We start from the raw sequence: 111,160 nt of genomic DNA, 5'->3' as shown, positions 1-111,160 counted from the left end.
GGTCAAGCATGCGATTGAAGGTGAACAGCACATCGTCGGCGTTGAAATCACGCGTCGGCTTGAAGTCCTTGTTGCTGTGGAATTTCACCCCTTCGCGCAGGTGGAAGGTGTAGGTCAGGCCGTCTTCGGAAATATCCCAACGGGTTGCCAGGCCCGGTACGACATTGGTCGCGCCTTTTTCGAACTCGGCCAAGCGGTTGTAGATAGGCTCGGCGGCGTCGTTATCGGTGGCCGTCGTGTATTGCGCGGTGTCGAAGCCAGCCGGGCTGCCTTCGGAGCAAAACACCAGGCTCTTTTTCTCGGCAGCCTGGCCCATCGAGGCCACAGCCAACAGGCTGGTGCCGAATATCGCGGATAGAACGGTGGTATGGCGCATGACAATCCCGATCCTTGTTTGTTGTTTTCGTCAGTGAGCAATCGCAAGGCCATTCAGGGCCTTGCGACAACACTGATCCCACAACGGCAGTTGCCCCACAGAGACGATGCTTCTGCCGTGCCACGACGTTATGGGTCGGGAGCCGGGCAGTAAATGCAACGAATCTGACAGACCTTGTAGGTAACGGAGCCGCGATTCGCAGTTAGCTGCCGTAGGACGGCGGCGTGTGCGGAGGTGGTCTGTTTCCTACAGCCTTGGCGGATGCAATAACGGCGACGTTATGAAACGTCGCCGCCAGCGATCCTTACTTGCCGCTTACGCTCACGCCGTAGAAGGAGTTCAAGCCAAATGGGCTGATCTTGAAGTCCTGCACGTTGTTGCGCATGGGTTGATACACCGTCGAGTGCGCGATAGGTGTCATCGGGACTGCATCTTTGAGGATATGTTGCGCCTGCTTGTACAGCTCGGTGCGTTTGGCTACGTCGGAAGTTGCCTTGGCTTCTTTCACGATGCCGTCGAATTTCTTGTCGCACCACTTGGAGAAGTTGTTACCGGCCAGGGAATCGCAGCCGAACAGCACGTTCAGCCAGTTGTCCGGGTCACCATTGTCGCCGCTCCAGCCAATGATCATGGCCTGGTTCTCGCCGCCTTTGGAACGCTTGATGTACTCGCCCCACTCGTAGCTGACGATGTTCACTTTCAGGCCGATCTGTTTCCAGTCGTTCTGCAGCATCTCAGCCATCAGCTTGGCGTTCGGGTTGTACGGACGCTGGACCGGCATCGCCCACAGGGTGATCTCGGTGCCTTCCTTGACGCCGGCTTCCTTGAGCAAAGCCTTGGCTTTGGTCACATCAAACGGCGCATCCTTGATGGTGGTGTCGTAGGACCATTGGGTAGGCGGCATGGCGTTGACAGCCAGTTGGCCTGCACCCTGGTAAACCGAGTCGATGATCTGCTGCTTGTTCACCGACATGTCCAGGGCCTCACGCACGCGCAGGTCGGACAGCGGGTTAGGCGCGGTCTGGCCCTTGAGGACCGGCATTACGTTGTAGGCGATGTAGCCCAGGTTGAAACCGGCCTGGTGCGGCAGTTTCAGGTCCTTGTCTTCACCCAGCGCCTTGAGGTCGGCTGGACGTGGGAACAGGGTCACCTGGCATTCGTTTTTCTTCAGCTTCTGGATACGCACCGACGGGTCGGTGGTGATGGCGAAGATCAGGTTGTCGATCTTCACGTCTTCAGGCTTCCAGTAATCCTTGTTGCCGGTGTAACGGATGTTGGAGTCTTTCTGGTAGCTCTTGAACACGAACGGACCAGTGCCGATTGGCTTCTGGTTGATGTCCTGTGCCTTGCCTTCCTTCAACAGTTGGGCGGCGTATTCAGCCGACTGGATGGAGGCGAAGCTCATTGCCAGGTTCTGGATGAAGGCGGCGTCCACGGTGCCAAGGGTGAACTTGACGGTGTGGTCATCGACTTTCTCGATGTTCTTGATGTTGGTGTCCATACCCATGTCCGTGAAGTACGGGAACTCGGTTGGGTAGGCTTTACGGAACGGATCGTCTTTATTGATCATCCGGTTGAAGGTGAACAGTACGTCGTCAGCCGTGAATTCACGAGTTGGCTTGAAGTACGGGGTGGTGTGGAACTTGACGCCTTCACGCAGGTGGAAGGTGTACGTCAGGCCATCCGGGGAAACGTCCCAGGTCGTGGCCAGCCCAGGAACAACAGCGGTGCCGCCGCGCTCGAACTGGGTCAGACGGTTGAACATGGTTTCGGCCGAAGCATCGAAGTCTGTTCCGGTGGTGTACTGGCCTGGGTCAAAACCGGCCGGGCTCCCTTCGGAGCAGAACACCAGGTTGCTCGCCGCTTGGGCGAAAGGTGCAGCAGCCATTAAACCGGCGCTGACTAATAACGGAATGACTGCGTGTTTAAGCATGTTGGCCTCATGATTTGTTGTCATTTTTGGTAGTGAGGGCGACCTCGTGAGTCGACCTGCGGATACTTATGCAGGGCCCATACCCAATGCAAGATGTTGAGAGCCTACAACGGCTAAACAGTGGTACGAACGTACACGAATGTCGCATATGTGTAAGTTCAGACACATTTACGCACTTTTGAGGGGTTTTTTCGGTGCGAGGGCTGCACCAGTAATGCCCAACCGAGGCGTCTGGCGCACTCGGTTGGGGCGTCGCTGTTACTTATTCAGACTGACGCCGTAGAACGGTGTGAGTCCAAATGGACTGATCTTGAAGTCCTGTACTTCCTTTCGAAGGGGCTGGAAAACCGTCGAGTTTGCGATAGGCGTTATAGGTACTTGTTCCTTAAGGATTTTTTGTGCCTGTTGATACCACTTGATGCGCTGTTCACGGTCGCTGCTGACCTTGGCCTGCTGCACGAGTTTGTCGTAGGCCGGGTTACACCACTTCGCATAGTTGCTGCCCTTCACCGCGGCACAACTGTAGAGCACGCCGAGCCAGTTATCCGGGTCACCGTTGTCGCCGGTCCAGCCGTAGATCATCACGTCATGCTCGCCGGCTTTGGCGCGTTTGATGTATTCGCCCCACTCATAGCTGACGATATTGGCCTTGATGCCGATCTTTTCCCAATCCTGCTGGATCATCTGCGCCGACATCCGGGCGTTGGGATTCGATGCACGTTGAACCGTCATCGCCCACAGGTTGAGGGTGGTACCTGGTGCAACCCCTGCTTCTTTTAGTAGCGCCCGCGCCTTGGCCGGATCGTAGGGCGCGTCCTTGATCGTCGGGTCATAAGACCACTGGGCCGGAGGCAGGGCGTTCTGCGCCAATTGTCCGGCACTCTGGTACACCGCCTTGATGATTGCGGGCTTGTCGATGGCCATGTCCAGGGCCTGGCGCACCTTGAGTTGATCCAGGGGCGGATGGGTCACGTTGTAGGCGAGAAAGCCCAGGTTGAAGCCGGCTTGCTGAAGGACCCGCAGGTTGGGGTCTTGCTTCATCACTTCGATGTCGGAAGGGCGCGGGTAACCGCTGACCTGGCACTCGCCCGCCTTGAGCTTTTGCAGGCGCACGGCGGCGTCCGGAGTGATCGAGAACACCAGATTGTCGAGCTTCACATCGTCGGGCTTCCAATACTGTTTATTGGCGCTGTAGCGAATCTGCGAATCCTTCTGGTAACGCTTGAACACAAATGGCCCGGTGCCCACCGGCTTCTGGTTGATGTCGGCGGCCTTGCCTTCCTTGAGCAACTGCGCGGCATATTCGGCGGACTGCACCGAGGCGAAGCTCATGGCCAGGTTCTGCACGAAGGAGGCATCAACGTTATTCAGGTTGAAGCGCACCGTGTGTTCGTCGAGTTTTTCGACGTTCTTGATGGTGGTGTTCAAGCCCATGTCGGTGAAGTAGGGCGATTCCGACGGATAGGCTTTACGGAACGGACTCTCGGGATCCAGCAGGCGCTGGAAGGTGAAGAGCACATCGTCGGCGTTGAAGTCACGGGTCGGGGTGAAGTAGTCGGTGGTGTGGAACTTGACGCCATCCCGCAGGTGGAAGGTGTAGGTCAGGCCGTCTTTGGACACATCCCAGCTGGTTGCAAGGCCAGGTTCGACTTCAGTGCCGCCGCGCTTGAACTGGGTCAGCCGGTTGAACACGGTTTCGGCGGAGGCATCGAAATCGGTGCCGCTGGTGTACTGGCTGGGGTCGAAGCCGGCGGGGCTGGCTTCGGAGCAGTAGACCAGGGTGCTGGCCGCCTGGGCCAGAGGCATGAACGCCAGCAGGCCGGCAGCGAGGAGCAGCGGTTTTAAGGTGATTCTTTCCATGGAGACCCCAGAGATAGCACAAAACGGCGGTTACCGAGGTTACCGCCGTTTAGTGCTGCCAGGTAGGGGCTCATCACCTGACGGGCAAAGGGAACACCATCAGATGTTCGTTGGCGTGGAGATTTCTATTTTGGTCGGCGCCGACTTGTCGATAGTGTAATCGTCCACATCAACCTCATTACTTTCACGTATCGTGAATGTCCGGGTACTTTTTATATCCAGGTCCCGATTGATAACCATGCCATCTTCCGTTGCATATTTAAGTATCCAGTTCGTTTCCGCGATGACGGTATGTTCATTGCTTGCCGGGTTGTAATTGATAGTAAAGTTCTTCGGGCCTGCGGCGACGCTGTAATCATCCTTCAACAACGGTTGCGACAGTTCAAGCAATGCCGGTAACGATGAACCTTGGTGGGCCACCTCGGAAATTCGAGCGCGTAGCGCCGGGTCAGGCACCTGCGCCTCAAATGTGGCAAACCGGTGCCTGAGGGTGTCGTGTTCATCGTTATCTTTTGCTCTGAAATTCAACTCCGTACGTGATTCCACACCGGCTTCGGTTTTCACAATCGTATAGTTTTCGCGATTCAGATCAGGCGCAAAGCTGGAGGAATATTGGGTGTTTGAATAGGGGGATTCCCTTGCCCTTTCATTGGCGGTAACGGCGAACTCATTGTCGTCGACTGTCCAGGAAACGCTGAGCTTCCTTTTCATCGTGGAGCCATCTTCATAAACACTGTCGGTCGGCAAGAGATTCTTGTCGAGCGCCAGGTTCAGGTAGCTATCAAACTTTTCGGCGCCACTGATTTTAATCCCCTTTTCGTCCACAAACAGCTGGGAAACCTTCGGTTCAAGTGCTGTGGGGGTGCTGGGGGAATTCGACGTCGACCGGGACCAGGGCCAGCCTCCTTTTAGCGTATCGCGCACCCATCCGCCGTCACCGTTGGACTGCACCGTCATCACCGGTTTGCGGGTAGCAGGGTCAATAATCTGCACATAGTTGTCGCTGAGTTTGAAATCCCCTCTGATCTCGTAAACCTTGCTCATACCACTGCTGTCGGTGTGGCGGATCAGCCACTGGTCAACACCGTCGCTGTCCTTGACCTGATAGACGCCCTTGGCGTTGGGCGTGCGGTTTGCAATCAGGCGCTCGCCATCCGCGACCGCATGGCCACTGATATTGCCCGCCTGCGAAGGTTGTAACCGGTCAGCCAAACCACGGCCTGCACGGCTTTGATCAAGCGTATTGAGTGTGTTGCCCTGGCCGGGCAGCGTAGTCACGTTTTCACGTGGCGCTGCAAACGGGTCTTCGACCTTCCCGCTCGCACCGGCGGAAAACAAGGTGTTGAGCGCACCATCGAAGGTTTTCCAGGCGCCATCGCTGCGTTCAGCCTGGGTGTCGCCCGATGCGGTTTTTTCCGCGCCTAACGCGAACTCCGTGACGCCCAGGACCCCGACGGTGGTGGCAGCGGCGAGTCCGCCAGGCGCCATGGGTGCGAATATCTTGAGGGCAGTGGAGACGTCATTGAGCCAGGTATCTCGGGTCACTTCGCTGTTGGATTTGATCGAGGTGTCCGCATCACTGGTCATCCGCGCCTTGGCCTGGACGCGCATCTGACTGAAGACGTCGCCTTCGATGCGCACGGGTTTGCGATCAATCGTCTTGCCCTCCATCTTCGACCAATCACCGTTGGCCAAATGCACCAATGAGGCGTCGACCCCTGATTTGCCCAGCGGGCCGCCGTCCTGGCGGTCAAGCTTGGAGAAGTGGCCAGCGAGGGCCTCGCGCTTTTTCGGATCCTTGGCCTGCTCGACCACCCACTCATCCATTTTGTCCAGGGAGGCGAACCTCAGGAATGCTGGTGTGGCACCGGGAATGTAGAGAATCTGCAGGCCGTCACGCCGATTGTTCTGGTAGTTGTACTGGCCGTCATCAAGGACGGCGAACCGGATGATGTCGCTGGAACCCCAGCCGTTGATATCGAAAGGGTACGCTCGCAACTGATCTTTGGCCGGCGCTTCAGCCTTCAGTTGGTCGACGGTCAGCGGCGCGTTTTCGGCCTGGGGAAGGTTGGACGCCGCCTTCATGACCAGGCGATAGTCATCCCGGGTGAACTGATGCTCGGCCGGCATCAGCTTCTTTTCGGCGGGGGGCTTGGCTTCATAGGCGCTCAGTTGCTGGCGTGCCTGTTGGACGAATTGTCCCTTGAGGGTGGTGCGATAGGCATCCCCATGGGTGTTCCAGAAGTCATTTATTTTGCTGGTCATGCGCCCCTGGAAGTCGGTTTTCCAGCTTTCGTGCATCAGCGTCGACGGGGCAAGGGGGAACTGGTTGTGGGCACCATAGCCGCCCTTGGTACTTTCCCCGGGCCCCGTCGTATAGATACCTGCTTCAGCGTCAATTTGGCCGGGGATCCAGTCATGTTCGGAAAAGTTATCCAGCAGTGCATCCGGCAGACGTTTGGAATAGAACGGTTCTTCATTGATGTGCATCGCGCCGGTCGCGGTACCGGGCGACGCGCTCTGGCCATGGCGAAAGCGGTTGAGATACAGGCTGTCGGGGTCGACGTTGGTTTGTCCGGTCGCTTTTTCGATCAGCTCCTTAGTCCACTGTTTGGCCTCGTTGTGCACACTGGGAAAGGCGTTAGCCACACCGTTTGCCAAGTTTGAATAGGCCAGCTTCTGCGGTGCAACGCTATTAAATGCTTCGGTATTGCCCTTCTGGGTTTGCAGCACCTGGGCCGAGCGCAGGTTGGCGGGCCGCAGGCGATCATCGGTGGCAATGGCGCCGAAAGAGTGGTTGCGCTCCAGTTGCCTTAGCTGTTTTCTAGCCTCCGCAAGGTTGGCGGGGAGCGGTATACCGTAGAAGTTTGCGACCACTTTCGCGCTGACATTCACCGTATTCTCGTCTGAGCGTATGCGTAACGCCTGACCGGCGCCGGGCGCGATAACCTGGGCGGACGCCAGAAGGGGCCCTGAGACCTGTGTCCAGCCTGAACCGTCGGTCAGTGAAAATACCTTCTTCACGCCGTTGACGTTGGCGGACATGGCACCGGTGGAGGGCACGACCGACAGGGTGGACGGGGCGATGTTCTGCTCGCGCATCCAGCCCTGGATAACCGGGTGTTCCAGTTGCGAGCGATGCAGCTCAAGCCACTGGCCCAACACCGTCTGGGAGGGGACCTTGACCAGGCCGGGTGTGTGACCTTCAACCTTACGTTGTACCGCCCCGATGTAGGCCTGAACCAGGGCTGGGTCCCCGGGAGCTGCGGCTTCACCTTGCGGTTGCGCTGGGGTAGAGGTGAGCGTGTTGTGAACGCTGGGGTGTGGATTGGGGGGCGCCGTCATTGAAGCGGCTGGCTGCAGAAATCGGGTATTTATGCTCTGTAGGGACGGGGACAAACGATGGGACATGGTTGCGATACTCGATAGTGGTTTGGACACATACCCGCAGAGCAATCCCTGTCAACGTGGGGGGTATATATGGGTGTCGAAAACCGGAATATCGATTCCGTGGTGAATTGAGACGTGAGTTGCAGGATATGTTCTCACCTGAACGCAAAACGCTGCCCGTAGGCAGCGTCATTGCAACTCCGGTACCGCTCAATCAGGGCATCTGGACTTCGATCACGCCATCCGCGGTCATGTTGACCTGGCTGGTACCCGCTTCAACTTCCGGCGTCGGCGCCGAATCCATCGCTGCGGCTTTCATCATCATCCCGCCGCGGGCGTAGGGCTGCGGATAACCGTTGGTGTTGAAGTTCAGGTTGACGATCTTGTAGCCCTTGCCGCCCAGCGCATCGGTGGCCAGTTGTGCACGGGCCTTGAACGCGGTTACCGCCTCTTTAAGCAGGGCATCTTCGCTGGCTTTGCGGGTCGGGTTGGCAATGGCGAAATCCATGCTGTCCATTTTCAGGTTGGTCAGCATGTCGCCGGTGAGCTTGGACAGGGCGGCGAAATCGGCACTTTCCATGCGCAGTTCAGCGCGTTCACGCCAGCCGGTGATTTTCTGGTTCTTGTTGTCGTAGATCGGGTAGCTGTTGCGGCTGCCCTGGCGCAAGGTTACGCCTTTGACTTCGCGGGCCTGGGCCAGCGCCTTGTTCATGGTGGTGGTGATTTCGGCGGCCAGCTTGGCCGGGTCGGTGTTCTGCGACTCGGTGTACAGGGTGACGATCATCTGGTCGCGCGCCACTTCCTGGCTGACTTCGGCACGCAGGGAAATCTGGTTGTAATGCAGTTCGTCAGCGGCCATGGCCGGCAGGCTGGCGAGGGTAGCGGCGCCGAGGGTGAGGGTGGCTGCACTGCGAATGAAACGAGACATGTAAGCTCCTTGAGATGTTCGTGTTCGGTAAGACTGTAGACGCAAGGTTTCAGTTCTTCGGGTTTACACATTCGCTACAAGTTGGCGGATGCCGACGAACGGTCATGATCCTGACCCCTGCGTCAAAGAGCCACACACGCCGTGCCAGCGCTGTCGCTTCGTTTATACTCCGTGCGATCCGCCTGCAGCGCTCATCGGGAGAGCTCATGCTCGCCGCCGTAAAACTGACTTCCGCCACCCGCCAGAACCTTTGGCGCCTGACGTTCATCCGCACCCTGGTGCTGGCCGCACAGGCCGGTTCGGTGGGGCTCGCCTATTGGTTCAAGCTGCTGCCGCTGCCTTGGTTGCAGTTGGCCGTGACCCTGGGCTTCTCCACGGTGCTGTGTGTATTTACCGTCATCCGGCTGCGCACCACGTGGCCTGTGACCGAGCTGGAATACGCCCTGCAATTGGCCTGCGACCTGTTTATCCACAGTGTGTTGCTGTACTTCTCCGGCGGTTCCACCAACCCCTTTGTTTCTTATTACCTGGTGCCACTGACCATCGCGGCGGTGACCTTGCCGTGGCGTTATTCGGTGGTGCTGTCGGGCATCGCCCTGACCCTCTACACCCTGCTGCTGGCGCAGTTCTACCCGTTGCAGACCTTCCCTATCGCCCGGGAAAACCTGCAGATCTACGGCATGTGGCTGAGCTTTGCCCTGTCGGCGGCGGTCATCACCTTTTTTGCCGCACGAATGGCGGAAGAGCTGCGCCGCCAGGAAGAGTTGCGCGCCATTCGCCGTGAAGAAGGCCTGCGGGACCAGCAGTTGCTGGCCGTCGCCACCCAGGCCGCCGGCGCGGCTCACGAACTGGGCACGCCGCTGGCGACCATGAGCGTACTGCTCAAGGAAATGACCCAGGACCACCACGACCCGGCCCTGCAAGACGACCTGAGTGTGCTGCAGGAACAGGTCAAGCAGTGCAAGCTGACGTTGCAACAACTGGTGCGCGCCGCCGAAGCCAATCGCCGCCTGGCAGTGGAGATGCAGGACGTCACCCAGTGGCTCGACGAAGCCCTGAACCGCTGGCACCTGATGCGTCCCGAAGCCAGCTACCGTTTCCACCTGCTGGGCCAGGGCACGGTGCCGCGCATGGCGCCGCCGCCGGACCTGACCCAGGCGCTGCTGAACCTGCTGAACAACGCCGCCGATGCCTGCCCGGAAGGGTTGGAAGTGACCCTGGACTGGGACGTGGAAGACTTCACCATCAGCATTCGCGACCACGGTGCCGGCGTGCCGCTGGCGATTGCCGAGCAGATCGGCAAACCCTTCTTTACCACCAAGGGCAAAGGCTTCGGCCTGGGCCTGTTTTTGAGCAAGGCCAGCGTGACTCGCGCGGGCGGCTCAGTGAAACTCTATAGTCATGAGGAAGGCGGCACGCTCACCGAGCTGCGCCTGCCCCGTGTCGCACGAGGAGACATCGATGAGTGACGAGATCCAAGTCGAAGGCGAAGAACTGCCGCACCTGCTGCTGGTAGATGACGACGCCACCTTTACCCGCGTGATGGCCCGCGCCATGAGCCGTCGTGGCTTTCGCGTGAGCACCGCCGGTTCCGCCGAAGAAGGCCTGGCCATCGCCACGGCCGACCTGCCGGAATACGCGGCCCTGGACCTGAAAATGGACGGCGACTCCGGCCTGGTGCTGCTGCCCAAGCTGCTGGAGCTGGACCCGGAAATGCGCGTGGTGATCCTCACCGGCTATTCCAGCATTGCCACCGCCGTCGAGGCGATCAAGCGGGGTGCCTGCAACTACCTGTGCAAGCCGGCAGACGCCGACGACGTGCTGGCCGCCTTGCTCTCCGAGCACGCCGACCTCGACACCCTGGTGCCGGAAAACCCGATGTCGGTGGACCGCCTGCAGTGGGAACACATCCAGCGGGTGTTGACCGAGCACGAAGGCAATATCTCCGCCACGGCCCGCGCCCTGGGCATGCACCGTCGAACGTTGCAGCGCAAGTTGCAGAAACGCCCGGTTCGACGTTGAACGGCGACTGAACAATCTGCGTCAGGCCGCACGGAGCCCTGAACCGATCGTCTATGATCGGTTCAAACGCCTGTTATTTTTTTCCTACCGAGCCTGAACAATGAATCAGAACGCTGAGTATTCCGCGGTCAATGACGCGGTGCGTGGGCAATTTTTAAGGAAAGTGTGGGCGCTGATCACCCCTTACTGGCGCAGTGAGGAGAAGGGCAAGGCCTGGCTGTTGCTGCTGGTGGTGCTGGGGCTGTCACTGTTCAGTGTGGCGGTGTCGGTGTGGTTCAACAGCTGGAACCGCGACTTCTACAACGCCCTGGAAAAGAAGGACTACGACGCCTTCACCCACTTGCTGATGTATTTCAGCGTGATCGCCGTGGTGGCGATCGTCACCGGGGTGTTCACCTCCTATTTGCAGCAAATGCTCACCATCCGCTGGCGGCGCTGGCTGACCGAAACCTATTTTGCCAAGTGGCTGAGCCAGAAGAACTACTACCACCTGGAATACGGCGGCTACACCGATAACCCCGACCAACGTATCTCCGAAGACCTCAACGCCTTCACCAGCAGCACCCTGAGCCTGGGCCTGGGTTTCATCAGTAACCTGGTGAGCCTGGTGTCGTTCTCGGTGATTCTGTGGGGCGTGTCCGGCAGCATCGAAGTGTGGGGCATCACGATTCCCGGCTACATGTTCTGGGCGGCGCTGGTCTATGCGGTGCTGGGCAGTTGGTTGACCCATTTGATTGGTCGAAAACTGATCGGCTTGAGCAACCGTCAACAACGCTTCGAGGCTGACTTGCGTTTCAGCCTGGTGCGGGTACGCGAGAACGCGGAAAGCATCGCGCTGTTCAATGGCGAGCCCAATGAACACCAGCAACTGAGTGCGCGTTTCGGGCGGGTGTGGAGCAACTTCTGGAGCATCATGCAGCTCAAGAAGCGCCTGAATTTCTTCACCAGCGGTTACTCGCAGATCGCGATCATCTTCCCGTTTGTGGTGGCAGCGCCGCGTTACTTTTCCGGCAAGATCGAATTGGGCGTACTGATGCAAGTCGCCCAGGCGTTTGGCAGTGTGCAGGGCAGCCTCAGTTGGTTTGTCGACGCGTACACCGTGTTGGCCAGCTGGCGTGCGACCTGTGATCGTCTGCTGAGCTTCGGCGAGGCGATGGAAGAAAACGAAGGCCGCAACATGGGCATCGAGTTGCAGCGCCAGGGCGGCGGTTTGCAGGTGAACAACCTCAGCCTGGATCTGGCGGATGGTCGTCATCTGCTCGAAGGCGCCAACCTGACGGTTGCCGAAGGTGAGCGCCTGATGCTCAGCGGTCGTTCCGGCAGCGGCAAATCAACCTTGCTGAGGGCCATGGGCAATTTGTGGCCAAACGGCCATGGCAACATTCGTTTGCCGGCCGAGCGTTATTTGTTCCTGCCGCAGAAGCCGTATCTGCCGATCGGTACGCTGCGTGGTGTGTTGAGTTATCCACAGGAGGAGGGCGCGTATCCGGCGGAACGTTATGCACAGGTCCTGGAAACCTGCCGCCTGGCGCACCTGATCCCACGCCTGGACGAAGCCAATCACTGGCAGCGCATGCTGTCACCGGGTGAGCAGCAGCGCCTGGCGTTTGCCCGGGCGTTGTTGTTTGAACCGCAATGGCTGTACATGGACGAGGCCACGTCGGCGATGGATGAGGAAGATGAAGCAGCGCTGTATCAGACGTTGATCGATGAGTTGCCGGGCTTGAGCATCGTCAGCGTCGGGCATCGCAGCAGCCTCAAGCGTTTCCATGGGCGGCATGTGCGGATACAGGACGGGCAGCTACAAGAACAACCCGTGTCCTGAGGCAGGGCGCGGTCAATGTGGGAGCGGGCTTGCTCGCGAATGCAGTGTGTCAGTCACCCGATGTATTAACTGACCCACCGCCTTCGCGAGCAAGCCCGCTCCCACATTGGATCAGTGTTGTCTGGTCGACCTGCGTCCAACAAAAAAGCCCGGCTGATCATCGATCAGCCGGGCTTTTTCATGTCGCTTGAAAAGGTATTACTTCTTCAAGCCGTAATGCTCATCCAGCATCCCCGGGGCGTTTGGCGTTTTTGGCGCGTAGTCCCGTGGTGGTTCCTGGTTTTCCCGGGGTGGGGTCAGGCGTTCCCGTGGCGCTTGCGGTGCATCGGAATGCAGCGCGGCCAGCAGACGCTGGCGGGTGATGTCGTCCAGGGCCAGGCGGTTGGCACCCTCGGCGAGATGATCCTGTACTTCCTGATAGCTCTGAGTGAGCTTTTTCACCAGGGTCGCGGTGCTGTTGAAGTGGGTAACAACCTCGTTCTGATAACTGTCAAAACGTTCCTGAATGTCATCCAACTGACGCTGCGTGCGGTTAGGCGCGGCATTCGGCAGCAGGCGGGCAACCAGGAATCCAATGGCGACACCGGCAACCAAGGCGAGAGTCGGCAACAACCAAACTAAGAGCGAGTGTTCCACGAGTCCTTCCTCTATAAACGGCTTTGCTTTACGTTAACGGCTCGGACCTGCGCTGTATACCGCGATTAAGCTCGCAATGATGCCATGCACAGACTTTTAGCTAGACGAGTCGACCCTTTGAGAGGTCACGGAGTTCCTTCCTTGCTGATGCGTGAAACCCCCGTTTTGATCGATGGCCCGGTAGGCCAACTGGAAGCCCTGTATCTGGATCACCCCGAGCCACGTGGCCTGGCGCTGATCTGCCACCCTAACCCGGTGCAGGGCGGTACCATGCTCAACAAAGTCGTATCGACCCTGCAACGCACCGCGCGGGATGCCGGCTTGATCACGTTACGTTTCAATTATCGCGGTGTCGGCGCCAGCGCCGGTACGCACGATATGGGCACCGGTGAAGTCGACGACGCCGAAGCCGCGGCCACCTGGCTGCGTGAAAAACATCCCGACCTGCCGATCACCCTGCTGGGTTTTTCCTTCGGCGGGTTTGTGGCGGCCACCCTCGGCGGCCGCCTGGAAGCCAAGGGCGAAAAACTCGCGCACCTGTTTATGGTGGCCGCGGCGGTGATGCGCCTGCGGGATAACGACGTGCTGCCACAAGGCTGCCCATTGACCGTGATCCAGCCGGAAACCGACGAAGTGGTCGACCCACAACTCGTCTACGACTGGTCCGCCGCCCTGAATCGCCCCCATGAGCTGCTGAAAGTGGCAGAATGCGGACACTTTTTTCATGGCAAGCTGACCGATCTCAAGGATCTTGTGCTGCCACGTCTTTCGAATTGATGACAAGCGATCACCCATGACGACCCGTACCCGCATCCTTACCGGCATCACCACCACCGGCACGCCGCACCTGGGCAACTACGCCGGCGCGATTCGCCCGGCGATCCTTGCCAGCCAGGACGCCAACGCCGACTCCTTCTACTTCCTGGCCGACTACCACGCCCTGATCAAGTGCGATGACCCGCAGCGCATCCAGCGCTCGCGCATGGAAATCGCCGCGACCTGGCTGGCCGGTGGCCTGGATGTGAACCGGGTAACCTTCTACCGCCAGTCCGACATCCCGGAAATCCCCGAGCTGACCTGGCTGCTGACCTGCGTGGCGGCCAAGGGCCTGCTCAACCGTGCGCACGCCTACAAGGCCTCGGTGGACAAGAACCTGGAGAACGGCGAAGACCCGGATGCGGGCATCACCATGGGCCTGTACAGCTACCCGGTGCTGATGGCCGCGGACATCCTTATGTTCAACGCCCACAAGGTGCCGGTCGGTCGTGACCAGATCCAGCACGTGGAAATGGCCCGCGACATCGGCCAGCGTTTCAACCACCTGTTCGGCAACGGTAAAGAATTCTTCACCATGCCCGAGGCGCTGATCGAAGAAAGCGTCGCCACCTTGCCAGGCCTGGATGGCCGCAAGATGTCGAAGAGCTACGACAACACCATCCCGTTGTTCACCAGCGCCAAGGACATGAAGGAGGCGATCTCGCGGATCGTCACCGACTCCCGCGCGCCGGGCGAAGCCAAGGATCCGGACAACTCGCACCTGTTCACCCTGTACCAGGCGTTTGCCACCAAGGCTCAGGAAGAAGAGTTCCGCGGCGAACTGCTGCAAGGCCTGGGCTGGGGCGAGGCGAAGAACCGTCTGTTCCAACTGCTGGACGGCCAACTGGGTGAAGCGCGCGAGCGTTACCACCAGTTGATGTCGCGCCCGTCGGACATGGAAGACCTGCTGCTGATCGGCGCCCGTAAAGCCCGCGCCGTGGCTGCACCGTTCCTGGCCGAGCTGCGTGAAGCGGTGGGCCTGCGTTCGTTCGTCAATCCGGTCGCCGTTGCCGCCACCACCAAGAAAAAAGCTGCGAAAGCTGCACGTTTTGTCAGCTTCCGCGAAGACGACGGCAGCTTCCGCTTCCGTTTGCTGGCGGCCGAAGGCGAGCAACTGCTGCTGTCGCGCAACTTCGCCGACGGCAAAACCGCAGGCGCGGTAACCAAGCAGCTGCAATCGGGCCAGGCACTGGATGTACGCAGCGAGGCCCTGAGCTTCAGCGTATGGCTGGAAGGTGCTGCTGTCGCCGATAGCCCGGCGTTCGCCGACAGTGCCTCGCGGGATGCCGCGATCGAAGCCTTGCGCGTTGCGTTGACCCCAATCGAGGATTGACCCGACCAAGGGTTGATTGCCATTCTTCAGGGCCGTCGTTACAGTGGCGGCCCGTTTTTGTTGCCTTGCTAACGAATTATGACGCCCCTAGAACGATATCAAGCTGATCTGAAACGCCCTGAATTCTTCCATGACGCTGCCCAGGAAACTGCGGTGCGTCATTTGCAGCGCCTGTACGACGATCTGGTCCAGGCCTCGCAGAACAAGCCGGGCATGTTCAGCAAGTTGTTTGGCAAGAAAGACCACACGCCGGTCAAGGGCTTGTACTTCTGGGGTGGCGTTGGCCGGGGCAAGACTTACCTGGTCGATACCTTCTTTGAAGCGCTGCCGTTCAAGGAAAAGGTCCGTACTCACTTCCACCGCTTCATGAAGCGCGTGCATGAAGAGATGAAGACCCTGCCGGGCGAGAAGAACCCGCTCACCATCATCGCCAAGCGTTTCTCGGAAGAAGCCCGGGTGATCTGTTTCGATGAGTTCTTCGTCTCCGACATTACCGACGCGATGATCCTCGGCACCTTGATGGAAGAGCTGTTCAAGAACGGCGTGACCCTGGTCGCCACCTCGAACATCGTGCCTGACGGCCTGTACAAGGACGGCCTGCAACGCGCGCGCTTCCTGCCGGCCATCGCCCTGATCAAGCAGAACACCGACATCGTCAACGTCGACAGCGGCGTCGACTACCGCCTGCGTCACCTTGAGCAAGCCGAACTGTTCCACTTCCCGCTCAATGAAGTGGCCCAGGAAAGCCTGCGCAAGAGCTTCCGTGCCCTGACGCCGGAATGCACCCAGGCGGTGGAAAACGACAAGTTGATCATCGAAAACCGCGAAATCATCGCGCTGCGCACCTGCGACGACGTGGCCTGGTTCGACTTCCGCGAACTGTGCGACGGCCCCCGCAGCCAGAACGACTACATCGAACTGGGCAAGATCTTCCACGCGGTGATCCTGAGCGGCGTCGAGCAGATGAGCGTCACCACCGACGACATCGCGCGGCGCTTTATCAACATGGTCGACGAATTCTACGACCGTAACGTCAAGCTGATCATCTCGGCGGAAGTCGAGCTCAAGGACCTCTATACCGGCGGTCGCTTGAACTTCGAGTTCCAACGGACCTTGAGCCGCTTGCTGGAAATGCAGTCCCACGAGTTCCTGTCGCGGGCGCACAAGCCTTAAGCGATGGGTTCGAAATAAAAAGGCCCGCAGCGATGCGGGCCTTTTTTATGCAAAATTTCCAGGTCAACAGAAATCAACTGTGGGAGCCGGGCTTGCCCGCGATAGCGGTCTGTCAGCTATGCATCTGGTGCCTGACACGCCGCCATCGCAGGCAAGCCAGCTCCCACATTTTTACTGTGTATATCCTTTGGCTACGCGGCCTGCTGGAATTGCTGGCGGTACTGGTTGGGCGACAGCTCGGTGTGCTGCCGGAACAGCCGTGCAAAGAAGCTTGCGTCGTCGTAACCCACTTCATAACTGATGGTCTTGATGCTTTTACGGCTGCCGGACAGCAAGCCCTTGGCCGTCTCGATTCGCAACCGTTGCAGGTAATGCAGCGGCTTGTCGCCGGTGGCGGTCTGGAAGCGGCGCATGAAGTTGCGGATGCTCATGCCGTGTTCCCGGGCCACGTCTTCGAAGCGGAACTTGTCGGCGAAGTGCTCTTCGAGCCAATGCTGGATCTGCAGGATGATCACGTCCTGGTGCAGCTTCTGGCCGCCAAAACCGATGCGCCCGGGCGCATAGCTGCGCTGCACTTCGTAAAGGATGTCGCGGGCCACGGCCTGAGCGATGTTCGCGCCGCAGAAGCGTTCGATCAGGTAGATGTAGAGGTCGCAGGCCGAGGTGGTGCCGCCGGCGCAGTAGAGGTTGTCGGCGTCGGTCAGGTGCTTGTCCTGGTTCAGTTGCACCTTGGGAAAGCGTTCGCTGAAGGCGTTGAAGAAGCGCCAGTAGGTGGTCGCTTCCTTGCCGTCCAGCAGGCCGGCTTCGGCGAGCCAGAACACGCCGGTGGCCTCGCCGCACAGCACGGCGCCACGGGCATGTTGTTCGCGCAGCCAGGGCAGCACTTGTGGATAGCGTTGGCACAGTGAGTCGAAGTCGTCCCAGAAGGCCGGGAGCACGATGATGTCGGCGTTTTCGAGGCCGCCGTCCACCGGCATGATCACATCGCTGAAGCTGCGCACCGGTTGCCCATCGGGGCTGACCAGGCGCGTTTCAAAAGCGGGAGTAAGGCCCTGGCCCAGCTGTTTGCCGTAGCGCAGGCTCGCGAGGTGGAAGAAATCCTTGGCTTGCATGAGGGTTGAAGCGAATACCCGATCAATGGCCAAAATACTGACGCGCCGCAAGGGCGTGGAGATTTGGTTAGGCATAATTTCATTTATTCTTATAGGGGAAAGTGGTCACCAGACGGCTGGATCGTCTTATTTTTTGTCGCATGTGTCCAGTGTCCTGTGACGCCTTCGCGGCTTAGGCTCTGTGATCCCGGTCTTGTCCGACAATTCACGCAGGTGACCCATGATTCCCAGAACCTTGTTCAGCTCGGAGCACGAACTCTTCCGCCAGAGCGTGCGCACCTTCCTCGAAAAAGACGCGGCGCCGTTCCACGGGCAATGGGAAAAGCAGGGCTATATCGACCGTAACCTGTGGAACAAGGCAGGGGAGGCGGGGATGCTCTGCTCGCATTTGCCGGAAGAGTACGGCGGCCTCGGGGCGGACTTTCTCTACAGCGCCGTGGTGATCGAAGAGATCAGCCGCCTGGGACTGACCGGGATTGGTTTCTCCCTGCATTCGGACATCGTCGCGCCGTACATCCTGCATTACGGCAGTGAAGCGCTGAAGCACAAGTACCTGCCCAAGCTGATCTCCGGGGAGATGGTCACGGCCATCGCCATGACCGAACCGGGTGCCGGGTCCGACCTGCAAGGGGTCAAGACCACTGCCGTGCTGGATGGCGATGAGTACGTGATCAACGGCTCCAAGACGTTCATTACCAATGGCTTCCTGGCGGACCTGGTGATCGTTGTCGCCAAGACTGATCCCAAGGCAGGTGCCAAGGGTACGAGCCTGTTCCTGGTGGAAGCCAATACGCCGGGCTTCGACAAGGGCAAGCGCCTGGAGAAGGTCGGCATGAAGGCCCAGGATACGTCGGAGCTGTTCTTCCAGGATGTGCGGGTGCCCAAGGAGAATCTGCTGGGGCAGGCGGGAATGGGCTTTGCCTATCTGATGCAGGAGTTGCCGCAGGAGCGTCTGACGGTGGCGATTGGTGCGCTGTCCTCAGCTGAGGCGGCGTTGCAATGGACGCTGGAGTACACCCGCGACCGCAAGGCGTTCGGCAAGGCGATCATCGACTTCCAGAACACCCGCTTCAAACTGGCGGAGATTGCGACGGAAACCCAGATTGGCCGGGTATTTGTCGACAAGTGCATGGAACTGCACCTCGAAGGCAAGCTTGATGTGCCGACGGCCGCGATGGCCAAGTACTGGGCCACAGACCTGCAATGCAAGGTGCTGGATGAGTGTGTGCAACTGCACGGGGGTTACGGTTTCATGTGGGAATACCCAATTGCACGGGCGTGGGCAGATGCGCGGGTGCAGCGGATTTATGCGGGGACGAATGAGATCATGAAGGAGATTATTGCGCGGGCGCTTTGAATTCTTGGTGTTTTTGAGGGCCTCTTCGCGAGCAAGCCCGCTCCCACATTCGACCGGGTTCCACCTTTGGAATGCAGTCGAATGTGGGAGCGGGCTTGCTCGCGAAGGCGGTCTAGGAATCAATCAAGGCGCAGGATTCGGATGATCCTTCTGGATCGCCTCGATCCCCGCCAGCACCTCATCCGACAGTTTCAGATCGGCACTGGCGATGTTGCTGTCCAACTGCTCCAGAGTCGTGGCGCCAATGATGTTGCTGGTCACGAAGGGTTGCTGGGTCACAAACGCCAATGCCATCTGCGCCGGGTCCAGGCCGTGCTCACGGGCCAGTGCCACGTAACGGCTGCACGCAGCTTCCGACTGCGGGTTGAAGTAGCGGCTGAAACGGCTATAGAGACTCAGGCGACCCTTGGCCGGGCGTGCGCCACCTTCGTATTTGCCGCTGAGCATGCCAAACGCCAGTGGTGAATAAGCCAGCAAGCCACATTGCTCACGGATGGCGATTTCCGCCAGGCCCACTTCAAAGCTGCGGTTGAGCAGGTTGTAAGGGTTTTGGATCGACACGGCGCGGGTCCAGCCACGGGCTTCGGCCAGGGCCAGGAACTTCATGGTGCCCCACGGGGTTTCGTTGGACAGGCCGATGTGGCGGATCTTGCCGGCCTTGACCTGCTCATCCAGCGCTTCAAGGGTTTCTTCCAGCGGCGTCAGGTCTTCTTCGGCCTTGTGCTTGTAGCCCAGCTGTCCGAAAAAGTTGGTGCTGCGCTCGGGCCAGTGCAGCTGGTAGAGGTCGATCCAGTCGGTTTGCAAGCGCTTGAGGCTCGCGTCCAGGGCTTCGGCGATGTGCTTGCGGTTGTGCTTGAGGCTGCCATCGCGGATGTAGTCGATGGTGTTGCCGGGGCCGGCGATCTTGCTGGCGAGGATCCAGTCGGCACGGTCGCCGTGGCTTTTGAAGTAATTACCGATGTAGCGCTCGGTGGTGGCGTAGGTATCTGCCTTGGGCGGTACCGGGTACATTTCCGCGGTGTCGAGGAAGTTGATCCCGGCGGCCTTGGCCCGTTCGATCTGTGCGAAGGCCTCTGCCTCGCTGTTCTGCTCGCCCCAGGTCATGGTGCCCAAGGCTATCGCGCTCACGTTCAGATCGGTTCGGCCCAGCTGTCGATAGTCCATCGGGTACTCCTTCAGGGAAAACAATCATAAAAGCAGGTTGAAATTTTTTTGGCAATCTGCATAATTGCCCACCTCTTTCTGCAGTGGAAGTGATGCGCCGCCTGCCGAAGAATCTTGCCGTTGAACGGACGCGCCGACCCGAGCCCCCGATAGCGTCTGTATCCGGCTGCCTTTGACTTGTCAAAGTACGCACTATTCAGTAAGATCCGCCGTCTAATTTACAGGGCGGCCCCTGAGGCTATTAAAGAATGACAACTTTTACTGCAAAACCAGAAACAGTTCAGCGCGACTGGTTTGTCGTCGACGCCGCTGGTCAGACCCTGGGTCGTCTGGCCACTGAAGTCGCCAGCCGTCTGCGTGGCAAGCACAAGCCTGAGTACACCCCTCACGTTGATACCGGTGACTACATTGTCATCATCAACGCTGAGCAGGTACGTGTTACCGGCAACAAAGCGCAAGACAAAATGTACTACCGTCACTCCGGTTTCCCAGGCGGTATCAAGTCTTCGAACTTCGAAGGCCTGATCTCCAAAAAGCCTGAAGCCCCGATTGAAATCGCGGTCAAAGGTATGCTGCCGAAGGGCCCACTGGGTCGCGACATGTATCGCAAGCTGAAAGTCTATGCGGGCGCTGCTCACCCTCATGCTGCTCAGCAGCCCCAAGAACTGAAGTTTTAACGGAATAGTTCATTATGTCGGCGACTCAAAATTACGGCACTGGCCGTCGCAAAACCGCTACCGCTCGCGTTTTCCTGCGTCCGGGTACTGGTAACATCTCGATCAACAACCGCACTCTGGAAAACTTCTTCGGTCGCGAAACTGCCCGCATGGTAGTTCGTCAGCCGCTGGAATTGACCGAGACCGTTGAAAAGTTCGACATCTACGTCACCGTTATCGGTGGCGGTGTAAGTGGTCAAGCTGGCGCAATCCGCCACGGTATCACTCGCGCTCTGATGCAGTACGACGAAACCCTGCGTGGCGCTCTGCGCAAAGCTGGCTTCGTGACTCGCGATGCTCGTGAAGTTGAACGTAAGAAAGTTGGTCTGCGTAAAGCGCGTAAGCGTCCGCAGTACTCGAAGCGTTAATTCGCTTTTACGTTCCAGAAAACGCCCAGCCTCCTCACGGAGCTGGGCGTTTTTTATTGCCTGCTATTTATGTAAAAAATCTCTGTGACAACTTGCCACATCCGTAGAGCCCCTATACTCAAAGGCTTGGAGCCAGTGCCGGGGGTAATTACCTTGTCAGGCGTGGGGCTTTTCATTACCATTCGGCAAAATTTTTATAAGTTCAGATTTAACACTTAGTAGACGCCTGATTTAACAGGCCACAAAGCTGATGGGAGAGGACTGAATGAGCAATGACGGCGTGAATGCAGGCCGGCGTCGCTTCTTGGTAGCAGCCACATCCGTGGTGGGTGCTGCAGGAGCGGTGGGGGCTGCGGTCCCGTTCGTGGGGTCATGGTTTCCCAGTGCCAAGGCGAAAGCCGCAGGTGCACCGGTGAAGGTGAATATCAGCAAGATCGACCCAGGCCAGCAAATGATTGCTGAATGGCGCGGTCAGCCAGTGTTCATCGTTCGTCGTACCGAGGAAATCCTGGGAAATCTGAAGAAGATCGAGGGCCAGCTGTCCGACCCCGACTCGAAGAATTCCGACCAACCCGCTTACGTCGATAAGGAAATTCGCTCGATCAAGCCGGAGATTCTGCTGCTGATCGGTATCTGCACCCACTTGGGTTGCTCTCCCACCTTCCGCCCGGAAGTAGCGCCTGCGGACCTGGGCAAGGACTGGGTCGGGGGCTATTTCTGCCCGTGCCATGGTTCTCACTACGACCTCGCTGGCCGCGTCTACAAGTCACAACCCGCACCACTGAACCTGCCAGTTCCGCCACATCACTACGAGACTGACAGTGTCATTGTCATTGGCGTCGACGAGGGGGAGAAAGCCTGATGAGCAAGTTCATGGATTGGGTGGATGCGCGCTTCCCCGCGACCAAAATGTGGGAAGACCATCTCAGCAAGTACTACGCACCGAAGAATTTCAACTTCTTCTATTTCTTTGGCTCCCTGGCACTTTTGGTACTGGTCAACCAGATCGTTACCGGTGTCTGGCTGACGATGAGCTACACCCCGTCGGCCGAAGAAGCCTTCGCCTCCGTCGAATACATCATGCGCGACGTCGAGTACGGCTCGATCCTGCGTCTGCTGCACTCCACCGGCGCCTCTGCGTTCTTCATCGTCGTCTACATGCACATGTTCCGTGGTTTGCTCTACGGGTCGTACCAGAAGCCCCGCGAGCTGGTGTGGGTGTTCGGCATGCTGATCTACCTGGCGCTGATGGCCGAGGCCTTCATGGGCTACCTGCTGCCGTGGGGCCAGATGTCCTACTGGGGTGCCCAGGTGATCATCTCGCTGTTTGGTGCGATCCCGGTCATCGGCAACGACCTGACCCAGTGGATTCGTGGTGACTACCTGATTTCCGGGATCACCCTGAACCGCTTCTTCGCCTTGCACGTGGTGGCCTTGCCGATCGTGATTCTCGGCCTGGTGGTGCTGCACATTCTGGCGTTGCACGAAGTGGGTTCGAACAACCCCGACGGCGTGGACATCAAGAAGCACAAGGACGAAAACGGCGTACCGCTGGACGGCATTCCGTTCCACCCGTACTACACCGTGAAAGATATCGTCGGCGTGGTGGTGTTCCTGTTCATCTTCTGCTCGATCGTGTTCTTTTTCCCGGAGATGGGCGGTTATTTCCTCGAGAAACCGAACTTCGAACAGGCGAACGCCTTCAAGACTCCGGAACACATTGCGCCGGTCTGGTACTTCACCCCGTTCTACGCGATCTTGCGGGCGATTCCCGACAAACTCATGGGCGTCATGGCCATGGGCGCGGCGATCGCGGTGCTGTTCGTGCTGCCTTGGCTCGACCGTAGCCCGGTCAAGTCCATGCGCTACAAGGGCTGGCTGAGCAAGATCTGGCTGTGGGTGTTCTGCATCGCGTTCGTGATCCTGGGTGTGCTGGGCGTACTGGCGCCGACCCCGGAGCGTACGTTGCTGTCGCAGGTCTGCACCTTCCTGTACTTCGCCTACTTCATTCTGATGCCGTTCTACACCCGGCTCGAGAAGACCAAACCGGTACCGGAAAGGGTGACTGGCTGATGAAAAAATTATTCGTTGCATTCATTCTTGCGGCCCTGCCGCTGCTGTCTTTCGCCGCTGAACACGGCCCAGAGCTGGAAAAAGTCGACATCGACGTGTCGGACAAGGCCGCAATGCAGGACGGGCTGCGTACGTTCACCAACTACTGCATGGGCTGCCACAGCGCCAAGTTCCAGCGTTACGAGCGAGTGGCCGACGACCTGGGCATCCCCCATGACGTGATGCTCAGCCACTCGGTGTTCACCGGTGCGAAGATCGGCGACCACATGACCATCGGCATGCAGCCGACCGACGCCAAGACCTGGTTCGGGGCTGCGCCGCCCGACCTGACCCTGGTGGCCCGTGTACGGGGCACCGATTGGCTCTACGGCTACCTGAAATCCTTCTATGAAGACCCGTCGCGTCCCTACGGCGTGAACAACAAAGTCTTCCCGAACGTCGGTATGCCGAACGTTCTGGTCGGCCTGCAAGGCCGCCAAGTGGTAGGATGCAAGCAAGTACAAATCGTCGAAGACGGCAAGAAGCAGTATGATCCGCTCACCGGTACGCCTTTGACTCATGAAGCGTGCGATCAGCTGACCATAGTGCCGAAGACCGGCGCGCTGAACGAAGAGCAGTTCGACGAGAAGGTCAAGAATCTGGTGACCTTCCTGGCCTACTCGGCCAACCCAGTGAAGCTGCAGCATCAGCGCATTGGTACCTATGTGTTGCTGTACCTGGCCTTCCTCTTCGTGTTCGCCTATCTGCTGAAACGCGAATACTGGAAGGATGTGCATTGATCCAACCGTAAGTAATTGCTGTTAATCTTGCGCGCCCAGCGGCATCTCTGAAGGTAAGTCTGGTTTATCCAGGCGTCACGGAGATGCTCACTGGGCGCGCTCGTTTTTGAGCTTCCGATAATTTCAACAAGCGAGGAGGACCGCCATGGGCGTGACCAATCGGTTGGCCTGTTACTCCGACCCCGCCGACCACTATTCCCACCGAGTACGCATCGTGCTCGCAGAGAAGGGTGTCAGCGCAGAGATCATTACTGTGGAGGCTGGTCGTCACCCGCCGAAACTGATCGAAGTGAACCCTTACGGCAGCTTGCCCACCCTGGTCGATCGTGACCTGGCGTTGTGGGAGTCAACCGTGGTGATGGAATACTTGGATGAGCGTTATCCCCATCCGCCGTTGTTGCCGGTGTATCCGGTGGCGCGTGCCAACAGCCGCCTGCTGATCCATCGGATCCAGCGTGACTGGTGTGGCCTGGTGGACCTGATTCTGGATTCACGCAGCAAAGAAGCCGCCCGGGTTCAGGCGCGCAAGGAATTGCGCGAGAGTCTGACCGGTGTTTCGCCGTTATTTGCCGACAAACCTTTTTTCCTCAGCGAGGAACAAAGTCTGGTGGATTGCTGCCTATTACCCATACTCTGGCGCTTGCCGATTTTGGGCATTGAATTGCCGCGGCCTGCCAAGCCGCTGCTTGACTACATGGAGCGCCAGTTTGCGCGTGAGGCTTTCCAGGCGAGTCTGTCTGGTGTCGAACGCGATATGCGCTAAGGCTTAAGGAGCCGTTGATGAACTCCAGTCGACCTTACCTGGTCCGCGCGCTCTATGAGTGGATAGTGGACAACGATTGCACCCCGCACATGCTGGTCAATTCCGAGTTTCCCGCGGTTCAGGTACCGCAAGGTTTTGCCAGTGACGGACAAATCGTCCTGAACGTTTCACCCAGTGCCGTGCGACACCTGCACATGGACAATGAGGCGGTCAGCTTCGAAGGGCGTTTCGGCGGTGTGCCGCATACGCTGTTCGTGCCCATCGGCGCCATCCTCGGGATTTACGCCCGGGAAAATGGCCAGGGCATGGTGTTTGATCTGGAGTCGTCCCTTGCGGATGACGAAGCGATCGAGCTCGAAGGCGAAGATGATGTGCCGCCGCCGGATTCCGAGCCACCGCGTCCTACCGGTCGGCCGAGTCTGAAAGTGGTGAAGTAACAAGACGCGGGCCCTCGGGCCAGTGTTGAAAATGCCTCGGCGATGCCGGGGCATTTTTTTGTCTGGGGAAAACCTCGCCGGTTATAGATGAAAGTCATGACAGGACGGTGATCGTACAACCGCCATGGGCTATCATGCGTGCTTCAGATCGCCGAGACAGATGATTCATCATGGAAAACTCCAGCGCCGCCCCTCGTCTTCCCCGCAAGCGCCGCAGCCTTGCCCAGGAATTGGTCACGGTGTTGTCCGAGCAGATCCGCGACGGCCAACTCAAACGTGGCGACAAACTGCCCACTGAGTCGGCGATCATGGACGCCCATGGGGTCAGCCGCACCGTGGTGCGTGAAGCCATCTCGCGATTGCAGGCGGCCGGGCAGGTGGAAACCCGCCATGGCATCGGCACCTTTGTGCTGGATACGCCAAGCCCCAGCGGTTTCCGGATAGACCCGGCCACAGTCGTTACCCTGCGTGATGTACTGGCCATCCTTGAACTGCGGATCAGCCTGGAAGTGGAGTCTGCCGGGCTTGCTGCCCAGCGTCGTAGCGACGAGCAATTGGCCGGCATGCGTGCAGCCCTCGATGCCCTGAACGAAAGTGCGGCCCACGCCGGTGATGCGGTGGCGTCGGACTTCCAGTTCCACCTGCAGATTGCCCTGTCCACCGGCAACCGCTACTTCACCGACATCATGACCCACCTGGGCACCAGCATCATTCCGCGCACGCGGCTGAACTCGGCACGCCTGGCCCATGATGACCAGCAGCACTACATGAGCCGCCTGAGCCGCGAACACGAAGAGATCTATGAGGCGATCGCTCGCCAGGACTCGGATGCGGCACGGGCGGCCATGCGTTTGCACCTGACCAACAGCCGTGAGCGGCTGCGCCATGCCCATGAAGAGGCAGAAGCCCAGCGCGGCTAGTGCCTATTCAAATGTAGGAGCTGTCGAGCTTCAGCGAGGCTGCGATGCCGGCGCTGAGGTCTGGCAGGTTCAGCGAGTCGATCCCATCGCAGCCTCGCCAAGGCTCGACAGCTCCCACAGATCTATGAGGCGATCGCTCGCCAGGACTCGGATGCGGCACGGGCGGCCATGCGGTTGCACCTGACCAACAGCCGTGAACGGCTGCGCCATGCCCATGAAGAGGCGGAAGCGCAGCGCGGCTAGTGCCTATTTAAATGTGGGAGCTGTCGAGCTTCAGCGAGGCTGCGATGCCGGCGCTGAGGTCTGGCAGGTTCAGCGAGTCGATCCCATCGCAGCCTCGCCGGGGCTCGACAGCTCCCACATTTGATTTTTGTTGCCTGGACTATTAGCTGGCCGGTTGGTTGGGCTTGTAGTCCTTGAGCAACAGATACGTGCTCCAACCCCACCAGTCATTGGTCCACTGCTTGTCATTCAGGTTGTTGACGTCCTTGCGCCGCAGCACCTTGTCGCCTTCTGCCTTGAACAGCGGTGAGAAGTTATTCGCCGGGTTTTGCGCGGCGTTCAGGTCCGGCACATACAGCGGCGCCTTGAAGTTGGCCGGGGAGGGCGCCACGCCACTGATAAAGGTTTCGAAGATCTCATCCGCCGATGCCTGTACGGCGCGCTTGACCATGGCTCGGTTGGCCGCGTCGCTGCTGTCGAAATAGCGTTTATCACCGTAGGCGTGCCACTGATCGCCGAAGGCATTGCGCACATTGAGCCCGAACTTGCTGTCTTCATCGTGCATGAAGCGGCTGATCAGCGAGCCCAGTTCACCCGGGGTCACCACCGCCGCCAGTTGCTTGCGCGGTACCCGCAGGTGGCCGGCGGAAAACAGGTCGGTCAAAAAGTGATCAGCAAAGCTGTTCATGGCGTAAGCCAGTTCCAGCGCCTGGTCGGTGCCGGTCTGATGAGCGACGACGGCTTGTTGCAGGGCTGCCGTATGCCCCGCCAGATACGCTGCCAACGCCCATTCGCCGAAGTGGTCGGCATTGTCTGCCGCCAGTTTCAGGTAGCGTCCGAGTGGAATCAGAGCCGACACGGCACTGCCGCCGCCGGTGATGCGGTTCCATTCCTCGGACAAGGTGTCACCCAGTGCGTCATACGCTTCATGGGGTTGCTTGCCATCCTTGATCGCCTGGTTGACCGCGTTGATCTCCTTTTGCATCACTGCGAGGATCTTGCCCGCTTCCTCCCGTGATGCGGGCAATACCGCCAACGAGTTGAACGCATCGGTAAAGCGCTGCACGCGGTCAGCGGGCGATGCGCCCTCGTTGATGGGGCGCCCGGGAATGCCATAGAAATCACCGCCCAGGGCAATGATCTGGCCGTAGCTCAGGGCCAGGCCGTTGGGCAGGTGCAATTCGACCTGCCGCGCGGGAATGGCCGGGGCGTCCTTGACGAAGCGCAACAAGGTATCGTCGCCGATGGCCGTGTGTTCTCCGCCTTCGAAGCGCAGGGTGGGTGGTCTTTTTTCAGGTGTGGCGAGTTCAAGATCTGACATGTTAGCTCCTTGCTATGTCGTAGGAATCTTCCGTAATAACTGTATGTATATACAGCTAGATCGAGCATAGAGGAATAATTTCCTACGTCAAGAACGTCGCGTTGACGCCTCAACCCGTAGGAAGGTCGATGAATTGCAGTTGACGAATATTTTTATAGTTGTACGATGACGTACGACATCAAGATAACCGTCCGTAATCTCTCAACAGAAAGTCTTCGCCCAGGGTGTTCGAATAATGAATCCACAAGAACTGAAGTCCATCCTCTCTCACGGTCTGCTGTCTTTCCCGGTGACCGATTTCAACGCCCAGGGTGATTTCCACCAGGCGGGCTACATCAAGCGTCTGGAGTGGCTGGCCCCTTACGGCGCTACTGCCCTGTTCGCCGCTGGCGGCACCGGTGAGTTTTTCTCCCTGGCGGCCAGCGAATATTCGCAAGTGGTGAAAACTGCCGTCGATACCTGCGCCACCAGCGTGCCGATTCTTGCCGGTGTCGGCGGTGCCACCCGCCAGGCCATCGAGTACGCCCAGGAAGCCGAGCGTCTTGGTGCCAAAGGCCTGCTGCTGCTGCCGCACTACTTGACCGAAGCCAGCCAGGACGGGGTTGCCGCCCACGTTGAAGCGGTGTGCAAGTCGGTCAAGATCGGCGTCGTGGTCTACAACCGCAACGTCTGCCGCCTGACCGCGCCGCTGCTGGAACGCCTGGCCGAGCGCTGCCCGAACCTGATCGGCTACAAGGACGGCCTGGGTGACATTGAATTGATGGTGTCGATCCGCCGTCGTCTCGGTGACCGTTTCAGCTACCTGGGCGGCTTGCCGACTGCAGAGGTTTACGCCGCTGCCTACAAGGCCCTGGGCGTGCCGGTGTACTCCTCGGCGGTGTTCAACTTCATTCCAAAAACCGCGATGGATTTCTACCACGCCATTGCCCGGGAAGATCACGCCACCGTCGGCAAGATCATCGACGACTTCTTCCTGCCATACCTCGACATCCGTAACCGCAAGGCCGGTTATGCCGTGAGCATCGTCAAGGCCGGGGCGAAAATCGTCGGCTATGACGCCGGCCCCGTGCGTACGCCGCTGACCGATCTGCTGCCGGAAGAATACGAAGCCCTGGCCGCGCTGATCGACAAGCAAGGCGCGCAATAACCCATCACCAAGGCCGCTGAGTAATCAGCGGCTTTTTGCGTCAGGAGAGAATTCGTGTCCCAAGCCAAGCGTTTTGAAAACTACATCGGTGGCCAGTGGGTTGCCGGCGCCGACTACTCGGCCAACATCAACCCGTCGGAGTTGTCTGATGTCATTGGCGAATACGCCAAGGCTGACCTCGCCCAAGTCCACGCGGCCATCGACGCTGCGCGCGCTGCATTCCCGGCGTGGTCCACTTCCGGCATCCAGGCGCGCCATGACTCCCTGGATAAAGTCGGCACCGAAATCCTCGCCCGTCGCGAAGAGCTGGGCACCCTGCTGGCCAGGGAAGAGGGCAAGACCCTGCCGGAAGCCATCGGCGAAGTGACCCGCGCCGGTAACATCTTCAAATTTTTCGCCGGTGAATGCCTGCGCCTGTCCGGCGACTACCTGCCGTCGGTGCGTCCGGGCGTCAATGTCGAAGTGACCCGCGAAGCGTTGGGCGTCGTTGGCCTGATCACCCCATGGAACTTCCCGATTGCCATCCCGGCCTGGAAGATCGCACCGGCCCTGGCCTACGGCAACTGCGTGGTGCTCAAGCCGGCTGAGCTGGTTCCGGGCTGCGCCTGGGCCCTGGCCGAAATCATCTCCCGCGCCGGTTTCCCTGCCGGTGTGTTCAACCTGGTAATGGGCAGCGGCCGTGTGGTTGGCGATGCCATGGTCAACAGCCCGAAAGTCGACGGCATTAGCTTCACCGGCTCGGTGGGCGTGGGTCGTCAGATCGCCGTCAGCTGCGTGTCGCGCCAGGCCAAGGTGCAGTTGGAAATGGGCGGCAAGAACCCGCAGATCATTCTCGACGACGCCGACCTCAAGCAAGCGGTCGAGTTGTCGGTACAGAGCGCGTTCTACTCCACCGGCCAGCGTTGCACTGCGTCCAGCCGCTTTATCGTCACCGCCGGAATTCACGACCAGTTCGTCGCGGCCATGGCTGAGCGGATGAAGTCGATCAAGGTCGGCCACGCCCTGAAAACCGGCACCGACATCGGCCCGGTGGTTTCCCAGGCTCAGTTGGACCAGGACCTGAAGTACATCGACATCGGCCAGAGCGAAGGTGCCCGGCTGGTCAGCGGTGGGGAACTGGTGACGTGCGACACCGAAGGCTACTTCCTCGCGCCGACGCTGTTTGCCGACAGCGAAGCCGCAATGCGCATCAGCCGCGAAGAGATCTTCGGCCCGGTGGCCAACGTGGTCCGCGTGGCGGATTACGAGGCGGCGCTGGCGATGGCCAACGACACCGAATTCGGTCTCTCGGCCGGTATCGCTACCACGTCGCTGAAGTATGCCAACCACTTCAAGCGTCATTCCCAGGCCGGGATGGTGATGGTCAATCTGCCGACTGCCGGCGTGGATTACCACGTTCCATTCGGTGGCCGTAAGGGCTCATCCTACGGCTCGCGTGAGCAGGGTCGCTATGCGCAAGAGTTCTACACCGTGGTGAAAACCAGCTACATCGGTTCCTGACGGCAACACCCTGTGGCGGGTCCGTGCCCGCCACAGGCTTACAATTTGTTTACCCGCAAAAAAAATAATTAGTGGGAGTACATCTTCATGCAAGCGACCAAGCCGACCCATGTCCGCTATTTGATCCTGCTCATGCTGTTTCTGGTGACCACGATCAACTATGCCGACCGGGCCACCATCGCCATCGCCGGCTCCAGCCTGCAAAAAGACCTCGGCATCGACGCGGTCACCCTCGGTTATATCTTCTCCGCATTCGGTTGGGCCTACGTGGCCGGGCAAATTCCCGGTGGCTGGCTGCTGGACCGATTCGGTTCGAAAAAAGTCTATGCCCTGAGCATCTTCACTTGGTCACTGTTCACCGTGCTGCAAGGCTATGTCGGTGAATTCGGTGTATCCACGGCCATCGTTGCGCTGTTCATGTTGCGATTCCTGGTGGGCCTGGCTGAAGCGCCATCCTTTCCCGGAAATGCCCGCATCGTGGCGGCGTGGTTTCCTACGGCTGAACGGGGTACGGCCTCGGCCATCTTCAACTCGGCGCAGTACTTCGCCACGGTGTTGTTCGCGCCGCTGATGGGGTGGATCGTCTACACCTTCGGCTGGCAGCACGTATTCGTGGTGATGGGCGGCATCGGCATCGTCTTCTCGCTGATCTGGCTGAAAGTTATCCACAGCCCGCGCCAGCACCCGATGATCAACGAGGCTGAGCTCCAACACATCGCTGCCAACGGGGCCATGGTCGACATGGACCAGGACAAGGGCAAAGGCAAGAAAACCGACGGGCCGAAGTGGGATTACATCCGTCAGTTGCTGACCAACCGCATGATGCTCGGCGTGTACCTGGGCCAGTACTGCATCAATGGCATTACCTATTTCTTCCTGACCTGGTTCCCGGTGTACTTGGTTCAAGAGCGCGGCATGACGATCCTCAAGGCCGGCTTCATCGCGTCCTTGCCGGCGATCTGCGGCTTTATCGGCGGCGTGTTGGGCGGAGTAATTTCCGACTACCTGCTGCGCAAGGGCCATTCGCTGACCTTCGCCCGCAAGGCGCCGATCATTGGTGGCTTGCTGATTTCCAGTAGCATCGTCGCGTGCAACTACGTGGACATCGAATGGATGGTGGTGGGCTTCATGGCCCTGGCCTTCTTCGGTAAAGGCGTTGGCGCACTGGGCTGGGCGGTGGTGTCCGACACTTCGCCGAAACAAATCGCAGGTTTGAGCGGCGGTCTGTTCAACATGTTCGGCAACCTGGCGTCCATCAGCACCCCGATCGTGATCGGCTACATCATCAGCACCACTGGCTCCTTCAAGTGGGCGCTGGTGTTCGTCGGTGCCAACGCGTTGCTGGCGGTGTTCAGCTACCTGGTGATCGTCGGTCCGATCAAACGTGTGGTGCTTAAAGAGCCGCCGGCCAACGGCCCCGAGCTGACTAAACTTTCCCAAGCGCATTCCTGAAGGGGCCCGCGTCATGCAGTTGATTGAACATGCCGATTCGCCACGCTCCATCCGTTTGCACGCGCTGGATAACGTGGTGATTGTGGTCAACGACCAGGGCGTACCGGCGGGGACCGAGTTTCCCGACGGCCTGGTGACGGTGGATTTCATTCCCCAAAGCCACAAGGTGACGCTGGAAGACATCCCCGAAGGCGGCCGGATCATTCGCTACGGCCAGACCATCGGTTATGCGTTGCGCCCGATTCCGCGCGGCAGTTGGGTCCAGGAAGATCAACTGCGCATGCCCACGGCGCCGCCGCTGGACAGCTTGCCGCTGTCCACCGAAGTGCCCGAGGCCCAGGCGCCGCTGGAGGGTTTTACCTTCGAGGGTTATCGCAATGCCGACGGCACCGTCGGCACGCGCAATATCCTCGGCATCACCACCACGGTGCAGTGCGTGACGGGGGTGCTGGACCACGCGGTGAAACGCATCAAGGACGAGTTGCTGCCCAAGTACCCGAACGTCGATGACGTGGTGGCGCTGACCCACAGCTACGGCTGCGGCGTGGCGATTACGGCCACCGACGCGTACATCCCGATCCGCACCGTGCGCAATCTGGCGCGTAACCCGAACCTGGGCGGTGAAGCCCTGGTGATCAGCCTGGGTTGCGAGAAGTTGCAGGCCGGGCAGGTGATGCACGACAACGACAGCTCGGTGGATCTGAGTGAGCCGTGGCTGTATCGGTTGCAGGACTCCAGCCACGGCTTTACCGAAATGATCGAACAGATCATGGCATTGGCCGAAACCCGCCTGAAGAAACTCGACCTGCGTCGTCGGGAAACGGTCCCGGCGTCGGAGTTGATTCTCGGCATGCAGTGCGGTGGCAGTGATGCGTTTTCTGGGATCACCGCCAATCCGGCGTTGGGTTATGCCTCGGATCTGCTGCTGCGGGCGGGCGCGACGGTGATGTTTTCTGAAGTGACGGAAGTGCGGGATGCCATCTACCTGCTGACTTCCCGTGCGGAAAACCAGGATGTAGCCCGGGAGCTGGTGCGGGAAATGGACTGGTACGACCGCTACCTGGCCAAGGGTGAGGCGGACCGCAGCGCCAACACCACGCCGGGGAACAAGAAGGGTGGCTTGTCGAATATTGTCGAGAAGTCGCTGGGGTCGATCGTCAAGTCGGGCAGCAGTGCGATCAATGGCGTGCTCGGCCCGGGGGAGCGGTTCAATCGCAAGGGCCTGATCTTTTGCGCCACGCCGGCCAGTGACTTTGTCTGCGGGACATTGCAGTTGGCGGCGGGGATGAACCTGCATGTGTTTACGACCGGGCGTGGTACGCCCTATGGGCTGGCGATGGCGCCGGTGGTGAAGGTCTCGACCCGGACGGAGCTGGCGCAGCGTTGGCCGGACCTGATTGATATCGACGCCGGGCGGATCGCCACCGGGCGGGCGACGATCGAGGAGTTGGGTTGGGAGTTGTTCCACTTCTACCTGGATGTGGCCAGCGGCAAGAAGCAGACGTGGGCGGAGCAGCACAAGCTGCACAACGACATTACGTTGTTCAATCCGGCACCGATTACTTAAGACCGAGTCGCCTGCTTCGCGAGCAAGCCCGCTCCCACATTTGACTGCATTCCAAAGGTAGAACTCGGTCAAATGTGGGAGCGGGCTTGCTCGCGAAAGCGGTAGTCCAGACGAAGCTGGCCATGCTGGCTTATCATTAGCCACCTACCGACGCCCACCCAAGGTTCTCCCCGGCATGCTGGCTATCTTCCTACAAACCCTGAACATCACCGCGCCGGTGTTTGCCATGCTGTTCCTGGGCGTCCTGCTCAAGCGCATCAACTGGATCAACGACAACTTTATCCACATCGCCTCGGCCCTGGTGTTCAACGTCACCATGCCGGCGTTGCTGTTCCTCGGGATTCTCCATGCCGACCTGCATTCAGCCCTCAAGCCCGGCCTGCTGATCTATTTCGCCGTTGCCACGCTGCTGAGCTTCGCCCTGGCCTGGGGCTGGGCGATCTTCCGATGCCCGCGGGAAGACCGTGGCATTTACGCCCAAGGCGCATTTCGTGGTAACAACGGGGTGATCGGCCTGGCCCTGGCGGCCAGTATGTACGGCGACTATGGGATTTCCCTGGGCGCGGTGCTCGCGGCGCTGGTGATCCTGTTCTACAACACCCTGTCGACCATTGTGCTGGCGGTGTACAGCCCGGTGATCAAGTCCGACCCGTGGAGCATCTTCAAGAGCGTGCTGGCCAACCCGTTGATCATCAGTGTGATCGCGGCGGCGCCCTTTGCGTACTTCCAGATTGGCTTGCCTGGCTGGCTGGAATCCTCCGGGCAGTACCTGGCGGACATGACGTTGCCATTGGCATTGATCTGCATCGGCGGCACGTTGTCGCTGGCGGCACTGCGCAAAAGCGGCGACATGGCACTGAGTGCCAGCCTGATGAAGATGATCTGGCTACCGGTGCTCGCCACCCTTGGCGCGTGGCTGCTGGGGTTCCGTGGGCCGGAGCTGGGGATTCTGTTCCTGTACTTCGGTGCGCCCACAGCAGCGGCCAGTTTTGTCATGGCGCGGGCGGCGGAGGGCAATCATGAGCTGGCGGCCGCGATTATCGTGATCACCACCTTGATGGCGGCGGTGACCACGAATATCGGGATTTTCGTGTTGCAGGCGGGCGGCTGGATCTAGGCGTCTTTCTGGTAGCTGTCGATCACATCCTGAGCGGCGCGGAAGGCGTCAATCGCCGCCGGCACGCCGGCATACACCGCACAATGCAGCAGCGCCTCGCGAATCTCCTCCACGGTGCAACCGTTGTTCAGCGCGCCGCGCACGTGGCCCTTGAGCTCTTGCGGGCACTTGAGGGCGGTCAGCGCGGCGAGTGTGATCAGGCTGCGGGTTTTCAGCGGCAGCCCTTCGCGGTTCCACACGCTGCCCCAGGCATGCTCGTTGACGAAGTCCTGCAGCGGCTGGCTGAACTCGGTGGCATTGCCCAGCGCCCGATCGACAAACACATCACCCATCACCTGGCGGCGCACATCAACGCCGGGCTTTTTCTGTTCGGTCATTGCGAATCCCTCTTGTGTTGGCGGCGCCAGGCTTGCAGCGAGGTGAACAACAGGAAAGCCACCAGCGCTGGCAGGACGTAATACAGCATCAGTTGTTCAAGCTTGTTGGCCAGCGGCATGCCGAAGGTGAACGACACCACATGCAGTCCGTACACCAGGTACAGGCCCAGGAACACCAGGCCTTCGGCCCGAGTGACGCGGTAGCCCGAATAAAACACCGGCAGGCACAGGGCGACCACGCCGAGCATCACCGGCAAGTCGAAATCCAGGGCGTTGGGCGACACTGACAGCGGCGAGGGCGCCACCAGGGCAGTAAAACCCAGCACCCCAAGCAGGTTGAACAGGTTGCTGCCGATCACGTTGCCCACCGCAATTTCCCGCTGGCCGCGCAGGGCGGCGATCAACGAGGTGGCCAGGCAGGGCAGGGAAGTGCCGACGCCAATCAGCGTCAGGCCGATGATACGCTCCGACAGGCCCAGGTCAGAGGCCACATCCACTGCAGCGCCCAGCACCAGATGCCCGGCGAGTACCAGGATCAACAGCCCGCCGATCATCAGCAGCACGCTGCTCAGCCACGGCGCTTGCACCACGGTGTCCCGGGTGCGGGGCCGACGGGAGTGGCGGGTCTGGTAGAGCAACACGCCGAGGTAGGCCACCAGGGCCACCAGCAGTAACAGGCCATCGACCGGCGTGAGTTCTTCATTGGCGGCGAGTACAAACACCAGCAGGCTGGCGAGGATCATCATCGGGATGTCCAGGCGCACCAGCTGCCGCGAAACCCGCAGCGGAATGATCAGGGCCGCCAGGCCAAGGGTCACGAGGGTATTGAAGATACTGCTGCCGATCACACTGCCCACGGCGATGTCGGTGTTGTCCGCCAAGGTGGCTTGCAAGCTGATCGCCATCTGCGGCGCACTGCTGCCAAAAGCGACGATGCTCAGGCCGATGATCAGCGGGCGCACCTTGAGGCTGGCCGCCAGGCGCACGGCGGCGCGCACCAATACTTCGGCACCGAAGATCAACAGCAGCAGGCCGCTGATGAGTTCGATCACGCTAAAGGGCGAGAGGGCGGTTAATGCGGAAATGGCCAGGGCTCCGTCGGTCAGTTGCTGAGGGCTTGCACGCGAACACGCGCGGTGCCGCTGCCTATCATACCCAGCTGTGCGGCGGCTTTGCGCGAAAGGTCGATCAGGCGCCCACGGGTGTGCGGGCCGCGATCGTTGATGCGGACAACGACGCTTCTGTTGTTGTCGAGGTTGGTGACCTTCACTTGCGTGCCGAAGGGCAGGCGACGGTGGGCGGCGGTCAAGGCATTCTGGTTGAATGGTTCACCGCTGGCAGTGCGATTACCGTGGTGTTTGGCGCCGTAGTAAGAGGCGGAGCCGGTTTCGTCGTAGCCGTTGGGGTCGATGAGGCCGCTGGCGCAGCCGGCGAGCAGAGAGAACAGGGCCAACAGGCCGAGTAGACGCTTCATTCAAGGTGTCCCCGAAAGTGATGTGGAAACCGGCTTATGTGGGAGCCGGGCTTGCCCGCGATGCAAGCGCCTCGGTCTTTCAGGTGCACCGAGGTGATGCTATCGCAGGCAAGCCAGCTCCCACACAAGCCGGCTCCCGCAGTGAGGCGACCGCGATCAGCCTTCGAGTTTGCTTTTCAGCAGTTCGTTGACCTGTTGCGGGTTGGCCTTGCCTTTGGAGGCTTTCATCGCCTGGCCGACAAAGAAGCCGAACATCTTGCCGCGCTTGGCTTCATCCGCTGCACGGTACTGTTCAACCTGCTCCGAGTTGGCGGCCAGCATCTCGTCGAGCACGGCCGAAATCGCGCCGCTGTCGGTGACTTGCTTCAGGCCACGCTTCTCGATGATCTCGTCAGCATTGCCTTCGCCTGCGGCCATGGCTTCAAACACGGTCTTGGCGATTTTGCCGGAGATGGTGTTGTCCTTGATCCGCAGCAACATGCCGCCCAGTTGCTCGGCCGATACCGGTGCTTCGTCGATTTCCAGGCCCTGTTTGTTCAACAGGCTGCCCAGCTCAACCATTACCCAGTTGGCCGCCAGTTTGGCGTCGCCGGCGATGCTCACGACTTTTTCGAAGTAGTTGGCTTGCTCGCGGCTCGACGCCAGCACGCTTGCGTCGTACACCGAAAGACCGAACTGCTCTTGGAAACGCTCGCGTTTTTGCGGCGGCAGTTCCGGCAGGGTGGCGCGTACGTCAGCCAGGAACGAGTCCTCGATGACGACCGGCAACAGGTCCGGATCGGGGAAGTAACGGTAGTCGTTGGCTTCCTCCTTGCTGCGCATGGCGCGGGTTTCGTCTTTGTTCGGGTCGTACAGGCGGGTCTGCTGGATCACCTTGCCGCCGTCTTCGATCAGTTCGATCTGGCGACGCACTTCGGTGTTGATCGCCTTCTCGATGAAGCGGAACGAGTTGACGTTCTTGATCTCGCAGCGGGTGCCGTACTCGACCTGGCCTTTTGGCCGTACCGACACGTTGCAGTCGCAACGCAGCGAGCCTTCGGCCATGTTGCCGTCGCAGATGCCGAGGTAGCGCACCAGCGCGTGGATCGTCTTGACGTAGGCCACGGCTTCCTTGGCGCTGCGCATGTCCGGCTCGGAAACGATTTCCAGCAGCGGGGTGCCGGCACGGTTCAGGTCGATGCCGGTGGCGCCGTTGAATTCTTCATGCAGGCTCTTGCCGGCATCTTCTTCCAGGTGCGCACGGGTCACGCCGACACGTTTGATGGTGCCGTCTTCCAGCGGGATGTCCAGGTAGCCCTTGCCAACGATCGGCAATTCCATCTGGCTGATCTGGTAGCCCTTGGGCAGGTCCGGGTAGAAGTAGTTCTTGCGGGCAAACACGTTGTGCTGGCCGATCTCGGCATCGATGGCGAGGCCGAACATCACCGCCATGCGCACCGCTTCCTGGTTCAGCACCGGCAGCACGCCGGGCATGCCCAGGTCTACCAGGCTGGCCTGGGTGTTGGGCTCGGAGCCGAACGTGGTGGCGCTACCGGAGAAAATCTTCGATTGAGTGGCGAGCTGGGTATGAATCTCCAGCCCGATCACGACTTCCCATTGCATAGTGTTCTCCTCAGAAGCCGGTAGGGGTGCGAGTGTGCCAGTCAGTGTTCAACTGGTACTGGTGCGCCACATTGAGCAGGCGGCCTTCCTGGAAATACGGGGCGAGCAGTTGCACGCCCACCGGCAAGCCGTCGACAAAGCCTGCAGGCATGGACAAGCCCGGCAGACCGGCGAGGTTGGCGGTGATGGTGTACAGGTCTTCCAGGTACTCGGCGATCGGGTCGCCGGTCTTGGCGCCGATCTTCCAGGCCGGGTTCGGCGTGGTTGGGCCGAGGATCACGTCGACTTCATTAAAGGCTGCCATGAAGTCGTTCTTGATCAGGCGACGGATCTTTTGCGCCTTGAGGTAGTACGCGTCGTAGTAGCCGGCCGACAGGGCGTAGGCACCGACCATGATCCGGCGTTGTACTTCCGCGCCGAAACCTTCGCCACGGGAGCGCTTATAAAGGTCGGTGAGGTCTTTCGGGTTTTCGCAGCGGTAGCCGAAACGCACGCCATCGAACCGCGACAGGTTGGAGGACGCTTCTGCCGGGGCGATCACGTAGTAGGCAGGAATCGCGTGCTGGTTGTTCGGCAGGCTGATTTCCTTGATCACGGCACCAAGCTTTTCCAGCGCCTTGATGCTGTTGTGCACCAGTTCGGCGATACGCGGGTCGAGGCCGGCGCTGAAATACTCTTTCGGCACGCCGATGCGCAGGCCTTTGATCGAGGTGTTCAGGCTGGCGCTGTAGTCCGGCACGGGTTCATCGATGCTGGTGGAGTCCTGCGTATCGAAGCCTGCCATGCCTTGTAACAAAATTGCGCAGTCTTCAGCGGTGCGAGCCAGAGGGCCGCCCTGGTCGAGACTGGAAGCGTAGGCAATCATGCCCCAGCGGGAAACGCGACCGTAGGTCGGTTTCAAACCGGTGAGGTTGGTGAACGCGGCCGGTTGGCGGATCGAACCGCCGGTGTCGGTGGCCGTGGCGGCAGGTAACAGACGAGCGGCAACTGCTGCAGCCGAACCACCGGACGAACCGCCTGGTACGTGCTCAAGGTTCCACGGGTTTTTCACCGCGCCGTAGTGGCTCGACTCGTTGGCCGAGCCCATGGCGAATTCGTCCATGTTGGTCTTGCCCAGGGTCACAGCCCCGGCAGCAGCCAGCTTGGCGACCACGGTGGCATCGTACGGCGCCTTGAAGTTGTCGAGCATCTTCGAGCCGCAGCTGGTGCGAATGCCCTGGGTGCAGAACAGGTCTTTGTGGGCGATCGGCGCACCTAACAGGGCGCCGTTCTCACCGTTGGCGCGACGTACGTCGGCAGCCTTGGCCTGGCTCAGGGCCAGCTCTTCGGTGATGCTGATGAAGCTGTTGACCTTGGGGTTCAGCTCGGCGATACGCGCCAGCAAGGTCTTGGTCAGCTCTTCGGAAGAAAACTTTTTGTCGGCGAGACCGCGGGCGATCTCGGCCAGAGTCAATTGATGCATTGCAGGCTCTTTCCCTTTAGTCGATGACTTTCGGAACCAGGTACAGGCCGTTTTCGACCGCTGGCGCGATGGACTGGTAGGCCTCGCGATTATTGCGCTCGGTCACGACGTCGGCGCGCAGGCGCTGGCTGGCTTCCAGCGGGTGAGCCAGGGGCTCGATGCCGTCGGTGTTCACGGCTTGCATTTGGTCGACCAGCCCGAGAATGCTGTTCAGGGCTGCGGTGGTCTGTGGAAGATCGGCTTCATTGAGGCCAAGACAGGCCAAATGAGCGATTTTTTCCACGTCGGAGCGTTCAAGCGCCATGGGATTCTCCAGTGGAAAACAGAACGGAAGCTATCCGTGTGTTAGATTGTAGGAACACTACCGCATTTCTACGGTCATATGGCCGCGATTGTGGGGGTTGGTGCACAGAAAGTCGGCCAATTTAGCACATTGGCGCCTTGCCCAAAATCCCTGTCGTTGTTAGAGTTTGCCGCACTTTTTTACCCACGCGTTGCCTAGGGTCCCTTTCCCATGTTCAAGAAACTGCGTGGCATGTTTTCCAGCGATCTTTCCATCGACCTGGGCACTGCCAACACCCTTATTTACGTGCGCGAGCGCGGTATCGTCCTGAATGAGCCATCGGTTGTGGCCATTCGGACCCATGGTAATCAGAAAAGTGTCGTTGCCGTTGGCACCGAGGCCAAGCGCATGCTTGGCCGAACACCGGGCAACATCGCTGCCATTCGTCCGATGAAGGATGGCGTGATTGCCGACTTCAGCGTCTGCGAAAAGATGCTGCAGTACTTTATCAACAAGGTTCACGAAAACAGCTTTTTGCAGCCCAGCCCTCGTGTGCTGATCTGCGTTCCGTGCAAGTCCACCCAGGTGGAGCGTCGTGCCATCCGTGAATCGGCCCTTGGCGCCGGTGCCCGTGAAGTGTTCCTGATCGAAGAGCCGATGGCTGCTGCGATCGGTGCCGGCCTGCCGGTTGAAGAAGCGCGCGGTTCGATGGTGGTGGATATCGGTGGTGGTACCACTGAGATCGCCCTGATTTCCCTCAATGGTGTGGTGTATGCCGAATCCGTACGGGTTGGCGGCGACCGCTTCGACGAAGCGATCATCACCTACGTGCGTCGCAACTACGGCAGCCTGATCGGCGAATCCACTGCCGAGCGCATCAAGCAGGAAATCGGTACCGCTTACCCGGGCGGCGAAGTTCGCGAAGTTGATGTTCGCGGTCGCAACCTGGCCGAAGGCGTTCCACGGGCCTTCACTCTGAACTCCAATGAAGTGCTGGAAGCTCTGCAAGAGTCCCTGGCTACCATCGTTCAGGCTGTGAAGAGCGCCCTGGAGCAATCGCCTCCGGAACTGGCTTCCGATATCGCCGAGCGTGGCCTGGTACTGACCGGTGGTGGCGCCTTGCTGCGCGACCTCGACAAGTTGCTGGCCCAGGAAACCGGTCTGCCAGTGATCGTCGCTGAAGACCCGCTGACCTGCGTCGCCCGTGGCGGTGGCCGTGCACTGGAAATGATGGATAAACACACCATGGACCTGCTCTCCAGCGAATAAGCGTTTGCTGGTTTGCCCATGTTTCGCTCACAGGCAGCACTTTGCAGTGCTGCCTGTTGGCGTTTATCTTCTTCAATCTGCATCCAGGCCGGTTTGATGCCGTATGAATAAAGAAAACATTTGCCTGGGAGGAGCGGCTTATTAAACCGCTTTTTTCCAAAGGCCCCTCATTGGGCGTGCGCCTGTTGGTGCTGGTCGTGCTATCGGTTGCGCTGATGGTGGTCGATGCCCGCTTCACACTGCTCAAGCCAGTGCGTAGCCAGATGTCGCTGGTCCTGATGCAGACGTACTGGATCACCGACCTGCCGCAGCGCCTCTATCAGGGTGTGGCCAGCCAATTTGGCAGCCGCACCGAGCTGGTGGCCGAGAACGAAAAACTCAAGACCGAAAACCTGCTGCTGCAGGGGCGCATGCAAAAGCTGGCGGCCCTCACCGAGCAGAACGTTCGGCTGCGCGAGTTGCTCAATTCCTCCGCGTTGGTCAACGAGAAGGTCGAAGTGGCCGAGTTGATCGGCATGGACCCGAACCCCTTCACCCATCGCATCATCATCAATAAGGGGGAGCGCGACGGTGTGGTCCTTGGCCAGCCGGTGCTCGATGCCCGTGGCTTGATGGGCCAGGTGGTGGAGTTGATGCCTTATACCTCCCGCGTGCTGTTGCTGACCGACACCACCCACAGCATTCCGGTGCAAGTTAACCGCAACGGCCTGCGGGCGATTGCCAGCGGTACCGGTAACCCGGAACGCCTGGAGTTGCGTCACGTCGCAGACACCGCTGATATCAAGGAAGGCGACCTGCTGGTCAGCTCGGGCCTTGGCCAGCGTTTCCCGGCGGGTTATCCGGTTGCGACGGTCAAGGAAGTGATCCACGATTCCGGCCAGCCATTCGCCATCGTGCGCGCCGTGCCGACCGCTGCGTTGAACCGCAGCCGTTACCTGCTGCTGGTGTTCAGCGACAACCGCACCCCGGAAGAGCGCGCCAACGAAGCCGCCCAGGCCCAGGAAGCGGAAGACAAGCAAAACGGCACGGCGCCGATTATCCCTGCGACCGTGCCAAAGCCGGCCGCACCCGCCGCACCGGCAGCGGTTCCTGCAACGCCAGCCGCGCCGGTCGCGACGCCGGTCAAGCCTGTAGCCCATAGCGCACGTCCGGCCAAGCCTGCGGCTGCAACACCTGCCGCTGCCAAACCGCCCGCCGCCGCCAAGCCACCGGCTGCGGCCCCGGCAACCACTCGGCAGAGGGAAGAATAATGGCCGGTACTCATTCGCGTAACGGCTGGATTGTCTGGCTGACCTTTGCCATCGGCTTGCTGCTCAGCGTTTCGCCGCTGCCGCAATTCATGGAAATCCTACGTCCGTTGTGGCTCGCCTTGTTGCTGGCGTTCTGGGCCCTGGCGCTGCCGCACAAGGTCGGGATGGTCACGGCCATGTGCCTTGGGCTGATGGAAGATGTGCTCTACGGCACCTTGCTCGGCCAGAACGCGCTGATCCTGACCCTGATCACCTTCCTGGTGCTGTCGTTGCAGCAGCGTCTGCGCATGTTCCCCATGTGGCAACAGTGCCTGGTGATCCTGGTGATCTTCGGCCTGGCGCAGTTGGTACAGCTGTGGCTCAGTGCCTTGACCGGCAACCGCCAACCGACCCTCGCGCTGGTGTTGCCGGCGCTGGTCAGCGCGCTGTTGTGGCCTTGGGTCAGTTTTGGCCTTCGTGGGTTGCGTCGTCGCTATAAAATCAATTGAATGGATCGCGAGGCTCTGCCTGGTTATCGAACCCTACAGGGAGAGTCTGCATGAATTCGCTTTATCTGGCCTCGGGCTCCCCGAGGCGGCGTGAACTGCTGACACAGATCGGCGTGCCGTTCACCGTCGTCAGCGCCGCCATTGATGAAACTCCCCTTACAAATGAAACGCCCGCTTCCTACGTAGAACGCCTGGCGCGCGGCAAGGCTGCGGCCGGTCGCGCGGCTCTGGCCGAAGCCACTGGGGCCTGCGTGCTTGGCGCTGATACGGCGGTAATTCTCGACGGCCAAATCCTCGGCAAACCCCTGGACCAAGCCGATGCCCTGGCCATGTTGCTGGCCCTTTCTGATCGTGAACATGAAGTTTTGACTGCCATCGCCCTGATTGACGGCCAGCGTTGTGAAACGCGGCTGGTCAGCAGCCGCGTGCGGTTTCGCAAGATTTCAGCGGATGAAGCCACCACTTATTGGCACAGCGGCGAGCCCGAGGACAAAGCGGGCGGCTATGCTATTCAAGGCTTGGCGGCGGTGTTTGTCGCCGGACTCAATGGCAGCTACTCCGCCGTCGTTGGCCTGCCTGTCTGCGAAACCGCAGAACTGCTGGCTCAATTCGGCATACCCTGTTGGCAAAACCTTACCGTGCGCTAAACGCCGTATTCCAGCGCCAAGCCTTAAGCGATCGGTCACTATTGTGAAAACGCCTGAACGAGACCCAGCCATGAGTGAAGAGATTCTGATCAATATCACGCCGATGGAATCGCGCGTGGCGGTGGTAGAGAACGGTGTTCTGCAAGAAGTGCACGTCGAGCGCACCCAAAAGCGCGGGATCGTCGGCAATATCTATAAAGGCAAGGTTGTGCGTGTGTTGCCGGGGATGCAGGCGGCTTTCGTCGACATCGGCCTGGACCGCGCCGCGTTTATCCATGCTTCGGAAATCTCCCTGCGCGAAGGCCCGGCGGTTGAAAGCATCAGCGCCCTGGTGCACGAAGGGCAGAGCCTGGTGGTGCAAGTCACCAAGGACCCGATTGGCTCCAAAGGCGCGCGGCTGACCACGCAACTGTCGATCCCTTCGCGGTACCTGGTGTACATGCCGCGCACCGCCCACGTTGGCATTTCCCTGAAAATCGAAGACGAAGCCGAGCGCGAGCGCCTGAAAAAGGTGGTCAGCGATTGCGTCGCTCTGGAAGGCATCAAGGAGGCCGGTGGCTTTATCCTGCGCACCGCCGCTGAAGGCGCGGGTGCCGATGAAATCCTCATGGACATCCGCTACCTGCGTCGCCTCTGGGATCAGATCGGCGCGCAGATCAAGACCATCGGTGCGCCCAGCGTGATCTACGAAGACCTCGGTCTGGCCCTGCGCACCTTGCGCGATCTGGTCAGCCCGAAGATCGAGAAAATTCGCATCGACTCGCGGGAAACCTTTCAGCGCACCACGCAATTTGTTGCCGAACTGATGCCGGAAATCGCCGACCGCCTCGAGCACTACCCGGGCGAGCGGCCGATTTTCGACCTGTATGGCGTCGAAGACGAAATCCAGAAAGCCCTTGAGCGCAAAGTGCCACTAAAGTCCGGCGGCTACCTGGTGGTGGACCCGGCGGAAGCCATGAGCACCATCGACGTCAACACCGGCGCCTTTGTGGGCCATCGCAACCTCGAAGAAACCATCTTCAAGACCAATCTCGAAGCGGCCACCGCGATTGCCCGCCAGCTGCGCCTGCGCAACCTGGGCGGAATCATCATCATCGACTTCATCGACATGGAAGACGAAGAGCATCAACGCCAGGTGCTGCGCACCCTTGAGAAGCAGCTGGAGCGCGATCACGCCAAGACCAACATCATCGGCATTACCGAGTTGGGGCTGGTGCAGATGACCCGCAAGCGCACCCGTGAAAGCCTGGAGCAAGTGCTGTGCGAGCCGTGCAGCAGTTGCCAGGGGCGCGGCAAGTTGAAAACTCCGGAAACGGTTTGCTACGAGATTTTCCGTGAAATCCTACGGGAGGCGCGCGCCTACCAGGCCGAGGGCTATAGAGTCCTGGCTAACCAGAAGGTGGTCGACCGGTTGCTGGATGAAGAGTCCGGCAACGTGGCCGAGCTGGAGGGTTTTATCGGGCGCACCATTCGCTTCCAGGTCGAAACCATGTATTCCCAGGAACAATATGACGTGGTGCTGCTCTGATTCGCGTTAGCTTTTGTCAACGAGACGGACAGACCTCGATCTGCCGTCCGACTATTGCCTTTGAGGGTCGCCTGACATGGAGCGTCTGATACGCTTTTTTGCCGCATTGACCCGCTGGGGCCTCGGCCTGTGCGCCTTGCTGCTGGTATTGGCAGCGGTGTACGTGAGCCTTGGCCGTGAATTGACGCCGCTGGTGGCGGAATACCGTGGCGAAATCGAAGCCAAGGCTCGCACGGCGCTGGATATGCCCCTGAGTATCGGCAGCCTGGAAGGGCGCTGGAGCGGCTTCGCCCCGGTATTGATGGCCCACGACGTGATGGTCGGCGAGGGCACCAATGCCCTGCGCCTGGACCAGGTACAAGTGGTGCCGGACATCTGGGCCAGCCTGCTGGCGCGCGAAGTGCGCATTGCCCACCTGGAAGTCAGCGGCCTGCAGGTCAGCGTGAAGGAGGACCAGGACGGCCATTGGGCGCTGCAAGGCCTGCCGGTGCAGGACGACCAGCCACTGGATCCCGAACAACTGCTGACGCGCATGCAAATGGTCGGGCAGGTTTCATTGCTCGACAGCCAGGTGACGCTGCAGCCATTCGACCAGGCGCCGCTGACCTTGACCTATGTCGGCGTGAGCCTGCAGACCGGGGCCAACCGCCAGCGCCTGGACGCGCGCTTGACTCTGCCCGACGGCCAGCCCCTGGCGTTGAACCTGAGCACCCGGATCCGTGCCAGCCAGTGGAAAGACGGCGAAGCCCAGGCTTACCTGAGCTTGCCCCAGAGTGACTGGGCAAAATGGATCCCGGCGAAACTGCTCCAGCAATGGAAACTCACCGAATTCAAGGCCGGCGGCGAATTCTGGCTGACCTGGGCCAAGGGTACTGTGCAAAGTGCTGCCGTACGCCTCAACGCCCCGCAACTCAAAGGCAGCTATGCCGATCGCAAGCCGGCGCACATCGAGAACCTGGCCCTCACCGCCTACCTGCAACGCAGTGACAGCGGCCTTAAGGTGCTGTTTGACTCGCTGGCGATGAACCTGGGCGACACCCGCTGGGAATCGCGCCTGCAACTGCAGCAAACCCTGGCGACCGACAAGGCCCAGGAAGTCTGGAACCTGCAGGCCGATCGCCTGGACCTGACGCCGATCACGCCATTGCTGCACGCCTTGGCGCCCTTGCCGGAAGCCGTGGCCACAACCCTGGATCATCTAAAGGCTACCGGCACGCTGCGCAACGTATTGCTGGATTACCGGCCTCAAGACACCACCGAGCAGCGCGTGAGCTTTGCGGCCAACCTCGACCGCGTCGGCTTTGACGCCTACTTCGGCGCACCGGCCGCCCGCAATGTCAGCGGCAGCATCAGCGGTGACCTGGGCAAGGGCGAGTTGCGCATGGACAGCAAGGACTTCTCCTTGCACCTGTTTCCGATCTTCGCCAAGCCTTGGCAGTACATCCAGGCCAACGCCCGCCTGACGTGGAAGCTGGACAAGGAAGGCTTCACCCTGATCGCGCCGTATATCAAGGTGCTGGGTGAGGAGGGCAAGGTCGCCGCCGATTTCCTGATTCGCCTGCATTTCGACCATAGCCAGGAAGACTATATGGACCTGCGGGTCGGTATGGTCGATGGCGATGGCCGCTTTACCCCAAAATACCTGCCGGCCGTGTTGAGCCCGGCACTCGATGAGTGGTTGCGCACCGCGATTCTCAAGGGCGCGGTGGACGAAGGCTTCTTCCAGTACCAGGGCTCGCTGAATCACGATGCGCTGCCCGCCTCACGCAATATCAGCCTGTTCTTCAAGGTGCATGATGCCGAGCTGGCGTTTCAGCCGGGCTGGCCGCACGTCAGCAAGGTCAAGGGTGAAGTGTTTGTCGAGGAGAGCGGCGTGCGCATCCTGGCCAGCAAGGGCCAGTTGCTCGACACCAAGGTCAACGACATCTACGTCAACATTCCCCATGCGCCTGAAGGCAAGGACAGTCACCTGCTGCTCACCGGCAACTTTGCTGGCGGCCTGGGCGATGGGCTGAAAATCCTTCAGGACGCGCCGATCGGTACCGCTTCGACCTTCGCCGGCTGGAAAGGCGAGGGTGACCTGCAAGGCAAGCTGGACCTGGATATTCCTCTGGCCAAGGACGCCGATCCCAAGATTGTGGTGGACTTCAAGACCGACAAGGCGCGCCTGCAACTGGCCGATCCTGCGCTGGACCTGACCCAGCTCAAGGGTGATTTCCGCTTCGACAGCGCCAAGGGCCTGAGTGGCCAGAACATCAGCGCACAGGCCTTCGACCGGCCGATCACCGCGCAGATTTTCGCCGATGGCAAGCAAGGCAACCTCAACACTCGCGTCACCGCGAAAGGGCAGGTGACCGTCAAGCGGTTGACTGACTGGCTGAAGGTCAGCCAGCCGTTGCCGGTGTCCGGCGATATCCCCTACCAATTGCAGCTCAACCTCGACGGCGCCGACAGCCAGTTGATGGTCAGTTCCAACCTCAAGGGTGTGGCCGTGGACCTGCCGGCGCCGTTCGGCATGCCAGCGAGCCAGGGCCGTGACAGCGTGTTCCGCATGACCTTGCAGGGTAAGGAGCGCCGTTACTGGTTCGATTATGGCGAGTTGGGCAGCTTCACCTTCGCCGCCCCGGCCGACAGTTTTGCCGATGGCCGTGGCGAGCTATTCCTGGGGGATGGCGATGCGGTGTTGCCGGCCGGCAAGGGCTTGCGTATCCGCGGTGTGTTGTCGGAGCTGGATATCGATCCCTGGAAAAAACTCGTGGACCGCTACGCCGGCAACGATCCGGGAGGCAGTGCCAAGCAGCTGTTGAGCGGGGCGGACTTCAAGATTGGAAAGCTGACGGGCTTCGGCACCCAGTTTGATCAGGTCAACCTGCAACTGGATCGCAAACCCGCCGCCTGGGGCTTGCAGTTCGACAGCCAGCAGGCCAAGGGTACCGTGGGGTTGCCGGATGCCAAGGGCGCGCCGATTGCGGTCAACCTGCAGTACGTGAAGTTGCCTGCTGTGGATCCGACGGTGCAGGCAGATGAAAATGCGCCGGACCCGCTGGCTGACGTTAATCCCAAGGATATTCCTGCGCTGGATATCGCGATTGCCCAGTTGTTCCAGGGCCCTGACCTGATAGGTGCATGGTCGTTGAAAGTGCGGCCGACGGCCAAGGGCATGGCGTTCAACAGCCTCAACCTGGGGCTCAAGGGCATGCTGCTCCAGGGCGCCGGCGGTTGGGAGGGCGCTCCCGGCGCCAGCAGCAGTTGGTACAAGGGCCGCCTGGACGGCAAGAACATTGGGGACGTGCTCAAGGGCTGGGGGTTTGCGCCGAGTGTGACCAGTGAAGAGTTTCATGTGGACGTGGACGGCCGCTGGCCGGGCTCGCCAGCCTGGGTCGGTCCAAAGCGCTTCTCCGGCAGCCTGGACGCAAGCTTCCGCAAAGGCCAATTTGTTGAAGTGGAAGGCGGCGCCCAGGCGCTTCGGGTGTTTGGCTTGCTGAACTTCAACTCCATCGGTCGCCGGCTGCGCCTGGACTTCTCGGACTTGCTCGGCAAAGGCTTGAGCTATGACCGAGTCAAGGGCTTGCTGGCGGCCAGTAATGGCGTGTTTGTGACCCGTGAGCCGATCACCATGACCGGCCCGTCGAGCAACCTCGAGATCAACGGCACCCTGGACCTGGTGGCTGATCGTGTCGATGCCAAGCTGCTGGTGACGCTGCCGGTCACCAACAACCTGCCGATTGCCGCGCTGATCGTCGGCGCGCCGGCCATTGGCGGTGCGCTGTTCCTGATCGACAAGCTGATTGGCGACCGTGTTTCGCGTTTCGCCAGCGTGCAGTACAAGGTAGAAGGCCCGTGGAAGGACCCGAAAATCACCTTCGACAAGCCATTTGAAAAGCCAAACTGAGTACCTGTGGAGTAGCATGGCCTCATGCCTTTTCTGGAGTGTAGGCCCATGTCCTTTGCGGTAATCCAAATGGTCAGCCAAAGCGATGTGCTGGCCAACCTGGCCCAGGCCCGGCGCTTGCTGGAACGAGCGGCGGCGGGTGGTGCAAGGCTTGCGGTACTCCCGGAAAACTTCGCCGCCATGGGCCGTCGCGATGTGGCCGATATCGGTCGCGCCGAGGCCTTGGGCGAAGGACCGATCCTGCCATGGTTGAAACAGACCGCCCGCGACCTCACCTTATGGATAGTGGCCGGCACTTTGCCGCTGCCTCCAAAGGATCAGCCGAACGCCAAGTCCAATGCCTGCTCGCTGCTGATTGATGATCAGGGCGAAATCGTTGCCCGTTACGACAAGCTGCACCTGTTCGATGTCGACGTGGCTGATGCCCGGGGTCGTTATCGCGAATCCGATGACTATGCTCATGGTAGCCAGGTGGTGGTGGCGGATACGCCGGTCGGCCGCCTGGGGCTGACAGTGTGTTACGACTTGCGCTTTCCGGAGCTTTACAGCGAATTGCGCGCGGCGGGTGCTGAACTGATTACCGCACCCTCCGCCTTTACGGCGGTGACGGGTGCCGCGCACTGGGATGTGCTGATTCGTGCCCGGGCCATCGAGACCCAGTGCTATCTGCTGGCGGCCGCCCAGGGTGGCGTGCATCCGGGGCCCCGGGAAACCTTCGGGCATGCGGCGATCATCGATCCATGGGGACGCGTGTTGGCACAACAGGATCAAGACGAAGCGGTGTTGTTGGCCGAGCGCGATAGCAGTGAACAGGCGTCGATACGGACGCGCATGCCGGTGGCGGGCCACCGGCGCTTTTTCTCGCAGGGCGCGCAGCGACCTGCTTCAGAACGATGAATTTAAGGCCAAACCTATGAGCGAGTTGTTGTCCTCAGTCAGTGAACACCTCCTGGCGCCTGGTGGCGTGACCATCGAAAGCTTGCAAGCGGTCCTCGGCGATCTGGCCGGGCCAGGCATCGACGCTGCCGACCTGTATTTCCAGGGGCAGATTTCCGAGTCCTGGGCCCTGGAAGACGGGATCGTCAAGGAAGGCAGCTTCAACCTTGATCAAGGTGTGGGCGTGCGTGCGCAGTCCGGTGAAAAAACCGGCTTTGCGTACAGCAATGCCATTACCCTTGAAGCCCTGGGCCTGGCGGCTCGTGCGGCGCGTTCGATCTCCCGTGCCGGTCAAAACGGGACGGTGCAGGCGTTCAGCACCCAGGACGTGGCCCAGTTGTATGCCCCGGATAACCCGCTGGAAGTGATCAGCCGCGCTGAAAAGGTCGAGCTGCTCAAGCGTGTGGACGCGGCGACCCGCGCCCTGGACCCGCGTATCCAGCAAGTCACCGTGAGCATGGCCGGTGTGTGGGAGCGCATCCTCGTGGCCTCCACCGATGGCGGCCTGGCGGCGGATGTGCGGCCACTGGTGCGTTTCAATGTCAGCGTGATCGTTGAACAGAACGGCCGCCGCGAGCGCGGTGGCCATGGCGGCGGCGGGCGTACCGACTACCGTTATTTCCTCACCGAAGACCGCGCCATGGGCTATGCCCGTGAAGCGCTGCGCCAGGCCCTGGTTAACCTGGAAGCGATTCCAGCACCAGCCGGCACGTTGCCGGTGGTGCTGGGGTCCGGCTGGTCCGGCGTGCTGCTGCATGAAGCCGTGGGCCACGGCCTGGAAGGTGACTTCAACCGCAAGGGCAGTTCGGCCTACAGCGGGCGCATGGGCGAGATGGTTGCGTCCAAGCTCTGCACCATCGTCGATGACGGCACCCTGGCTGGGCGTCGCGGCTCATTGAGCGTCGATGACGAAGGCACCCCGACCGAGTGCACCACGCTGATCGAAAACGGCGTGCTCAAGGGCTACATGCAAGACAAGCTCAACGCCCGCCTGATGGGCGTAGCCCGTACCGGTAACGGGCGTCGCGAGTCCTACGCGCACCTGCCGATGCCGCGCATGACCAACACTTACATGCTCGGTGGCGAAAGCGACCCGGCCGAGATCATCGCCTCGGTGAAGCGCGGTATCTACTGCGCCAACCTCGGTGGTGGGCAGGTGGATATCACCAGCGGCAAGTTCGTGTTCTCCACCAGCGAGGCGTACTTGATCGAAGACGGCAAGATTACTGCGCCGGTCAAAGGGGCAACGTTGATTGGCAACGGTCCGGAAGCTATGAGCAAGGTCTCGATGGTCGGTAACGACCTGTCGCTGGACAGCGGTGTGGGGACATGCGGGAAGGATGGTCAGTCGGTGCCGGTGGGTGTCGGCCAGCCAACCTTGAAAATTGATGCGATCACCGTGGGTGGCACGGGGTCGTAAGAACGGGAGCTTCGGGTGGCGAAAGTCGCCACCCGGGGAAGAGGGTCAGCGCAGGCCGCGTTGACTATCGTCCAGCTCACGGATGTACTTGAAGATTTTTCGGCTGGAGGCCGGTGGCTTGCTTTGCGCCAGTTCGTGCTGGGCCTGACGGATCAGGGAGCGCAATTGTTGGCGATCGGCATCCGGGTACTCGATGACGAACTTCTCCAGTACCGCGTCATCGCCGGCGATCAAGCGATCACGCCAGCGTTCCAGGTTATGGAAACGCTCGTTGTACTGGCGAGTGGAGGCATCGAGTTGATCGAGCAACGTCAGAATGGCGTCAGTGTCCTGGTCGCGCATCAGTTTGCCGATAAACATGAGGTGCCGTTTACGCGCGATATTCGCGGTGTGCTTGGGCGCATCGTTCAGAGCCCGGCGCAGGGCGTCGGTCAATGGCAGTTTTGCACACAAGTCAGGCTTGAGTGTTGTAAGGCGCTCGCCGAGGTCAACCAGAGCATGCAGCTCGCGTTTGACCTGAGATTTGCTTTTCTCCCCATCGAGGGAGTCGTCGTAAGAATCAACCATGGTGGCAGTCCGCAAAGAAACGCCGCCATGATAACCAGTCGGGGGCCGCTTGTCCGGCCCGGTCGCTAGAAGGCCTTAACCGAAAGCAGAATTTGAGTGGAGAAAACCATGAGTGCAACCCAAAGCGTCGGTCCGCAAGCGTTACCGGCACTGCAGGAGCAAGTCGAGCAGATCATTGCCGAGGCCAAGCGCCAGGGGGCCAGTGCCTGTGAAGTGGCGGTGTCCCTGGAGCAGGGGTTGTCGACATCGGTACGCCAGCGGGAAGTGGAAACGGTTGAGTTCAACCGCGACCAGGGGTTTGGCATTACCTTGTACGTGGGCCAGCGCAAAGGCTCGGCCAGCACCTCCGCCAGTGGCCCGGAAGCGATTCGCGAAACCGTCGCCGCCGCACTGGCGATTGCCAAGCACACGTCTGAAGATGAAAGCTCGGGCCTGGCTGATGCAGCCCTGATGGCTCGGGACTTGAAAGATTTTGACCTGTTTCATGCCTGGGACATCACCCCGGAGCAGGCTATTGAACAAGCGTTGACTTGCGAAGCGGCGGCATTTGATGCCGACAGCCGGATCAAGAACGCCGATGGCACCACCTTGAGCACTCATCAGGGTTGCCGCGTGTATGGCAACAGCCACGGCTTTATCGGCGGTTATGCCTCGACGCGTCACAGCCTGAGCTGCGTGATGATCGCCGAAGCCAACGGCCAGATGCAGCGTGATTACTGGTACGACGTGAACCGCCAGGGCGAATTGCTGATGGACCCGGTGCTCATCGGCCAGCGTGCCGCGCAACGTGCGGCCAGCCGCCTGGGCGCGCGCCCGGTGCCGACTTGCGAAGTGCCCGTGTTGTTCTCGGCGGAACTGGCCGGTGGTTTGTTCGGCAGCTTCCTTGGGGCGATTTCCGGCGGCAACCTGTATCGCAAGTCGTCGTTCCTCGAGGGCGCGATTGGCCAGAAGCTGTTCCCGGAATGGCTGACCATCGATGAGCGTCCGCACCTGATGCGCGCCATGGGCAGTTCGTCGTTTGACGGTGATGGCCTGGCGACCTATGCCAAGCCGTTTGTTGAGAACGGTGAGTTGGTGTCCTACGTGCTGGGTACTTATGCCGGTCGCAAGCTCGGACTGCCAAGCACAGCCAACTCGGGCGGCGTGCACAACCTGTTCATCACCCATGGGGATGAAGACCAGGCGGCGCTGTTGCGGCGTATGGGGCGTGGCTTGCTGGTCACCGAGTTGATGGGCCATGGCCTGAATATGGTCACGGGGGATTATTCTCGTGGCGCGGCGGGTTTCTGGGTGGAAAACGGTGAAATCCAGTTCGCCGTGCAGGAAGTGACCATCGCCGGCAATATGCGTGACATGTTCAAGCAGATTGTCGCGGTGGGTAATGACCTGGAACTGCGCAGTAACATCCGCACCGGTTCGGTGTTGATCGAGAAGATGACCGTCGCCGGCAGCTGACCCGCCGACAAACGCTGAAAAAAGGCGCGCCATCCATTGGATAGCGCGCTTTTTTTTGTGCCTGGAATTCCGAGTGATTTCCTCAGGCTCTTGTTTTGATTCTCAATATCATTTAATAATAAATATCATTACCGAATGAGTGTGGATCATGAGTTCTGTCCTGCATGAGGATCCCTACCTGGAAAGCTGGCGTTGGATGAGTCGTCAGATTCGCTGCGGCCTTGATCCCGACGAGCCCCGCCTGATCGAACATTACCTGGCCGAAGGCCGGTACCTCGCCTGTTGCACCGCGACCCACCCGTGGACCATCGGCGAAACCTCATTCCGCCTGCTGCTCGACACCGCCTCCGATATCGCCTTGCCCTGGCACTGGCGGTCCATGTGCCTGGACCAAGCCTGGCGCCCGTTGCGCGACCTGGAAAAACTTTCCCACTGTGCCTGCCGCCTCAAGCGCTGGCAGACCTTTGCCTGGCAATTGGCGACCTGCGAATTGCTGCCGTCCATTTCTGTTTCTGACCTGGTGCAAGGATCTTCCGATGAGTAACACCCGTATCGAACGCGACAGCATGGGCGAACTGCAAGTGCCCGCCGAGGCCTTGTATGGCGCGCAAACCCAGCGTGCGGTGAACAACTTTCCCATCAGCCACCTGCGCATGCCGGCGCAGTTCATTCGTGCGCTGATCCTGGCCAAGGCTGCCGCCGCCAAGGCTAACGTCGAGCTGAAACAACTGAGCGAAGCCCAAGGCAAGGCCATCGTCGATGCGGCCCAAGGCTTGCTGGAAGGCGACTTCATGCAGCACTTCCCGGTGGATATCTTCCAGACCGGCTCCGGCACCAGCTCCAACATGAATGCCAACGAAGTGATTGCGACCCTGGCCAGCCGTTTGCTGGGCGAGCCGGTGAACCCCAACGATCACGTCAACTGCGGCCAAAGCAGCAACGACATCATCCCGACCACCATTCACGTCAGCGCAGCGCTGGTGTTGCATGAGCAAACCCTGCCGGCGCTGTTGCACTTGGTACAGGTGATCGAACACAAGGCCGAAGAGGTGCACCGCTTCGTCAAGACCGGCCGGACGCACCTAATGGACGCGATGCCGGTGCGCATGAGCCAGGTGCTCAATGGTTGGGCTCAACAGCTCAAGGCGAATATCGGCCATCTGCAAGACCTGCTGCCAAGTTTGCAGGCGCTGGCCCAGGGCGGCACTGCAGTCGGCACCGGGATCAATGCGCATCCGGAGTATGCGGCGCGTTTCAGCCAGCAACTGAGCAGCCTGACCCACGTTCAGTTCACGCCGGGCAAGAACCTGTTTGCATTGATCGGTTCCCAGGACACCGCTGTCGCGGTCTCCGGGCAGCTCAAGACCACCGCCGTGTCCTTGATGAAAATCGCCAACGACCTGCGCTGGATGAACTCCGGCCCGTTGGCCGGCCTCGGTGAGATCGAACTGGAAGGCCTGCAACCGGGCTCCTCGATCATGCCGGGCAAGGTCAACCCGGTGATCCCGGAAGCTACCGCTATGGTTGCCGCACAGGTGATCGGCAATGACACGGTGATCACCATCGCCGGCCAGTCCGGCAACTTCGAACTCAACGTGATGCTGCCGATCATTGCCCAGAATCTGCTCAGCAGCCTGGAATTGCTGGCCAACTCCAGCCGCCTGTTGGCGGACAAGGCCATCGCCAGCTTCAAGGTCAACGAAGCCAAGCTCAAGGAAGCGCTGTCGCGCAACCCGATCCTGGTGACCGCACTCAACCCGATCATCGGTTACCAAAAGGCCGCCGAAATCGCCAAGAAGGCCTATCAACAAGGCCGCCCGGTGATTGACGTGGCGCTCGAACACACCGACTTGCCCCGCAGCCAACTGGAAATCCTGCTGGATCCGGAAAAGCTCACGGCCGGCGGCGTGTAATCACCGACCCTGCTTTGGAGGCTCACCATGGAGCACTGGAAACGCACGATCGAACGGGCCAATCGCTGCTTTATGGCGGGCGAGCTGGTAGACGCCCGCGAGGCCTATCTGCAAGCCCTGGCGCTGGCTCAAGTGTTGTTTGAGCGCTGGGCGGATGCCGACGAAGCGGTGGCGGCTTGCGTCATTTCTCATCACAACCTGGCCGACCTGCACCTGCGCCTGAACCAGCCGGAGGAGAGCGCGGAATACCTATGCGCCATTCACCAGCGCTTGTTGCAGACCATGCAGGACACTCGCCTGAACCCGCAATTGCGTGAAGCGGCCCTGCGCCAGAGCAGCAAGACCTACGTCGAACTGCTGAATTTCATCAGCGATCACGGTGAGTATCCACGTACTCACCGCCTGCTGGGCAGCAATGTGGCGCCATCGGATGCGTCGACCCGCAACAGCCCTTTTTATGGAGCTCATTGATATGTCCTACACCTTGCCGGCCTTGCCTTACGCCTACGATGCCCTTGAACCGCATATCGATGCGCAAACCATGGAGATCCACTACACCAAGCATCACCAGACCTACATCAACAACCTAAACGCGGCTGTCGAAGGCACCGAGTTTGCCGGTTGGCCGGTGGAGAAACTGGTGTCCAGCGTCCAGCAACTGCCGGAAAAGCTGCGGGCGGCGGTGATCAACCAGGGCGGCGGTCACGCTAACCACTCGTTGTTCTGGGCAGTGATGTCGCCCAAGGGCGGCGGCAAACCGGACGGTGCGCTGGGCAAAGCCATCGACGAACAGTTGGGCGGTTTCGATGCGTTCAAAGAAGCGTTCACCAAAGCTGCCTTGACCCGTTTTGGCAGTGGCTGGGCGTGGTTGAGCGTGACCCCGCAAAAGACCCTGGTGGTGGAAAGCAGTGGCAACCAGGACAGCCCGCTGATGGGCGGCAATACGCCAATCCTCGGCCTGGACGTCTGGGAACACGCTTACTACCTGCTGTACCAAAACCGTCGTCCGGAATACATCAATGCGTTCTACAGCGTCATCAACTGGCCGGAAGTTGCCGGACGCTACCAGGCGGCGCTGGGCTGACACGCCTCTATAACAAGATCTAAGGCCGACTATGGGCACTGAAACACTGGCGATCAGCAGCGTGCGAATGTTTCGTTATGCGTTTGGCTCGCTGCTGCTATTGGCGGGAACCGCGTTGCTGGTGGCCCAAGGGCTGGCCTGGCTTGACCTGGAACCCCGCATTCTGCGGGCCTTGCAAGGTGGTGCCATTTGCGCGCTTGGCACCGCCTTGGGCGCTGTGCCGGTACTGGTGATCCGCCGAATGCCGTTGGCGGTGAGCGACACGCTGCTCGGCTTCGGTGCCGGGGTAATGCTGGCCGCGACGGCGTTTTCGCTGATCGTGCCGGGTATTGCGGCTGCGCAAAGCCTGGGGCTGGCGTCTTGGGCCGCCAGTGGCTTGATCAGTTTCGGCATCATGCTGGGCGCGTTCGGGTTGTACCTGGTGGATCGCAAGGTCTCCGGCGCCAGCCCGGAAATGCTGGTGGGCAGTCCGGAACACCCGGTGATACCGCCGCGTATCTGGCTGTTTGTGTTCGCCATCATTGCCCACAACATTCCCGAAGGCATGGCCGTGGGTGTCTCGGCAGGCGGCGGCATGCCCGATGCCGACAGCCTGGCCATGGGCATCGCCTTGCAGGATGTGCCGGAGGGATTGGTGATTGCGCTGGTGCTGGCCGGGGCAGGGATGTCGCGGGTCAAGGCGTTCCTGATCGGCGCGGCGTCAGGCCTGGTGGAGCCGGTGTTTGCGGTGCTGTGCGCCTGGCTGGTGAGCCTGGCGGAGGTGCTGTTGCCGTTGGGGCTGGCACTGGCGGCCGGGGCGATGCTGCTGGTGGTGACTCACGAAGTCATTCCCGAGTCGCGGCGCAATGGCCATGACAAGCTTGCCAGCTTGGGGCTGTGCATCGGGTTCTGTTTGATGATGGTGATGGATACAGCATTGGGGTGAAGCCGCATCCGGCTTCACTCGCTCACAGGAAGGCGGGTTTACTCGCCTTCGTCGAAGTAGTTATTGATCAACTTCACCAGCGCATCCATCGCTTCCTGCTCTTGCTCGCCTTCGGTCTTCAGATGAATCTTCGTGCCCTTGCCCGCAGCCAACATCATCATGGCCATGATACTTTTGCCGTCGACCATGGATTCGGGAGTGCGCCCGGCGCGAATCTGGCAAGGGAACTGCCCGGCGACGCCGACGAACTTTGCCGAGGCCCGGGCGTGCAGGCCCAGCTTGTTGATGATTTCAATTTCCAGAGCGGGCATCGCGGAGGTGTTCCTTTCAGCTGAGGTCGCGGTGGCGAACCTGGACGTTCTTGAGGGTTTGTTGCAGCACCTGGCCCAGGCGTTCGGTCAGGTAGACGGAACGGTGATGGCCGCCGGTGCAGCCAATGGCGATGGTGACATAAGCCCGGTTGCTGGCCGCAAAACGCGGCAGCCACTTGAGCAGGTAGCTGGAGATGTCCTGGAACATCTCCTCGACATCCGGTTGCGCCGCCAAGTAATCGGCCACAGGTTGGTCCAGCCCGGACTGATCGCGCAGCTCCGGCTTCCAGTACGGGTTGGGCAGGCAGCGCACATCAAACACCAGGTCGGCATCCACAGGCATGCCGCGCTTGAAGCCAAACGACTCCACTAGAAAAGCAGTGCCCGGCTCCGGCTGATTCAGCAGGCGCAGCTTGATCGCATCCCGCAGTTGATACAGGTTCAGGCTGGTGGTGTTGATCTTGAGGTCGGCCAGGTCAATGATCGGTCCCAGCAGTTTGGTTTCGTCCTCGATGGCTTCGGCCAAGGAACGATGGGGACTGCTCAACGGGTGGCGACGACGGGTTTCGGAGAAGCGCTTGAGCAGCGTCTCTTCATCGGCGTCCAGGTACAGCACATCGCAGTGGATGTGCTTGGCCCGTACTTCTTCGAGCAGTTCCGGGAAACGTGTGAGGTGGCTGGGCAGGTTGCGCGCGTCGATCGATACGGCGACCAGCGGTTGCGCGAGCTCAGTGTGAATCAGGGCGCGTTCCGCCAGTTCCGGCAGCAGGCCAGCGGGCAGGTTGTCGATGCAATAGAAGCCGTTGTCCTCAAGAACATTGAGGGCCGTGCTTTTACCTGAGCCGGAACGGCCGCTGACGATGATCAAACGCATGATTAATGCCCGTTTTGTTCATCCAGGACAACCTGATAGAGCGCCTCATTGCTGGGGGCGCTGCGCAGTTTGTCGCGTACTTCTTTGCGGTCGAGCATGCTGGCGATTTGTCGAAGCAGTTCCAGGTGCGCATCGGTGGCGGCTTGCGGGACCAACAGTACAAACAGCAGGTCAACCGGGGCGCCGTCGATGGCGTCGAAGTCGATAGGGGCGTCCAGGTGCAGCAGGGCGCTGACTGGAGACTCGCAGCCTTGCAGGCGGCAGTGAGGAATGGCGATGCCGTTGCCAAAGCCGGTCGAGCCGAGCTTTTCACGGGCAATCAGGGCCTCGTACACAGCTTGCGTATCCATTTCGGGCACTTCGCGGCCGATCAGGTTGGCAATTTGTTCGAGGGCACGCTTTTTACTGCCGCCCGGCACGTTCACGAGGGAACGGCCGGGGGTCAGGATGGTTTCAAGTCGGATCATGGGTGGGGAGTGTTAGCGGCCAGTGCCTTGAAGAAGGCTCTGCTGCTTTTCCTTATGCTTTTTAAGTTGGCGGTCAAGCTTGTCTGTGAGCAAGTCGATTGATGCATACATGTCTTCATGTTCGGCATTGGCGACCACTTCGCCACCAGGTATCTGAAGTGTCGCTTCAATTTTCTGCTGAAGCTTGTCGACCTTCATGATGACCTGCACGTTGGTGATCTTGTCGAAATGGCCCTCAAGCTTCCTCAGCTTCAGCTCGACGTATTCGCGCAATGGAGGGGTGACTTCTACATGGTGTCCACTGATGTTGACTTGCATACAGCTTCTCCTTCGTTGCCAGTGCATAAAGCGACGGGTAGGAATACCCGTCACTGGAACGCTATGGCCCGCCCGTCACATCAAACGTTTACGCTCGCTGGAAGGCGCGATCCCAAGGGACTCGCGGTACTTGGCGACGGTTCGACGGGCGACCTGAATGCCTTGTGCCTCCAGTAAACCAGCGATCTTGCTGTCACTCAACGGCTTTTTCTGATTTTCCGCGGCAACCAGTTTTTTGATGATCGCGCGGATCGCCGTGGACGAGCATTCGCCGCCTTCGGAGGTGCTGACGTGGCTGGAGAAAAAGTATTTCAGCTCATAAATACCCCGTGGGGTATGCATGAATTTTTGTGTGGTCACCCGGGAAATCGTTGATTCGTGCATGCCTACCGCCTCGGCGATGTCATGCAGAACCAACGGCTTCATTGCTTCATCGCCGTATTCCAGGAAGCCGCGCTGGTGCTCGACGATCTGGGTGGCGACTTTCATCAGGGTTTCGTTGCGGCTTTGCAGGCTCTTGATGAACCAGCGGGCTTCCTGCAACTGGTTGCGCATGAAGGTGTTGTCGGCGCTGGTGTCGGCGCGGCGTACAAAACCTGCGTATTGCGGATTGACCCGCAGGCGCGGTACCGATTCCTGGTTCAGCTCCACCAGCCAGCGCTCGTTGTCCTTGCGCACGATGACATCGGGCACGACATATTCGGCTTCACTGGACTCGATCTGCGATCCAGGGCGCGGGTTGAGGCTCTGTACCAGCTCGATGATCTGGCGCAGGTCATCTTCCTTGAGCTTCATGCGGCGCATCAGTTGGCTGTAGTCGCGGCTGCCCAGCAGGTCGATATAGTCGGTGACCAGGCGCTGCGCTTCGGCCAGCCATGGAGTCTTGGCCGGCAATTGGCGCAATTGCAGCAGCAGGCACTCGCTGAGGGTGCGGGCGCCGATGCCGGCTGGCTCGAATTGCTGGATGCGGTGCAGGACGGCTTCAATTTCGTCCAGTTCGATGTCCAGTTCCGGGTCGAAGGCCTCGAGGATCTCCTCAAGGGTCTCGTCCAGGTAGCCCTGATTGTTGATGCAATCGATCAGGGTCACAGCGATCAGGCGATCGGTATCGGACATCGGGGCCAGGTTCAGTTGCCAGAGCAAATGGCTCTGCAGGCTCTCGCCGGCGGACGTGCGGGTGGTGAAATCCCACTCGTCATCATCATTGCTGGGCAGGCTGCTGGCGCTGGTCTGGTAGACGTCTTCCCAGGCGGTGTCGACGGGAAGCTCGTTGGGAATGCGTTCGTTCCATTCGCCTTCCTCAAGGTTGTCCACCGTGGGGGCGGTTTCCTGGTAGGAGGGTTCCTGTACGTCGGGGTTGGGCTTTTGCTCGATGTTGTCGGCCAGCGGGTCTGCATTATCGAAGTCGTCGCCTTCTTCCTGGCGTTCGAGCATCGGATTGGACTCCAGGGCCTCCTGGATTTCCTGTTGCAGGTCCAGGGTCGACAATTGGAGCAGGCGGATGGCCTGTTGCAGCTGCGGCGTCATCGTCAGCTGCTGGCCCATTCTCAGGACTAGCGATGGTTTCATGGCAGGGGCTTAACACCTTATTCGCCGGCGCAATGCGCCATCCACGACAGGGCGCGTGAGCGCCAAACATAAGCAAATTATATGCCTGATATCGGGGGCTTTGCCTAGAGCACGGTAACAATAAAAATAATGAGGTTTTTATTGACTACCGCGCTCCATGGCGAATGGCCTGATACCACCGTGTTTACAGGCGGAACTCGTGACCCAGATACACTTCCTTGACCAGTTCGTTGGCCAGGATAGTGGCGGAGTCACCTTCGGCAATCAGCTGTCCATCGTTGACGATATAAGCGGTTTCGCAGATATCGAGGGTCTCGCGGACGTTGTGGTCGGTGATCAACACACCGATGCCCTTGGCCTTGAGATGATGGATGATCTGCTTGATGTCGCCGACGGAGATCGGGTCGACACCGGCGAAGGGTTCGTCCAGCAGGATGAACTTCGGCGCAGTGGCCAGGGCTCGGGCGATTTCCACACGACGCCGCTCGCCGCCGGAAAGGCTCATGCCGAGGTTGTCGCGAATGTGGTTGATATGGAATTCCTGCAGCAGGCTTTCCAGCTCTTTCTTGCGCCCGGCGCGGTCGAGTTCCTTGCGGGTCTCGAGGATGGCCATGATGTTGTCGGAAACCGACAGTTTGCGGAAGATCGATGCTTCCTGGGGAAGATAGCCGATACCCGCCTGCGCACGACCGTGCATAGGCTGGTGGCTCACGTCCAGGTCGTCGATCAGGACGCGACCTTGATCGGCCTGTACCAGGCCGACGATCATGTAGAAACAGGTGGTCTTGCCGGCACCGTTGGGGCCGAGCAAGCCGACGATCTGCCCGCTGTCGATCGACAGGCTGACATCGCGCACGACCTGACGGCTTTTATAGGCCTTGGCCAGATGCTGGGCTTTCAGGGTTGCCATTAATTCGCCTTCTTCGCGTCGGGTTTCGGCGCCGGCTGGGCTGCGCCCGGTTTCTGCTTCGGCTGGATAACCATGTCGATACGCGGCTTCGGCGTGCTGATTTTCGAACCGGTGGCGCGACCGGCCTGGGCAATCTGCTTCACCGTGTCGTAGACGATTTTTTCGCCGTCGGTGGTGTTGCCGTCATTGATGACGCGGGCCTGGTCGATCAGCACGATACGGTTTTGCTGGGCGTGGTACTGGATCGTCTTGCCATAGCCTTTGACCGGCGTAGGATCGCCCACTTTCTGCAGCTGTTCGAAATACGCCAGGTTGCCCACCGAAGTGACCACGTCGATATCGCCTGCCGGGGTGCGAGTCAGTGTCACGGTATTACCCGTCACTTTCATCGAGCCTTGGGTGATGATCACGCTGCCGGTGTAGGTCGCGATACCTTGCTTGTCATCCAGCTGCGCATCGTCAGCCTGAATGTGGATCGGTTGCTGGCTATCGTTCGGCAGAGCCCAGGCGCTCACGCTTCCCAGTGCTGCGCCCAGGCCGAGCAAAATAGGGAGGGTTTTAACGAGCCTCATACTGTCCTCTTACGTTCGATAGCAGGTGTATCCTGCTTTCTTTCAAATACGCTTTCATTCCCTTGCCAGTCGATACACCGCCAGCGCCGTCAATTCTAACGTCTTGCTCGGTCTGCGCATATTGCTTCTGTGGGAATACGGTCATGCGACTGCTGGTAATAATGGTCTCGCGGTCCTTGGCGTCGGTACGGGCTACGCGAACCGAGTCAATCAATTCCACTTGGGTGCCGTCCGGGTTGACTTCGCCACGCTCGCTGGTGACGTGCCACGGAAATTCGGCACCGCGATACAGGTTCATGTCCGGCTTGGTCAATAAGGTGACCTCGGATGCCTTCAAGTGTTCGACCTTGTCAGAGGTCATTTCATACTGAACCTTGCCATCCGGCAGGTACTGAATGCTGTGGGCGTTGATGGCGTAATAGTCGATAGCGCTCTCGTCAACCTGGGCAACAGGCTTGTCGAGGAAGCGCTCCGGGCTGATATTCCAATAACCGACCGCGAGAAAAACCGCGGCGATGACTGCAAGTATCAGGAAATTGCGAATCTTTTTACTCAGCATAAAACGCTCTATAGGTAGGCGGCGTGGGCCGCTTCAAGGCTGCCTTGGGCGCGCAGAATCAGTTCGCAGAACTCACGGGCGGCGCCTTCGCCGCCACGGGCGGTGGTTACACCATGGGCGTGTTCGCGAACGAACGCCGCAGCATTGGCCACGGCCATGCCCAGGCCGACCCGGCGAATCACCGGCAGGTCGGGTAAATCGTCACCCAGGTACGCAACCTGCTCATAGCTTAGGTTGAGTTGGCCAAGAAGCTCGTCCAGAACCACCAGTTTATCCTCGCGGCCCTGATACAGGTGAGGAATCCCCAGGTTTTGTGCGCGGCGTTCCACAACCGGGGTCTTGCGACCGCTGATGATGCCGGTTTGCACGCCCGCCGCCATCAGCATCTTGATGCCTTGGCCGTCGAGGGTGTTGAAGGTCTTGAATTCGCTGCCGTCTTCCAGGAAGTACAGGCGGCCATCCGTCAGCACGCCGTCGACGTCGAAAATCGCCAGCTTGATGTTTTTGCCCCGTTGCAACAGGTCGGTGGTCATTTACATCACTCCCGCACGCAGCAAATCGTGCATGTTCAGGGCGCCAACCGGGCGGTCGTCACTGTCGACCACCACCAGCGCCAGGATTTTATGGTCTTCCATGATCTTCAGCGCTTCGGCTGCAAGCATGTCAGGGCGGGCGGTCTTGCCGTGGGGCGTCATGACTTCGTCGATGGTGGCGGTCTGGATGTCGAGGTTGCGGTCCAGAGTGCGACGCAGGTCACCGTCGGTGAAAACCCCGGCCAGGCGCCCGTCGTCTTCCAGGATCACGGTCATGCCCAGGCGCTTGAGGGTCATTTCCATCAAGGCGTCTTTAAGCAGGGTGCCCCGCGCCACTTGCGGCAACTCGTCGCCGGCGTGCATCACATTTTCCACTTTAAGCAGCAGACGACGGCCCAAGGCGCCGCCCGGGTGGGAAAACGCGAAGTCTTCGGCGGTAAACCCGCGGGCTTCCAGCAGGGCCACGGCCAGCGCATCGCCCATGACCAGGGCGGCGGTGGTGGAGGAGGTCGGTGCCAGGTTCAGCGGGCAGGCTTCGTGGGCAACGTGCACGTTCAAGTTCACTTCAGCGGCTTTTGCCAGCGTCGAGTCCGGGTTGCCGGTCACGCTGATCAACTGGATGCCCAGGCGCTTGATCAGCGGCAGCAGGGTCACGATTTCGTTGGTGGTGCCAGAGTTGGACAGTGCCAGGATGATGTCGTCCCGGGTGATCATGCCCATGTCGCCGTGGCTGGCTTCGGCCGGATGCACGAAGAACGCGGTGGTCCCGGTGCTCGCCAGGGTGGCGGCGATCTTGTTGCCAACATGCCCTGATTTGCCCATGCCGACCACGACAACGCGGCCCTTGCTGGCCAGAATCATCTCGCATGCGCGTACGAAATCCGCGTCGATATGGGCCAGCAAACCTTCTACGGCTTCAAGCTCGAGGCGGATGGTGCGTTGTGCGGATTGAATAAGGTCGCTGGATTGGCTCATGTCTGAAATCGTATAGCCTGACGAAAAGTCGGCGATTATAGCGGTAATGATCGAATCGCTCACGTAAGTTCGTCAGCCTTTATTTAGTCAAGCTTCTGAGCAACCCTTAATATTGCGATTTATTACCTGTCCTGTTTCTGAACAAGCTCTGTTCCGGCCTTGGGGGCGCTGCACCAGCAGTGATATAGTTCGCCGCCAGTTCGGTCCGCGCAGCCTTTTTGTCTATTCGGCGCAAGCATTTGTCGAAAACAAGGTGTCTGAGTGAAAGGCTGCATCCCAAGGAGTTTAGATGAGTGCCGATAACGCCTACGCGGTCGAGCTGAAGGGTCTGTCCTTCAAGCGCGGTACGCGCAGCATCTTCAATAATGTGGATATTCGCATTCCCCGCGGCAAAGTCACGGGCATTATGGGGCCTTCCGGTTGCGGCAAGACGACGCTGTTGCGCCTGATGGGCATGCAATTGCGCCCCTCCGCCGGTGAAGTCTGGGTCAATGGCCAGAACCTGCCGACCCTCTCGCGCAGCGACCTGTTCGATGCGCGCAAGCACATGGGAGTGCTGTTCCAGAGCGGTGCGTTGTTTACCGATCTCGACGTATTCGAAAACGTGGCGTTCCCGCTGCGGGTGCACACACAGCTGTCCGATGAGATGATTCGTGACATTGTGTTGCTGAAATTGCAGGCCGTAGGGCTGCGCGGTGCCATCGATTTGATGCCCGACGAGCTGTCCGGTGGAATGAAGCGTCGTGTCGCCCTGGCGCGTGCGATCGCCCTCGACCCGCAAATTCTCATGTACGACGAGCCTTTCGTTGGCCAGGACCCGATCGCCATGGGCGTCCTGGTGCGCCTGATTCGCCTGCTCAACGACGCACTGGGTATCACCAGTATCGTGGTCTCCCACGACCTGGCCGAGACCGCGAGCATCGCCGACTACCTTTATGTCGTGGGCGATGGCCAGGTGTTGGGGCAGGGCACGCCTGAAGAGCTGATGAACGCTGATAACCCGCGCATTCGCCAATTCATGACCGGCGATCCCGATGGCCCGGTGCCTTTTCACTTTCCGGCAGCGGACTACCGCTCAGATCTTCTGGGGAAGCGCTGATGCGCAAGACATCTTTACTCGAAAAGGTTCGCCTTTTCGGACGCTCCGGCATCGATATCATCGGTGTGCTGGGCCGTTCGACGATTTTCCTGTTTCATGCGTTGCTCGGCCGCGGCGGTATTGGCGGCGGTTTTGGTCTACTGATCAAGCAACTGCACTCCGTGGGTGTGATGTCCCTGGTGATCATTGTGGTCTCCGGGGTATTCATCGGCATGGTGCTGGCGCTGCAAGGCTTCAATATCCTTTCCAGCTACGGCTCCGAACAGGCGGTAGGGCAGATGGTTGCGCTGACGCTGTTACGTGAGTTGGGCCCGGTGGTGACTGCGCTGCTGTTTGCCGGGCGTGCCGGTTCGGCGCTGACGGCCGAAATCGGCAACATGAAGGCGACCGAGCAGCTGTCCAGCCTGGAAATGATCGGTGTCGACCCGCTCAAGTACATTGTTGCCCCGCGCCTGTGGGCCGGCTTCATCTCCCTGCCACTGCTGGCGATGGTATTCAGCGTGGTGGGCATCTGGGGCGGTTCATGGGTGGCGGTTGACTGGCTGGGGGTCTACGACGGTTCCTACTGGGGCAATATGCAAAACAGCGTGACCTTCAGCGGTGATGTGCTCAATGGCATCATTAAAAGCATCGTTTTCGCCTTTGTAGTGACCTGGATCGCCGTATTCCAAGGCTACGACTGTGAGCCCACTTCAGAGGGGATCAGTCGCGCCACCACCAAGACCGTTGTGTACGCCTCGTTGGCGGTACTGGGCCTTGACTTCATTTTGACCGCCTTGATGTTTGGAGATTTCTGATGCAAAACCGCACTGTGGAAATCGGTGTCGGCCTTTTCTTGCTGGCTGGCATCCTGGCTTTACTGTTGCTCGCCCTGCGAGTCAGCGGCCTATCGGCCAGCCCCACCGCCGATACTTATAAACTTTACGCCTACTTCGACAATATCGCCGGTTTGACTGTCAGAGCTAAAGTGACCATGGCGGGTGTAACCATCGGCAAGGTCACGGCGATCGATCTGGACCGCGACAGCTTCACCGGCCGGGTGACGATGCAAGTGAACAAGAAGGTCGATAACCTGCCGACTGACTCCACTGCGTCTATCCTCACCGCTGGCTTGCTGGGCGAGAAGTACATCGGTATCAGCGTGGGCGGGGAAACAGCTCTGCTCAAGGATGGCTCGACCATTCATGACACACAGTCGTCGTTGGTGCTGGAGGACTTGATCGGTAAATTCCTGCTCAATACCGTCAATAAAGACGCCAAATGAGGAATGTGTTGATGATCTCTACTTTGCGACGTGGCCTGTTGGTACTGCTCGCGGCACTGCCGTTGATGGCTAACGCCGCTGCCGGCGGCTCTGCACATGACCTGGTGCAGGACACCACCAACAAGATGTTGGCTGACCTGAGCGCCAACAAGGAAAAGTACAAGCAAGACCCGAGTCAGTTTTATAACGCGCTGAACACGATTGTCGGGCCTGTGGTGGATGCCGAAGGCATTTCCAAAAGCATCATGACCGTCAAGTACTCGCGCAAGGCGACCCCGGAGCAGATGACCCGCTTCCAGGAAAATTTCAAGCGTGGCCTGTTCCAGTTCTATGGCAACGCATTGCTTGAGTACAACAACCAGGGCATTACGGTTGACGCGCCGAAGTCCGAAACGGGTGACCGTGCCGAAGTTGGCATGACCGTGAAGGGCACCAATGGCGCGGTGTATCCGGTGTCCTATACCCTGACGAAGATCAATGGCGAGTGGAAACTGCGTAACGTCGTGATCAATGGCATCAACATTGGCAAGCTGTTCCGTGACCAGTTCGCGGATGCCATGCAGCGCAATGGCAACGACCTGGACAAAACCATCAATGGTTGGGCCGGTGAAGTGGCCAAGGCCAAGGAAGAAACCGACAAAGCTGCCGGGAAGTCTGCCCAATGACCGAGTCGGCCATTCGCCTTGGCGAGTCCGGTGAGCTGCTGCTCAGCGGCGTGCTGGATTACAGCACCGGGCCAGCCCTGCGCAAGCAGGGCCAAGCGCTGATCAATTCCAGCACTGCGTCCGCGCTGGTGCTGGATTGCTCGGCGGTGGTGAAGTCCAGCAGTGTCGGCTTGTCGTTGCTGCTGTGTTTCATGCGTGATGCGCAGGCTGTCAAAAAAACGGTGAGCATCCGTGCGTTGCCCGAAGACATGCGTGAAATCGCTGAAGTTTCCGGTCTGACCGAGCTGTTGGCGCATCCTTAATACACATTATTAAAGAAGCCCCCCGTCAGAGTCCTGCTATGCGGGGTTCGCAGGCGCGGGGCTTTTTTGTATGATGTGCGACCCGCGCGCACTGGGCGCCCATAGAGGTTGATCATGCAGGCCCTAGAAGTTAAAAGCTTCCTTGAAGGAAAGCTGCCCCAAACTAATGTTGAAGTTGAGGGCGAAGGCTGCAACTTCCAGCTGAACGTGATTAGCGATGAACTGGCGGCATTGAGCCCGGTCAAGCGTCAGCAGCAGATCTATGCCCATTTGAACCCGTGGATCACCGATGGCAGCATCCATGCGGTCACTATGAAATTTTTCAGCCGCGCGGCCTGGGCCGAGCGCACCTGAGCCCCCAAGGCGTCGAGATTCTTATGGATAAATTGATTATTACCGGCGGTGCTCGTCTTGATGGCGAGATCCGTATTTCCGGGGCGAAGAACTCCGCCCTGCCGATCCTGGCAGCGACCTTGCTGTGCGATGGCCCGGTTACCGTGGCCAACCTGCCGCACCTGCACGACATCACCACCATGATCGAGCTGTTCGGTCGCATGGGCATCGAGCCGGTGATCGACGAGAAACTCAGCGTCGAAATCGACCCGCGCACCATCAAGACCCTGATCGCACCGTACGAGCTGGTGAAAACCATGCGCGCCTCGATCCTGGTACTGGGCCCGATGGTTGCCCGTTTCGGCGAAGCCGAAGTCGCACTGCCTGGCGGTTGCGCCATCGGTTCGCGTCCGGTGGACCTGCACATCCGTGGCCTCGAAGCCATGGGTGCAACCATTGACGTCGAAGGCGGCTATATCAAGGCCAAGGCGCCGGAAGGCGGCCTGCGTGGCGCGAACTTCTTCTTTGATACCGTCAGTGTGACCGGTACCGAGAACATCATGATGGCCGCAGCCCTGGCCAACGGCCGCAGCGTCCTGCAAAACGCCGCGCGCGAGCCTGAAGTGGTCGACCTGGCCAACTTCCTGATCGCCATGGGCGCCAACATCACCGGCGCCGGCACCGACACCATCACCATCGAAGGTGTGAAACGCCTGCATTCGGCCACCTACAAAGTGATGCCGGACCGTATCGAGACCGGTACCTACCTGGTGGCTGCTGCCGTCACTGGTGGCCGCGTCAAGGTCAAGGACACCGATCCGACCATCCTTGAAGCCGTCCTGGAAAAACTCAAGGAAGCCGGCGCCGAGATTACCACCGGCGAAGACTGGATCGAGCTGAACATGCACGGCAAGCGGCCAAAAGCCGTCAACGTGCGTACTGCTCCGTACCCGGCGTTCCCCACCGACATGCAGGCGCAGTTCATTTCCCTGAACGCGATTGCCGAAGGCACCGGCGCTGTGATCGAGACCATCTTCGAAAACCGCTTCATGCACGTGTATGAACTGCACCGCATGGGCGCCAAGATCCAGGTCGAAGGCAACACCGCCATCGTGACCGGCATCGAGAAGCTCAAGGGCGCGCCAGTGATGGCCACCGACCTGCGTGCGTCGGCCAGCCTGGTGATCTCGGCGCTGTGCGCTGACGGCGACACCCTGATCGACCGCATTTACCACATAGACCGTGGTTACGAGTGCATCGAAGAGAAGCTGCAGATGCTCGGCGCGAAAATCCGCCGCGTACCGGGCTAGTTCCAGGAACTGCAAACACGGTCATTGTGGCGAGGGAGCTTGCTCCCGCTGGACTGCGCAGCAGTCCCAGTCTTTTTAAACAAAGACCAGGGCCGCTTCGCGCCCCAGCGGGAGCAAGCGCCCTCGCCACAGGACGATGTATGCTGTTAACTGATTTGTTTCAAATCGAGGCTGTAATGGCCTCGATCTGTGTCTGGCGCCGATTGCGACCGGACAGCAATAGCCTGATGAAGGACTGACGTTTCCCATGTTGACCATCGCACTGTCCAAGGGCCGCATCCTTGACGACACTTTGCCGCTTCTGGCTGAAGCGGGCATCGTGCCAACCGAGAATCCGGACAAGAGCCGCAAGCTGATCATCCCCACGACCCAGGACGACGTTCGCCTGCTGATCGTGCGTGCCACCGATGTGCCAACTTACGTTGAGCATGGCGCGGCCGACCTCGGCGTCGCGGGCAAAGACGTGTTGATGGAATACGGCGGTCAGGGCCTGTACGAGCCGCTGGACCTGCGTATCGCCCTGTGCAAGCTGATGACCGCCGGCCGTGTCGGTGACGTCGAGCCTAAGGGCCGCCTGCGGGTGGCGACCAAGTTCGTCAACGTTGCCAAGCGCTACTACGCCGAGCAAGGTCGCCAGGTCGACATCATCAAGCTTTACGGCTCGATGGAGCTGGCACCGCTGATCGGCCTGGCCGACAAGATCATCGACGTGGTCGACACCGGAAACACCCTGCGCGCCAACGGCCTGGAACCCCAGGACTTTATCGCTGACATCAGCTCCCGCCTGATCGTCAACAAAGCTTCCATGAAAATGCAGCACGCCCGTATCCAGGCGTTGATCGACACCCTGCGCAAGGCAGTGGAGTCTCGACACCGCGGTTGACTCACCCGCGCGGCCCTAAGCCGCGCCCGTCTATCCGCCTCATAGCCAGAATTCTCAGGTGCCCAAGCGGAAACGACTGCTAGTTTAGGGCGCCTGAGTTTTTGCCAATTCTATTGAGGCCCTCGCTATGACCACGTCCACTGCAATTGCCCGACTCAACGCTGCCGACCCGGATTTCGCCCATCATCTGGATCATCTGCTGAGCTGGGAAAGCGTGTCCGACGATACGGTCAACCAGCGGGTGCTCGACATCATCAAGGCCGTGCGCGAGCGCGGTGACGCGGCGCTGGTGGATTTCACCCGGCAGTTCGATGGCTTGGACGTTGCCTCCATGGCCGACCTGATCCTGCCCCGCGAGCGCCTGGAACTGGCCTTGACCCGCATCACCGCGCCCCAGCGCGAAGCCCTGGAAGTGGCGGCCGCGCGGGTGCGCAGCTACCACGAAAAACAGAAACAGGATTCCTGGAGCTACACCGAGGCCGACGGCACCGTGCTGGGCCAGAAGGTTACGCCGCTGGACCGCGCCGGCCTGTACGTGCCGGGCGGTAAAGCCTCGTACCCGTCCTCGGTACTGATGAACGCGATTCCGGCCAAGGTCGCCGGCGTGACCGAAGTGGTCATGGTGGTGCCTACACCGCGCGGCGAAATCAACGAACTGGTGCTGGCAGCGGCCTGCATCGCGGGTGTTGATCGGGTCTTCACCATCGGCGGCGCCCAAGCGGTAGCGGCCCTGGCCTACGGCACCGAAAGTGTGCCGAAGGTCGATAAAGTGGTGGGCCCGGGCAACATTTACGTAGCCACGGCCAAGCGCCATGTATTTGGCCAGGTCGGCATCGACATGATCGCCGGCCCTTCGGAAATCCTCGTGGTGTGTGACGGCCAGACCGACCCGGACTGGATCGCCATGGACCTGTTCTCCCAGGCCGAGCACGACGAAGACGCCCAGGCGATCCTGGTCAGCCCGGATGCCGAATTCCTGGACAAGGTGGCAGCGAGCATCGCCAAGCTGCTGCCGACTATGGAGCGTGCCGAGATCATCGAGAAGTCGATCAATGGCCGTGGCGCCCTGATCCAGGTGCGCGACATGGAACAAGCCATCGAAGTGGCCAACCGCATCGCACCGGAACACCTGGAGTTGTCCGTCGCCGACCCACAAGCCTGGCTGCCGCTGATTCGTCACGCGGGCGCGATCTTCATGGGCCGCCACACCAGCGAAGCTCTGGGCGACTACTGCGCCGGCCCCAATCACGTGTTGCCGACCTCGGGCACCGCGCGGTTCTCTTCGCCCTTGGGCGTGTATGACTTCCAGAAGCGCTCGTCGATCATCTTCTGCTCGCCACAGGGCGCGTCGGAACTGGGCAAGACCGCTTCCGTGCTGGCCCGTGGCGAGTCGCTGACCGCCCACGCCCGCAGCGCCGAATACCGCATCGTTGACGATAAGCAGGGGAACTGAAACATGAGCAAATTCTGGAGCCCGCTCGTCAAGGATCTCGTGCCTTACGTGCCCGGTGAGCAACCGAAGCTGACCAAGCTGGTGAAACTCAACACCAATGAAAACCCCTACGGCCCATCGCCCAAAGCGTTGGCAGCCATGCAGGCCGAGTTGAACGACAACCTGCGTTTGTACCCGGACCCCAACAGCGACCTGCTCAAGCAGGCGGTGGCGAAGTATTACGGGATCGACGCGGGCAAGGTGTTCCTCGGCAACGGTTCCGATGAAGTCCTGGCGCACATCTTCCACGGTTTGTTCCAGCACGACCTGCCGTTGCTGTTCCCGGACATCAGCTACAGCTTCTATCCGGTGTACTGCGGGCTTTACCGCATTGCCTTCGACGCCGTGCCGCTGGATGAGCAGTTCCAGATCCGCGTGTCTGACTACGCCAGGCCCAACGGCGGGATCATCTTCCCGAACCCGAACGCGCCGACCGGTTGCGTGATGGCGCTGGACGCAGTGGAGCAAATCCTCAAGGCCAGCCCGGACTCGGTGGTGGTGGTGGATGAAGCCTATATCGACTTCGGTGGCGAAACCGCCATCAGCCTGGTGGACCGTTACCCGAACCTGCTGGTGACCCAAACCCTTTCCAAATCGCGCTCACTGGCCGGTTTGCGGGTGGGCCTGGCCGTGGGCCATCCGGACCTGATCGAGGCGCTGGAGCGGGTCAAGAACAGCTTCAACTCCTACCCGCTGGACCGTCTGGCGATTGTCGGTGCGGCCGCCGCGTTTGAAGACCGTGAGCACTTCCAGAACACCTGCAAGTTGGTGATCGACAGCCGTGAAAAGCTGGTGGCGCAGTTGCAGGCCAAGGGGTTTGAAGTGTTGCCGTCTGCGGCCAACTTCATCTTTGCCCGTCACCCACGGCACGACGCTGCCGGGCTGGCAGCCAAGGTGCGGGAACAAGGGGTGATCGTGCGGCACTTCAAGCAGGAGCGGATTGCCCAGTTCCTGCGGATCAGCATCGGCACGCCTGAGCAGAACCAGGCGCTGATCGATGCGTTGGGCGAGCTGTAATCTTCATTGACTGAACAGGCCCCATCGCGGGCAAGCCCGGCTCCCACATTGGAATGCATTGTCAGAAAGAATGCAGTCCCCTGTGGGAGCCGGGCTTGCCCGCGATGAGGCCATCAGCAACACCAAAAAGCTAAAGCCTTACAGCAACGGCTCATCCGGCTTCTTGTGCTTCCAGCCGTCATTGCCCGGCAGCAGCAGATTCAACGCAATCGCTACCACCGCACACAGGGCAATGCCCTTCAGGCCAAAGTCATCCGGGCCGGTGCCGGTACCTACCAGCACCCCGCCAATCCCGAACACCAGGGTTACCGACACAATCACCAGGTTGCGTGCTTCGCCGAGGTCGATCTTGTGGCGGATCAGGGTGTTCATCCCCACCGCGGCAATCGAGCCGAACAGCAGGCATAGAATCCCGCCCATTACCGGGACTGGAATGCTTTGCAGCAGCGCGCCGAACTTGCCGATAAACGCCAGGCTGATGGCAAACACCGCCGCCCAGGTCATGATTTTCGGGTTGTAGTTCTTGGTCAGCATCACGGCGCCCGTCACTTCCGCGTAGGTCGTATTGGGCGGGCCGCCGAAGAGGCCGGCAGCGGTGGTGGCGATACCATCACCCAATAGCGTGCGGTGCAGGCCAGGCTTCTTCAGGTAGTCGCGACCGGTCACGCTGCCCACTGCAATCACACCACCGATGTGTTCGATGGCCGGGGCCAGGGCTACCGGGACGATAAACAGGATCGCCTGCCAGTTGAATTCCGGCGCGGTGAAGTGGGGCAGGGCGAACCACGGTGCGGCAGCGATCTTCGCCGTGTCGACTACACCGAAGTAGAACGACATGGCGAAACCCACCAGCACGCCGGAGATGATCGGCACCAGGCGGAAAATGCCTTTGCCGAATACCGCCACGATCAATGTGGTCAGCAGCGCCGGCATCGAGATCAGCATGGCGGTCTGGTAGTGGATCAACTCGCTACCGTCACCCGCCTTGCCCATCGCCATGTTGGCGGCAATCGGCGCCATGGCCAGGCCGATGGAGATAATCACCGGCCCGATCACCACCGGCGGCAGCAGCCGGTCGATGAAACCGGTGCCCTTGATCTTCACCGCCAGCCCCAGGAAGGTGTAAACGAAACCTGCCGCCATCACGCCGCCCATGGTCGCCGCGAGGCCGAATTGGCCTTTGGCAAGAATGATCGGGGTGATAAACGCAAAGCTCGACGCCAGGAACACCGGGACTTGGCGCCCGGTGACCACTTGGAACAACAAGGTGCCCAAGCCTGCGGTAAACAGGGCGACGTTTGGATCGAGACCGGTGATCAGCGGCATCAACACCAGCGCGCCAAATGCTACGAAGAGCATCTGTGCGCCAGACAGGATCTGGCGCCAAAGCGGGTCGTTGAATTCATCCTGCATGGTCACGCGTCCTTCTGCTTGGTACCGAAGATCTTGTCGCCGGCGTCGCCCAGGCCCGGGATGATGTAGCCGTGTTCGTTCAGGCGTTCATCGATCGAGGCGGTGTAGATCAGCACGTCCGGGTGGGCTTTCTCGACGGCGGCGATGCCTTCGGGAGCGGCCACCAGCACCATGGCGCGGATGTCCTTGCAACCGGCTTTTTTCAGCAGATCGATGGTGGCAACCATCGAGCTACCGGTGGCGAGCATCGGGTCGATGATCATCGCCAGGCGCTCGTCGATTTCCGGTACGAGTTTTTCCAGGTAGGTGTGGGCCTGCAGTGTCTCTTCATTGCGGGCCACGCCCACGGCGCTGACCTTGGCGCCCGGGATCAGGCTGAGTACGCCTTCGAGCATGCCGATACCGGCACGCAGGATCGGCACCACGGTAATCTTCTTGCCGGCGATTTTCTCGACCTGGACGGGACCACACCAACCGGCGATCTCGTAGTTTTCCAGGGGCAGGTCTTTGGTCGCCTCGTAGGTGAGCAGCGCTCCGACTTCCTGAGCAAGCTCGCGGAAGTTCTTCGTGCTAATGTCGGCGCGGCGCATAAGGCCGAGTTTATGTCGGATCAGCGGGTGGCGGATCTCACGGATGGGCATGGGGAAAGGCTCCGGCGGCGGGCAAAAAAACCGGCCTAGATTAATCTATCCGAGGGTGTTGTCCTATAGACATCTAGTACGTTAGTCCATTAAGGCTTGAACGTTGCGCCTCACATGCGTACCTTTGCCCGCTTTTCTTGCCACAGCACCCCCTTGGAGAGCGCCATGTCCGCTGATCTCGAGCATATCCGTCAAATCATGCGCGAGGCTGACTGCCTGTACACCGAAGCGCAAGTCGAAGAGGCCATCGCCAAGGTCGGCGCGCACATCTCCCGCGAAATGGCCGACACCAACCCGGTGGTCTTTTGCGTGATGAACGGTGGCCTGATTTTCGCCGGTAAATTGCTCACCCATCTGCAATTCCCGCTGGAAGCGTCCTACCTGCACGCCACCCGCTATCGCAACGAAACCAGCGGCGGCGACCTGTTCTGGAAAGCCAAACCGGAAGTCTCGTTCATCGACCGCGATGTGCTGATCATCGACGACATCCTCGACGAAGGGCACACCCTGGGCGCGATCATCGACTTCTGCAAGCACGCTGGCGCGCGTAAAGTGCACACCGCCGTGCTGATCGACAAGGACCACGACCGCAAGGCCCGTCCGGACCTGAAGGCCGATTACGTGGGCCTGCCTTGCATTGACCGTTACATCTTCGGTTACGGCATGGACTACAAAGGCTACTGGCGTAATGCCAATGGGATCTACGCCGTTAAAGGTATGTAAGCGGGATTCAGACGCAGGGTTGTCATGCTATCGTGCTTGGCCTCTGCGTCTGGAGCTGTTCATGAGCCTGTTGATTCGCACCTGCGCCGCCCTGGCGCTGACCCTCAGTTTGCCCCTGGCGGCCGCTCCGGCGCCGCTGCATAGCCAATTCCTGCCTCCCGACGACCTGACCCTGCGCGCCGAAGCTCCGGACCAGCAACAATTGCTGCAAGTCACCGAGTATTCGGTGGTGGTGGGTAACCAGCGCCAATCCACCCAGCAGCCGATTCCGGTGACCTCACCGTTGATGATCCGCCTCAAGGGCAAGTCCCTGAACAAGGGCGCGACCATCACCCGGGTGATCCTCAACTTTGATGCCGAAAGCAAAAGCCTGAAAAAGCCGGTGTTCGACGATAAAAGCGAAACCCTGACCTTGTCGTACCCGATGACCCAGTATCGGGTGATCGTCGATTTGCTGCGCAACGACATGGTGTATGTGCAGTTCCTCAGTTACGCCAATGGCCATATCTGGGCCGATTTGCACACCGGCGCCGTTCGCTCCAAATAATCCAGCCGACGCGGATTCGGCGGTGTAAATACAGTCAATGTGGGAGCTGGCTTGCCTGCGATAGCGATGCATCAGTAACAGATGGGCCAGCGGACCCACCGCTATCGCAGGCAAGCCAGCTCCCACATTGGTTCGCGTAGCTTTCGAAGCCGCTGTGCCGCAGGTAAACTGCTTTTCCCGTGTAAATGTCTGCAGGCTGGAGTCGGTAATGCGTAAAGATAAGAAACAGGTGATTGGTGATGAAATCGGCGACGAGCAAATCAAGCTGTTCCTGGATTTCGAGCCGGTAGACGCCACTTCGCCGTCCCTACACAAGCTGATCAAGGCTTACCGTGGCCTGCGTATCGACGACTTTGAACGCTTCCTGGGGTTTTTCAAGGAAGCCGGCCTGGACCTCGATGGCAAGGACGAGCACGGCCAGACCTTCGTTGAAGTGATCAAGGACCAGCGCAACGCCGCTGAGTACATCGAGCTGATCGAACAAGCCCGCGGCTGATTGCTACAGACGAAAAAAACGCCCCATTCGGGGCGTTTTTTCGTTCCCACGCTCTGCGTGGGAATGCATCCACTGACGCTCTGCGTCACGACGCTCAAGCGTAGCTTTCGGTCTCGCTGCTCTGCTCAACCAGTTCCAGGCTGATGTTGTTCTGCGTGTTGATCTTGCGATACAGCTCGGCATCGGTCTCAAGGACCTTTTCCCGAGCCGGGAAGATCTCGTGCAGCTTGGCAGCCCATTCACCGGCCGCTTTGGTCGGGAAGCAGCGTTCGATCAGTTCCAGCATGATCGACACCGTCACCGAAGCGCCCGGAGATGCGCCCAGCAGGGCGGCCAACGAGCCGTCCTTGGCCGCAACCAGTTCGGTACCGAATTGCAGCACGCCGCCTTTCTTCGGGTCTTTCTTGATGATCTGCACCCGTTGGCCGGCCACTTCCAGGCGCCAGTCTTCGGCTTTCGCCTCAGGGTAGAAGCGACGCAGGGATTCCAGGCGCTGTTCCATGGACTGGCGCACTTCGCTGACCAGGTACTTGGTCAGGTCCATGTTGTCCCGGGCCACGGCCAGCATCGGGCCGATGTTACCGGCGCGAATCGACAGGGGCAGGTCAAGGAACGAACCGTGTTTGAGGAACTTGGTGGTGAAGCCGGCGTATGGCCCGAACAGCAGGGACTTCTTGCCATCGACCACACGGGTGTCCAGGTGCGGCACCGACATGGGTGGCGAACCCACGGCCGCCTGGCTGTAGACCTTGGCCTGGTGGTGCTTGACCACTTCCGGGTTGTCGCAACGCAGCCACTGGCCGCTTACGGGGAAACCGCCGAAGCCTTTGCTTTCTTCGATGCCCGAGGCTTGCAGCAGCGGCAGGGCCGCGCCACCGGCGCCGAGGAACACGAACTTGGCGTCCACATCACGGGAGTTGCCGCTGTTGACGTCCTTGATGCTCACGGTCCAGCCGGCGCCGTTGCGCTTGAGGCCGGTGACGCGCTTGCTGTACTTGACCTGGGCATCCGGTGCGCTGGTCAGGTGCGAGAGCAGTTGGTTGGTCAGGGCGCCGAAGTTGACGTCGGTGCCGTTCATCACGCGGGTGGCAGCGATTTTTTCGTCCAGGGGGCGGCCGGGCATCATCAGCGGCATCCACTCGGCCATTTCGCTGCGGTCTTCGGTGTAGTGCATGTCCGAGAACGCGTGGTGCTGGCTGAGGGTTTCAAAACGCTTCTTGAGGAACGACACGCCTTTCTCGCCCTGCACGAAACTCAGGTGCGGCACGGGGCTGATAAAGGACTTGGACGAGCCAAAGGTGCCTTTCTTGGTCAAGTAAGCCCAGAACTGCTTCGACACCTCGAATTGGGTGTTGATGTGCACAGCTTTCTTGATGTCGATGGAGCCGTCAGCGGCCTGCGGTGTGTAGTTCAGCTCACACAGCCCGGCGTGGCCGGTACCGGCGTTGTTCCACGGGTTGGAACTTTCCGCGGCACCCGAATCCATCAGCTCAACGACTTCCAGCTTGAGGCCGGGGTCGAGCTCTTTGAGCAGTACGGCGAGGGTGGCACTCATGATGCCCGCACCTACCAGTACTACGTCGACTGCTTCGTTATGCGCCATTTAACGCGTCTCCAAAATCTGCAGCACCAAATTGACGGCATGGCTGCCAGGAGTGACGGGGCGGTTCACGTGATGCCCCAGGTTACCCATGGCCAGGATCGCCATGTCCGATTCTTCGCAATTTATCGCAAGCGGACGCTGCCGACCGGGCCTGATCTGCGTATGAACGCATTTAAGGGCACCTGTGGCAATTCGACTTATGGTCAAGCTCGTCCGATCGTGCAACCAAATCCGTAGCGGACAGGCTTCAAACTCCGGTTTTTGAGGAGTGCTCGGTCCTGTGTGGTGGGGCTGTTCCAGACGCTGATGGTGCTTGTACAAACGCAAAACTATTCATTTGCTCGCCACACTCTTGTGAAGTTGTGAAAACCCGTTTTTTCACGCTCTTTTGAAGACGTGAACCTCAAAAAAGGGCTGCCCCAGCCTGGCACCTGGCCCGAAATAACTGCCGGCAAGCGGCAAAACGGGCAAACAACTCAAGTGGCCGAGCGCATGGCAGCTCTGGCAGATTCGGGTAAAGACGATGGTTTGCAGAGAAAACAGCAAGCTCGCCAGCTTCACTCGATCTGTGTGGGCGGCTCTCTGTGGGCGGTGCGGGGAGCTAACACAAGTGCATTAGCGATGCTGCGAGGCCCGATCAGGAGACGTCCTTATAATCGGGGGGAGATTGTAGCGAAGAAATGCGCGCAAATGGGCGTGTTTAATGACTTTTATTAGCAGTCTGGTCAGGAGGCCAACACATGCCCTTGCTGTGGCTGCGAAACCCGTGGGTTGATGCGGGCGCTGGCCGGCAGCGGGCGGTGCATCCAGCTCAGGCGAGTCTCTTCGACTTCGACCCAGCCTTCGCCGACGGGCGGCAGGCTGCACTGTTTGAAAGCCTGGCAGCAGCCATGGGCATCGAGCAGTGCAAAGTGACGATGACTGGCATGGGAAAAGAACAAAGATTTGAGAAGGCGCATGGTTGTGTACCCGGTTCGTTACATGCTGCGAAGGTTGGCAGTCTGGCATGACAGTGGGGTGACGGTTCTGTGTGAAAATTGTAATTTCGCCGACAGTTCAGGCGCCGTTCAGGAATTCTGGTGAGTGGCGAGCGCTCACCGTTATACTGGCGCCCTGTTTGCATCTAGTCCTGGAGAAATGAGTATGTTGCAACGCCTGTTGTTCGGTTTGATCACTGTGACCAGTTTGACCCTGGTTGGCTGCGCCCACAGCCCGCAACAACTCAGCCCGCAACCGAAAATCACCACCCAGTTGGCGCCTGTCGGCCATGGCCAGCCGGTGTCGGTGCGTGTGGTTGATGGGCGTCCGTCGCCGACCCTCGGCACCCGTGGCGGCCTGTACCCGGAAACCAGCGCCATTACGGTGACCGGTGCGGACGTGCTGCCCAAGCTGCAAGCCCAGGCCGAAGCGGCCGTGCGCCTGTTGGGCTTCACCCCGTCCAACTCGCCAGGTGCTCCACAACTGACCATCACCCTGGCCGAGCTGAAGTATCAGTCGCCCAAGGAAGGCCTGTACGTGACTGAAGCCACCATCGGCGCAACCTTCAAGTCCGACGTGACTGCCGGTACCCGTCGCTACAGCGGCCGTTACGGCGCTTCCCTGGACCAGCGCTTCGGTATGGCGCCGAACCAGGAAACCAACACCAAGCTGGTCAGCGACGTGTTGAGCGATGCCCTGACGCGCCTGTTCAAGGACCCGAGCATCGGTTCGCTACTCAGCTCGCAGTAACCGTCAGGCGGGCGCGGAGCGCCCCAGTCGGCATTCCTTTGCGGCGCGTGGGAACGATCACCGGGCTCAGCGATGAGCCCGGTTTTTTTACGCCTGCAGTTTTCATGCAGCCGTTTCGACATAAAAGTCCAGCACACTCACTCCAGTGAGCAAATCCAGCTCCGGCAGGTCGGCATGCTGATGCCCGCCGAGGGCGCAATACACCAGCCAGTGGCGGTCCTGCACATTGAACGCGAGGCCGCCTACCAGCGCCTCTTGCTCATCACTTGGGGCAATCAGATACAGCCGATCCTGGTTCTGCGCGTGCAACATGACAAGCTCCCGGGCTTTCGAAGGGCAACAGAGTGGCTTGTTAAGGTGACGTTCAGGTGACGCTGTAAATTACTGGATACATTAGCCGTCAATGGGGAAGGAGTAATGACGCGCAGGCGGCGCATATCATTCAGGTTTGTATCTGGATTGATACCAAGACACTGATACATCGAGGTTTGCGATGTCGCTGACCGCACTACTGCTCAATTCCCTTGCCCTGTTGCTGGCCTGCCCGGCGGCTTGGCTGCTGTTTGTCACACGCCTGCGGGAACAGCGCGCGATAGCCAGGCTTGCCGCGCAAAGCGAACTGCGGGCCATTGATCAACCGATGCTGTTTCTTGATGTGCTGACCCAGCGTACCCATCGCCTGTTCTACCGGCTGGGGTTTGTCTGGCTCGGGCTGGCGTTGCTGGTGTCCTTGTTCAGTACCCGATTGTAAGAACACCCTAAAACAAATGTGGGAGCGGGTTACAGGGCAATCCCGGCCTTGACCCGATACTGATTCCTCACCGGCGTCGCGTATTGCAGCACCAGATACGGCCGATGCTCGGCCGGGCACGCATTCAAGCGCCGCTCCCACTCCGCTTTCGCCTTGGCCAGCTCGTCCGCCGGGAATACCTCGGCTGCGGTCGGTACCTGCAATTGCGGGTCGGCATCGCTCCATTGGGCGTACGCCAGGTAATGCACCGGGAACAACCGATAACCGCCCAGAATCTGCCGGTCCATTTCGATCGCCAATAGCTTGGTGTCCTCGAAAGCCTGGGTGATCGGCGGCGCGAAGTTGACGTGCACCCGGCCCTTGTAGCCGGTGATACCCAGGGCAATGCTCACGTCATCTTCCCCCGGCGCCTTGCTGTAGGTGCCGGTGGTGGCGCGGATGTACAGTTCGCGGGCCTTGGCTGCGTCGCACGGGTCATATTCGTAGCTGATGGACACCGGCGTCAGGTTCAGTGACTGGATGACCTCGGCGAACGGCTCGTCCTTGCGGCTCATGTGGAACATCTTGAGGATCGCCGACTCGGTGCGATCATCCCCATCCTTGGCGCGGCCTTCGGCCTGGGCGATCCAGATCGACTGGCAGTCGTTGCGAATCGAATGGTTGATGTACGCCGACAACAACTGATAAGCCGCCATCTTCTCTTTGCGCCCGGTAATCGAGCGGTGCACGATGAAACTCTTGTTCAGGCGCATCAGGTCGCTGACAAACGGCTTTTGCAGCAGGTTGTCACCGATGGCGATACGTGGCGTGGGCAGGCCGGCGTGGTACACGGCGTAGTTGACGAAGGCCGGGTCCATCACGATGTCGCGGTGGTTGGCCAGGAACAGGTAGGCGCTGCCGGACTTGAACTGCTCTACGCCGGTATAAGTTACGCCGTCGGTCGCCCGCTCTATAGTGTGGTCGACGTAAAATTCGACTTTGTCCTGCAGCGTGGCCACGGTGGTGACGCCGGCGAACTCACGGCGCAGTTTATGGGCGATCATCGGCTTGAGCAGCCAGCCGAAGGCGCCGGCAAAGCGCGGGAAGCGAAAGTGGGTCAGGATGTCCAGAAAGGCCTTGTCACTGAACAGTCGGGCCAGCACTGCCGGGACTTCGCTGTCGTTGTAAGGTCGGATGGTATCGAATTCGCCCATCATGCTCTCTTGTTAGAAACGGCTAGGGTAAGTAAAGGTTTGGAACAATAAATATCAGGGCGTGGTCCGGGCAATTGGCCGGGACGAAAAATAGCCCTGTAAATAGACCGGCGATTATACGCACAAGTCACCTTGGAGACCGCGATGGAAGAGGAGTCGTACGAATGTCCTTATTGTGGCGAGGTAGTCACGGCGTTACTGGACCTGTCGGCAGGCGATCAGGAATATATAGAAGATTGCCCGGTGTGCTGCCGGCCCATCGTTTTCGAACTGCAGGTTCATGGCGACGAATGGATGCTCAACGTGCGCAGCGAGAACGAATAAAGGTACGCCCATGCAGCGAATCTACGAACCGGAAAACCTGATGGAAGGCGAGCTGCTGCAAGGCATGCTCGAAAGCGAGGGCATCACCGCGCACCTGGTGGGGCGCGATTTGCTCGGTGGCACTGGCGAATTACCGATTTATGGTCTGCTGGCCCTGGCGGTGGAGAACGACCAGGCCGCTTATGCCCGTGAGCTGATCACTGCCTACAACGGTGCGCAACCGCTGCCCGGTGATGAACCCGACAGCTTCCCCGACGTGTTGGTCTGTTAGGCTGTCGGCCAGTTTCTCCAAGAGTCGTGTTGCCCCATGTGTGGACGTTATGCCCTGTTTCGCTGGAACCCTGCGTTTGCTGCCTTGCCGGGCTTTCCGGCCGACCAGCAGGCCCAGTGGAACATCTCCCCCAATGATTCGGTGCTGATCCAGCGCCTCAGCGACGGCCAGCACACCCTGGCGCGAGCGCGCTGGGGCCTGACGCCGCCCTGGTTGACCGATCTCTCTCGTACACCGGCCCATGCCCGGGCGGAAACCCTGGCAGAGCAACCGATGTTTCGCGAAGCCTTTCGCCAGCGCCGCTGCCTGTTGCCGGCCAATGGGTTCTACGAATGGCGCGGCACCCAGCGCAAGCGGCCGTACTGGCTGACGCCGGGAGAGGGCAGCACGCTGTTCTTTGCGGCGATCTGGGAAGCGTATCCGGTGCAGGAACAGGTGTGGCTGAGCACGGCGGTGGTGACCCAGGCGGCGCAGAGCCAGCGCCGGCCGTTGATTCTGGATGCGGCGGGGCAGGCGGCCTGGCTGAACCCCGAGACGCCGTTGCACACCTTGCAAGCCTTGTTGGCCAGTGAGCCCACCGCGTTGCGCGAGCGAGTGCTGGCCAATATGGTCAACGATCCGAAGCTGAATGGACCGGAGTGCCTGACTCCGGGTTGATCCTGGGGATTCGTGCTGTCTGCGCCGGCCTCATCGCAGGCAAGCCAGCTCCCACATTCTGAATGTATTCACAGATTAAAATGTGGGAGCTGGCTTGCCAGCGATAGCGGTCTCCAGGGCGCCGCCGGGTTAAACCTTGAACTGATTGATCAACCGCCGCTGCTGCTCCGCCAGCTTGGTCAGGTCAGCACTGGCCGCGCTCGATTCATCCGCCCCGCCTGCCACTTCATTGGCCACCTGCCCGATATTGATCACGTTACGGTTAATGTCCTCCGCCACCGCGCTCTGTTCCTCGGCGGCGCTGGCGATCTGGGTGTTCATGTCGTTGATCACCGACACCGCCTGGGTAATGGTCTCCAGCGCCTGAGCCGCCTTGGCCGCATGTTGCACGCTTTCATCGGTACGGTTCTGGCTGTCTTCCATCACCCGCACCACGTCGCGGGTGCCTTGCTGCAATTGCTGGATCATGGTCTGGATTTCTTCAGTGGCTTTCTGAGTCTTCTGTGCGAGATTGCGCACCTCGTCGGCCACCACTGCAAACCCGCGTCCCTGTTCTCCGGCCCGTGCGGCTTCGATCGCTGCGTTGAGCGCCAGCAGGTTGGTCTGCTCGGCAATCCCGCGAATCGCCGTGAGGATGGCGTTGATGTTTTCGCTGTCCTTGGCCAGCGCCTGCACCACACCGACCGCCTTGCCGATTTCCTCGGCGAGGGCACCGATGGAGGTGGAGGTGTCGCGCACAATCTGCATGCCCTGGCTCGCCGCTTGATCAGCGTGGCTGGCGGCTTGTGCAGCCTGGGTGGCGTTGCGCGCCACGTCCTGGGCCGTCGCGGTCATCTCGTGCACGGCGGTGGCCACCTGGTCGATCTCGACCATTTGCTTGTGCACGCCCTGGTTGGTGCGAATCGCGATGTCGGCGGTGTGCTCCGACGAGTCGCTGACCTTCTGCACCGAACTCACCACCTGGGTAATCATCCCCTGCAACTTGGCCAGGAACGTGTTGAAGCCGCTGGCAATCGCCCCCAGTTCGTCGGCGCGATCACTGGTCAGGCGCCGGGTCAGGTCACCTTCGCCCTGGGCGATGTCATTCAGCATTGCCACCATTTGCTTGAGCGGCCGGGCAATCCCGTGGCCCACCAGCCAGATCACCAGCAAGCCAATGCCGGCGATGAGCAGACCGGCCACGGCCATACCGAAAATATCGGTTTTGCGCTGGGCGTCGAGGTCGTGTTGCATCGCCTGCAAGTCCGCCATCACCGCGCTCAACGGCAGTTGCAGCATCAAGGTCCAGCGGGCATCGGTCTGGCCGATGTTGAACGGCAGGAACAACTCGATATGCCCGTGTTCCTTATCCACGTCGTAACGTACTTCGCCGATCTTTAACTGACCGAGGTTGGACAGCTCGTTGCTGTCGAGCAGGTCGCTGGCTTTTTCCCCCAGCTTGCTGGCGTCCTTGGTGTAGGCCACCAGGCGGCCGTTGCTGGAGATCAGCGCCAGTTCACCGGCGCCGTTGTACAAATTCTGATCAGCCTTGGTGAGCATTTCCTGGATGAAGTTCACCGACAGGTCGGCACCGACGATGCCCTGGAAGGTGCCGTCGATCATGATCGGTTCGATAAACGAAGCGAGCATCACCATTGCGTTGCCCACCTTGTAGGGGGCCGGGTCGATGGCGCAGGGCTTTTTGCTTTCCTTGGAGCACAGGTAGTACTCACTGGCGCGCACACCGGTGGACAGGATGGTCTGGTCCGCCACGTCAGCCAGTTTATCCAGGCCCAGGCTGCCGTCGGCATTACGGAACCACCAGGGCAGGAAGCGACCGTTGGTTTCGATACCGACTACCGGGCTGTTCACGTAGGCGGCGTCGTTGTGGTCGATGGCGTTGGCTTCCCAACCAATATAGGCGCCGAGAATCTTCGGGTTGCGCACCACGGTTTCGTGGATCAGGTTGATCAGTTGTTCGCGGGAAACTGCCAGTTGCGGGTTGCCGCTGGCGTCCTTCATGCCCATCAGGGCGTTGGTGGTGGCCAGGCCTTTGGCCGTCACCAGTGGCGCTTCCAGTTCACGCTGGATCAGCGTCGCCTGGGTTTGCGCCAGCGCGGTCAGGCGCTGCTCGATGATCTGCTCGAATTGCCCCTGGGTGCGTTCCTGCACCATGTCTTGGGTGCGCGCGCCGGCGAACAAGGCGTACAGCACCAACACCGCTACCACGCTCAGGACAATGGCCCCGGCCAGGGCTGCGACAGAAAATTGAATGGACTTGAACTTCATGACGGCTCCGAGCGCAGGGGAGATTGGCTGCTTGTTTATATCGGCCACGAGCGGGGGAGACATGAGGACGATCCCCTCAAAATGACTGTGCCGGATTGGCGAATGTCGCAAATGGGATGGTCGCCAACGGTTTATGAATTTTTTGCGGCAGTGTGGGATATGTCTGAAATCAGGCGGCTACACGTCTGTTGTATCTGGCGCCGATACAATTGGCCGACTACGATACGCGCCATGTTTTCAGGGAGAAGGTTGATGAAAAAGACAGTAGCGGTATGTGCATTGGGCGTGTCGGTATTGCTCGCCGGTTGCCAGTCGGTCAACACCACCAGCGGCGGCGCCGTGGGCGTTGAGCGCAAGCAATACATGTTCAGCATGTTGTCGAGTCAGGAAGTCGACCAGATGTATGCGCAGTCGTACCAGCAGACCCTGGGTGAAGCCAGCGGCAAAGGCCTGGTGGACAAGACCAGCGCCAACGCCAAGCGCGTGCAGGCGATTGCCAACCGCTTGATCGCCCAGGCACCCACGTTCCGCCCGGATGCAGCGCAGTGGAAGTGGGAAGTGAACCTGATCAAAAGTGACGAGATGAACGCCAACTGCGGGCCAGGCGGCAAGATCTTTGTCTACAGCGCGTTGATCGACAATCTCAAACTGACCGACGACGAACTCGCCGCGGTGATGGGCCATGAAATTGCCCATGCCTTGCGTGAACACGGCCGCGAAGCCATGTCCAAGGCATACGGTATCGAAATGGCGAAGCAGGGGGCTGGTGCGTTGTTCGGCCTCGGTCAGGACAGCATGGCGCTGGCTGATACCGTGGCCAACTACGGCATGACCTTACCCAACAGCCGCAGCAATGAAAACGAAGCGGACCTGATCGGCCTGGAGTTGTCGGCGCGTGCCGGCTACAACCCGAACGCGGCGATTACCCTGTGGAACAAAATGGCCAAGGCTTCGGAAGGCTCGCCACCTGAATTCATGAGTACTCACCCGGCTTCCAGCAGCCGGATCGCCTCCTTGCAGGCGGCTATTCCGAAGGTGATGCCGTTGTATCAGCAGGCGAAAAAATCCTGATTTATAAGACTGAAATGCAAATCTGAATGTGGGAGCCCGGCTTGTGTGGGAGCCGGGGTTGCCCGCGATGCAGGCACCTCGGTGTGTCAGTTGCACCGAGGTGATGCTATCGCAGGCAAGCCAGCTCCCACTCAAGCCCAGCCCCCATATGGGGTTGCGTTTAGATCCAGCCGCTGCTCTGCATGGCCTTGTACACCGCAACAATGGCCAGGATAAAAAACGCCGTAGCCGCCAGTCGACGAATCAGCGTCAGCGGCAGTTTGTCCGCGGCAAAATTCCCCGCCAGCACCACCGGTACGTTGGCAATCAACATGCCCAGGGTCGTGCCGATAATCACCAGCCACAGTTCCGGGTATTGCGCCGCGAGCATCACGGTAGCGATCTGGGTCTTGTCGCCGATTTCCGCGAGGAAGAACGCGATCAGGGTAGTCAGGAAGGGGCCGAACTTGCGTGCAGTACTGGTTTCGTCATCGTCGAGTTTGTCGGGCACCAGGGTCCAGAGCGCCGTGGCACAGAAACTCGCCGCGAGGATCCAGTGCAACACCGCATCCGAGAAGAAACTCCCGAACCAGGCCCCCACGGCGCCGGCGGCCGCATGGTTGGCGAGGGTCGCGGCAATGATGCCGGCGATGATCGGCCAGGGTTTGCGAAAGCGTGCAGCGAGAACGAGTGCGAGCAGTTGCGTCTTGTCACCAATTTCGGCCAAGGCAACGATTGCGGTAGGGACGAGCAGAGAATCCAGCATCAGGTAAGTTCCAGGGGCGGGTCGACACGGCTATGACACGTACAGCCTTCCCGCCCCGGGTAAGGTGTTCGTGTCATAGGTCTTGTCAAACCCCGGTCCGTCTGTGCGGACTCCTGGGTCGCATACGCCATGGTCTGTTGACCAAGTATGTTGACGTATGCCGGACGAGCGTGGCGCTCGTGGGAGACTACTCCCCTAGGACGGAGCGGATTCTGCCTAGGCAAAATCCATTCGGCAAGCCTTCTTTCGGAAAAAGATTTCAGCCGCGCTTGGCACGGTAAATGCGGAAACCCTGGCCTTCTGCCTTGATTGCGCAGACGCCAAGATGCTCTTCAATCAGCGGCTGATACTTCAGGAAGCTGTTCGCTACCAAGCGCAGTTCGCCGCCATTTGCCAGATGTTTGGCCGCTTTTCGCAGCAAGTTCTCCGTAGCGAAATAATCGGTGTGCACTCCGACATGGAACGGTGGGTTGCTCAAAATCGTGTTCAGATTCATCGGCGCTGCGTCGATGCCATCACCGGTCAACACCTCGGCTTCCAGACCGTTGGCGGCCAAGGTCAGGCGACTGCTGGCGGCGGCAAAAGCATCCACGTCGAGCATCGTCACCGTGTTATGCGGATAGCGACGTTTCACGGCGGCTCCAAGCACGCCCGCCCCACAACCGAAATCCAGCAAGTGACCGCTCGGCAACTTGTCCAGATGCTCCAGCAGCAATGCGGTACCGCGATCCAGACGACCATGGCTGAACACGCCCGGCAGGCTCACCACCTTGAGCGGCCCTTCGGCCAGCGGTACCTCGAACACTTGCGCCAGGCTTTCCAGCTCAACCGGCTCAGGGGCATTGGCCACCGTGACCAGCCACAACTGGCAGTGCCGCGCATTGTCGAGCTTGCGCGGTTTGCCGAACGGGTTCAGTTGCTTGGCCGCGCTTTCGATGCCGCCTTTCTTTTCTCCAACCAGGTATAACTCCTTGCCGGGCAAACGCGCTGCCACGGCATTGAGCAGGTAGTCGGTGAGGTCCTTGGACTTGGGCAGGAACACCACCGCCGTGTCGAACGAACGCTCGGGCACGTTCACGCCGAACTGGCTGCGCTCGGCAAAACGCGCGTCCAGCGCGGCCTGGTCGCCGGCGTGCCAGCTCCAGCCATGGGCGTTGGGCAGGCGGCCCAGCAGGTCGTCGGCGGGCAAGCCCACCAGCAGCACGTCGCCTTGAAAAAGTTCGGCCTGGCGAAGCAGTACTTCACTGCGCGGATCCATGGTCTGCTCCTTGAAAAGGGGCGCAGTTTATCAACTGACGGCCCGCAGCGGGGCGCCGCTGAAAAAGCCCTGAGCGTTTTCGATCAATTGGCCGACGATCCGCTGCCGGGCTTCGCGGCTGCCCCAGGCGTTGTGGGGGGTGACGATCAAGCGCGGGATGTCGCCGGCCAGCAACGGGTTGCCGTTGACCGGGGGTTCCACGCTCAATACATCGGTTGCCGCGCCGCCCAAATGACCGCTGCGCAAGGCATCCGCCAGCGCTTGTTCGTTGATCAAGCCACCGCGGGCCGTGTTGACGATAAACGCACCGGGCTTGAGCAGCGCCAGTTCACGGGCACCGATAAAGTCGCGGGTGTGTTCGTTGAGCGGGCAGTGCAGGGTCAGCGCGTCGACCTGCGCCAGCAACTCGTCCAGCGGCACGCGATCGGCACGAGCCGGGCGGCCAGGAATCGCACCCAGGATCACGCGCATGCCAAAGGCTTCAGCCAGGCGCGCAACGGCACCGCCCAATTCGCCATGGCCCAGCAGCCCGAGGGTTTTGCCTTCCAGCTCAACGATCGGATAGTCCAGCAGGCAGAACTGCTTGGCTTGTTGCCAGAGCCCCGCCTGCACATCTCGCTGATAGTCGCTCAGGCGTGTCGCCAGATTGAGCAGCAACATGATCGTATGCTGCGCCACCGATGGCGTGCCGTAACCCTGGCAATTGCTCACGGTAACGCCGTGGGCGCGGGCCGCAGCGATGTCGACGTTGTTGGTGCCGGTGGCGGTCACCAGGATCAGCTTCAGCTCGGGGCAGGCCGCCAGGGTCTCGGCATTCAGCGCGATCTTGTTGCTGATCGCCACCTGCGCGCCTTGCAGGCGTTCGATAATGTTTTCGGGTGTGGTCTGCTGGTGCAGGCTCAGCTCGCTGAAGAGTGCCCGCAACCCGCTGAGGTCCAGGTCCCCGAGGTCCAGGGAAGGGTGATCAAGGAAGACGGCGCGGCGATTGTTCATTATCAACTGTACCTTTTGCGGCGAGGTTCGAAGGCGTAATCTGCCGAGCCTATCAGATGAAATAATCAGTTACTTCCAGGAGTGTGCATGTACCTCACCGAGTTCTTGACCGTGGCACTGATTCACCTGTTGGCGGTGGCCAGCCCTGGCCCGGATTTCGCCGTGGTGGTGCGTGAAAGCGTGACCCATGGCCGGCGCGCCGGCACCTGGACGGCATTGGGCGTCGGTTCGGCGATTTTCCTCCACGTGGGGTATTCGCTGCTGGGCATCGGCTTGATCGTGTCCCAGTCCATCGTGCTGTTCAACGCATTGAAATGGGCGGCGGCGGCCTACCTGCTGTACATCGGCTTCAAGGCCCTGCGCGCCCAGCCGGCCAAGCCTGCCAGTGAAGAAGACCTGCACCTGGAAGTGGGCGAGCGTACCGCCCGTGGCGCGTTCACCTCCGGTTTCGTCACCAACGGCTTGAACCCCAAGGCCACGCTGTTCTTCCTGTCGCTGTTCACCGTGGTGATCAATCCCCACACGCCGCTGGCGATCCAGGCCGGTTACGGACTGTACCTGGCCGTGGCGACCGCGATCTGGTTTTGCCTGGTTGCCATGCTGTTCAGCCAGCAACGCGTGCGTGCCGGTTTTGCACGCATGGGCCACTGGTTCGACCGCACCATGGGCGCGGTGCTGATTGCGATCGGTGTGAAGCTGGCGTTTACCAGCATGAAATAAGCCGGATGCTGGCGCAAAGCTAGCATTCATTGGGCTCTGCAAATCATTCCTTTGGCTGATTTGGCTGAAACATAAGCGCTCTAAAGTGCAGATGTTTCAGCCAAGACCGTGCAGTCAGATAAGGGATTCGTATGTTGCAGACTCGTGTTATCCCGCCCGCCGAAGGCGCCTACCAATACCCGCTGTTGATCAAACGCCTGTTGATGTCCGGGACACGCTACGAGAAGACCCGGGAAATCGTCTACCGCGACCAGTTGCGTTACACCTATCCGACCCTGATCGAGCGCGTCGCCCGCCTGGCCAATGTGCTGACCGAGGCCGGGGTCAAGGCCGGTGACACGGTGGCTGTGATGGACTGGGACAGCCATCGCTACCTGGAATGCATGTTTGCCATCCCGATGATTGGCGCGGTGATCCACACCATCAACGTGCGCCTGTCGCCGGAGCAGATTCTCTACACCATGAACCACGCCGAGGACCGCTTTGTGTTGGTCAACAGTGAGTTCGTGGGCCTTTACCAAGCTATCGCCGGCCACCTCACCACCGTCGACAAAACCCTGCTACTCACTGATGGCGCGGACAAAACCGCCGAGTTGCCCAACCTCGTGGGTGAGTACGAAACGTTGTTGGCAGCGGCAAGCCCTCGCTACGACTTCCAGGATTTCGACGAAAACTCCGTCGCCACCACCTTCTACACCACCGGCACCACCGGCAATCCCAAAGGCGTGTATTTCACCCACCGCCAATTGGTGCTGCACACCATGGGCGTGGCGACCATCATGGGCAGCGTCGACAGCGTGCGCCTGTTGGGCACCAACGACGTCTACATGCCGATCACCCCGATGTTCCATGTGCACGCCTGGGGCTTGCCCTATGTGGCGACCATGCTCGGCCTGAAGCAGGTTTATCCCGGCCGCTACGACCCCGAATACCTGGTGGAGCTGTGGCGCAAAGAGAAGGTCACGTTCTCCCATTGCGTACCGACCATCCTGCAAATGGTGCTCAACGCCAAGGCTGGCCAGGGCGTGGATTTCGGCGGCTGGAAAATCGTCATCGGCGGCAGCGCGCTCAACCGTTCTCTGTATGAAGCGTCGAAGGCTCGCGGGATTCAGCTGACGGCGGCGTACGGCATGTCCGAGACCGGGCCGCTAGTGTCCTGCGCCCACCTCAATGAAGAACTGATGGCGGGTACCGAAGACGAGCGCACCACCTATCGCATCAAGGCCGGCGTGCCCGGGCCGCTGGTGGAGGCTGCGATCATCGACGGTGACGGCAACTTCCTGCCTGCCGACGGCGAATCCCAGGGCGAGCTGGTGCTGCGCGCGCCATGGCTCAGCGAAGGCTATTTCAACGAGCCGGAGAAGGGCGCCGAGCTGTGGGCCGGCGGCTGGATGCACACCGGCGACGTGGCCACCCTCGACGCCTTCGGCGTGATCGATATTCGCGACCGCATCAAGGACGTGATCAAGACCGGCGGCGAATGGATCTCCTCCCTGGCGCTGGAAGACCTGGTCAGCCGTCACCCGGCGGTACGCGAAGTAGCGGTGGTGGGGATTGCCGACCCGCAGTGGGGCGAACGCCCGTTTGCGTTGCTGGTGGTGCGTGATGGCCATGTGATAGGGGCCAAGGAGCTCAAGGAACATCTCAAGCCATTCGTGGAGTTGGGTCACTTGAGCAAGTGGGCGATTCCAAGCCAGATCGCCGTTGTTACGGAAATTCCCAAGACCAGCGTAGGCAAGCTCGACAAAAAACGTATCCGTATCGACATCATCGAATGGCAGGCCAACAACAGCACCTTCCTCTCGACCCTCTGACGCTGGTTGCCGTGTCCTCATGGGCACGGCAGCGCTCTAGCCCAACCCTTCACTTGTGATTTGCCAATTTTCAGCCATCCTTGCCGCGCTGGTCTTCGCCAGCATGGCGAAAGGGTTGTGGCAGACGGGTTGGTGATGCAAATCACACTTTAGAGGGATCAAGCGCTACCCCCTGCTGGCTATAGTTCATTCCAGAGTTTTTCAAGGTGCGGTGCTGTGAACCTGGCGGGTTCATCTGTTCGCCCGGCATTGGAATCGTTGTATTCCGGCCGTTACAAGCCCTTAGAAACGACTCACTGCCATAACAATAATGCACATGGAGTAGCGTCGATGATCTCAGCACACCAGTTCTGGCGCCGGGCGAAACTGCCTTTGGCCGTCAGCCTCGCCTCTACGCTCGCCGGGCCCGCATTCGGCGTCAGTTTCAACATCGGTGAAATCGAAGGCAGCTTCGACTCGTCCCTGTCGGTAGGGGCGAGTTGGTCGACTGCGGGTCGCAACAAGGACCTGATCGGTGCCAACAACGGCGGCAGAGGGTTGTCGCAAACCTCGGATGACGGTCACCTGAACTTCGACAAAGGTGATTCCTTCTCGAAGATCTTCAAGGGTATCCATGACCTTGAGTTGAAATACGGCGACACCGGCGTGTTTGTCCGGGGTAAGTACTGGTATGACTTCAAGCTTAAAGACGACGACCTCGATTTCAAGAACATCAGCGACAACAACCGCCCAACAGGCGCCCGATCTTCCGGCGGGCAGATTCTCGACGCCTTCGTCTACCACAACTACTCGATTGGTGATGAACCGGGTTCCGTACGGTTGGGCAAGCAGGTAGTGAGCTGGGGTGAGAGCACGTTCATTGGTGGCGGTATCAACGCCATCAACCCGATCGACGTGGCTGCATTCCGTCGTCCGGGGGCCGAGATCAAGGAGGGCCTGATTCCGGTCAACATGTTCTACCTGTCGCAAACGCTGACCGACAACCTGTCGGCTGAAGGCTTCTATCAGATCGGTTGGGACAAGACCGTGACCGATAACTGCGGCACGTTTTTCTCGCAGCCCGACATCATTACCACCGGCTGTAACGATAATTTGCGGGTGTTGAACAAGCGTTCCACGATCAACCCGGCCGCTTTGCCGAGCTTGGCCGCCTTGGGCGTCGACGTTAATGACGAGGGCGTCCTGGTGCGCCGCGGTCCGAACCGTAACGCACGTGACGGCGGCCAATACGGCGTCGCAATGCACTACAACTTTGAGCCGCTGGACACCGAGTTCGGCGCCTACTACATGAACTACCACAGCCGTGCGCCGATTTTCAGTGCAACCGGCGCGCCTCAGTCGGTCTACGACAGAGCCAGGCCTTTGGGTCAGGCAGCTGCACTGGTGGTGGCGGGCAACTCGCAATACTTCGTTGAGTATCCGGAAGACATCCACCTCTTTGGCTTGAGTTTCTCCACCACGTTGCCTACCGGCACGGCATGGAGCGGCGAGTTGAGCTACCGGCCCAACGCGCCTGTGCAGTTGAACTCCACCGACATCCTGTTTGCCGGCGTTCGCCCTCTGGGCTTCCCGGTGCTCAAGGATGCTTCGTTGTTAAGCGGTGTACCAGGCCAGGATTTGCATGGTTATCGCCGTAAGGAAATCACTCAACTCCAAACCACGTTCACCCACTTCTTTGACCAGGTCATGGGCGCCAGCCGCCTGACGCTGGTGGGTGAGGTCGGTATGACCTATGTCGGTGGGTTGGAGAGCAAGTCCAAGGTTCGCTATGGCCGTGATCCGGTGTTTGGCCCGGGTACCCTGCCTAACGGCGCGTGTGCGGCTTTGAACAACTCTACCGCCCAAGGTGCTGGCCTTCCCAATGCTAACGGCCTGAACACCAGTTGCAACAACGACGGCTTCACTACTGCAACTTCGTGGGGCTACCGTGGCCGTGCGATCTGGGAATACCCGGATGTGTTTGCCGGCGTCAACCTCAAACCCAACGTGGCCTGGTCCCATGACGTTAAGGGTTACTCGCCTGGCCCTGGCGGTAACTTCGAGGAAGGCCGCAAGGCGATCAGCCTCGGGCTGGACGCCGAGTACCAGAACACTTACACCGCGAGCCTGGCCTACACCAACTTCTTTGGTGGCGACTACAGCACCGTGGACGACCGCGACTTTGTCGCCTTGAGCGTCGGCGTGAACTTCTAAGCACACTCTCTTTAAGCAGTATGTTTTAAGGAAGAACCAGAACATGAAAATAACTAAAAATCTGTTGCAGGTGGGTGTGCTGGGGCTGTCGATCATGGCGGGTAGCGTCATGGCGGCAGTCTCGGCCGATGAAGCCGCCAAGCTCGGTACGACCCTGACCCCGATGGGCGCTGAAATGGCCGGCAACGCGGCCGGCACCATCCCTAAATGGTCGCCACTGCCCACCAACGCCGGCGCCGTGGATGCCCGTGGCTTCCTGGCCAACCCGTACGCCAACGAACAACCGCAATTCACCATCACCGCGCAGAACGTCGAGCAGTACAAGGACAAGCTGGCGCCGGGGCAGTACGCGATGTTCAAGCGCTACCCGGACACCTTCAAGATGCCGGTCTACCCGACCCATCGCGGCGCCACGGTGCCGGCTGATGTGTTCGCCGCCATCAAGAAAAACGCCACCAGCACCAACCTGGTGTCCGGCGGCAACGGCCTGGAAAACTTCGAAACCGCCGTACCGTTCCCGATTCCGAAAAGCGGTGTTGAAGTGATCTGGAACCACATCACTCGCTATCGCGGCGGCAGCGTGACCCGCCTGGTGACCCAGGCCACGCCGCAAACCAACGGCTCCTTCAGCCTGGTGTACTTCCGCGACCAGTTCGTGTTCCGCGACAAGATGAAGGACTACGACCCGAAAAACCCGGGCAACATCCTGTTCTACTTCAAGCAGCAAGTGACCGCGCCGGCACGTCTGGCCGGTGGTGTGCTGCTGGTGCACGAAACCCTCGACCAGGTGAAAGAGCCGCGTTCGGCATGGGTCTACAACGCCGGCCAGCGTCGTGTGCGCCGGGCGCCGCAAGTGTCCTATGACGGCCCGGGTACCGCCGCAGACGGCCTGCGGACTTCCGACAACCTCGACATGTTCAACGGTGCACCGGACCGCTACGACTGGAAACTGGAAGGCAAGAAGGAACTGTACATCGCCGAAAACAGCTACAAACTCGACGATCCGAAGCTCAAGTATGTCGACATCATCAAGGCCGGCCACATCAACCAGGACCTGGCTCGCTACGAGCTGCGCCGTGTGTGGCATGTGGTTGCAACCCTGAAGGAAGGCCAGCGCCACATCTACGCCAAGCGTGACTTCTTCATCGACGAAGACACCTGGCAAGCTGCGGTCATCGACCACTACGACGGTCGTGGCCAACTGTGGCGCGTGGCTGAAGCCCACGCCGAGAACTACTACGACAAGCAAGTGCCGTGGTACGCCCTCGAAACCCTCTACGACCTGCAGTCCGGCCGCTACCTGGCACTGGGCATGAAGAACGAAGAGAAACAGGCCTATGACTTCGGCTTCACTGCCACCACCAGCGACTTCACCCCGGCGGCCCTGCGCCAGGATGGTGTTCGCTAACCCGTTGTAAACGAGGCCGCATCCTCGAAGGTGGGAGCCGGGCTTGTGTGGGAGCGGGCTTGCTCGCGAAAGCAGAGTGTCAGTCGATACATGTGTGACTGACCCACCGTCTTCGCGAGCAAGCCCGCTCCCACACAAGCCCGGCTCCCACATTTTATTTGGGGTGTTTGGAATATTTGAGCCAGGACCGCCGGATATTTTTTGTTGTAGTCTTTTTCAGACAATTGTTGCAAAGATCTACAAAGCTGCCGCTTTTACCGCTAGTCTGCGGACATCTGCAATGCCGACAACAGCCTTCTACAAGAGCCCGGCGATGACTGATCTGTCCCGAATTCAAGGGCCTGCCAGCGCGGTGATTCCGACCCTGGAAGGGCGCTTCTATCGACCCCCACTGCCTGACGGCTACGTGTTGCGACCGCGCCTGTGCGAACGGCTGAGTGAGGGATTGGCCGGGCGCTTATTGCTGGTCAGTGCGCCGGCCGGGTTCGGCAAAAGTTCGCTGGCGGTGGAGTTCTGCCAGAGCTTGCCGGGCCACTGGCAAAGCCTGTGGTTGGGGCTCAGCCCCCGGGACAACGACCCGGGACGTTTCCTTGAACGCCTGCTCGACGGCCTGCAGCAATACTTCCCGCAGTTGGGCGCCCAGTCCCTGGGCTTGCTGAAAATGCGCCAGCGCCATCAACCCTTTGCGTTTGAAGAGTGGCTCGACGGGCTGCTGGATGAACTGACGGTGCACCTGTCGATCCAGGCGCCGCTGTTGCTGGTGCTGGATGACTACCATCTGGCCCAGGGCCCGGTACTCGACCGCTGCCTGCAATTTTTCCTCAATCATCTGCCCGACGGCCTGTTGGTACTGGTCACCAGCCGCCAACGCCCCGACTGGCACCTGGCGCGCCTGCGCCTGTCCCGGCATTTGCTGGAACTGCACGAGCAGGACCTGCGCCTGACTCACGCCGAATCCCTGGCCCTGCTGGATCGCCACAGCAGTTCATTGCGCGGCGAAGCCCTGGATAACCTGATCCGACGCAGTGAAGGCTGGGTGGCCGGCCTGCGTTTCTGGCTGCTGGCGGCCTCCGAAGCCGGCAGCGAAGGCGCCTTGCCCCAAGGCCTGCACGGCGGGGAAGGGCTGATTCGCGATTACCTGCTTGAAGAAGTCATCGACTGCCTGCCATCTGAAGTCCAGGCGTTTCTCTACGACACTGCGTCCCAGGAGCGCTTTTGCAGCGAACTGTGCGACGCCGTGCGCGAAGCCCACGACAGCAGCGAAATCCTGCGCTACCTGCAAGCTCACCAGGTTTTCCTTGTGCCGCTGGACGAACAGGGCCACTGGTACCGTTATCACCACCTGTTTTCCGACCTGCTGCGTACCCGGCGCGCGAGTAATGCCGTGTTGCCGGCTGCGAGCCTGCACCTGCGGGCCTGTCGCTGGTTCAATGCTCAGGGCTTGATCGATGAGGCGGTGGAGCAGGCGCTGCGTGCCGGCCACCTGGACGTGGCGGCGAACCTGGTGCAGAACCTCTCCGAAGAGCAACTGCTGGCGGAGCAAAACGTCGGCATGCTGCTGCGCTGGAAAATGGACTTGCCCGACAGTCTGTTGATGAGCACGCCACGTCTGATCGTGCTCTACAGCTGGGCATTGGGGTTGGCCTGCCAACTGGATGCGGCGCAGGAACTGGCCAGCCACCTCAGCCGTTTTTTACCGGCCCCGTCGGCCACCGCGCAAAAGTCGATGCTGGCGCAATGGCTGGCCCTCAGCGGGATTATTGCCCGGGGCCGTGGTGATCGTGAGCTGACCCGGTCGTATTGCAGCGAGGCCCTGGAAAGCCTGCCGCACAAACGCTATGGCCAGCGGTTGATGTGCCTGTCGACCCTGTCCAACCTGGCCATTGTCGACGCCGACCTGTGGCGCGCCCGCGGCCTGAACCGCGAATCCCTGGAGTTGGCGCAGCGGGTCGGCAATCCATTGTTTGAAGCGCTGGCCCATTACGACCGAGCGCGTGTACTGCAGGCCCGTGGCGAGATCCTGCGGTCGCTGGATGAAGTGCGCCAGGGCCTGCAACGTTTGCAAGGCCTGGCGCCGCAACGGCTGTACGCAGTGCGCGCGCGCCTGGCGTTGTACGAAGGCTATTTGCTGCTGATGCGCTGCCAGCCTGAAGCCGGGCTCGCTCGGCTGCGTGCCGGATTGACGGAGGCGCGAGCCTGTCGGGATATCAGCGTGTTGATCGGCCACTGTGTGATCGCCAGCTTCGAAGGTCGCCGTGGCGACTTCTCCGTGGCCTTTGCCGAATTGGCCGAGGCCGAGCGCTTGATGCATATCTGGGACGTGCCGCCGATTTTCTATCTGGCGATGATCACCCTGGTCAAATGCGAGCTATGGCTGGCTCAGGGCCGCACCGACCTGGCCGATGCCTGGCTGACGCGGCTGGGGCAAACCTACAACGGTGAACAGGCCGCTGCCGCACCGGAGTTCCACCCGCACCTGCCGCAACATATCGAGTTGCAACAGGCGGCACTCGACGCCATCCGTCATCAGCCGGCGGCTTCACTGCAACGGCTCGACGAACTGGCACGCCAGGCCCATAACAGCGGCCGGCAGATGATCAGCCTGATGGCGCTGACCCAGCAGGCACTGTTACTGCTGGACGGTGGCCAGGAAGCCCAGGCCCGCCCGGTGTTTGCCCGCGCGCTTGAAGCGGCTGCCGGTGGCGCGATGCAACCTTTCCAGCGCCTGTTGGAACGCTATCCCGAGTGGACGCGGGAGCAGCTTTCCCGGGATCCCCATGGACTGTTGAATCAGGGCCTGCTGGCACTCTTGCCGGATGTTGCAGTAGTTGAAACCCCACACACACTGGAGACCCTGAGCACCCGTGAACTGGCGGTGCTGCACCTGATCGCACAGGGTTGTTCAAACCAGGAGATCAGCAATCAGCTGTTTATCTCCCTGCACACCGTGAAAACCCACGCCAGCCATATCAACAGCAAGCTCGGGGTGGAGCGGCGCACACAAGCGGTGGCGCGGGCGCAGGAGATGGGATTGCTGGGGTAGAAACCTGGATCAATGGGATCGAAAGCCCCAGACGATTTCCACCACGCGCGCTGCCACCAGCACATAGATCAGGATAAGCAGCAGTTGAAGGACCAGGTGATAACGCAGCTTGGCGAGCCGGCGGATGCCATCGCTCACATTCAGCACCATCAGCAAGCTTGAAACGACGATCAAGCCCCACCCGGCCACGCTTGACGCCAGGATGCCGAGGAACAGCTCATGTTTCCCGGCCAGTGCATTGGTACCCGCAGCAAACAACAGCGCGCATACCAGCAGGTTCTTCACATTGTCGAAGACCTGGGTGCTGAAGTCATTCTCCAGCAGTTGCTGATACCACTTCCAGAATGTGCGCATGGCTCGATCCCCTGGATCAATGTTTACCGCACGGCGGGGCACTCACTCGATGACTTGTCGGCGGCCTGGCTGAGCAGCGCGGCAAACCGCTTGACGTTGTTTTGCTGCGCGATCACCAGGTCGTCAATGGTCGGGCCGGAAGGCGACTGCACCACCGTGCGACACGTCAGCGGCGTGCGTTCGTCCGTGCCTGTCTGGCGAAGCCGCCATTTGACGTCGAGCAGGGCGTACTGCCCGGGGATCGAGTCAAAGCGCTGGACCTCAATGCGCACCGCCAGGTTTTTCCGGCTGCTGGCGAGTTGATCCACCAGCGCGCTGCGCAACTCATCCACCAGGCTGGCAGCCCACCATTGCGTCTCGAGAATGGCCACGCCGCTGTCACCCTGGCGGATGACAATCTGTGGCCGGTCGACCTGTGGCGGGACCGTGATGCTTTCAATCCGGATCTCGCCCCCCGCGGCCAATGACGCAGTGCTGCGCTGCACCGGCGTCAGGGTATGAAATTGAATCGGCTCACTGCGGCACGCCGCCAGCAGCAGCAACCCGGCGAGCAATGTGATCTTCAGTGGGAAAGCCATGGTGGTTGCTCCAGTGGTCATTTGCGCGGTGGCCCTTGCAGGTCTGATGGCGCAGCGTTGTCGGGGCGACCGCGAATCAGTGATTCGGGATGGCGTGCCAGGTAGTCTGAGAGCTCTCGCAGGGAGCGCGACATGCGGCTTAGTTCGTCCAGGGTCTGGGTCAACTGTTCCCGCTGTGGCGAATCTTCGGCCAGGGTCGAACTGGCTGACTGCAAGGTTTTACTCACGTCGGCCAGGGTGTTCTGCACGCCCGGCAATGTCTTGGCGTTGAACTGGCCGAGACCTTTGCGCAGTTCCACCAGGCTGCCGTCCAGGTTGCCGGCAATCCGCTCGATCGGCAGCTGGTTGATCTTGTTGACGATGCCTTCGAGTTTTTCCTGCAGTTGTTCCAGGTTGCCGGGAATGGTCGGAATGCTGACGGGGCGCAGGTTCGGGTCGAACACGACTTTGTCGGCCTTGGGGAAGAAGTCCAGGGCGATGTACAGCTGGCCGGTGAGCAGGTTGCCGCTGCGAGCCTGGGCCCGCAGGCCGTGTTCAATGAAGCTGCCTATCAGGCGTACACCGCCGGCCTCATCGTTAGGGTCATGCTTCAGGACCGTGAGCATTTTGGTGTTGGCTTCGCCGAGGCGTTGCGGGTAAATCACGATGCCGACGTTCACCGGGAAACTACGTTTCTTCTCGTCGAAATCCAGGTTGATCGATACCACTTTGCCAAACTCGATACCCAGGAATTCCACCGGCGCACCGACGGTGAGCCCGCGCAAGGCTTGATCGAAACGCAAGGTCAGGTATTGCCCCTTGCCATTGGGCGGCGCCAGCGCGGTTTGCTGGTCGGCGAACAGTTCATAGGAATGCTCCTCACTGGCCGGCTTGTCGTCGGGGCTGTAGGGCGGAGCCAGGAAAGCGATGCCGCCCACCAGCATGGACGACAAGGATTCGGTCTTCAGCGCAAACCCGTTGGCGCCGACACTCACATCAATCCCGCTGGCGTTCCAGAATCGGGTGTTCTCGGTGACGTAGGCATCATTCGGTGCATGCACGAACACGTCGATGTTCACGCCTTTTCCATCGGCGTCCAAGGCATAGGCGACCACTTGGCCGACGGGGATTTTGCGGTAATAGACGGGGGAACCGATGTCCAGCGAACCCAAATCCTGGGTGTGCAAGGTGAAGCGTTTACCAGGCTCGCCATAGGTGATGGGCGGCGGGTTTTCCAGGCCGGTGAACCGGTTGGCGCGGGTATCGGACTGGCCGATATCGGCGCCGATGTAATCCCCGGAGAGCAGCGTGTCGATGCCGGAAACGCCGCCCGCGCCAATACGCGGGCGCACCACCCAGAATTGCGAGTCTTCCCGGGTGAAGCTTTCAGCCTGCTTGGACAGTTTGATCGTGGCGTTGACGCTTTTCTGGTCGTCGCTCAACTCCACGTCAGTCACCTGACCGATCACCACGTTGCGGTATTTGACGTCGGTCTTGTTGGCGGTCAGGCCGCTGCCGGTCTTGAAGGTAATGGTAATGCTCGGCCCTTGCTGAAGGATGCTGTGCACCACCAGCGAAATGCCCACCAGCACCGCGACAATCGGCACGATCCACACCAGCGAGACGCTGAAGCGCCGCGTCTTGATCGCCGGCGAGCCCGGCGGCAGCGGTTTGTCAGGGGTTTGCGACGCCATCCGGCATCTCCTCGTTGTGTGGGTTTTCCCAGATCAGGCGGGGGTCGAAACTCATGGCCGAGAGCATGGTGAACACCACCACCAGGCCAAAGAACAGAATGCCCAGGCGCGGCTCGATGGTGCCCAGGGCCTGGAACCGCACCAAGGCGGCTACCAGCGCCACCACGATCACATCCAGCATCGACCAGTAGCCGATCACTTCGACGAAGCGAAACAGCTTCGAGCGCTCCTTGCGTGCCCACTGGTTATTGCGTTGCACGGTAACCAGCAGCAACGTCAGCGCGACGAACTTGATGCCCGGCACCGCGATGCTGGCGATGAAAATGATCAGGGCAATGTCCCAGGCGCCGTGCTGCCAGAACTCCAGCACGCCGCTCATGATGGTACTGTCGGCGCCGGAGCCGAGCATCGAGGTATTCATCACCGGCAGTAGATTGGCGGGCACATAAAACGCCAGCGCCGTCAGCATGTAGGCCCAGGTACGGGTCAACGAGTGGACCTTGCGCCGGTGCAGGGGCGCGCTGCAACGCTCGCATTCGTCGGGGTTGGCGCTGACGTCGCAGGCCTGGCCGCAGCTGTGGCACAGGCACAGGTTCAGCTCGCTGGCGGTTGGTGGACGGCTCATAAAATGTCCCACAGGTCGCGAATATCACGCCCGGCAATGCGGATCAGCAACAGGCTGAGGGCGGCCAGGGCAAACAGGCCGGTGCCGGGCAATACATCCAGCATGCCGGCGAGTTTGAACACCGCCACCATGGCACCCAGCAGGCAGACTTCGAGCATGCTCCAGGGCCGAAGCGCTTCGAGCCAGCGCATGCACAGCTTGAACGCCGGTGAGCGCCTGCCCTGCATCGCAAAGCCCAGCACCCACATCAGTAGCAGCAGTTGGAAGACCGGCGCGATGATGATGGAAATGGCCGCCACCAGCGCGATAAAAGTAATCGGCCCCTGAGCCAGCGCCACTACTGAGTCCCACAAGGTGGCGCTGCTTTTCAGGCCCTGGAGGCTGATGCTCATCACCGGGTAGAAGTTGGCGAAAATCCACAGCACGGTGGCGGTCAGGGTCAGGGCCAGGCGTTGTTCCACCGACAGCCCGTTATAGCGCTGGAGTACGCCTGCGCAGCGGGTGCAGAGGGTCTTCTGATGTTTGGCGAGCGTGACTTTTTCATACACGCAATCGCAGTGTTCGCAGATGATCAATGGGCTGAGGGTCGCCATAAGTCCCACTCCATGCGCTATACGTTACGCGTTGTATGACTGGCGCCAGAGTAGCTTAGCAGTTGCCGGGTTTGACAGCCGTGCGCTCGCGAGCGCTTTCGGATCGGGTGCACGCTCGAACATACTGTGCGCCAGAATGCAGTACAAAAGAGTGTGCCTTTGAATTTGCAGGAATGCCCATGAATATTCAGTCTCCCGCGCTGATCCGCGAAACCTTTCCGGTCGGTCCGTTGCAGTGCAATTGCACGATCATCGGCGACCCCGTCACCAAAAAAGCCATCGTCGTAGACCCGGGTGGCAACCACGAGTTGATCCTAGCGCGACTCGATGCGCTGGGCCTGAAAGTCGTCAGCATCATTCACACTCACGCCCATCTCGATCACTTTCTGGCTTCCGGGCAGTTGAAGGAGAAGACCGGTGCCACGTTGCACTTGCACAAGGAAGACCAGTTTCTGTGGGACAACCTGGAAATGCAGTGCCAGATGTTCCGCGTGCCTTATACGCCAGTGCCGTCGCCGGATCGTTGGCTGGAGGATGAAGAAGAGCTGGCCTGTGGTTGCGGGGTGGCCTTGCACACACCTGGACACACACCGGGCTCGATGAGTTTCTGGTTTGCCGATGCGAAGTTGTTGATTGCCGGTGACACCCTGTTTCGACGTGGGGTAGGGCGTACCGATCTATGGGGCGGTGACCAAGCCACCATCGTGCGTTCGATCAAGCAACGGCTCTACACCCTGGATGAGGCGGCGGTTGTGGTGGCGGGGCATGGTCCGGATACACGCCTGGGAGATGAAATGCGTGAAAATCCATTCGTGCGGGCGTGAAGGGAAACTGGGGTAGTTTTTCGGATACCAAATGGCGACTATCGGACGAACCTTATAGAAAAAATGACAATTACCGTTCAGCAAGTCTCTGCTAGGGTTTGAGTGCGGCCGGGCTTGTGTGGAGATGGAATTTTTACCGTTTGTCGTGTTCCAACCTCGGCACAGGTCCATTGCCAATGTCCTCTGCATCACAGAATGCAAAAGTAGGAGCTTCCTTCATGTTCACTTCTCGTCGTCTGCTTGTTGTCGCTACCGCCGTAGCCCTGTTGTCGGGCTGCGCTTCTCCTAATCCTTATGACGGCAGCCAGGCACAGGGCGGTGGCTCTTCTGGTGTGAGCAACACCGCCAAGTACGGTGGCCTGGGTGCCCTGGCGGGTGCACTGGCAGGTGCCGCCATCGACCACAACAACCGCGGCAAAGGTGCGCTGATCGGCGCTGCCGTCGCCGGTATCGGTGGTGCGGGTTACGGCTACTACGCCGACCAGCAGGAAAAGAAACTGCGCGCCAGCATGGCCAACACTGGTGTTGAGGTGCAGCGCCAGGGCGACCAGATCAAACTGATCATGCCGGGTAACATCACCTTCGCCACTAACTCGGACGCGATCTCCAGCAGCTTCTACACGCCGCTGAACAACCTGGCGAACTCCCTCAAGCAGTTCAACCAGAACACCATTCAGATCGTTGGCTACACCGACAGCACGGGCAGCCGTCAGCTCAACATGGACCTGTCCCAGCGCCGTGCGCAGAGCGTGGCTAATTACCTGACCTCCCAAGGTGTCAGCCCGACCAACCTGAGTGCTCGCGGTGCCGGCCCGGATAACCCGATCGCCAGCAACGCCGACGTCAATGGCCGTGCCCAGAACCGTCGCGTAGAGGTCAACCTGGGCCCGATCCCTGGCCAGCAGTACGGTCAGCCAGGTGCCCAGCAGCAACAGGCGCCACAGCAGAACAACCAGTTCCAGGGCAACCCGTACCAGCAGTACCAGTAACCGCCAGCCAATAAAAAGGGCGCCGTGCAGTCAATGCACGGCGCCCTTTTTTGTGGCTGCCGATGACTCAGTCGATGTATTCGAACAGCTTCACAATCTTCTGTACGCCGGACACGCCCTGTACCAGGTTGGCGGCGCGGGTGGCTTCTGCCTGGGTCAACAGGCCCATCATGTAGACGATGCCGTTATCGGTGACGATCTTGATCCGAGAGCCGGGGATTGCACTGTCGGTCAGCATCTGCGTCTTGATCTTGGTGGTCAGCAGGGCGTCGTTGCTGATGGCCAGCAGGGTGATCGGGTCCATCACCTGCAATTCGTTGTGGACCTTCTTGACCCGTTGAACCGTGGCGGCGGCTTGTTCAGCCTGGGCCTTCAAGTCAGCGCGCGGGGTTTGGCCGGTGAGCAGCACCACGCCGTTGAAGCTGACGACCACAACGCGTGAGGCGCCGTTGCCCAAGTCCGGAGCGGCCTTGGATACGTTGACGGAAACCTTGGTTTCGATCAGCGAGTCATCGATTTTGCTGCCGAAAGTGCGGGTGCCTTTATCGTCCTGGATAGGCGTGTCGCGGCTCGCTTCGATTACCGAGCTGCAGCCGCTGATGCCTAGGCACAGCGTGATTGCCAATAGGCTAAGGCGTTTAACGGTCATTCTTCACTCCCGAACAGTTGGCTGTCGATCAGATCGCACAGGCAGTGGATCGCCAGCAGGTGGACTTCCTGGATACGTGCGGTGACATTGGCCGGGACGCGAATTTCCACGTCTTCGGGCAGCAGCAGCGAGGCCATGCCGCCGCCGTCGCGTCCGGTCAATGCTACGACAATCATTTCACGATCATGTGCGGCCTGGATCGCTTGAATAATGTTCGCCGAATTACCGCTGGTGGAGATCGCCAGCAGTACGTCCCCCGGCTGGCCAAGGGCGCGAATCTGTTTCGAGAAGATTTCGTTGTAGCTGTAGTCGTTGGCGATCGAGGTGATCGTCGAGGTGTCGGTGGTCAATGCGATGGCCGGCAGGCTCGGGCGCTCACGCTCAAAGCGGTTGAGCAGCTCGGAGGAGAAATGCTGGGCATCGCCGGCCGAACCGCCGTTGCCGCACGAAAGCATTTTGCCTTCGTTGAGCAAGGCGTTGACCATGACCTGACTGGCTTGCTCGATGTGCGGTGCAAGTACGTCCATCGCCTGTTGCTTGGTATCGATACTGGCCTGGAAAAGCTGGCGAATTCGGGATTGCATGTCCATCTGTGTGACCTTAAGTAGCGCGGCTGTTTGGCACAGGAATGTGCAGCCCGCAAAGCAAAGAGCAAAAGTGTGCGGTGTAGATGTCCGGCGAATCAGCTATCAAAGGCATCTTGCAGCCAGTTCAGATCGGCTGTTCCCCGGGGAGTGCTTTCTATGGCAACCACATCGAAACGGCAGGGGTGATCGGCCCAGCGACGCTCTTTGAGCAGGAAAAACTGCGCGGCGAGTATCAGCTTCTGGCGCTTGCGCCCGTCGATACTGGCGAGCGCGCCACCCCATTGTGCGTGTTTTCTGTAGCGGACTTCGACAAATACTACTGTATCGCCGTCAAGCATGACCAGATCAAGCTCGCCGCGCTTGCATAACCAGTTCTGCGCCAGCACGCGCAGACCCTGTTGTTGCAGGTACTCGAGAGCTAGAAGTTCGGCGTCCTTGCCGCTTTGTGCGCTTGACCGCTCGGGCATCAGCGCGGGGTATCAGGCAGGCGCTGGATCTCGCCACCCACGAACTTGGCCCATGGCATCTGGCGGTCGACACGCTGGTTGGCGCTGACGCCCAGGTTACCCGATAGGCCGTCAACACGAGTATCCGGCAGTGCCTTGAGTTGCCCCAGGCGCGGCGCCAGGCGGTAGGCATCCACACCCATCGCGTACAGACGACCGAGGCTGCCGTTGGCTTGTGGCCATTGGGCGGCAACCTGGTTGCGCAGCGGGTCGGTGGTGTTCAGGAGCCAAGGGGTTTCGCAGAACATCACGTTGGTCATGTCCAGGTACTGGTTCTTGTCGCCACTGGCGCTGAACACATGGGATGTCGCATACACCGGTACGTCGCCAGCGTATTGGAAGTTCAGGGTTGGCTTGATCTGCTGCGCCAGTTGTGGGGTCACGGCGAGGAAGATGAACTCGATGTCCTGGCGGCGCGACGGCTGGGCGGAAACATCCGAACCGACAGTGCTTTGCAGGCTCTTCGCACGGCCTTCGCTTTTGCGCAGCTGGAACAGGTCGGCGATCTGTTGGGCCAGGGCTACCGGCTGGTCAACGTACTCGACGCCCACCACGGTGCCGCCATTGGCTTCCCAATCCTGGCGGAAGGCTTTGTAGACACGTTCGCCCCATTCGCCTTTCGGCACCATGGCAGCGGCGCGGTGCAGGCCATCGGCGCGAGCACGACGGGACACTTCACGGGCCTCGTCTTCAGCGGCCAGGCCAAACTGGAACAGTTGCGCCGGGTTCTGCTCGGCTTCGCTGTAGTTCAGGGCCAGGGTGGTGATGGGCAATTGCGGGCGTGCGCTGAGTTGCTTGACCAGCGGTTTCTCCAGCGGGCCGACCACCAGTTGCACGCCGGCGGCCTGGGCCTTGGCGTAGAAGTCGTCGATGGAGGTCAGGCGCGAGCTGTCGTAGAACTCGATCACCGGTGGCTTCTGCCCGGCTTGTTCAGCCTGGTAGTGCGCGGCCATGAAGCCTTCGCGCAGCGCTTTGGCGACGCCGGCCAGCGGACCTTCCTGCGGGAGCAGCAGGGCGATCTTGTTCAGCGGCTGGCTGGCCAGTTCCTTGAGCTTGGTCAATGGCTGCGGTAATTGCGAGGCTGCCGGATGGCCCGGGTTCTGGGCGCGCCAGGTGTCGATGGCTGCCTGCTGTTGCTCCAGAGTGCCGGCGCCCTTGACCGCTTGGGCTAGGCTGATCCAGCCGTCCAGCGTCGGGTTGCCGCTGGCTTGCAACTGATCGGCAGGCAAGGCGGCAATCAGCGCCCAGATGGCTTCGTGGTTGCTGTTGTAGGCGTCGCCTGTCAGCAGCGGGGCCATGGCGACACGCTCACGAGCGGCGGCCAGGGTCTGGCCGTCGGCCTCATAGGCACGGGCATGCACGGTGCCGGTACGGATCTGCTGTTCAGGCGGCAGCTCCTTCAGGCTTTGCAGGCTCGGGTGGTTCAACGCCGTCAACGCGGCCTTGGGCTGGTTGCGGGCCATCGCCAGTTCGGCCGACAGGGTGCTGGCAAATACCTGCGCGGCCGGCTTCAGGGCGTCCAGTGGCACTTGGGCAAGAATCTGCGCCGAGCGTCCCGGATTGTTTTGGTGGAACGCCAGGTCTGCCGCACTCAAGCGCAGCAGCGCGGCTTTTTCCGGAGTATTGGCCGAAGCCGCCTGTTCGAGCAGTTGCTCGATGCTGGCATTCGGGGTCCGGGGTAGGTCGCCAAGGCTGGACGACGGCGAGCTGGCGCAAGCCGCCAACAGGGCAGCGAGGCAGAGGGCAGAGAACAGCCGCAGGCAAGCGATCATGTAAGTGTTCCTGATACCGATCAAATTAGCGTGGAATTGTACCCAAGCACTGGCCGGGGCGCGATGTTACTGGCGTGAAACCGTCTATTTAGGTCGTGTAAATGTTGCAAGACCCTGCAGATGGCTGAAATGGAGCCTGCCCCGAGGGCATATATTCAAGGCGTCTACGCGCTACAATGCGGCTTTTGCCAATCATCGAGGTGTGCGCTTTGACTGCTCCAGGTCCTTTGAATTCCACTGCTGGCTCGCTTTTTGTCGTGGCGACGCCCATTGGCAACCTGGACGACATCAGTGCGCGGGCACTGAAAGTGCTGCGTGACGTAAAGCTGATCGCTGCCGAAGACACTCGGCACTCCCAGCGGTTGATGCAACATTTTGGCATTCCGACCCCCCTGGCCGCGTGTCACGAACACAACGAACGTGAAGAAGGCAGTCGTTTTATCACCCGTTTGTTGGCGGGTGATGACGTGGCGTTGATCTCGGATGCGGGTACGCCGCTGATTTCCGACCCTGGCTATCACCTGGTTCGCCAGGCACGGGCGGCTGGTATCAATGTAGTGCCTGTTCCGGGAGCGTGCGCGCTGATTGCTGCATTGTCTGCAGCCGGCTTGCCGTCGGATCGTTTTATCTTTGAAGGCTTCCTGCCGGCCAAGGCTGTTGGTCGCCGGGCGCGCCTGGAGTTGGTGAAGGAAGAACCACGCACGCTGATCTTCTACGAAGCCCCGCACCGCATTCTTGAGTGCCTGCAAGACATGGAGCTGGTGTTCGGCGGCGATCGCCTGGCCTTGCTGGCGCGGGAAATCACCAAGACCTTCGAAACCCTCAAAGGTCTACCGCTGGAAGAGCTGCGTGCGTTTGTTGAGGGCGACAGCAATCAGCAGCGCGGGGAATGCGTGGTACTGGTAGCGGGCTGGTCGGCGCCGGAAAGTGAAGATGCGGTCGGCAGTGAGGCGATGCGCATTCTGGATCTGCTGCTTAAGGAAATGCCATTGAAGCGCGCGGCGGCCCTGGCTGCGGAAATTACCGGTGTGCGCAAGAACGTGCTGTATCAGGTCGCGCTGGATAAACAAAAGGGCGAATAGTTCCGGGTTCCAGCCTGCACTCCGTCTGAACATGATGGCATTAGTGTCTTTTAATACTTGTTCTAACGCCGTCGTGCCGTTAACCTTCGCGGCGGAGAGTCGATTGGACAGTCGCTGCCTTCTATGAAAATTAGAGGGGGGAGGAAAGTCCGGGCTCCATAGGGCGAAGTGCCAGGTAATGCCTGGGAGGCGTGAGCCTACGGAAAGTGCCACAGAAAATAACCGCCTAAGTACTTCGGTACCGGTAAGGGTGAAAAGGTGCGGTAAGAGCGCACCGCACGACTGGCAACAGTTCGTGGCTAGGTAAACCCCACTTGGAGCAAGACCAAATAGGGTCCCAAGGCGTGGCCCGCGCTGGGACCGGGTAGGTTGCTAAAGATGTCCAGTGATGGCCATCGTAGACGAATGACTGTTCAAGACAGAACCCGGCTTATAGATCGACTCTCCACCTTTTTTCCTTCTGTCCGAATCTCGGGCAGGAATCTGGTAGTAACGCGAGAATCCCTCCCTGCTGAATCATCAGCAGATGCGTCTTCGTAATACCGAAAAAATCTTACTCTTAATAAATTACTTTAACTTTAAGCCCTAGCTCTTTGAGCTATTTGGCGTTGCTGAGTCAAAATCGCCGTCAAACTCTCGTTTCTCCTCCTTTTACCTTCCTAAATCTCCGTTCTGTAAGGCTTTTCCTTGAATCCGCGCCTTGACGGTGTGGTGGGCGCATTCCTATAGTGTGCGCAAGTGGCGGAAAGTGGCACAAAGTGGGTTTTTTGAACGTAAAACGCTAAAATTTGGAGAAACGCATCTGTGTTTCGCGGAGCTAACGCTATCAGTCTCGATGCAAAAGGCCGTCTCGCCATGCCGAGCCGGTATCGTGACGAGCTCATTTCGCGAAGTTCCGGACAATTAATCATCACCATTGATGCCGTTGATCCTTGTTTGTGCGTGTACCCGCTCGACGAGTGGGAACTGATTGAAACCAAGTTGCGTGCACTGCCTTCACTGCGTGAAGAGAACCGCCGCCTGCAACGCTTGCTGATTGGTAATGCCGTCGACCTCGAGCTCGATGGCAGTGGTCGTTTCCTGGTTCCACCGCGTTTGCGCGAATACGCCAAGTTGGACAAGCGCGCGATGCTGGTAGGCCAACTGAACAAGTTCCAATTGTGGGACGAAGATGCCTGGGATGCTGTTTCTGCAGCTGACCTGGCTGCTATTCAACAACCGGGCGCCATGCCTGATGAACTGCGTGATTTGATCCTGTGACTATTGATAGCGGCTTTAACCACATCACCGTACTGCTTGACGAAGCCGTTGAGGCTCTCGCCGTACGCGCGGATGGCTGCTATTTGGATGGCACCTTCGGCAGGGGCGGGCACAGTCGGCTGATTCTCAGCCAGCTTGGTCCGGACGGTAAGCTCCTCGGGTTCGACAAAGACCCTCAAGCGATTGCCACCGGGCAAGCGCTAGCGGCCGAAGACGGCCGCTTTGTCGTTGTGCAGCGTAGCTTTGCCGAACTTGGCGCAGAAGTCGCCGAGCGCGGCATGGCGGGCAAGGTGGCCGGGGTTCTGCTGGACCTGGGCGTGTCTTCGCCACAGCTGGACGACCCTGAGCGTGGCTTCAGTTTCATGAACGACGGCCCGCTCGACATGCGCATGGACCCAAGCCGTGGCATCAGCGCCGCGCAGTTCATCGCCACCGCGCCCCACGAAGAAATCACCCGTGTGTTCAAGGAATACGGCGAAGAGCGCTTCGCTGGTCGCATGGCGCGTGCCGTGGTCGAACGCCGGGAAATCCAGCCGTTCGAACGCACCGCCGACCTGGCTGAAGTGCTGAAAGTCGCCAACCCTGCGTGGGAAAAGGGCAAGAACCCGGCAACCCGTGCGTTCCAGGGCCTGCGCATTCACGTCAACAACGAATTGGGCGATCTGGAAGCCGGCCTCGAAGCCGCTCTGGAAGCCTTGGAAGTGGGTGGTCGCCTGGTGGTGATCAGCTTCCACTCCCTGGAAGACCGCATCGTCAAATTGTTCATGCGTCGTCTGGTCAAGGGCGAATCCGACAACCTGCCGCGCAACCTGCCGGTACGTTACGAAGCCTTTGTGCCGAAAATCAAAATCCATGGCAAAGCGCAGTTCGCTTCCGAAGCCGAACTCAAGGCCAACCCACGTGCCCGTAGCGCTGTCATGCGCGTTGCGGAGAAGTTGCGGTGAGCAAGCTTTTCGCCAAGCCCCTCCCGGGCGGCAGCTTCTTTATGTTGCTGTTGTTTGTTGGCGTGCTGGTGTCCGCGATTGCGGTGTCCTACAGCGCCCACTACAACCGTCAGTTGCTCAATACCCTGTACGGGGAGCTGAGCGTGCGCGACAAGGCGCAGGCGGAGTGGGGCCGGTTGATCCTCGAGCAAAGCACCTGGACGGCCCACAGTCGTATCGAAGTGCTGGCCACTGAACAGCTGAAGATGCACATTCCGGGCGCTGCAGAAGTACGTATGGTGGCGCCATGATGAAACTCGAGGGCGCACTCTACCCATGGCGTTTCCGCGTAGTGCTGGGGTTGCTGGCACTGATGGTTGGCGCGATTGCCTGGCGGATTATCGACCTGCAAGTGGTGGACCGTGACTTCCTGATCGGCCAGGGCGACGCCCGCAGCCTGCGGCATATCCCGATTCCTGCGCACCGCGGCCTGATCACCGACCGTAACGGCGAGCCCCTGGCCGTGAGTACTCCGGTGACCACCCTGTGGGCC

General features: G+C 60.1%; 111 protein-coding genes, 1 other RNA gene, 1 pseudogene and 1 riboswitch (2 of these 114 cut by a window edge). Of the genes and pseudogenes, 67 read left to right on the top strand and 46 right to left on the bottom strand.

What is annotated here, in order from left to right; all coding sequences use genetic code 11:
* The 5 genes from JFU58_RS07185 to JFU58_RS07165 all read right to left on the bottom strand — a co-directional run.
* On the bottom strand, positions 1–316 hold the start of the coding sequence (locus JFU58_RS07185; RefSeq protein WP_374106743.1) for an ABC transporter substrate-binding protein. The gene continues 1,229 nt to the left of window position 1, outside the view; the window shows 316 of its 1,545 coding nt (coding positions 1–316); its start codon is at positions 314–316; its stop codon lies beyond the left edge, outside the window.
* Positions 317–680: 364 nt separating this feature from the next.
* Positions 681–2,309 (bottom strand): ABC transporter substrate-binding protein, encoded by a 1,629-nt coding sequence (locus JFU58_RS07180; RefSeq protein WP_003216000.1) that lies wholly within the window; start codon positions 2,307–2,309, stop codon positions 681–683.
* A gap of 258 nt (positions 2,310–2,567) precedes the next feature.
* Complete coding sequence (locus tag JFU58_RS07175; protein WP_177026183.1) at positions 2,568–4,169, bottom strand: ABC transporter substrate-binding protein; 1,602 nt, start codon at positions 4,167–4,169, stop codon at positions 2,568–2,570.
* 99 nt (positions 4,170–4,268) lie between these two features.
* Positions 4,269–7,514, bottom strand: coding sequence for a dermonecrotic toxin domain-containing protein (locus JFU58_RS07170; RefSeq protein ID WP_201140141.1), 3,246 nt, complete (start codon positions 7,512–7,514; stop codon positions 4,269–4,271).
* Between the two features lie 259 nt (positions 7,515–7,773).
* Positions 7,774–8,487, bottom strand: coding sequence for an SIMPL domain-containing protein (locus JFU58_RS07165; protein ID WP_003216012.1), 714 nt, complete (start codon positions 8,485–8,487; stop codon positions 7,774–7,776).
* A 206-nt stretch (positions 8,488–8,693) separates the two neighbouring features.
* Here JFU58_RS07165 and JFU58_RS07160 point away from each other — a divergent pair, with 206 nt between their 5' ends.
* The 3 genes from JFU58_RS07160 (at position 8,694) to JFU58_RS07150 (ending at position 12,334) form a co-directional block, all read left to right on the top strand.
* Complete coding sequence (locus JFU58_RS07160; RefSeq protein WP_063027110.1) at positions 8,694–9,956, top strand: ATP-binding protein; 1,263 nt, start codon at positions 8,694–8,696, stop codon at positions 9,954–9,956.
* A complete protein-coding gene (locus tag JFU58_RS07155) occupies positions 9,949–10,509 on the top strand; it encodes a response regulator transcription factor (protein WP_003216016.1) in 561 nt (186 codons plus the stop codon). The genes JFU58_RS07160 and JFU58_RS07155 overlap by 8 nt, the downstream gene beginning before the upstream one ends.
* Positions 10,510–10,609: 100 nt before the next feature.
* On the top strand, positions 10,610–12,334 hold the full coding sequence (locus JFU58_RS07150; RefSeq protein ID WP_093205129.1) for an ABC transporter ATP-binding protein/permease: 1,725 nt from the start codon (positions 10,610–10,612) through the stop codon (positions 12,332–12,334).
* A 198-nt stretch (positions 12,335–12,532) separates the two neighbouring features.
* On the opposite strand, the gene JFU58_RS07145 is transcribed toward JFU58_RS07150, so the two are convergent.
* On the bottom strand, positions 12,533–12,970 hold the full coding sequence (locus JFU58_RS07145; RefSeq protein ID WP_010170781.1) for a YhcB family protein: 438 nt from the start codon (positions 12,968–12,970) through the stop codon (positions 12,533–12,535).
* Positions 12,971–13,117: 147 nt separating this feature from the next.
* Between JFU58_RS07145 and JFU58_RS07140 the strand changes: the two genes are divergently transcribed.
* The 3 genes from JFU58_RS07140 (at position 13,118) to zapE (ending at position 16,292) form a co-directional block, all read left to right on the top strand.
* Complete coding sequence (locus JFU58_RS07140; protein WP_026078004.1) at positions 13,118–13,747, top strand: alpha/beta hydrolase; 630 nt, start codon at positions 13,118–13,120, stop codon at positions 13,745–13,747.
* A 16-nt stretch (positions 13,748–13,763) separates the two neighbouring features.
* On the top strand, positions 13,764–15,119 hold the full coding sequence (locus JFU58_RS07135; RefSeq protein ID WP_177026179.1) for a tryptophan--tRNA ligase: 1,356 nt from the start codon (positions 13,764–13,766) through the stop codon (positions 15,117–15,119).
* 78 nt (positions 15,120–15,197) lie between these two features.
* Positions 15,198–16,292, top strand: a complete 1,095-nt coding sequence (gene zapE, locus JFU58_RS07130; RefSeq protein WP_026078003.1) for a cell division protein ZapE — start codon at positions 15,198–15,200, stop codon at positions 16,290–16,292.
* 191 nt (positions 16,293–16,483) lie between these two features.
* Here the strand turns inward: zapE and JFU58_RS07125 are convergent, their stop codons facing one another.
* Positions 16,484–17,404, bottom strand: coding sequence for a GlxA family transcriptional regulator (locus JFU58_RS07125; protein ID WP_201140174.1), 921 nt, complete (start codon positions 17,402–17,404; stop codon positions 16,484–16,486).
* A gap of 220 nt (positions 17,405–17,624) precedes the next feature.
* Between JFU58_RS07125 and JFU58_RS07120 the strand changes: the two genes are divergently transcribed.
* The gene (locus JFU58_RS07120; RefSeq protein WP_003216028.1) at positions 17,625–18,761 is read left to right on the top strand and encodes an acyl-CoA dehydrogenase family protein; all 1,137 of its coding nucleotides are present in this window, start codon (positions 17,625–17,627) and stop codon (positions 18,759–18,761) included.
* A 123-nt stretch (positions 18,762–18,884) separates the two neighbouring features.
* On the opposite strand, the gene JFU58_RS07115 is transcribed toward JFU58_RS07120, so the two are convergent.
* Positions 18,885–19,925, bottom strand: a complete 1,041-nt coding sequence (locus JFU58_RS07115; protein WP_201140139.1) for an NADP(H)-dependent aldo-keto reductase — start codon at positions 19,923–19,925, stop codon at positions 18,885–18,887.
* Between the two features lie 248 nt (positions 19,926–20,173).
* Between JFU58_RS07115 and rplM the strand changes: the two genes are divergently transcribed.
* The 9 genes from rplM (at position 20,174) to JFU58_RS07070 (ending at position 26,224) form a co-directional block, all read left to right on the top strand.
* Positions 20,174–20,602, top strand: a complete 429-nt coding sequence (gene rplM / locus JFU58_RS07110) for a 50S ribosomal protein L13 (protein WP_003216032.1) — start codon at positions 20,174–20,176, stop codon at positions 20,600–20,602.
* 14 nt (positions 20,603–20,616) lie between these two features.
* A complete protein-coding gene (gene rpsI / locus JFU58_RS07105; protein WP_003216038.1) occupies positions 20,617–21,009 on the top strand; it encodes a 30S ribosomal protein S9 in 393 nt (130 codons plus the stop codon).
* A 265-nt stretch (positions 21,010–21,274) separates the two neighbouring features.
* A complete protein-coding gene (petA, locus tag JFU58_RS07100) occupies positions 21,275–21,871 on the top strand; it encodes a ubiquinol-cytochrome c reductase iron-sulfur subunit (protein ID WP_017477750.1) in 597 nt (198 codons plus the stop codon).
* Positions 21,871–23,082 (top strand): cytochrome b, encoded by a 1,212-nt coding sequence (locus JFU58_RS07095; protein ID WP_017477749.1) that lies wholly within the window; start codon positions 21,871–21,873, stop codon positions 23,080–23,082. The genes petA and JFU58_RS07095 overlap by 1 nt, the downstream gene beginning before the upstream one ends.
* The gene (locus JFU58_RS07090) at positions 23,082–23,861 is read left to right on the top strand and encodes a cytochrome c1 (protein WP_063027120.1); all 780 of its coding nucleotides are present in this window, start codon (positions 23,082–23,084) and stop codon (positions 23,859–23,861) included. The genes JFU58_RS07095 and JFU58_RS07090 overlap by 1 nt, the downstream gene beginning before the upstream one ends.
* Before the next feature lie 145 nt (positions 23,862–24,006).
* On the top strand, positions 24,007–24,624 hold the full coding sequence (locus JFU58_RS07085) for a glutathione S-transferase N-terminal domain-containing protein (protein ID WP_010170749.1): 618 nt from the start codon (positions 24,007–24,009) through the stop codon (positions 24,622–24,624).
* Positions 24,625–24,641: 17 nt separating this feature from the next.
* A complete protein-coding gene (locus tag JFU58_RS07080; protein ID WP_063027122.1) occupies positions 24,642–25,061 on the top strand; it encodes a ClpXP protease specificity-enhancing factor in 420 nt (139 codons plus the stop codon).
* A gap of 170 nt (positions 25,062–25,231) precedes the next feature.
* Complete coding sequence (locus JFU58_RS07075) at positions 25,232–25,981, top strand: FadR/GntR family transcriptional regulator (RefSeq protein WP_008437251.1); 750 nt, start codon at positions 25,232–25,234, stop codon at positions 25,979–25,981.
* A gap of 60 nt (positions 25,982–26,041) precedes the next feature.
* A complete protein-coding gene (locus tag JFU58_RS07070; RefSeq protein ID WP_373568924.1) occupies positions 26,042–26,224 on the top strand; it encodes an FCD domain-containing protein in 183 nt (60 codons plus the stop codon).
* Between the two features lie 142 nt (positions 26,225–26,366).
* Here the strand turns inward: JFU58_RS07070 and JFU58_RS07065 are convergent, their stop codons facing one another.
* Entirely contained in the window at positions 26,367–27,524 is a 1,158-nt protein-coding gene (locus JFU58_RS07065) for a hypothetical protein (RefSeq protein WP_063027124.1), read from the bottom strand.
* A gap of 235 nt (positions 27,525–27,759) precedes the next feature.
* On the opposite strand from JFU58_RS07065, the gene kdgD reads away from it, so the two are divergent.
* The 5 genes from kdgD (at position 27,760) to JFU58_RS07040 (ending at position 34,307) form a co-directional block, all read left to right on the top strand.
* Positions 27,760–28,671 carry a 5-dehydro-4-deoxyglucarate dehydratase gene (gene kdgD, locus JFU58_RS07060; RefSeq protein ID WP_003216058.1) on the top strand — a complete coding sequence of 304 codons (912 nt, stop codon included), beginning with the start codon at positions 27,760–27,762 and terminating at the stop codon, positions 28,669–28,671.
* Positions 28,672–28,725: 54 nt separating this feature from the next.
* Positions 28,726–30,171, top strand: a complete 1,446-nt coding sequence (locus JFU58_RS07055; RefSeq protein ID WP_003216060.1) for an aldehyde dehydrogenase family protein — start codon at positions 28,726–28,728, stop codon at positions 30,169–30,171.
* Between the two features lie 87 nt (positions 30,172–30,258).
* The gene (locus JFU58_RS07050; protein ID WP_201140136.1) at positions 30,259–31,623 is read left to right on the top strand and encodes an MFS transporter; all 1,365 of its coding nucleotides are present in this window, start codon (positions 30,259–30,261) and stop codon (positions 31,621–31,623) included.
* Between the two features lie 13 nt (positions 31,624–31,636).
* A complete protein-coding gene (gene garD, locus JFU58_RS07045; protein WP_167662904.1) occupies positions 31,637–33,190 on the top strand; it encodes a galactarate dehydratase in 1,554 nt (517 codons plus the stop codon).
* A gap of 175 nt (positions 33,191–33,365) precedes the next feature.
* Positions 33,366–34,307, top strand: coding sequence for an AEC family transporter (locus JFU58_RS07040; RefSeq protein WP_063027130.1), 942 nt, complete (start codon positions 33,366–33,368; stop codon positions 34,305–34,307).
* Here the strand turns inward: JFU58_RS07040 and JFU58_RS07035 are convergent.
* The 6 genes from JFU58_RS07035 to gatC all read right to left on the bottom strand — a co-directional run bounded on the left by JFU58_RS07035 (position 34,304) and on the right by gatC (position 39,526).
* Entirely contained in the window at positions 34,304–34,684 is a 381-nt protein-coding gene (locus JFU58_RS07035) for a carboxymuconolactone decarboxylase family protein (RefSeq protein WP_201140134.1), read from the bottom strand. The genes JFU58_RS07040 and JFU58_RS07035 overlap by 4 nt on opposite strands.
* Entirely contained in the window at positions 34,681–35,736 is a 1,056-nt protein-coding gene (locus JFU58_RS07030) for a calcium/sodium antiporter (RefSeq protein ID WP_177026175.1), read from the bottom strand. The genes JFU58_RS07035 and JFU58_RS07030 overlap by 4 nt, the downstream gene beginning before the upstream one ends.
* Before the next feature lie 50 nt (positions 35,737–35,786).
* The gene (locus tag JFU58_RS07025) at positions 35,787–36,158 is read right to left on the bottom strand and encodes a septal ring lytic transglycosylase RlpA family protein (RefSeq protein ID WP_063027134.1); all 372 of its coding nucleotides are present in this window, start codon (positions 36,156–36,158) and stop codon (positions 35,787–35,789) included.
* A 156-nt stretch (positions 36,159–36,314) separates the two neighbouring features.
* Positions 36,315–37,760 carry an Asp-tRNA(Asn)/Glu-tRNA(Gln) amidotransferase subunit GatB gene (gatB, locus tag JFU58_RS07020; RefSeq protein WP_177026174.1) on the bottom strand — a complete coding sequence of 482 codons (1,446 nt, stop codon included), beginning with the start codon at positions 37,758–37,760 and terminating at the stop codon, positions 36,315–36,317.
* A gap of 10 nt (positions 37,761–37,770) precedes the next feature.
* A complete protein-coding gene (gatA, locus tag JFU58_RS07015) occupies positions 37,771–39,222 on the bottom strand; it encodes an Asp-tRNA(Asn)/Glu-tRNA(Gln) amidotransferase subunit GatA (protein ID WP_017477740.1) in 1,452 nt (483 codons plus the stop codon).
* Positions 39,223–39,238: 16 nt separating this feature from the next.
* Positions 39,239–39,526 (bottom strand): Asp-tRNA(Asn)/Glu-tRNA(Gln) amidotransferase subunit GatC, encoded by a 288-nt coding sequence (gene gatC, locus JFU58_RS07010; protein WP_003216077.1) that lies wholly within the window; start codon positions 39,524–39,526, stop codon positions 39,239–39,241.
* Positions 39,527–39,736: 210 nt separating this feature from the next.
* On the opposite strand from gatC, the gene mreB reads away from it, so the two are divergent.
* From mreB to tldD, 8 genes are all read left to right on the top strand, one after another.
* Complete coding sequence (gene mreB / locus JFU58_RS07005) at positions 39,737–40,774, top strand: rod shape-determining protein MreB (protein ID WP_002555108.1); 1,038 nt, start codon at positions 39,737–39,739, stop codon at positions 40,772–40,774.
* Between the two features lie 140 nt (positions 40,775–40,914).
* The gene (gene mreC / locus JFU58_RS07000; protein ID WP_201140173.1) at positions 40,915–42,024 is read left to right on the top strand and encodes a rod shape-determining protein MreC; all 1,110 of its coding nucleotides are present in this window, start codon (positions 40,915–40,917) and stop codon (positions 42,022–42,024) included.
* The gene (gene mreD / locus JFU58_RS06995) at positions 42,024–42,512 is read left to right on the top strand and encodes a rod shape-determining protein MreD (RefSeq protein ID WP_003216081.1); all 489 of its coding nucleotides are present in this window, start codon (positions 42,024–42,026) and stop codon (positions 42,510–42,512) included. The genes mreC and mreD overlap by 1 nt, the downstream gene beginning before the upstream one ends.
* A gap of 50 nt (positions 42,513–42,562) precedes the next feature.
* On the top strand, positions 42,563–43,159 hold the full coding sequence (locus JFU58_RS06990; RefSeq protein WP_201140132.1) for a Maf family protein: 597 nt from the start codon (positions 42,563–42,565) through the stop codon (positions 43,157–43,159).
* Positions 43,160–43,229: 70 nt separating this feature from the next.
* Positions 43,230–44,687: a ribonuclease G gene (gene rng / locus JFU58_RS06985; protein WP_003216085.1), complete on the top strand. Its 1,458-nt coding sequence runs from the start codon at positions 43,230–43,232 to the stop codon at positions 44,685–44,687.
* A gap of 76 nt (positions 44,688–44,763) precedes the next feature.
* A complete protein-coding gene (locus JFU58_RS06980; protein WP_201140130.1) occupies positions 44,764–48,579 on the top strand; it encodes a YhdP family protein in 3,816 nt (1,271 codons plus the stop codon).
* Positions 48,580–48,627: 48 nt separating this feature from the next.
* The gene (locus JFU58_RS06975; RefSeq protein WP_177026170.1) at positions 48,628–49,476 is read left to right on the top strand and encodes a carbon-nitrogen hydrolase family protein; all 849 of its coding nucleotides are present in this window, start codon (positions 48,628–48,630) and stop codon (positions 49,474–49,476) included.
* Between the two features lie 16 nt (positions 49,477–49,492).
* On the top strand, positions 49,493–50,935 hold the full coding sequence (tldD, locus tag JFU58_RS06970; RefSeq protein ID WP_063027147.1) for a metalloprotease TldD: 1,443 nt from the start codon (positions 49,493–49,495) through the stop codon (positions 50,933–50,935).
* A gap of 45 nt (positions 50,936–50,980) precedes the next feature.
* Here tldD and yjgA read toward each other — a convergent pair whose 3' ends face one another.
* Positions 50,981–51,502 (bottom strand): ribosome biogenesis factor YjgA, encoded by a 522-nt coding sequence (yjgA, locus tag JFU58_RS06965; RefSeq protein WP_003216092.1) that lies wholly within the window; start codon positions 51,500–51,502, stop codon positions 50,981–50,983.
* Positions 51,503–51,610: 108 nt separating this feature from the next.
* On the opposite strand from yjgA, the gene pmbA reads away from it, so the two are divergent.
* The 6 genes from pmbA to JFU58_RS06935 all read left to right on the top strand — a co-directional run bounded on the left by pmbA (position 51,611) and on the right by JFU58_RS06935 (position 56,879).
* The gene (gene pmbA, locus JFU58_RS06960) at positions 51,611–52,957 is read left to right on the top strand and encodes a metalloprotease PmbA (RefSeq protein WP_063027149.1); all 1,347 of its coding nucleotides are present in this window, start codon (positions 51,611–51,613) and stop codon (positions 52,955–52,957) included.
* A gap of 148 nt (positions 52,958–53,105) precedes the next feature.
* The gene (locus JFU58_RS06955) at positions 53,106–53,501 is read left to right on the top strand and encodes a FagA protein (protein WP_076014430.1); all 396 of its coding nucleotides are present in this window, start codon (positions 53,106–53,108) and stop codon (positions 53,499–53,501) included.
* Positions 53,494–54,870 carry a class II fumarate hydratase gene (locus JFU58_RS06950; RefSeq protein WP_201140128.1) on the top strand — a complete coding sequence of 459 codons (1,377 nt, stop codon included), beginning with the start codon at positions 53,494–53,496 and terminating at the stop codon, positions 54,868–54,870. Before JFU58_RS06955 ends, JFU58_RS06950 begins: the two co-directional genes overlap by 8 nt.
* Before the next feature lie 27 nt (positions 54,871–54,897).
* On the top strand, positions 54,898–55,341 hold the full coding sequence (locus JFU58_RS06945; protein WP_063027153.1) for a hypothetical protein: 444 nt from the start codon (positions 54,898–54,900) through the stop codon (positions 55,339–55,341).
* Position 55,342: 1 nt separating this feature from the next.
* Positions 55,343–55,954, top strand: a complete 612-nt coding sequence (locus JFU58_RS06940) for a superoxide dismutase (protein WP_201140127.1) — start codon at positions 55,343–55,345, stop codon at positions 55,952–55,954.
* Positions 55,955–55,985: 31 nt separating this feature from the next.
* Positions 55,986–56,879, top strand: a complete 894-nt coding sequence (locus tag JFU58_RS06935) for a ZIP family metal transporter (protein ID WP_201140126.1) — start codon at positions 55,986–55,988, stop codon at positions 56,877–56,879.
* A 38-nt stretch (positions 56,880–56,917) separates the two neighbouring features.
* Here the strand turns inward: JFU58_RS06935 and JFU58_RS06930 are convergent, their stop codons facing one another.
* The 10 genes from JFU58_RS06930 to JFU58_RS06885 all read right to left on the bottom strand — a co-directional run bounded on the left by JFU58_RS06930 (position 56,918) and on the right by JFU58_RS06885 (position 63,967).
* A complete protein-coding gene (locus JFU58_RS06930; protein ID WP_017138240.1) occupies positions 56,918–57,190 on the bottom strand; it encodes an HPr family phosphocarrier protein in 273 nt (90 codons plus the stop codon).
* 16 nt (positions 57,191–57,206) lie between these two features.
* The gene (rapZ, locus tag JFU58_RS06925) at positions 57,207–58,064 is read right to left on the bottom strand and encodes an RNase adapter RapZ (protein WP_027604814.1); all 858 of its coding nucleotides are present in this window, start codon (positions 58,062–58,064) and stop codon (positions 57,207–57,209) included.
* Between the two features lie 2 nt (positions 58,065–58,066).
* Positions 58,067–58,531, bottom strand: a complete 465-nt coding sequence (gene ptsN / locus JFU58_RS06920) for a PTS IIA-like nitrogen regulatory protein PtsN (protein ID WP_063027160.1) — start codon at positions 58,529–58,531, stop codon at positions 58,067–58,069.
* A 12-nt stretch (positions 58,532–58,543) separates the two neighbouring features.
* On the bottom strand, positions 58,544–58,849 hold the full coding sequence (hpf, locus tag JFU58_RS06915; protein WP_017477729.1) for a ribosome hibernation-promoting factor, HPF/YfiA family: 306 nt from the start codon (positions 58,847–58,849) through the stop codon (positions 58,544–58,546).
* A 75-nt stretch (positions 58,850–58,924) separates the two neighbouring features.
* Positions 58,925–60,418, bottom strand: coding sequence for an RNA polymerase factor sigma-54 (locus tag JFU58_RS06910; RefSeq protein ID WP_026078000.1), 1,494 nt, complete (start codon positions 60,416–60,418; stop codon positions 58,925–58,927).
* A gap of 184 nt (positions 60,419–60,602) precedes the next feature.
* Complete coding sequence (gene lptB, locus JFU58_RS06905) at positions 60,603–61,328, bottom strand: LPS export ABC transporter ATP-binding protein (protein WP_003216119.1); 726 nt, start codon at positions 61,326–61,328, stop codon at positions 60,603–60,605.
* Complete coding sequence (gene lptA / locus JFU58_RS06900; protein WP_023659193.1) at positions 61,328–61,900, bottom strand: lipopolysaccharide transport periplasmic protein LptA; 573 nt, start codon at positions 61,898–61,900, stop codon at positions 61,328–61,330. The genes lptB and lptA overlap by 1 nt, the downstream gene beginning before the upstream one ends.
* On the bottom strand, positions 61,887–62,459 hold the full coding sequence (gene lptC / locus JFU58_RS06895) for an LPS export ABC transporter periplasmic protein LptC (protein ID WP_063027162.1): 573 nt from the start codon (positions 62,457–62,459) through the stop codon (positions 61,887–61,889). The genes lptA and lptC overlap by 14 nt, the downstream gene beginning before the upstream one ends.
* An 8-nt stretch (positions 62,460–62,467) precedes the next feature.
* The gene (locus JFU58_RS06890) at positions 62,468–62,992 is read right to left on the bottom strand and encodes a KdsC family phosphatase (RefSeq protein ID WP_010170579.1); all 525 of its coding nucleotides are present in this window, start codon (positions 62,990–62,992) and stop codon (positions 62,468–62,470) included.
* The gene (locus JFU58_RS06885; RefSeq protein WP_017477726.1) at positions 62,993–63,967 is read right to left on the bottom strand and encodes a KpsF/GutQ family sugar-phosphate isomerase; all 975 of its coding nucleotides are present in this window, start codon (positions 63,965–63,967) and stop codon (positions 62,993–62,995) included. It abuts the gene before it with no gap.
* Between the two features lie 289 nt (positions 63,968–64,256).
* On the opposite strand from JFU58_RS06885, the gene JFU58_RS06880 reads away from it, so the two are divergent.
* The 10 genes from JFU58_RS06880 to hisC all read left to right on the top strand — a co-directional run bounded on the left by JFU58_RS06880 (position 64,257) and on the right by hisC (position 72,332).
* A complete protein-coding gene (locus tag JFU58_RS06880; RefSeq protein WP_003216128.1) occupies positions 64,257–65,066 on the top strand; it encodes an ATP-binding cassette domain-containing protein in 810 nt (269 codons plus the stop codon).
* Positions 65,066–65,863, top strand: a complete 798-nt coding sequence (gene mlaE / locus JFU58_RS06875; RefSeq protein WP_003216131.1) for a lipid asymmetry maintenance ABC transporter permease subunit MlaE — start codon at positions 65,066–65,068, stop codon at positions 65,861–65,863. Before JFU58_RS06880 ends, mlaE begins: the two co-directional genes overlap by 1 nt.
* A complete protein-coding gene (gene mlaD / locus JFU58_RS06870; protein ID WP_017477724.1) occupies positions 65,863–66,330 on the top strand; it encodes an outer membrane lipid asymmetry maintenance protein MlaD in 468 nt (155 codons plus the stop codon). Before mlaE ends, mlaD begins: the two co-directional genes overlap by 1 nt.
* Positions 66,331–66,341: 11 nt before the next feature.
* The gene (locus JFU58_RS06865; RefSeq protein WP_093205190.1) at positions 66,342–66,995 is read left to right on the top strand and encodes an MlaC/ttg2D family ABC transporter substrate-binding protein; all 654 of its coding nucleotides are present in this window, start codon (positions 66,342–66,344) and stop codon (positions 66,993–66,995) included.
* Positions 66,992–67,297: an STAS domain-containing protein gene (locus tag JFU58_RS06860; RefSeq protein WP_093205193.1), complete on the top strand. Its 306-nt coding sequence runs from the start codon at positions 66,992–66,994 to the stop codon at positions 67,295–67,297. Before JFU58_RS06865 ends, JFU58_RS06860 begins: the two co-directional genes overlap by 4 nt.
* A gap of 114 nt (positions 67,298–67,411) precedes the next feature.
* Positions 67,412–67,651, top strand: a complete 240-nt coding sequence (locus tag JFU58_RS06855) for a BolA family protein (RefSeq protein ID WP_010170570.1) — start codon at positions 67,412–67,414, stop codon at positions 67,649–67,651.
* Between the two features lie 23 nt (positions 67,652–67,674).
* A complete protein-coding gene (murA, locus tag JFU58_RS06850) occupies positions 67,675–68,940 on the top strand; it encodes a UDP-N-acetylglucosamine 1-carboxyvinyltransferase (RefSeq protein WP_010170568.1) in 1,266 nt (421 codons plus the stop codon).
* Between the two features lie 247 nt (positions 68,941–69,187).
* Positions 69,188–69,823, top strand: coding sequence for an ATP phosphoribosyltransferase (gene hisG / locus JFU58_RS06845; protein WP_003188599.1), 636 nt, complete (start codon positions 69,188–69,190; stop codon positions 69,821–69,823).
* A 127-nt stretch (positions 69,824–69,950) separates the two neighbouring features.
* On the top strand, positions 69,951–71,276 hold the full coding sequence (hisD, locus tag JFU58_RS06840) for a histidinol dehydrogenase (protein ID WP_017477720.1): 1,326 nt from the start codon (positions 69,951–69,953) through the stop codon (positions 71,274–71,276).
* A gap of 3 nt (positions 71,277–71,279) precedes the next feature.
* Positions 71,280–72,332, top strand: coding sequence for a histidinol-phosphate transaminase (hisC, locus tag JFU58_RS06835; protein WP_201140125.1), 1,053 nt, complete (start codon positions 71,280–71,282; stop codon positions 72,330–72,332).
* A gap of 138 nt (positions 72,333–72,470) precedes the next feature.
* Here the strand turns inward: hisC and JFU58_RS06830 are convergent, their stop codons facing one another.
* Positions 72,471–73,745: a uracil-xanthine permease family protein gene (locus JFU58_RS06830; protein WP_201140124.1), complete on the bottom strand. Its 1,275-nt coding sequence runs from the start codon at positions 73,743–73,745 to the stop codon at positions 72,471–72,473.
* Between the two features lie 2 nt (positions 73,746–73,747).
* Positions 73,748–74,386, bottom strand: a complete 639-nt coding sequence (gene upp / locus JFU58_RS06825; RefSeq protein WP_003216149.1) for a uracil phosphoribosyltransferase — start codon at positions 74,384–74,386, stop codon at positions 73,748–73,750.
* A gap of 165 nt (positions 74,387–74,551) precedes the next feature.
* Between upp and JFU58_RS06820 the strand changes: the two genes are divergently transcribed.
* The 3 genes from JFU58_RS06820 to JFU58_RS06810 all read left to right on the top strand — a co-directional run bounded on the left by JFU58_RS06820 (position 74,552) and on the right by JFU58_RS06810 (position 76,152).
* The gene (locus JFU58_RS06820; RefSeq protein ID WP_003216150.1) at positions 74,552–75,109 is read left to right on the top strand and encodes a hypoxanthine-guanine phosphoribosyltransferase; all 558 of its coding nucleotides are present in this window, start codon (positions 74,552–74,554) and stop codon (positions 75,107–75,109) included.
* 61 nt (positions 75,110–75,170) lie between these two features.
* A complete protein-coding gene (locus JFU58_RS06815; protein ID WP_201140123.1) occupies positions 75,171–75,656 on the top strand; it encodes a hypothetical protein in 486 nt (161 codons plus the stop codon).
* Positions 75,657–75,864: 208 nt separating this feature from the next.
* Complete coding sequence (locus JFU58_RS06810; RefSeq protein WP_063027173.1) at positions 75,865–76,152, top strand: PA4642 family protein; 288 nt, start codon at positions 75,865–75,867, stop codon at positions 76,150–76,152.
* Between the two features lie 94 nt (positions 76,153–76,246).
* On the opposite strand, the gene mqo is transcribed toward JFU58_RS06810, so the two are convergent.
* Positions 76,247–77,755, bottom strand: a complete 1,509-nt coding sequence (gene mqo / locus JFU58_RS06805; protein WP_063027175.1) for a malate dehydrogenase (quinone) — start codon at positions 77,753–77,755, stop codon at positions 76,247–76,249.
* Between the two features lie 725 nt (positions 77,756–78,480).
* Complete coding sequence (locus JFU58_RS06800) at positions 78,481–78,714, bottom strand: hypothetical protein (protein ID WP_201140122.1); 234 nt, start codon at positions 78,712–78,714, stop codon at positions 78,481–78,483.
* Positions 78,715–78,898: 184 nt separating this feature from the next.
* Here JFU58_RS06800 and JFU58_RS06795 point away from each other — a divergent pair, with 184 nt between their 5' ends.
* Positions 78,899–79,483: a YajG family lipoprotein gene (locus JFU58_RS06795; RefSeq protein ID WP_003216157.1), complete on the top strand. Its 585-nt coding sequence runs from the start codon at positions 78,899–78,901 to the stop codon at positions 79,481–79,483.
* A 102-nt stretch (positions 79,484–79,585) separates the two neighbouring features.
* On the opposite strand, the gene JFU58_RS06790 is transcribed toward JFU58_RS06795, so the two are convergent.
* Positions 79,586–79,795 (bottom strand): hypothetical protein, encoded by a 210-nt coding sequence (locus JFU58_RS06790; RefSeq protein WP_008434269.1) that lies wholly within the window; start codon positions 79,793–79,795, stop codon positions 79,586–79,588.
* A 181-nt stretch (positions 79,796–79,976) separates the two neighbouring features.
* On the opposite strand from JFU58_RS06790, the gene JFU58_RS06785 reads away from it, so the two are divergent.
* A complete protein-coding gene (locus JFU58_RS06785; protein WP_063027179.1) occupies positions 79,977–80,234 on the top strand; it encodes a hypothetical protein in 258 nt (85 codons plus the stop codon).
* 29 nt (positions 80,235–80,263) lie between these two features.
* Here JFU58_RS06785 and JFU58_RS06780 read toward each other — a convergent pair whose 3' ends face one another.
* Complete coding sequence (locus JFU58_RS06780) at positions 80,264–81,427, bottom strand: 1-acyl-sn-glycerol-3-phosphate acyltransferase (RefSeq protein WP_017477712.1); 1,164 nt, start codon at positions 81,425–81,427, stop codon at positions 80,264–80,266.
* A gap of 144 nt (positions 81,428–81,571) precedes the next feature.
* Between JFU58_RS06780 and JFU58_RS06775 the strand changes: the two genes are divergently transcribed.
* From JFU58_RS06775 to JFU58_RS06765, 3 genes are read left to right on the top strand one after another with little or no spacing between them, the layout of a single operon-like run.
* Positions 81,572–81,751 (top strand): CPXCG motif-containing cysteine-rich protein, encoded by a 180-nt coding sequence (locus JFU58_RS06775; RefSeq protein WP_017477711.1) that lies wholly within the window; start codon positions 81,572–81,574, stop codon positions 81,749–81,751.
* Between the two features lie 10 nt (positions 81,752–81,761).
* Positions 81,762–82,022, top strand: a complete 261-nt coding sequence (locus JFU58_RS06770; RefSeq protein ID WP_017477710.1) for a putative signal transducing protein — start codon at positions 81,762–81,764, stop codon at positions 82,020–82,022.
* Between the two features lie 36 nt (positions 82,023–82,058).
* Positions 82,059–82,679, top strand: a complete 621-nt coding sequence (locus JFU58_RS06765; RefSeq protein ID WP_003216163.1) for an SOS response-associated peptidase — start codon at positions 82,059–82,061, stop codon at positions 82,677–82,679.
* A gap of 129 nt (positions 82,680–82,808) precedes the next feature.
* On the opposite strand, the gene JFU58_RS32560 is transcribed toward JFU58_RS06765, so the two are convergent.
* Together JFU58_RS32560 and JFU58_RS32555 are read right to left on the bottom strand one after the other, a co-directional pair.
* A complete protein-coding gene (locus tag JFU58_RS32560; protein WP_375378945.1) occupies positions 82,809–83,552 on the bottom strand; it encodes a methyl-accepting chemotaxis protein in 744 nt (247 codons plus the stop codon).
* Between the two features lie 114 nt (positions 83,553–83,666).
* Positions 83,667–83,867: pseudogene (locus JFU58_RS32555) on the bottom strand (HAMP domain-containing protein); the annotation flags it as partial.
* 1,332 nt (positions 83,868–85,199) lie between these two features.
* Between JFU58_RS32555 and JFU58_RS06755 the strand changes: the two are divergent.
* Entirely contained in the window at positions 85,200–86,018 is an 819-nt protein-coding gene (locus JFU58_RS06755; protein ID WP_093205227.1) for a M48 family metallopeptidase, read from the top strand.
* 160 nt (positions 86,019–86,178) lie between these two features.
* On the opposite strand, the gene JFU58_RS06750 is transcribed toward JFU58_RS06755, so the two are convergent.
* The 3 genes from JFU58_RS06750 to JFU58_RS06740 all read right to left on the bottom strand — a co-directional run bounded on the left by JFU58_RS06750 (position 86,179) and on the right by JFU58_RS06740 (position 89,017).
* Positions 86,179–86,763, bottom strand: coding sequence for a TMEM165/GDT1 family protein (locus JFU58_RS06750; RefSeq protein ID WP_017477707.1), 585 nt, complete (start codon positions 86,761–86,763; stop codon positions 86,179–86,181).
* A gap of 87 nt (positions 86,764–86,850) precedes the next feature.
* Positions 86,851–86,972: riboswitch (yybP-ykoY riboswitch) on the bottom strand.
* A 50-nt stretch (positions 86,973–87,022) separates the two neighbouring features.
* Positions 87,023–88,021, bottom strand: coding sequence for a class I SAM-dependent methyltransferase (locus JFU58_RS06745; RefSeq protein WP_201140121.1), 999 nt, complete (start codon positions 88,019–88,021; stop codon positions 87,023–87,025).
* 30 nt (positions 88,022–88,051) lie between these two features.
* Positions 88,052–89,017 (bottom strand): 2-hydroxyacid dehydrogenase, encoded by a 966-nt coding sequence (locus JFU58_RS06740; protein ID WP_201140171.1) that lies wholly within the window; start codon positions 89,015–89,017, stop codon positions 88,052–88,054.
* Positions 89,018–89,101: 84 nt separating this feature from the next.
* Here JFU58_RS06740 and JFU58_RS06735 point away from each other — a divergent pair, with 84 nt between their 5' ends.
* The 5 genes from JFU58_RS06735 to JFU58_RS06715 all read left to right on the top strand — a co-directional run bounded on the left by JFU58_RS06735 (position 89,102) and on the right by JFU58_RS06715 (position 98,192).
* On the top strand, positions 89,102–89,734 hold the full coding sequence (locus tag JFU58_RS06735) for a LysE family translocator (protein WP_063027187.1): 633 nt from the start codon (positions 89,102–89,104) through the stop codon (positions 89,732–89,734).
* 131 nt (positions 89,735–89,865) lie between these two features.
* A complete protein-coding gene (locus tag JFU58_RS06730; RefSeq protein ID WP_063027188.1) occupies positions 89,866–91,548 on the top strand; it encodes a fatty acid--CoA ligase in 1,683 nt (560 codons plus the stop codon).
* A 330-nt stretch (positions 91,549–91,878) separates the two neighbouring features.
* Entirely contained in the window at positions 91,879–93,741 is a 1,863-nt protein-coding gene (locus JFU58_RS06725; protein ID WP_063027189.1) for a DUF1302 domain-containing protein, read from the top strand.
* A 43-nt stretch (positions 93,742–93,784) separates the two neighbouring features.
* On the top strand, positions 93,785–95,149 hold the full coding sequence (locus JFU58_RS06720; RefSeq protein ID WP_003216172.1) for a DUF1329 domain-containing protein: 1,365 nt from the start codon (positions 93,785–93,787) through the stop codon (positions 95,147–95,149).
* 313 nt (positions 95,150–95,462) lie between these two features.
* On the top strand, positions 95,463–98,192 hold the full coding sequence (locus JFU58_RS06715; RefSeq protein ID WP_201140119.1) for a LuxR C-terminal-related transcriptional regulator: 2,730 nt from the start codon (positions 95,463–95,465) through the stop codon (positions 98,190–98,192).
* A 9-nt stretch (positions 98,193–98,201) separates the two neighbouring features.
* Here JFU58_RS06715 and JFU58_RS06710 read toward each other — a convergent pair whose 3' ends face one another.
* Genes JFU58_RS06710 through JFU58_RS06690 form a run of 5 tightly spaced genes read right to left on the bottom strand, consistent with a single transcriptional unit; the run spans position 98,202 to position 102,015 of the window.
* Entirely contained in the window at positions 98,202–98,546 is a 345-nt protein-coding gene (locus JFU58_RS06710; protein ID WP_003216175.1) for a hypothetical protein, read from the bottom strand.
* 23 nt (positions 98,547–98,569) lie between these two features.
* Positions 98,570–99,124 carry a PqiC family protein gene (locus tag JFU58_RS06705; RefSeq protein ID WP_201140117.1) on the bottom strand — a complete coding sequence of 185 codons (555 nt, stop codon included), beginning with the start codon at positions 99,122–99,124 and terminating at the stop codon, positions 98,570–98,572.
* Between the two features lie 17 nt (positions 99,125–99,141).
* Entirely contained in the window at positions 99,142–100,797 is a 1,656-nt protein-coding gene (locus tag JFU58_RS06700; protein WP_063027192.1) for a PqiB family protein, read from the bottom strand.
* Positions 100,778–101,422: a paraquat-inducible protein A gene (locus JFU58_RS06695; RefSeq protein ID WP_063027193.1), complete on the bottom strand. Its 645-nt coding sequence runs from the start codon at positions 101,420–101,422 to the stop codon at positions 100,778–100,780. The genes JFU58_RS06700 and JFU58_RS06695 overlap by 20 nt, the downstream gene beginning before the upstream one ends.
* Complete coding sequence (locus tag JFU58_RS06690) at positions 101,419–102,015, bottom strand: paraquat-inducible protein A (RefSeq protein ID WP_063027194.1); 597 nt, start codon at positions 102,013–102,015, stop codon at positions 101,419–101,421. The genes JFU58_RS06695 and JFU58_RS06690 overlap by 4 nt, the downstream gene beginning before the upstream one ends.
* Positions 102,016–102,194: 179 nt before the next feature.
* Here JFU58_RS06690 and JFU58_RS06685 point away from each other — a divergent pair, with 179 nt between their 5' ends.
* Both JFU58_RS06685 and JFU58_RS06680 read left to right on the top strand, forming a co-directional pair.
* Complete coding sequence (locus tag JFU58_RS06685) at positions 102,195–102,839, top strand: MBL fold metallo-hydrolase (protein ID WP_010170511.1); 645 nt, start codon at positions 102,195–102,197, stop codon at positions 102,837–102,839.
* A gap of 218 nt (positions 102,840–103,057) precedes the next feature.
* Positions 103,058–103,828 carry an OmpA family protein gene (locus tag JFU58_RS06680; protein WP_026077998.1) on the top strand — a complete coding sequence of 257 codons (771 nt, stop codon included), beginning with the start codon at positions 103,058–103,060 and terminating at the stop codon, positions 103,826–103,828.
* 67 nt (positions 103,829–103,895) lie between these two features.
* On the opposite strand, the gene JFU58_RS06675 is transcribed toward JFU58_RS06680, so the two are convergent.
* The 4 genes from JFU58_RS06675 to JFU58_RS06660 all read right to left on the bottom strand — a co-directional run bounded on the left by JFU58_RS06675 (position 103,896) and on the right by JFU58_RS06660 (position 107,342).
* Positions 103,896–104,477 carry a BON domain-containing protein gene (locus JFU58_RS06675; protein ID WP_063027196.1) on the bottom strand — a complete coding sequence of 194 codons (582 nt, stop codon included), beginning with the start codon at positions 104,475–104,477 and terminating at the stop codon, positions 103,896–103,898.
* Positions 104,474–105,067: a phosphoheptose isomerase gene (locus JFU58_RS06670; protein WP_003216190.1), complete on the bottom strand. Its 594-nt coding sequence runs from the start codon at positions 105,065–105,067 to the stop codon at positions 104,474–104,476. The genes JFU58_RS06675 and JFU58_RS06670 overlap by 4 nt, the downstream gene beginning before the upstream one ends.
* A gap of 92 nt (positions 105,068–105,159) precedes the next feature.
* A complete protein-coding gene (locus JFU58_RS06665; RefSeq protein WP_177026157.1) occupies positions 105,160–105,531 on the bottom strand; it encodes a YraN family protein in 372 nt (123 codons plus the stop codon).
* On the bottom strand, positions 105,531–107,342 hold the full coding sequence (locus JFU58_RS06660) for a penicillin-binding protein activator (RefSeq protein WP_201140115.1): 1,812 nt from the start codon (positions 107,340–107,342) through the stop codon (positions 105,531–105,533). The genes JFU58_RS06665 and JFU58_RS06660 overlap by 1 nt, the downstream gene beginning before the upstream one ends.
* Before the next feature lie 176 nt (positions 107,343–107,518).
* Between JFU58_RS06660 and rsmI the strand changes: the two genes are divergently transcribed.
* The 6 genes from rsmI to JFU58_RS06630 all read left to right on the top strand — a co-directional run.
* The gene (rsmI, locus tag JFU58_RS06655) at positions 107,519–108,424 is read left to right on the top strand and encodes a 16S rRNA (cytidine(1402)-2'-O)-methyltransferase (RefSeq protein WP_167410148.1); all 906 of its coding nucleotides are present in this window, start codon (positions 107,519–107,521) and stop codon (positions 108,422–108,424) included.
* 95 nt (positions 108,425–108,519) lie between these two features.
* Positions 108,520–108,873, top strand: an RNA gene (rnpB, locus tag JFU58_RS06650) — RNase P RNA component class A.
* A gap of 355 nt (positions 108,874–109,228) precedes the next feature.
* Positions 109,229–109,684 carry a division/cell wall cluster transcriptional repressor MraZ gene (gene mraZ / locus JFU58_RS06645; RefSeq protein WP_003171868.1) on the top strand — a complete coding sequence of 152 codons (456 nt, stop codon included), beginning with the start codon at positions 109,229–109,231 and terminating at the stop codon, positions 109,682–109,684.
* Positions 109,681–110,628: a 16S rRNA (cytosine(1402)-N(4))-methyltransferase RsmH gene (gene rsmH / locus JFU58_RS06640; RefSeq protein ID WP_003216201.1), complete on the top strand. Its 948-nt coding sequence runs from the start codon at positions 109,681–109,683 to the stop codon at positions 110,626–110,628. The genes mraZ and rsmH overlap by 4 nt, the downstream gene beginning before the upstream one ends.
* Positions 110,625–110,918, top strand: a complete 294-nt coding sequence (gene ftsL, locus JFU58_RS06635; protein ID WP_003216203.1) for a cell division protein FtsL — start codon at positions 110,625–110,627, stop codon at positions 110,916–110,918. Before rsmH ends, ftsL begins: the two co-directional genes overlap by 4 nt.
* A protein-coding gene (locus JFU58_RS06630; RefSeq protein ID WP_167410175.1) for a peptidoglycan D,D-transpeptidase FtsI family protein crosses the window boundary here: on the top strand, positions 110,918–111,160 show its beginning. Its footprint extends 1,500 nt past the window's final position; 243 of the gene's 1,743 nt are visible here — the first part of the coding sequence; it begins with the start codon at positions 110,918–110,920; its stop codon lies off the right edge, out of view. Before ftsL ends, JFU58_RS06630 begins: the two co-directional genes overlap by 1 nt.

The sequence above is a fragment of the Pseudomonas sp. TH34 genome (assembly GCF_016650865.1).
In the GTDB taxonomy this organism is placed as follows: domain Bacteria; phylum Pseudomonadota; class Gammaproteobacteria; order Pseudomonadales; family Pseudomonadaceae; genus Aquipseudomonas; species Aquipseudomonas yamanorum.
Note: the sequence above shows the minus strand (reverse complement) of the source record. Positions and strands in the feature narration are given on the sequence as shown.

Bases quoted from the DNA above. Each gene is read 5' to 3' on its own strand.
- JFU58_RS07180 (WP_003216000.1), bottom strand. From the start codon at position 2,309: ATGCTTAAACACGCAGTCATTCCGTTATTAGTCAGCGCCGGTTTAATG.
- JFU58_RS07175 (WP_177026183.1), bottom strand. From the start codon at position 4,169: ATGGAAAGAATCACCTTAAAACCGCTGCTCCTCGCTGCCGGCCTGCTG.
- JFU58_RS07170 (WP_201140141.1), bottom strand. From the start codon at position 7,514: ATGACGGCGCCCCCCAATCCACACCCCAGCGTTCACAACACGCTCACC.
- JFU58_RS07165 (WP_003216012.1), bottom strand. From the start codon at position 8,487: ATGTCTCGTTTCATTCGCAGTGCAGCCACCCTCACCCTCGGCGCCGCT.
- JFU58_RS07160 (WP_063027110.1), top strand. From the start codon at position 8,694: ATGCTCGCCGCCGTAAAACTGACTTCCGCCACCCGCCAGAACCTTTGG.
- JFU58_RS07155 (WP_003216016.1), top strand. From the start codon at position 9,949: ATGAGTGACGAGATCCAAGTCGAAGGCGAAGAACTGCCGCACCTGCTG.
- JFU58_RS07150 (WP_093205129.1), top strand. From the start codon at position 10,610: ATGAATCAGAACGCTGAGTATTCCGCGGTCAATGACGCGGTGCGTGGG.
- JFU58_RS07140 (WP_026078004.1), top strand. From the start codon at position 13,118: ATGCGTGAAACCCCCGTTTTGATCGATGGCCCGGTAGGCCAACTGGAA.
- JFU58_RS07135 (WP_177026179.1), top strand. From the start codon at position 13,764: ATGACGACCCGTACCCGCATCCTTACCGGCATCACCACCACCGGCACG.
- zapE (WP_026078003.1), top strand. From the start codon at position 15,198: ATGACGCCCCTAGAACGATATCAAGCTGATCTGAAACGCCCTGAATTC.
- JFU58_RS07125 (WP_201140174.1), bottom strand. From the start codon at position 17,404: ATGCAAGCCAAGGATTTCTTCCACCTCGCGAGCCTGCGCTACGGCAAA.
- JFU58_RS07120 (WP_003216028.1), top strand. From the start codon at position 17,625: ATGATTCCCAGAACCTTGTTCAGCTCGGAGCACGAACTCTTCCGCCAG.
- JFU58_RS07115 (WP_201140139.1), bottom strand. From the start codon at position 19,925: ATGGACTATCGACAGCTGGGCCGAACCGATCTGAACGTGAGCGCGATA.
- rplM (WP_003216032.1), top strand. From the start codon at position 20,174: ATGACAACTTTTACTGCAAAACCAGAAACAGTTCAGCGCGACTGGTTT.
- rpsI (WP_003216038.1), top strand. From the start codon at position 20,617: ATGTCGGCGACTCAAAATTACGGCACTGGCCGTCGCAAAACCGCTACC.
- petA (WP_017477750.1), top strand. From the start codon at position 21,275: ATGAGCAATGACGGCGTGAATGCAGGCCGGCGTCGCTTCTTGGTAGCA.
- JFU58_RS07095 (WP_017477749.1), top strand. From the start codon at position 21,871: ATGAGCAAGTTCATGGATTGGGTGGATGCGCGCTTCCCCGCGACCAAA.
- JFU58_RS07090 (WP_063027120.1), top strand. From the start codon at position 23,082: ATGAAAAAATTATTCGTTGCATTCATTCTTGCGGCCCTGCCGCTGCTG.
- JFU58_RS07085 (WP_010170749.1), top strand. From the start codon at position 24,007: ATGGGCGTGACCAATCGGTTGGCCTGTTACTCCGACCCCGCCGACCAC.
- JFU58_RS07080 (WP_063027122.1), top strand. From the start codon at position 24,642: ATGAACTCCAGTCGACCTTACCTGGTCCGCGCGCTCTATGAGTGGATA.
- JFU58_RS07075 (WP_008437251.1), top strand. From the start codon at position 25,232: ATGGAAAACTCCAGCGCCGCCCCTCGTCTTCCCCGCAAGCGCCGCAGC.
- JFU58_RS07065 (WP_063027124.1), bottom strand. From the start codon at position 27,524: ATGTCAGATCTTGAACTCGCCACACCTGAAAAAAGACCACCCACCCTG.
- kdgD (WP_003216058.1), top strand. From the start codon at position 27,760: ATGAATCCACAAGAACTGAAGTCCATCCTCTCTCACGGTCTGCTGTCT.
- JFU58_RS07050 (WP_201140136.1), top strand. From the start codon at position 30,259: ATGCAAGCGACCAAGCCGACCCATGTCCGCTATTTGATCCTGCTCATG.
- garD (WP_167662904.1), top strand. From the start codon at position 31,637: ATGCAGTTGATTGAACATGCCGATTCGCCACGCTCCATCCGTTTGCAC.
- JFU58_RS07040 (WP_063027130.1), top strand. From the start codon at position 33,366: ATGCTGGCTATCTTCCTACAAACCCTGAACATCACCGCGCCGGTGTTT.
- JFU58_RS07035 (WP_201140134.1), bottom strand. From the start codon at position 34,684: ATGACCGAACAGAAAAAGCCCGGCGTTGATGTGCGCCGCCAGGTGATG.
- JFU58_RS07025 (WP_063027134.1), bottom strand. From the start codon at position 36,158: ATGAAGCGTCTACTCGGCCTGTTGGCCCTGTTCTCTCTGCTCGCCGGC.
- gatB (WP_177026174.1), bottom strand. From the start codon at position 37,760: ATGCAATGGGAAGTCGTGATCGGGCTGGAGATTCATACCCAGCTCGCC.
- gatA (WP_017477740.1), bottom strand. From the start codon at position 39,222: ATGCATCAATTGACTCTGGCCGAGATCGCCCGCGGTCTCGCCGACAAA.
- gatC (WP_003216077.1), bottom strand. From the start codon at position 39,526: ATGGCGCTTGAACGCTCCGACGTGGAAAAAATCGCTCATTTGGCCTGT.
- mreB (WP_002555108.1), top strand. From the start codon at position 39,737: ATGTTCAAGAAACTGCGTGGCATGTTTTCCAGCGATCTTTCCATCGAC.
- mreD (WP_003216081.1), top strand. From the start codon at position 42,024: ATGGCCGGTACTCATTCGCGTAACGGCTGGATTGTCTGGCTGACCTTT.
- JFU58_RS06990 (WP_201140132.1), top strand. From the start codon at position 42,563: ATGAATTCGCTTTATCTGGCCTCGGGCTCCCCGAGGCGGCGTGAACTG.
- rng (WP_003216085.1), top strand. From the start codon at position 43,230: ATGAGTGAAGAGATTCTGATCAATATCACGCCGATGGAATCGCGCGTG.
- JFU58_RS06980 (WP_201140130.1), top strand. From the start codon at position 44,764: ATGGAGCGTCTGATACGCTTTTTTGCCGCATTGACCCGCTGGGGCCTC.
- JFU58_RS06975 (WP_177026170.1), top strand. From the start codon at position 48,628: ATGTCCTTTGCGGTAATCCAAATGGTCAGCCAAAGCGATGTGCTGGCC.
- tldD (WP_063027147.1), top strand. From the start codon at position 49,493: ATGAGCGAGTTGTTGTCCTCAGTCAGTGAACACCTCCTGGCGCCTGGT.
- yjgA (WP_003216092.1), bottom strand. From the start codon at position 51,502: ATGGTTGATTCTTACGACGACTCCCTCGATGGGGAGAAAAGCAAATCT.
- pmbA (WP_063027149.1), top strand. From the start codon at position 51,611: ATGAGTGCAACCCAAAGCGTCGGTCCGCAAGCGTTACCGGCACTGCAG.
- JFU58_RS06955 (WP_076014430.1), top strand. From the start codon at position 53,106: ATGAGTTCTGTCCTGCATGAGGATCCCTACCTGGAAAGCTGGCGTTGG.
- JFU58_RS06950 (WP_201140128.1), top strand. From the start codon at position 53,494: ATGAGTAACACCCGTATCGAACGCGACAGCATGGGCGAACTGCAAGTG.
- JFU58_RS06945 (WP_063027153.1), top strand. From the start codon at position 54,898: ATGGAGCACTGGAAACGCACGATCGAACGGGCCAATCGCTGCTTTATG.
- JFU58_RS06940 (WP_201140127.1), top strand. From the start codon at position 55,343: ATGTCCTACACCTTGCCGGCCTTGCCTTACGCCTACGATGCCCTTGAA.
- JFU58_RS06935 (WP_201140126.1), top strand. From the start codon at position 55,986: ATGGGCACTGAAACACTGGCGATCAGCAGCGTGCGAATGTTTCGTTAT.
- JFU58_RS06930 (WP_017138240.1), bottom strand. From the start codon at position 57,190: ATGCCCGCTCTGGAAATTGAAATCATCAACAAGCTGGGCCTGCACGCC.
- rapZ (WP_027604814.1), bottom strand. From the start codon at position 58,064: ATGCGTTTGATCATCGTCAGCGGCCGTTCCGGCTCAGGTAAAAGCACG.
- ptsN (WP_063027160.1), bottom strand. From the start codon at position 58,531: ATGATCCGACTTGAAACCATCCTGACCCCCGGCCGTTCCCTCGTGAAC.
- hpf (WP_017477729.1), bottom strand. From the start codon at position 58,849: ATGCAAGTCAACATCAGTGGACACCATGTAGAAGTCACCCCTCCATTG.
- JFU58_RS06910 (WP_026078000.1), bottom strand. From the start codon at position 60,418: ATGAAACCATCGCTAGTCCTGAGAATGGGCCAGCAGCTGACGATGACG.
- lptB (WP_003216119.1), bottom strand. From the start codon at position 61,328: ATGGCAACCCTGAAAGCCCAGCATCTGGCCAAGGCCTATAAAAGCCGT.
- lptA (WP_023659193.1), bottom strand. From the start codon at position 61,900: ATGAGGCTCGTTAAAACCCTCCCTATTTTGCTCGGCCTGGGCGCAGCA.
- lptC (WP_063027162.1), bottom strand. From the start codon at position 62,459: ATGCTGAGTAAAAAGATTCGCAATTTCCTGATACTTGCAGTCATCGCC.
- JFU58_RS06890 (WP_010170579.1), bottom strand. From the start codon at position 62,992: ATGACCACCGACCTGTTGCAACGGGGCAAAAACATCAAGCTGGCGATT.
- JFU58_RS06885 (WP_017477726.1), bottom strand. From the start codon at position 63,967: ATGAGCCAATCCAGCGACCTTATTCAATCCGCACAACGCACCATCCGC.
- JFU58_RS06880 (WP_003216128.1), top strand. From the start codon at position 64,257: ATGAGTGCCGATAACGCCTACGCGGTCGAGCTGAAGGGTCTGTCCTTC.
- mlaE (WP_003216131.1), top strand. From the start codon at position 65,066: ATGCGCAAGACATCTTTACTCGAAAAGGTTCGCCTTTTCGGACGCTCC.
- mlaD (WP_017477724.1), top strand. From the start codon at position 65,863: ATGCAAAACCGCACTGTGGAAATCGGTGTCGGCCTTTTCTTGCTGGCT.
- JFU58_RS06865 (WP_093205190.1), top strand. From the start codon at position 66,342: ATGATCTCTACTTTGCGACGTGGCCTGTTGGTACTGCTCGCGGCACTG.
- JFU58_RS06860 (WP_093205193.1), top strand. From the start codon at position 66,992: ATGACCGAGTCGGCCATTCGCCTTGGCGAGTCCGGTGAGCTGCTGCTC.
- JFU58_RS06855 (WP_010170570.1), top strand. From the start codon at position 67,412: ATGCAGGCCCTAGAAGTTAAAAGCTTCCTTGAAGGAAAGCTGCCCCAA.
- murA (WP_010170568.1), top strand. From the start codon at position 67,675: ATGGATAAATTGATTATTACCGGCGGTGCTCGTCTTGATGGCGAGATC.
- hisG (WP_003188599.1), top strand. From the start codon at position 69,188: ATGTTGACCATCGCACTGTCCAAGGGCCGCATCCTTGACGACACTTTG.
- hisD (WP_017477720.1), top strand. From the start codon at position 69,951: ATGACCACGTCCACTGCAATTGCCCGACTCAACGCTGCCGACCCGGAT.
- hisC (WP_201140125.1), top strand. From the start codon at position 71,280: ATGAGCAAATTCTGGAGCCCGCTCGTCAAGGATCTCGTGCCTTACGTG.
- JFU58_RS06830 (WP_201140124.1), bottom strand. From the start codon at position 73,745: ATGCAGGATGAATTCAACGACCCGCTTTGGCGCCAGATCCTGTCTGGC.
- upp (WP_003216149.1), bottom strand. From the start codon at position 74,386: ATGCCCATCCGTGAGATCCGCCACCCGCTGATCCGACATAAACTCGGC.
- JFU58_RS06820 (WP_003216150.1), top strand. From the start codon at position 74,552: ATGTCCGCTGATCTCGAGCATATCCGTCAAATCATGCGCGAGGCTGAC.
- JFU58_RS06815 (WP_201140123.1), top strand. From the start codon at position 75,171: ATGAGCCTGTTGATTCGCACCTGCGCCGCCCTGGCGCTGACCCTCAGT.
- JFU58_RS06810 (WP_063027173.1), top strand. From the start codon at position 75,865: ATGCGTAAAGATAAGAAACAGGTGATTGGTGATGAAATCGGCGACGAG.
- mqo (WP_063027175.1), bottom strand. From the start codon at position 77,755: ATGGCGCATAACGAAGCAGTCGACGTAGTACTGGTAGGTGCGGGCATC.
- JFU58_RS06800 (WP_201140122.1), bottom strand. From the start codon at position 78,714: ATGCGCCTTCTCAAATCTTTGTTCTTTTCCCATGCCAGTCATCGTCAC.
- JFU58_RS06795 (WP_003216157.1), top strand. From the start codon at position 78,899: ATGTTGCAACGCCTGTTGTTCGGTTTGATCACTGTGACCAGTTTGACC.
- JFU58_RS06790 (WP_008434269.1), bottom strand. From the start codon at position 79,795: ATGTTGCACGCGCAGAACCAGGATCGGCTGTATCTGATTGCCCCAAGT.
- JFU58_RS06785 (WP_063027179.1), top strand. From the start codon at position 79,977: ATGTCGCTGACCGCACTACTGCTCAATTCCCTTGCCCTGTTGCTGGCC.
- JFU58_RS06780 (WP_017477712.1), bottom strand. From the start codon at position 81,427: ATGGGCGAATTCGATACCATCCGACCTTACAACGACAGCGAAGTCCCG.
- JFU58_RS06775 (WP_017477711.1), top strand. From the start codon at position 81,572: ATGGAAGAGGAGTCGTACGAATGTCCTTATTGTGGCGAGGTAGTCACG.
- JFU58_RS06770 (WP_017477710.1), top strand. From the start codon at position 81,762: ATGCAGCGAATCTACGAACCGGAAAACCTGATGGAAGGCGAGCTGCTG.
- JFU58_RS06765 (WP_003216163.1), top strand. From the start codon at position 82,059: ATGTGTGGACGTTATGCCCTGTTTCGCTGGAACCCTGCGTTTGCTGCC.
- JFU58_RS32560 (WP_375378945.1), bottom strand. From the start codon at position 83,552: ATGGTCGAGATCGACCAGGTGGCCACCGCCGTGCACGAGATGACCGCG.
- JFU58_RS06755 (WP_093205227.1), top strand. From the start codon at position 85,200: ATGAAAAAGACAGTAGCGGTATGTGCATTGGGCGTGTCGGTATTGCTC.
- JFU58_RS06750 (WP_017477707.1), bottom strand. From the start codon at position 86,763: ATGCTGGATTCTCTGCTCGTCCCTACCGCAATCGTTGCCTTGGCCGAA.
- JFU58_RS06745 (WP_201140121.1), bottom strand. From the start codon at position 88,021: ATGGATCCGCGCAGTGAAGTACTGCTTCGCCAGGCCGAACTTTTTCAA.
- JFU58_RS06735 (WP_063027187.1), top strand. From the start codon at position 89,102: ATGTACCTCACCGAGTTCTTGACCGTGGCACTGATTCACCTGTTGGCG.
- JFU58_RS06730 (WP_063027188.1), top strand. From the start codon at position 89,866: ATGTTGCAGACTCGTGTTATCCCGCCCGCCGAAGGCGCCTACCAATAC.
- JFU58_RS06725 (WP_063027189.1), top strand. From the start codon at position 91,879: ATGATCTCAGCACACCAGTTCTGGCGCCGGGCGAAACTGCCTTTGGCC.
- JFU58_RS06720 (WP_003216172.1), top strand. From the start codon at position 93,785: ATGAAAATAACTAAAAATCTGTTGCAGGTGGGTGTGCTGGGGCTGTCG.
- JFU58_RS06715 (WP_201140119.1), top strand. From the start codon at position 95,463: ATGACTGATCTGTCCCGAATTCAAGGGCCTGCCAGCGCGGTGATTCCG.
- JFU58_RS06710 (WP_003216175.1), bottom strand. From the start codon at position 98,546: ATGCGCACATTCTGGAAGTGGTATCAGCAACTGCTGGAGAATGACTTC.
- JFU58_RS06705 (WP_201140117.1), bottom strand. From the start codon at position 99,124: ATGGCTTTCCCACTGAAGATCACATTGCTCGCCGGGTTGCTGCTGCTG.
- JFU58_RS06700 (WP_063027192.1), bottom strand. From the start codon at position 100,797: ATGGCGTCGCAAACCCCTGACAAACCGCTGCCGCCGGGCTCGCCGGCG.
- JFU58_RS06695 (WP_063027193.1), bottom strand. From the start codon at position 101,422: ATGAGCCGTCCACCAACCGCCAGCGAGCTGAACCTGTGCCTGTGCCAC.
- JFU58_RS06690 (WP_063027194.1), bottom strand. From the start codon at position 102,015: ATGGCGACCCTCAGCCCATTGATCATCTGCGAACACTGCGATTGCGTG.
- JFU58_RS06685 (WP_010170511.1), top strand. From the start codon at position 102,195: ATGAATATTCAGTCTCCCGCGCTGATCCGCGAAACCTTTCCGGTCGGT.
- JFU58_RS06680 (WP_026077998.1), top strand. From the start codon at position 103,058: ATGTTCACTTCTCGTCGTCTGCTTGTTGTCGCTACCGCCGTAGCCCTG.
- JFU58_RS06675 (WP_063027196.1), bottom strand. From the start codon at position 104,477: ATGACCGTTAAACGCCTTAGCCTATTGGCAATCACGCTGTGCCTAGGC.
- JFU58_RS06670 (WP_003216190.1), bottom strand. From the start codon at position 105,067: ATGGACATGCAATCCCGAATTCGCCAGCTTTTCCAGGCCAGTATCGAT.
- JFU58_RS06665 (WP_177026157.1), bottom strand. From the start codon at position 105,531: ATGCCCGAGCGGTCAAGCGCACAAAGCGGCAAGGACGCCGAACTTCTA.
- JFU58_RS06660 (WP_201140115.1), bottom strand. From the start codon at position 107,342: ATGATCGCTTGCCTGCGGCTGTTCTCTGCCCTCTGCCTCGCTGCCCTG.
- rsmI (WP_167410148.1), top strand. From the start codon at position 107,519: ATGCGGCTTTTGCCAATCATCGAGGTGTGCGCTTTGACTGCTCCAGGT.